Origin of the sequence: Aeromonas simiae (assembly GCF_014892695.1) — a bacterium.
Taxonomy (GTDB): Bacteria; Pseudomonadota; Gammaproteobacteria; order Enterobacterales; family Aeromonadaceae; genus Aeromonas; species Aeromonas simiae.
The window spans coordinates 1885482-2000824 of sequence record NZ_CP040449.1 but is presented as its reverse complement, the minus strand read 5'-3'; the positions used below and the strand labels follow the sequence as shown (position 1 = coordinate 2000824).

Genomic DNA, 115343 nt, shown 5'->3' with positions numbered 1-115343 from the left:
AACGGTGACGCCTTCTCCAACGAATGCCGCGCCAAGGTGATCGAGGTCATCAAAGAGGATCTGGGTCAGATTGATCTGGTGGTCTACTCCCTGGCGTCTCCGGTGCGCAAGATGCCGGACACCGGTGAAGTGGTGCGCTCGGCCCTCAAGCCAATCGGCGAGGTCTACACCTCCACCGCCATCGACACCAACAAAGATCAGATCATTACCTCCAGCGTCGAGCCGGCGAACGAGGAAGAGATCCAAAACACCATTACCGTGATGGGCGGTCAGGACTGGGAGCTGTGGATGGCGGCCCTGCGTGATGCCGGCGTGCTGGCTGAAGGCGCCAAGTCGGTAGCCTACTCCTACATCGGTACCGACTTGACCTGGCCCATCTACTGGCATGGCACTCTGGGCCGCGCCAAGGAAGACTTGGATCGCGCCGCCAGCGCCATTCGTGGCGATCTCGAAGGCAAGGGCGGTACTGCCCACGTGGCCGTGCTCAAATCCGTGGTCACCCAGGCTTCCAGCGCCATTCCGGTGATGCCGCTCTACATCTCCATGGCCTTCAAGATCATGAAGGAGAAGGGCATTCACGAGGGCTGCATGGAGCAGATCGACCGCATGATGCGCACCCGTCTCTATGGTGCCGATCTGGCGCTGGACGAGCAGGCCCGCATCCGCATGGATGACTGGGAGCTGCGTGAAGACGTGCAGCAGACCTGCCGCGACCTGTGGCCGACCATCACCACCGAGAACCTCTCCGAGCTGACCGACTATGCCGGCTACAAGCAGGAGTTCTTGCGCCTGTTTGGTTTCGGTCTGGAAGAGGTGGACTACGACGCCGACGTCAATCCTGACGTGAAGTTTGATGTCGTCGAGCTGTAAGGCTCGCCATCGCTGACAAGGGCTGCCCAAGGGCGGCCCTTTTTATTGGCGTGTGGGAAAAGAGACAACAAAAAGGCCTTGTCGAATGACAAGGCCTTTTCGGGGGAATGATGGTCGGCGTGAGAGGATTCGAACCTCCGACCCCTGACACCCCATGACAGTGCGCTACCTGGCTGCGCTACACGCCGACGTGGTCAGCTTGGCTGACGGGGGCTGAGTCTATGGGCCCGCCCCCTGCGTGTCAACACGCAATCTGTCCCTTGCGGTGCGTTTGCCTGCTTTCGCGCCGTTTAGCGGTCAAAGCTCAGGCGTTTGCCCAAAACTGCATCGGTGACCTGGCCATTTTGGTAGGCGATCTGACCATTGACCAGGGTGGTGTCGATGCTGCTGTGGAAGCGGTAGCCGTTGAACGGACTCCAGCCGCAGAGATAGAGGATGTTATCGTCGCTCACCACATAGGGTTTGCCGAGATCGAGCAGCACCAGATCGGCGTAGTAGCCTTCGCGGATGTAGCCGCGATCCTCGATCTCATAGCGCTCGGCCACCGCGTGGGAGGTCTTTTGCACGATCTTCTCCAGAGTGAAGACGCCGTTGTGGTAGAGCTCGAGCAGGGCCAGCAGGGAGTGCTGCACCAGCGGGATGCCGGAAGGGGCCTTGAAGTAGCTCTGCTGCTTCTCTTCCCAGGTATGCGGCGCGTGGTCGGTGGCGATGATATCGAGCACGTCATTGCGCACTGCATCGAGCAGGGCGCGCTGATCCGCCACGGTTTTCACCGAGGGGTTGCACTTGATCTGGCTGCCCAGCGTCTCGTAGTCATTCTCATTGAAAAAGAGGTGGTGCACGCACACCTCGGCGGTGATCTGCTTGCTGCGCAGCTCCTTCACATCGTGGCTCGGGGTGAACAGGGACAGCTCCTTGGCCGAGGTCAGGTGCAGCACGTGCAGCTTGGCGCCGTGCTCTTTGGCCAGCTTCACGGCCAGCGAGGAGGAGCGGTAGCAGGCCTCGTCACTGCGGATGTGGGCGTGTTCGCGCATCGGCACCTGCTCGCCCCAGCGCTCACGGGCGGCCTGCTCGTTGACGGCGATGGTGGGGGTATCTTCGCAGTGCGTCACCAGCAATACCGGGCTGTCACGGAAGATGGCGGCCAGGGTCTCTTGGTTATCGACCAGCATGTTGCCGGTGGAGGAGCCCATGAAGATCTTAACGCCACAGTTGCGCTTGGGATCGAGCTGCTTGATTTGATCGAGGTTATCGTTGGTGGCGCCAAGGTAGAAGCTGTAGTTGGCGGCGGAGGCGTGTTCGGCGATGGCGTACTTGGCTTCGAGGGCTTCGATGGTGGTGGTCTGAGGATTGACGTTGGGCATCTCCATGAAACTGGTGGTGCCGCCGGCGACCGCTGCTCTGGATTCGCTCTTGATGGTGCCCTTGTGGGTTAGCCCCGGCTCACGAAAGTGCACCTGATCGTCGATCATGCCGGGGATGAGGTGCTTGCCACGGGCATCGATGACGAGCGCATCGCTCGGCGCCTCGATGTGGGGGGCGATTTTGCTGATCCGTTCGCCCTCGATCAGCACGTCGGCGGCGTAGATACGTCCTTCATTGACCAGGGTGGCCTGGGAGATGAGCAGCTTGTTCATGGGGAGTTCCAGTTCCTTTGCTTAAGATCGCACGCCATAATAACGCAATCCGGGAATTCCCTGTAGGCAAGGCAACGTGATGAAGTTATTTGTAAGAGATCTCACCGTCATCGATTCGAGCTACCTGTGCGAGCGCCGCGGCATGGTGGGCGAGAGCTGGCTGGTGGACATCGAACTCGGTGGTGAACTCAACGAGATGAGCATGCTGCTCGACTTTGGCCGGGTGAAGAAGCTCATCAAGGCGATCATCGACCGCGAGGTCGATCACAAGCTGCTGGTGCCGGCAGACAACCCCCTGCTGCGCAAGGGGGACGCGGCGCCGGGTGAGCTCACCGTCGACTGGCTGCGGCCGGGGCGCTCTATCCATCTGCGCTGCCCCGAGCAGGCATTTGCCTTCATCCCCGGCGTTCATGTCGAGCGGGAGAGCCTGACCGCCTATCTGATGCAGGTGCTAGAGCGCGAGCTGCCGGGCAACATCAAGGATCTCACCCTGACCCTGCGTCACGAAAAGATTGAGGGCGCCTTCTACCACTACAGCCATGGGCTGAAAAAACACGATGGCAACTGCCAGCGTATCGCCCACGGCCACCGCTCACCGGTGGAGCTCTATGTGGATGGGGAGCGCGATGAGGCGCTGGAGGCCGCCTTTGCCGAGCGCTGGGGCGACATCTATCTCGGCACCCTGGAAGACGAAGTGGCGCTGTCGACCCTCTCATTGAGCTCACATGCTGCGAAGCTGGAACCTTCCAGCCACATCGGTTTTGCCTATGAGGCGCCGCAGGGGCGCTTCGAGCTGGCGATGCCGCGCGCCGAGGTGGAGATGATCGACACCGACACCACGGTCGAGCTGCTGGCCCACTTCATCGCCCGCGAGGTGAAAAAACAGGTGGGGGATAAGTTCTTGAAGGTGGTGGCTTACGAAGGGGTGGGCAAGGGCGCCATCGCCTGGGCCTGATCCCGCCGTACGCGTGGTATCGAGGAAGCGACCCCGGCCTGCGCCGGGGTTGCTCTTTTTGTATCGCAGGCGGTGGCTTCGGATACAGGCAGAGGGAGGCAACTCGGGGTTTTTGTACCGTCTGCGGATTTGCTCAACAGCGCAGACATAAAAAAACCACCGCAGATGCGGTGGTTTTTGATGACTGACCCGGTTTAGAACAGGGTGTTGGAGAGATCGTAGAGCTCCTGATCGAACGGGCGCTTCATGTTCTCGATGCAGTCGATGATGTCGTGGTGTACCAGCTCGTTTTTCTGGATCCCGATGCAGCGGCCACCGTGGCCGGCCATCAGCAGTTCAACGGCGTAGGCACCCATACGGCTCGACATGATACGGTCACGGGCGGTGGGGGTACCACCACGCTGGATGTGGCCGAGAATGGTGGCGCGGGTCTCGCGGCCGGTCATGGACTCGATGTCCTTGGCCAGCGCGTTGACGTCGGTCACGTGCTCGCAGATGGTGATGATGGCGTGCTTCTTGCCCTTGGCTTCACCCGCCTTGATCTGCTCGAGCAGCTTCTCTTTGTCGAAGGCCACTTCCGGCACGATCACATACTCAGCACCACCGGCGACGGCGGCCGACATGGCCAGATCGCCGCAGTGGCGGCCCATGATCTCGACCACGGAGATGCGGTGGTGGGAGCTGCAGGTATCGCGCAGGCGATCGATGGCATCGACCACCACGTTCAGTGCGGTATCAAAACCGATGGTGAAGTCGGTACCGGCGATGTCGTTGTCGATGGTGCCCGGCAGGCCGATGCAGGGGTAGCCCATCTCGGTCAGCTTCTTGGCCCCCATGTAGGAGCCGTCACCGCCGATCACCACCAGAGCATCGATACCGTGCTTTTGCAGATTCTCGATGGCTTCGGCACGAACCTTCTCTTCCTTGAAAGCGGGGAAACGGGCAGAGCCGAGGAAGGTACCGCCACGGTTCACCACGTCGGAGACGCTGTGACGCTCGAGCTTGACGATACGATCCTGGTGCAGGCCCAGATAGCCATCCTTGATGCCGAACACTTCGACATTGTGGTTCAAGGCGGAACGTACCACGGCGCGGATGGCCGCATTCATACCCGGGGCATCGCCGCCGCTGGTCAATACACCAATGCGTTTGATCTGTTTGGTCATTGTGTGCCTCTGAAGCTGAGTTTACGAATCAGGTAGCCTGTTATTGTTTTATCCGGCTTTCGCATGGGTCGCCTCCCGCGGCGGGCCCATGAGAAAACCGCTAGAGGGGACCGTAGCCCCCTCTGGCGGTTTATCAATGTTACTTGGCAGCGCCAGCGATGATCTGGGAGAAGTCGTCCACCTTCAGGGACGCACCACCCACCAGGCCACCGTCGATGTCCGGCTGACCGAACAGATCGGCGGCGGTCGCACCGGTCACGGAACCACCGTACAGGATCTGTACCTTGGCAGCGACGTCGGCGTCAAATCCGGCCAGGTACTGGCGGATGTGGGCGTGCACAGCCTGGGCGATTTCCGGGGTCGCGGTCTTGCCGGTACCGATGGCCCATACCGGCTCGTAAGCCACGACGGCGTTGCTGAAGGAGGCGATGCCGCAACGGTCGATCACGGCCTTGAGCTGGGTTTCCACCACGCTGTTGGTCACGCCCGCTTCGAACTGCTCCAGGGTTTCACCGATGCACAGTACCGGGATGAGGCCGACCTTTTGGATCGCTTCATACTTGGCGGCAACGACGTCGTCGCTCTCGGCGTGCAGGGTACGACGCTCGCTGTGACCGACCAGGGAGTAGGTGCAGCCGAACTCTTTGAGCATGACCGGGGAGTTTTCACCGGTGAAGGCGCCGGCTTCATGGACGTCGGCATTCTGGGCGCCGTAGGCGATCTTGGTGTCGGCGGCCAGTTGCTCGACCTGACCCAGGAAGATAACCGGGGGGCAGACGGCGACTTGGACAGAGGGGTGGGCGGCGGCGGCCGGAGCCAGTCCCTTGATCAGTGCTTCCACAGAAGCCTTGGTGCCGTTCAGTTTCCAGTTACCCATTACCAGGGGCTGTCTCATTTTCTCTTCCTCCTGAGATGTTTGACTGCGGGTCATTATAAGAAGTGAACCGGGCCCAAGATAGCCGACCCGACAGCAAATGACGTAATTTTTTTTCGCTTTCCCTGATCCAGGTCAGTTTACAACCCCTTGATTGTTCACTCGTTGCTCTGACCGCGCAGGCGACTCCAGAGCAGTCCTATCCACTCATGTAAGGCCGCTTCCGAATACATCATATAGCGTCCTCGGGGCAGGTTGCTGTAGAGGGGCTGGGGCTGCTGGCTCACCTTGGCGGTGTAGTCGGTGGGGGCAGGGATGGGGGTCATCCCTTGGCCACGGTAGAGGGCCAGGGCGCGCGGCATATGGGTGGCCGAGGTGACCAGCGCCACCTGCTGACCCGCCAGCGCCTGACTGATGCTGACCGCCTCATCATGGGTATCCATGTTGTTTTCAAACAACCGCATGCGCGAGCGGGGAATGCCGAGGCTCTGTGCCATGCGGGCGTTGACCTCGGCATTGGAGTAGGTATCCCCCGCCACATAGCCCGAGAAGACGAGGGTTGCCTGCGGGTAGGCCTGGGCCAGACGCACCCCTTCCAAGGTGCGCGCCAAGGCGATGTTGTTTTGCCAACTGGTCAGCGGGATGGCCGGATCGGAGACGTGGCCGTTGCCGAGCACCACGATGGCATCGATGTGCGGGTGGTCGGCCACCACGAAGGGCGGGTTGGCCTGCTCGAGCGGGCGGGCCAGCTCGATGCTCACCGGGCGCAGGGCGAAGAGGGTGATCACCATGACCCCCAGGGTGGCGATCAGCTTGCCGCTGCGCTGGAAACGGGTGAACCACAGTAGCAGCAGGGCGATCAGCAGCAAGGAGAGGCCAAAGGGGAGGGGCATCAGCAGATGGCCGAGCCATTTTTTGATCACGAACACGGAGCCGGTTCCTCGAGTTTTCACAGACCCCGGGAGTATGCCAGAATATGCCCCTTTTGGAATTGGGCCAATCGGGCCCGTTTTCGAGTCTATCTCTTGAAGCACGATCAGAGTTTCGACGGGCGCGCCGACAAGTTCGCCCGCAACATCTATGACTCCAGCAAGGGGCGCATCCGCACCGCCGTAGTGTGGAGCGATCTGGAGGCCTGCCTCGCCCGGCTTGGCCACCGGCCACTACGCATTCTTGACGCTGGGGGCGGTTTTGGCTTCTTTGCCCGCCGCCTAGCCGCCCTCGGCCATCAGGTGACCCTGTGCGATCTTTCGGCAGAGATGCTGGCCATGGCCCGCAGCGCGGTGGAGGAGGAGGGGCTTGGCGACAGGGTTCGTCTCATCCACTGCCCAATTCAGGATCTCAAACTGCATGTGCAGGGCACCTTTGATCTGGTGCTCTGCCACGCGGTGCTCGAATGGCTGGTCGAGCCGCGGCAAACCCTGCTCGGTCTGTTTCCATTCCTAGCGCCGGGCGGCATACTGTCCTTGCTTTTTTACAACCGCCACGGCCTGTTGTTTCAGAGCCTGGTGGTGGGGAACTTTGACTACGTCAGGGCCGGGCTGCGCAAGAAGCGCCAGACCGCATTGACCCCCACCAATCCCCAGCTACCTGAACAGGTCTACGACTGGGTGGGTCGCGGGGGGCTGCGCATCATCGGCAAGACCGGGGTGCGCGTCATTCACGACTACATGCGGCACAAGGAAGATCAGAGCGGCAAGTTCGATGATCTGCTGGCCATGGAGCAGCACTACTGCCGCCAGGAGCCGTTCGTTTCCCTGGGTCGTTACATCCATGTCATGGCCCAAAAGCCGCTTTGAACCATGCCTCCATCATGACGGGACCACAACACGAGATGATCGCATGACCAGTACACCTGGCCTTTTGGCCACCCAGGAGGCGACGCCGCTGGCCGCTTCCGAGCGCTCCCTGCCCGAGACCATCGGCTGGGTGCGCCAGGAGGGGCTCGCCTTGCAGCTTTCCACCGACCGGCTGGCCTTCCTCGTCGCCATCAAGACTCTCTCCGAGGAGGAGCCTGACTTGTTCGAGGCCGCGCTGCACGATGCGTTCGGCTATGTGAGCAGCGCCTTCGGTCAGATGGACGAGACGGTCACCGCCCGGGCCAACAACGCCATCAACGATCTCATTCGCCAGCAACTGCTGGCGCGCTTCACCACCGATCCGGTGGCCGGCGAGAGCCTCTATCGCCTGTCGCGGCTCGGGGTCGCCATCGTCGATTTCTTTCTCGACCAGCGCCAGGTCGACTCGATCAAGCTCTCCATCTTGCTTGAACACCTGGCCAGCGAGCTCGACAAGGCGCGCACTGCGGCGCTGGAGACCAACACCCGCGAGCAGTGGGATGCCGAGGTGCTGCCGCGCCTGACCTTCTCGCTGGAAGAGACCATGGAGCGCATCGATCACACCCAGCGCGCCATGGACGAGCAGCAGAACAAGGTCAAAGAGGAGATCGCCGCCCTGCTGACCCAGGACTGGATGGAGGCGATCCACAGCTGTGAAAAGCTGCTGCGCGAGACCGGCCAGACCCTGCGTGAGCTGCAAGACACCCTGGATGCGGCCGGTCACCGGTTGCAAGAGGGGCTCTTGAACATCCAGGAGGCGGCCCAGGGGCGCGACGATCTGTTCCACGTCGAGGAGCTGACCCAGGCCCTGCAAGGGCGTCTGGATGTCATCACCAGCTGGGGCCAGCAGTGCATCGAGCTGTGGGCCCGCTATGACCGGCACGTGCACAAGTTCATCCGCACCGCCATCGACATGGACAAGAACCGCGCCTTCAGCCAGCGGCTGCGAGAATCCATCCGTCTGTTCGAGCAGCACAACTGGCTGCTGCGCGTGGCCGAGGAGCCGCGCCTGCTCGAGCTGCGCGACGAGACCATCGCCATCCACGACGAGGAGGTCACCGGTGAGGTGCCGACCGAGCTCGAGTTTCAGGAGGTGGTCGACATCAGTGCCGAGCTGGCCGAGCGCATCGAGCGTCACCTGGTGCGCTACAAGGAGGCCGGGCTGCCTCTCGACGTGGCCGAGGTGCTGCGCGAATACCTGGATGACTTCCCGGCCCACGCCCACTTCGACGTGACTCGCCTGCTGGTGGATCAGGCGGTGCGCCTTGGCCACAGCAGCGACTCGACCCCGCACGCCCAGCCGAGCTGGAAACCCGTCAACCAACATGGATCCAAGGTTCAGGCCTATGTCATTGATCAATACTGAGTTTCCCTTGCCGATGCGGCTCGCAGAGGCGATCGCCAATCCCTTGTTTCCGCGTATCGACACCGCCTTGCGCTCCGGGCGCCACATCAGTGCCGACGAGTTTGAGCAGCACAGCGTGCTGGTCGACTACCACCTGGAGTTCGAACTCTTCTACGGCCGCTATCAGGTCGAGCTCATCAAGGCGCCGGAGGGCTTTTTCTACCTGCGCCCGCGTCCGAGTGCCGACATCGGCACCACTGTGCTCTCCGAGCTCGACATGCTGGTGGGCAAGGTGCTCTGCTACCTCTATTTGAGCCCAGAGCGGCTCGCCTCGGAAGGGGTGTTCGCCATGGCCGAGTTGCAGGAGGAGATCCTGACCCTCGCCGATGAGAAATTGTTGCTGCGCATGGTCAACAGCCGCTCCGGCGGCACCGATCTCGACAAGAAGAAGCTGCTCGAGAAGATCCGCACCTCCCTGCGCCGTCTGCGCCGGCTTGGCATGGTCACGGCCCTTGGCAACGGTGACAAGTTCAAGGTCAACGAGTCGGTGTTCCGCTTTGCTGCCGACGTGCGCAGCGACGAGGATCCGCGCGCGGTGCAGCTGCGCATGATCCAGGAAGGGGAGGCCATTTTCCACGACGACGAGCTGCCGAGCAGCGAGAGTCTGTTTGAGGATGTCGAGGCGGATCTCGACGAAGAACAACTGGATCTGGAGGTATAAACGGTGCGAGGCAAGTTCAAATCCCTGACCATGGTCAACTGGAACGGCTTCTTCGCCCGGACCTTCGATCTCGACCAGTTGGTCACCACCCTCTCCGGCGGTAACGGGGCGGGCAAGTCCACCACCATGGCGGCCTTTATCACCGCCATGATCCCGGATCAGACCCTGCTTCACTTTCGTAACACCACGGAAGCGGGCTCATCGAGCGCCTCGCGCGACAAGGGGCTGTACGGCAAGCTGCAACGGGGCCACTGCTACTCCTTGCTGGAGGTGATGAACAGCCGTGAGCAGCGCATCTGGGTCGGGGTGCACCTCGAGCAGGTGGCCAACCGCGACAACAAGGTCAACATCACCCCGTTCGCCCTCATCGATGTGCCGGACGGGCTAGCGCCGACCGATCTGCTGCTGGAAAAACTCGACGACGGCAAGGGCCGGGTGCGGGCGTTTGCCGATCTCAAAGCGGCGGCGGTGCAGTTGGGCTCGCTCAAGGTGGCTAAGTTCAATTCGGTGACCGACTACCACAACTTCATGTTCGAGTTCGGCATCACCCCGAAGAAGCTGCGTGATCAAAAGGATCGCAGCAAGTTCTATCGCCTGATCGAGGCCTCCCTCTACGGCGGCATCTCCTCGTCGATCAGCCGCTCCTTGCGCGAATACCTGCTGCCGGAGAACTCCGGCGTGCGCAAGGCGTTCCAGGACATGGAGGCGGCTATTTACGAGAACCGCCGAACCCTGGAGGCGATCAAGGAGACCCAAGGGCAGCGGGATCTGTTCAAGAACCTCATCACCGAGACCACCCACTATGTGGCGGCCGACTATGTGCGCAATGCCGCCGAGAAGGCGCGCCTCTCCGAGCTGGCCCTCAAGGCCAGAGCCGAGCTGGCGGATAAGCGCCGTCTGCTGGCCGAAGAGCGCCAGCGCGCCATCTATCTGGCCGACGAGGCGGAGCAGCTTAGCAACCGCGAGAAACTGCTGACCGACGAGCTGGAGACGGCCGCCGAGCACCTGGGCAAGGTGATGGCCGCCGTGGCGCTCAAAAAGAAGATCGATCTCTACCGCGCCGATCTGCAAGAGCTTACCGACAAGCTGGAGCAGCAGAGCGCCGTGGTCGAGGAGATCCAGGCGCGCCTGCTCGAGGCTGAAGAGCGCCGCGAGCGCGCGCTGGGGGAGGTCGACAGCCTCAAGACCCAGCTCGCCGATTACCAGCAGGCGCTGGATATCCAGCAGACCCGCGCCATCCAGTACCGCCAGGCGGTGCAGGCCCTCGAGACCGCCCGCGAGCAGTGCGAGCAGTCCGATCTGACGGCCGACAATGCCCACGAGCAGCTGGCCGCCTTGCGTGAGCGCGAGAGTCAGCTCACCCGTGCTGTGCTCGATGCCGAGCAGCAGCTGGCCCTGGCCAAGACCGCCGCCAGCGACTACGAGCAGGCCCTGGCGCTGCTTTTGACCGTGGCCCCCGGTACCGAGCGGGCCGAGGCCTATCCGGTAGCCCAGCAGCTTGGCCGTCGCCTGATTGAAGAGCGTGCCCTGCTGGCGCAGGGGGAGGGGCTGCGCGCCGCTCTTACCCGGCTGGAAAAAGAGACCACCGGCGCCGAGCAGCTTGGCAAGTTGGTGGCCCAGCTCGCCGAAAGCGGCGTGCGGGTGGAGGATGCCGAGGCGCTCGAGCTGCTGCTCGAGGGGCTGCGTACCCGCCGCGAGGAGCTCGACGAAGAGGCTGAGGGCATTGCCCAGCGCCGCTCCGAGCGCCACCACCAGAGCGAACAGCTCGAGCGCGACATCAAAACGCTCACCGCCCTGGCGCCGCGCTGGTTGCAGGCGAGCGAGAAGCTCGAGCAGCTGCGCGAGCAGAGCGGCTTGCCCCTTGCCACGGCCGAGGCGATCTCCCTTGGCATGAGCCAGGTGCTGGCCGAGGAGCGCCGCTTTGAGCAGGAGAGCCGCGACATTCAGGGGCGCAAGCAGGCCATCGAGCAGCAGATCAAGAACCTGCAACTGGGGGCTGGCGAGGCCGACTCTCGCCTGTCGCGCATCGCCGAGCAGGTGGGCGGCGTGCTGCTCTCCGATGTTTACGACGACATCTCCATCGACGATGCGCCTTACTACTCCGCCCTCTACGGCCCGGCCCGCTGCGCCCTGGTGGTGCTCGATCTGGAAGGGGCCATCGAGCGCCTCAAGGCCATCGAGGATTGCCCGGAGGACATCTACCTCATCCAGGGCAACCCCGATTCGTTTGACGAAGATCTGCTCGAAGCCGACGAGCTCGGCAACGCCGTGCTGGTGCGCAGCAGCAAGCGCCAGGTGCGCTATTCGCGCTACCCCGAGCTGCCCCTGTTTGGCCGCGCGGCGCGGGAGAAACGCATCGAGCAGCTCGAGCTGGAGCGCGACGCCCTGGTCGAGGCCTATGCTAAGGCCGCCTTCGAGCAGCAAAAATTCCATCGCCTCTACCAGCACTTCAGCGATTTTGTCGGCAGCCACCTTGGCATCGCCTTTGACGACGATCCTGAGCTTGCCATCGAGCAAAAGCAGGCGGTCCTGCGTCAGTTGCAAGGAGTGGTCGGCGAGAGCGAGCGCGAGCTGCAAGCGCTCAAGGGGGCCCAGTCTCAGATCGCCCGGCAGTTGCAACTGGCCCAGTCCATGCTGCCGCTGGTCCACCTGTTCGATGAGCCGGTCGGTGAGAAACTCGATGAGGCGCGCGCCCAGGTGGCCCGTCTCGATGCGGCCCGCGATTTCGTGGCGCGCCACGGCGTGGCGCTGGAAAAGCTCGACACCCTGAGTCAGGCACTGCGCCAGGATCCCCAGGGGCTGGCCGAGTTGCAGATCACCTTCGATCAGGCAAGCGGGGCGCTCACCGAGCAAAAACGGCGCTGCTACCTGCTCGATCAGGTGGTGGCCCGTCTGCCGCACTTGGCTTATCAGGATGCCCAGGACCTGCTCGGCAAGGCCTCCGAGATGAGCGAGCACCTCAAGGCCAAGCTCAAGGCTGCCGAGGTGGATGCCCGCGCCGCTGGCGAGCTGCACAAGCAGATAAGTGCCCAGCACACCGAGGCGTTGCAGGTGCGCACCGCGCTCGACTCCAGTGCCTCGGCCAAGGGCGAGACGCTGCGCGAGTTCGAGCAGGAGCTGGCCGCCATGGGGCTGACCCTGTCGGAAGACATGGAGGAGAAGGCGCGTGCCCACAAAAAAGAGGTGGAGGAGCTGCTCATTCGCACCCGCTCGCGGCGCACCAGTGCCGAGGCCCAGTTGCAGGTGACCAAGCGCGAGATCGAGTCCCTCGGCGGTCGCCTCAAGGTGGAGGGCAAGGACTATTTCAGCGCCCGTAAATCCTTGGTCGGTCACAAGGCCAGTTGGTCGCGGGTGGTGCGTCTGGCCCGCGAGACCGACGTAGAGAAGCGTCTTAACCGCCGCGAGCTGGCCTACCTCGATGGCGACGACTTGCGCTCCATGTCGGACAAGGCGCTCGGCGCCTTGCGGGTCGCGGTGGCCCACGACGAGGAGTTGCGCGATGCCCTGCGCCGCTCCGAGGGCAACCGCAGCACCGAGCAGAAGGTGGCCTTCTACGTGCAGGTCTATCGCTACCTCAAGGATCGTATCCGTAACGACATCATCCGCTCGGACGATCCGGTCGAGGCCATCGAGGAGATGGAGATCGAGCTGGCGCGTCTGGCCGATGAGCTCAAGCAGCGGGAGAATCACCTGTCGCTCTCCTCCCACGAGGTGGCGGCCAAGATCACCAACATCATCCGTCGCGAGCAGAACCGGATCCGAGTGCTCAACCAGGGCTTGCAGAACATCGCCTTCGGTCTGGTGCGCGGGGTGCGCCTCAACGTCAATGTGCGCGAGGCCCACACTCGTCTGCTCACCGCGCTGGCCGATCAGAGTGCCATGCACAACGATCTGTTCGCCGACAAGGAGCTCAGCTTCTCCGAGGCGATGGCCAAGCTGTTCCAGCGCCTCAATCCGCAGGTCGATCAGAGCGATCGCAACTATCAGGTGATGGGGGACGTGCTGCTCGATTACCGCAACTACCTGGAGCTGGAGATCGAGGTGCTGCGCGGAGCCGATGGCTGGCTGCGCGCCGAGAGCGGGGCGCTCTCCACCGGTGAGGCGATAGGTACCGGTCAGGCGATCCTGCTGATGGTGCTCATCAGTTGGGAGGAGGAGTCCCGCCGCCTGCGTGGCAAGGACATCGCCCCCTGCCGTCTGTTGTTCCTCGACGAGGCGGCGCGTCTGGATGCCAAGTCCATCGCCACCCTGTTCGAGTTGTGTGAGCGCCAAGATATGCAGCTGCTTATCGCCGCGCCCGAGAACATCAGTCCGGAGAAGGGCACCACCTACAAGCTCATCCGCAAGGTGCAGGGCAAGCACGAGCACGTGCATGTGGTGGGGCTGCGCGGCTTTGGCTTTACCGACGAGGCGGCCAGGCTCAGTGCCTAATGGTGTGTAGGATGCGGGGGGCTTCGGCCTCCCGCTCTGTATGCGCAAGCAGAGGGAGGAAGAGGGAATGCAAAGAGTGAAACAGGCCGGTGCGCTGCTGCTGTGCCTGCTGCTGACGGCGTGCAGCAGCCGTTATGACGAGGCGCACGGCGGCAGCTGGCACGGCTATCGCGAGCGCGGTCTTGCCTCTTACTACGCCGATCGCTACCACAATAAGCGCACCGCCAGCGGCGAGCCCTATCGCAAGGAGGGGCGCACCGCCGCCCACCAGACACTCCCGTTCGGTAGCCAGGTGAAGGTGACCAATCCGGCCAACGGCAAGAGCGTGGTGGTGCGCATCAACGATCGCGGTCGCTTCCCCAAGGGGCGGATCATCGATCTCTCCCGCTCGGCGTTTAGCGCCATCGCCAACCCGGCTTCCGGTTTAGTCCGGGTCGAGCTGGAGGTGCAGTAATCGGCCCCTCACGACGCCAGCCGCTCCCTGCCACAGGGCATGACGACGGCTGGCTCGCCGCAGTATTTTACCCTTCACCCTCAGGGCGGCTTTTCTCTGCGGGCTTCTCTGGTTATGGTGCTAGGAGCTGCAACCGTCGATGACAGGAAGAAAAGGTGGAGTATCAATGGCATGAGGCCCGACTGGCCTTGGGGGGGGAGCGGCGCTTGACGATCCCCGCCCTGACGCTGCTGGCGGGTCAGCAATGGTGTTTCGTCGGCAGCAACGGCAGCGGCAAGACGGCGCTGGCGCGCGCCCTGTGCGGCGAGCTGCCCCTGTGCCAAGGCCGGGCGCCGGTGATCACCGGGGCGCTGCGCCTCTCGTTCGAATCCCAGCAGCAGTTGATGGCGGCGGAGTGGCAGCGGCGCAACACCGACATGGTGGGGGAAGAGGAGGAGGCGGGCTATCTGGTCTCGACCCTGCTGCTTGAGCAGGGCGACGAGGCAGAGGCGCGCCACTGGTTGCGGCGCTTTGGTGTCGAGGCGCTCTGGTCACGGCCGCTGCGCTTTCTCTCTAGCGGTGAGGGGCGCAAGGTGCTGCTGGCTCGGGCTCTGCTGGCGCACCCGACGCGGTTGGTGCTCGACGAGCCGTTCGATGGGCTGGATCAAGACTCCCGCCGCGATCTGGCCGCGCTGATCGGTGAGCTGGCGGAGGCCGGGCTTGCGCTGGTGCTCATCGTCAACCGCTTCGACGAGATCCCCACCGGGGCCACCCACCTCGGCCTGCTCAGTGACGGGTGCCTGCTACTGGCCGGGGCGCGTGCCGAGGTGGAGGGGAGTGCTGAGGTGCGCCAACTGATGGCGCTCAATCGCACCGCCCCGCCGCTGCCACCCCCTTATGAGCCGCCACCTTCGCTGCCTCCCGGCCCGCTGGTGCAGATGCGCCAGATCCGAGTGGCCTACGGGGCGCAGGTGATCATCGATGGCCTCGACTGGACACTGCTGCCCGGTCAGCACTGGCAGATCACCGGCCCCAACGGGGCGGGCAAATCGACCCTGCTGGCGCTGATCACCGGCGATCACCCTCAGGGCTACAGCAATGATCTCACCCTGTTCGGGGTGCGGCGCGGCAGTGGCGAGAGCATCTGGCAGATCAAGCGTCACATCGGGCTGGTCAGCCCGGCGCTGCACCTTGACTATCGGGTCGCCTGCTCAGCGCGTACCGTGATCCTCTCCGGCTTTCATGACAGCATCGGCCTGTATGTGACCCCAGGGGATCGCCAGTGGGCGCTGGCCGAGCAGTGGCTGAACCTGCTCGGGCTGGCAGGGCAGGGGGAGCAGCCGTTTCATGCCCTCTCGTTTGGTCAGCAGCGGCTACTGCTGATTGCCCGCGCCCTGGTCAAGCAGCCGCCGCTGCTGATCCTTGACGAGCCCTTGCAGGGGCTCGATCCGCTCAACCGCCATCTGGTGCGCGAAGTGCTGGCGCGGCTCATCGCCACCGGGCGCAGCCAGGTATTGTTTGTCTCTCACCACCCCGAAGATGCCCCGGCCGGTTTGACCCATCGCCTGTGTTTCGTGCCCGACGCGGTGGGAGGCTATCACTACCATCAGGGGGCACTGGGATGAGAGTCGGCTGGTTATGGCTCTGGCTGCTGCTCTGCTCCAGCGCCTTGGCGCGCCCCGCCATCACCTTGGTGAGTTCACAAGATACCCATGACTCCCCCTATGGTCGCTGGTTGGCGCTCATCTATGGCGAGGCTTTCGCGCGCCTTGGTTATGACTTCACCTATCTGGGCTATCCGGGGGGACGGGCGCCGCGGCTGGCCGAGCAGGGGCGGGTCGACGGGGAGATCCACAGGGGGGCCGACTATGCGCTGCAAACTGACACCCTGCTGCGGGTGCCCGAGCCGCACTTTTATACCGACTATGTGGCCTATACGCGGCACCCCGGTGTGCACCTGGCTGGCTGGCAGAGTCTGAGCGGCAGCCGCTACCGGGTGGAGTTTCGCCGTGGTGCCCGTCAGCCGGAGATGCGATTAAACGGGGTGTTGGCGCGCGATCGGCTCTCCGATGTCGCCACCCCAGAGCAGGGATTGCGCAAGCTGCTGCTCGGACGCAGCGATCTCTATGTGGAGCAGGCGCTGGTGGTGGAGGCGCTCAAACAGCGCCATCCGCTCGAGTTTGCCGCCCTCTATCAGGCTGGGGTGATGGAGCACAGCGCCACCTACGCCTATCTCAATCGCCGTCATCGGGCCCTGCTGCCGGTATTGGCCGCGACGCTGCGCACCATGAAGGCGCAGGGGGTGATCGAGCGTTATCGCCAGCAGGCGCTGAGGGGATCGGGCGAAGCGCTCAGCGTTGGCGCTCGGCCGCGATCTTCCGGGCTTTAACATCCTCGGGGTAGCAGAGCGGCGCCTTGCCCCCTGGCCGGCTCCAGGCACTGCGCTTTCCACAGCGCCGTCCGTTGCGCATCTGGCTGTAGGGGCAGGGACAGTTGCCCGGATAGGCGGCAATAGACTCCCGAATGAGCCGATCGGTGATGATCTTGTCGCTCTCCTTGGCCGGGTGACTGGTCTGCGGCGCCCCCCAGGCGGGGGCGGTCAGCAGAGTCAGGAGCAGCAGTGCGCGCATGGGGAACTCCTTCGCCGTTCGATAAGGGCTCCGAGTGTCTCGCATTTTGCGGTATACCGCTTTGATCCACTTCCGTTTCCCGTGCGCTCCTTCGGCGTTTGCGCCAAGGGGCGGGCTCAGCGCACTCGCGCCAGCACGCGGCGAAACGCCGGATCACGGCTATCTTCCAGCAGCTCGTAGAGGGCCATCTCTGCCGTGGTGAGGTGGGCCCCCAGCGCGGTGAGCTGTTGCAGCGCCACCGCTTTATCCATCGGGTGGCGGGCACTGATCGCATCGCACACCAGCGACACGCCCGCCCCGCGCGCGAGCAGATCCCGTGCGCTTTGGTAGACACAGATATGGGCCTCGATGCCGCACACCAGCCAGTGCTGCACGCCGCTACGGGCGATGGCGTCAGCGATAGCCTGCGTGCGCAGGCCGCTGAAGGTGAACTTGGCGTAGGCCGGCTCTTGCATCAGGGGGCGCAGCTCCTCGACCGTCGGGCCGAGTTTCTCCGGGGCCTGCTCCAGCCAGATGAGCGGCAGATCCAGTATGTTGGCCCCTCAATCAACAGTGCGCTGCGCGCGATGAGCCGCTCGCTCTGCTCGACCTGTCGCGCCAGTTTGCCCTGTATGTCCACGACCAGCAGGCCGGTCTGCGCTCGGTTGAGCATGATGATCTCCCTCCATCGTTCCTGCCCGAGGCTCATTGCGGCCCCGGCGCTGTCAGCCTTTGACCCCCCATCCTAAGGCAGCGGTGAAGCGGGCGGTAGGAAAGAGAAGGGGTGGTTGTGTGAGAGGGTGGAAAAGAGATGGGCCATTTCGCAAACCCAAGTGGGTGTTCGCCCGATTTTATGCTTGGCAGGCTGGGGTGAACTCTGATAATTTGCCGTAAGGATGTTTAGATGGCTAAACGGCCAATGTGATTTAATCGGAACAAGGAGTGTTGTGATGAAGCGTCGTTCCCTCTTGGCCCTCTCCCTAGCGATGACCTTACTGCCGCAGACGTTGTGGGCCGTGGCGCCGGCCAAGCGCGAGATAGTGATCGGCACCACGGTGGGGGATTTCGCCGACATGGTGAACGATGCCGTCAAACCGCAACTGGAGGCCAAGGGATACAGGGTCAAGCTGGTGGAGTTCACCGATTATGTCTCTCCCAATCTCGCGCTGGCCGATGGATCTCTCGATGTGAACTGCTTTCAGCACAAGCCTTATCTGGATCGCTTTGCCACGGAGCGCGGTCTCTCTTTGACCCCGCTCACTCAGGTGCCCACAGGCCCGATGGGGCTCTATGCCGGTAAGAAGCAGCGGCTCACAGAGCTGGCGCAGGGGAGCTCGGTGGCGCTGCCAAACGATCCCAGTAATCAGGCCCGCGCCCTGCTCCTGCTGCAAGATCTCGGCTGGCTGAGGCTAAAAGAGGGGATCGATCCGCTCAAGGCGAGTGAGTTCGACGTGGTCGCCAATCCCCACGGGTTGAAGTGGGTGCTGCTGGAGGCGGCCCAGTTGCCACGAGCACGTGAGGATGTGGATTTTGTCGTCATCAATGGCAACTTCGCCGCCTCAAGCGGTATCCCGTTCCAGAGCGGGCTGTTTCTCGAGCGTGGCTACACCTTCATCAACTGGGTGGTGGTGCGCAGCGAGGATAAGGAGAAACCCTTCGCCAAGGACGTGGCCGAAGCCTATAACTCGGCCGCATTTCGTGCTTACGCCAAGGGGCGTTTTGCCGGTTACAAGTGGCCGCAGGCGTGGGGCAAGGGGGAGTGAAAATAACTCGGGCCCTTGGCGGGCCCGACACGCAGCGCCATGGTGACTATCAGGCCAGCAGCAGGTGGGGATCGCGGTACTCCAGCCCGTGCGCCTCGGCCACCTCCTTGCAGGTGAGATGCCCCTCCAGCACATTGAGGCCGTTCATCAGATGGGGATCGCCCTTGAGCGCCGCCCGCCATCCCTGATTTGCCAGGGTGATGATGTAGGGCAGGGTGGCGTTGTTGAGGGCAAAGGTGGAGGTTCGCGCCACCGCGCCCGGCATGTTGGCCACGCAGTAGTGCACCACGCCATCGACCAGGTAGGTGGGATCTTCATGGGTGGTGGGGCGCGAGGTCTCGACACAACCCCCTTGATCAATGGCGACATCGACGATGGCCGAGCCCGGCTTCATGCGGCTGATGTGGCCACGGGTGACAAGTTTCGGCGCAGCTGCGCCCGGGATCAGCACGGCGCCGATCACCAGATCGGCCGTCAGCACCTGCTGCTCGATAGCCTCGCTGGTGGCATAGAGCAGGCGGGCGCGCCCCTGAAACTCGCGATCAAGCTGGCGCAACGCCTCGATGCTGCGATCGAGCACGGTCACGTCGGCTCGCATGCCGATGGCGATGCGCGCCGCATTGGCGCCGACCACGCCGCCCCCGAGGATCACCACCTTGGCCGGCTCGACACCGGGGACGCCCCCGAGCAGTACGCCGCGACCACCGCGGGATTTTTCCAGTGCCAGTGCGCCGGCCTGCATCGCCATGCGACCGGCCACCTCTGACATAGGCGCGAGGAGGGGGAGGCCACCGCGTTCGTCGGTGACCGTCTCATAGGCGATGCAGATGGCGCCGCTGCGGAGTAGCTCCTCGGTTTGCGGCCGATCGGGGGCGAGGTGTAGGTAGGTAAAGAGGAGCTGCCCTTTGCGCAACATGGCGCGTTCTGCTGGCTGGGGCTCTTTGACCTTGACGATCATCTCGCTGCGACTGAATAGCTCGGCAGCGGAGTCAAGTACCCCTGCGCCGGCGGCCAAGTAGTCCTCGTCACGACAGCCGATGCCAAGGCCGGCGCGGCTTTCGACAAAAACACTATGGCCTCGGGCAGTCAGTTCACGTACACTGGCCGGAACCATGCCTACGCGGTATTCATGGTTTTTTATTTCCCTGGGTACACCGATTATCATGTTGTCCCTCACGTGATTGGTGTTTTATGTTGCGGGTTATTTCAGCGGCATTTTCGCCAAGTATATGTGGGAGTTGACAGGATTTGTGTTCATTATTATAAAATCGTTAGTGATTCTTACCAAAAAATAGCCTAAGGATGGAATAAATGATGGAAGTTAAGAGTCGACTAAAGGACTTGGACAGGATCGACCGCAACATTCTGAATGAGCTGCAAAAGGATGGCAGGATTTCGAACGTTGAGTTGTCCAAGCGAGTAGGACTGAGCCCTACGCCTTGCCTAGAGCGGGTGCGCCGTCTAGAGCGGCAGGGTTATATCGAAGGCTACGCCGCCATTCTCAATCCGCATTTCCTGGATGCTTCCCTGCTGGTGTTCGTCGAGATCACCCTCAATCGCGGCGCGCCGGATGTGTTCGAGCAGTTCAACAAGGCGGTACAGGTACTCGAAGAGATCCAGGAGTGCCATCTGGTCTCCGGTGACTTCGACTATCTGCTCAAGACCCGGGTAAGCGACATGTCCGCTTATCGTCGTCTGCTGGGGGAAACCCTGCTGCGCCTGCCTGGCGTAAACGACACCCGCACCTACGTGGTGATGGAAGAGGTCAAACAGAGCAGCCGGTTGGTGATCAGCACTCGTTAGTCCTGTCGACCCGAGTAAAGTGAATGAAACGAGCGGCTGGTCCGCTCGTTTCTTCTTCTGTCGTCAGGCGGGGGTGCTGACAGGACGGTGCTGTTTCAGAGATACTAGGCGCCCCGGACATTATGACGATGACAAAGGAGCCGGAGTTTGGCCGTCAAACCGCAGATTTTTACTCCCCTTTCAGGTATCCAGCGCATTTCTGAGGCTGTGCTGATCGCTATCACGATCGCGGCCGCGTTTCTCATGCTGGCCCTGCTCAGTTACAACCCTGCCGATCCCGGCTGGTCCCAGACGGCCTGGGAGGGTGAGGTGCATAACCTGGCGGGAGCGACCGGCTCCTGGCTGGCTGATATCACCATGTTCACCTTCGGTGTCTTCTCCTATCTGGTGCCGTTTCTGCTGGTGTTGCTGGGCTGGGGTCTGCTGTGGAAGCCCAAGCGTCTGCTCGATGTGGATTACCTCACCTTAGGGGTGCGCATCGTCGGCTTCGTGCTGACCGTGCTCGGCATGTCCGCCATCGGCAGCATGAACTTCAACGATCTGCACAACTTCTCGGCCGGTGGTCTGGTGGGGGATGTGATCGCCTCGGCGGTGATCCCGCTGTTTGGCCGGGTCGGCGCCAACCTGATGCTGCTGTGCTTCGTGGCCACCGGCGTGACCATGTTCACCGGCTGGTCCTGGCTCACCATCGTCGAGCGCATTGGCGCTACCGCCATCGGCACTGTTACCGGCATCTATACCTTCCCGATGCGGCTCGGCCAGTGGCTGAACGGCGGCTGGCGCCGCGATCCGCGTGAGGAGGGGCCCGATCCCCTGCTCGACGCAGGCGGGGTGACCCTGACCCCGGAAGACGAGGATGAGCTGGCGCCGCGTCTGTCCATGTCGCGTCCGGCACGCAAGCGCAAGGCCGACGTGCTGCCCGAGCTGGATGAAGATACCTTCCAGTTCGAGCCGGATTTTGACGACGACGAGGACGAGATCCCGGCGCCGCGTAAGGCCGCTTCGGCCCGCCGCGCCGCCGAGCTGGATGAGGATGCCTTCGAGGACGATGATCTCGACGACATGCCGTGGGCGGGGGAAGAGAGCGAGCCGGCGCGTCCGGCCGCCCCCCTGCGCGCCTCGGCCCTCAAGCCCAAACCCAAGCGGGTGGCAAGCCTGCCGCCGCTGCCTTCCCTCGATCTGCTCGATCGTCCGCCCGCCAAGACCCAGTCCATGAGCAACGACGAGCTCGAGCGCATGGCCCGTCTGGTGGAGGCGAAGCTGGCCGACTACAACGTGCAGGCCAAGGTGGTCGGCGTCTATCCGGGCCCGGTCATCACCCGCTTCGAGCTCGACCTCGCCCCTGGCATGAAGGCGAGCAAGATCACCAACCTGTCGCGCGATCTGGCCCGCTCCCTCTCGGCCAGCAGCGTGCGGGTGGTCGAGGTGATTCCTGGCAAGACCTTCGTCGGCCTGGAGCTACCTAACCGGGTGCGCCAGACCGTCTATTTGCGTGAAGTGCTCGACTGTCCTGGGTTTAGCGAGAGCGAAAACCCGCTCACCATGGTGCTCGGCCAAGATATTGCCGGCTCGCCAGTGGTAGTGAACCTGGCCAAGATGCCGCACCTGCTGGTGGCCGGTACCACCGGCTCGGGTAAGTCGGTGGGGGTCAACACCATGATCCTCTCCATGCTCTACAAGGCCTCGCCCGACGAGCTGCGCTTCATCATGATCGACCCCAAGATGCTGGAGCTGTCGGTTTACGAGGGGATCCCCCATCTGCTGACCGAGGTGGTGACCGACATGAAGGACGCCGCCAACGCCCTGCGCTGGTGCGTGGGCGAGATGGAGCGCCGCTACAAGCTGATGTCGGCGGTCGGGGTGCGTAACCTCAAGGGGTACAACGCCAAGGTTCAGGCCGCCATCGACGAAGGCGATCCGCTGCTCGACCCCTTGTGGCGTCCGGGTGACTCGATGGACGAGATGCCCCCAGAGCTTGAGAAGCTGCCGCACATCGTGGTGGTGGTCGATGAGTTTGCCGACATGATGATGATCGTCGGCAAGAAGGTGGAAGAGCTGATCGCCCGGATCGCCCAGAAGGCGCGGGCGGCCGGTATCCACCTGATCCTCGCCACCCAGCGCCCCTCGGTCGATGTCATCACCGGTCTTATCAAGGCCAACATCCCGACCCGGATCTCGTTCCAGGTATCGAGCAAGATCGATTCCCGCACCATCCTCGATCAGGGCGGCGCCGAATCCCTGCTCGGCATGGGCGACATGCTCTACATGCCGGCCGGAACCTCAGATCCGGTGCGGGTGCACGGTGCCTTCGTCGATGACCACGAGGTGCACAAGGTGGTGGCCGATTGGAAACAGCGCGGCGAGCCCAACTACATCGAAGAGATCCTCTCCGGCGAGAGCGGCGAGGGGAGTGCTGGTGAGTTTGGCGGCGGGGGCGATGATGAACTCGATCCCCTGTTCGACGAGGCGGTGGCCTTCGTGGTCGAATCGCGTCGCGGCTCGACCTCCAGCGTGCAGCGCAAGTTCAAGATCGGTTACAACCGCGCCGCCCGCATCATCGATCAGATGCAGGATCAGGGCATCGTCAGTTCCCCTGGCAGCAATGGTCAGCGCGATGTGCTGGCCCCGGCACCGATGCGCGATTGAGTTCACGATTAACCTCAGGCCAGCCTTCGGGCTGGCCATTTACAAGAGAGCACACCATGAAAAAAGCCGTTTTGATGGGATCCCTGCTGCTGGCCAGCGGTCAATCCTGGGCCGCCGGTGCGGCCGACCAGCTCAAGCAGAAGCTGGCCGAGGTTAAGCTCTTCTCCGCCCACTTCGAGCAGACCGTGTTCGACGTCAAGGGGCAGGAGTTGCAGAAGGCGGCCGGTGAGCTGGTGGTTTCGCGTCCCAACCGCTTCAACTGGCACACCACCTCGCCGGACGAGAGCCTGATCGTCTCCGACGGCAAGGACGTCTGGCTGTGGGACCCGTTTGTCGAGCAGGCGACCGCCATGACCCTCAAGGATGCGGTGGTCAACACCCCCTTCATCCTCATCTCGGGCACCGACGATCGCTTCTGGAAGAATTACGATGTGACCCGTCAAGGGGATGTGTTCACCGTGTCGAGCCGTAACCAGAGCGAGCTTATCGCCTCGTTCCGGGTCACCTTCGATCGGCAGAACAACATCAGTCGTTTCGACGTCAAAGAGGCCCAGGGGCAGTGGAGCGAGTTTCACTTGAGTAACTTCAACCGCCAGCCGGCCCTCAAGGGCAATGAGTTTACCTTTACGCTGCCCAAGGGCGCCGAGCTCGACGACCAGCGGCGCTGAGGCGGCCCATGAGTAATCTCACTCTCGATTTCGCCTCCGATTCCGACTTCCGTCCCCTGGCCGCACGGATGCGGCCACAGACGCTGGAGCAGTACATAGGCCAGCGTCACATCCTCGGCCCCGACAAGCCGCTCTACAAGGCGCTTAAGAGCGGCCACTGCCACTCCATGATCCTGTGGGGGCCGCCCGGCACCGGCAAGACCACCCTAGCCGAGCTGGCCGCCCACTACTGCAACGCAGAGGTCGAGCGGGTCTCGGCGGTTACCTCCGGCATCAAGGAGGTGCGCGCCGCCATCGACAAGGCCAAGGAGAACGGTTGGCGCGGGGTGCGCACCATTTTGTTTGTCGATGAGGTGCACCGCTTCAACAAGAGCCAGCAGGATGTGTTTTTGCCCCACATCGAAGACGGCACTATTACCTTCATCGGTGCCACCACCGAAAATCCCTCGTTCGAGCTCAACAACGCGCTGCTCTCGCGTGCCCGGGTCTACCTGCTCAAGCGGTTGGAGGAGGAGGACATCCTCGCCATGATCGAGCAGGCGATGCAGGATGCGCGCGGCCTCAATGATCCGGCGCTCACCTTCGCGCCGGGGGCCAAGGAGGCGCTGGCGCGGGTGGTGGAGGGGGATGGACGCAAGGCGCTCAACTACCTGGAGCTGCTGGCCGACATGGCCGAGCCGGGTGAGGGGGGCAGCAAGGTGATCGACGCCAACCTGCTCTCGGCCGTGGTGGGGGAGCACATCGCCCGCTTCGATAACCGTGGGGATCACTTCTACGACCTCATCTCGGCGGTACACAAGTCGATCCGTGGCTCGGCCCCGGATGCGGCGCTCTACTGGTATGCCCGCATGGTGAGCGCGGGGTGTGACCCCCTTTACATCGCCCGGCGCCTGCTGGCGATCGCCTCGGAGGACGTGGGCAACGCCGATCCGCGCGCCATGCAGGTGGCCCTCTCGGCCTGGGACTGCTTTCATCGGGTCGGGCCGGCCGAAGGGGAGCGAGCGATTGCCCAGGCGATCGTCTACCTCGCTTGCGCCCCCAAGAGCAACGCCGTTTATACCGCCTGGAAGGCGGCGCTGAGCGACGCCAAATCCCTGCCTGATTTCGAGGTGCCGCTGCACCTGCGCAACGCGCCGACCAAATTGATGAGCGAGCTCGGTTACGGCGCCGAGTATCGTTACGCCCATGACGAGCCGGGCGCCTATGCCGCCGGGGAGGAGTATTTTCCCCCCGAGCTGGCGGGGCGGCGCTACTACCAACCCACCGAGCGCGGCATGGAGATTAAGATTGCGCAGAAACTCGACTATCTGCGGGATCTGGATGCACAAAGTTCGCGCAAACGCGGTAAATAGCCGCTGTTCCGGTAAGGTTGCTGCTGATACACTGTTTTTACTGCCCTGCAAGGCTGTTTTCTCCCGCAGGGCGCTTGGATTGAACCCACTGCGGATCTGTCTGGCTTGGCGCGCCCTGGCCCGGATCCCGTTTTTATGACAAGTAGGATAAACAATGCTGGATCCCAAATATTTGCGTGGCGATATCGAGGAAGCAGCGACCCGTTTGGCCACCCGTGGCTACACGCTGGACGTCGCTGCACTGACCGCACTGGAAGAACAACGCAAGGATCTGCAGTCCCGTACCCAGGAGCTGCAGGCAGAGCGCAATGCCCGCTCCAAGTCCATCGGTGAGGCCGCTCGCCGTGGTGAGGATGTTGCTCCGCTCAAGGCCGAGGTGACCAAGATCAACGACGAGCTGGATGCCTGCAAGGTCAAGCTCGACGCCCTGCTGGGTGAGATCAAGGCCATCGCCGACACCATCCCCAACCTGCCGAGCGACACCACTCCGGTGGGCCGCGACGAAGACGATAACGTGGAAGTGCGCCGCTGGGGCACCCCGCGCGAGTTTGACTTCCCGGTTCGCGATCATGTGGACATCGGGGAAGGGCTCAAGGGCGTCGATTTTGCTAATGGCGTCAAGCTCTCCGGCGCCCGTTTCGTGGTGATGCGCGGCCAGATTGCCCGCCTGCATCGCGCGCTGGCCCAGTTCATGCTGGATCTGCACACCCAGCAGCACGGCTACACCGAATGCTACGTTCCTTATCTGGTCAACCCGGACAGCCTGTATGGCACCGGCCAGCTGCCCAAGTTCTCCGAGGATCTCTTCAACACCGGTATCGGCGGGGAAGGGGAGCTGGAAGGCACCCTGCGCAAGTTCTCGCTGATCCCGACCTCCGAGGTGCCGCTGACCAACACCGCCCGCGACGAGATCTTCGATGAGCAGGAGCTGCCCATCAAGATGACCGCCCACAGCCCCTGCTTCCGCTCCGAGGCGGGCTCCTACGGGCGTGACACCCGCGGTCTCATCCGCATGCATCAGTTCGACAAGGTCGAGATGGTGCAGCTGGTGCACCCGGAGAAGTCCTGGGAGGCGCTCGAGGAGATGACCGGTCACGCCGAGAAGGTGCTGCAACTGCTGAACCTGCCGTACCGCGTGATGGCCCTCTCCACCGGCGACATGGGTTTTTGCGCTGCTAAGACCTATGACCTTGAGGTGTGGTTGCCGGCTCAGAATACCTACCGTGAGATCTCGTCGGTCTCCAACTGCACCGACTTCCAGGCTCGCCGTATGCAGGCCCGGGTACGCATCGGCGGCAAGCCGCAGCTCATCCATACCCTGAACGGGTCGGGGCTGGCGGTGGGCCGTACCCTGGTGGCGGTGATGGAGAACTACCAGCAGGCCGACGGCCGCATCGAGATCCCGGAAGTGCTGCGCCCCTATCTGGGCGGCATGACTCACATCGGCTAAGGCCGGTCGGGAGAGACAAAGCCATGGCATTGCCATGGCTTTGTCATTTTGGCGTCACTCAACCGTTTTTCTTCTGGGTGACGCCGGCCGTTGTGGCCACTTTTGTGAATTTACGTAACTTTCTCAAGCAATGCGCAATCGTTTTTGTTAGACTGCGCCGCAATTTCGAAGGACAGCTGTTTTCTATGGTCTGGATTGATTACGCCATCCTCGGCATCATCGCTTTCTCCTCTCTCATCAGCCTGGTTCGTGGCTTTGTGAAAGAGGCGACCTCTCTTATTACCTGGTTTGTCGCCTTCTTTGTCGCCAGCCGCTTCTACCCCGATCTCGCCGTTTACATCACCACCTTCAGCGATCCGCTGGTGCAAAACGGGGTCGCCATCGCCGCCTTGTTCATCGCCACCCTGATCCTGGGCGGTGTGGTGAACTACGTCATCGGCATGCTGGTGGAAAAGACTGGCCTCTCTGGTACTGACCGGGTGCTTGGCATCTGCTTTGGCGCCATCCGCGGCGTGCTTATCATCAGCGCCCTGCTGTTTTTTATCGATCTTCTCACGACACTGGATCAGAGCGACTGGTGGAAAGCGTCACGCTTTATCCCCGAGTTCCGTCCGGTGATCGAGTGGTTTTTCGGGTTCATGCAGAACTCATCGAGTTTTCTTCAACACGTATAGTGACTTCGAGGTAGCAAGGACATGTGTGGCATTGTTGGTATAGTAGGCACCACTCCCGTCAACCAGGCCCTCTACGACGCCTTGACGGTGTTGCAGCACAGGGGCCAGGACGCGGCTGGAATCGTGACCATCGACGAGGGTAACTTCCGCCAACGCAAGGCCAACGGGCTGGTGAAGGATGTGTTTGAGGTTCGCCACATGCAGCGGCTCAAGGGCAACATGGGGATCGGCCATGTGCGTTATCCCACCGCCGGCAGCTCCAGCGCCGCCGAGGCGCAGCCCTTCTATGTGAACTCTCCCTACGGCCTGGCGCTGGCCCATAACGGCAACCTGACCAATGCCCGGGCGTTGAAGGAAGAGCAGTTCAAGCGGGCTCGCCGCCATATCAACACCACCTCTGATTCCGAGGTGTTGCTCAACGTCCTGGCCCACGAGCTGGATCTGCTGGGCAAAGAGGTGCTGCAACCGGAGGATATCTTCACCGCCGTGCGCCGTACCCATGCTCAGGTGCGCGGCGCCTACGCTGTGGTGACCCTCATCATCGGCCACGGTCTGCTGGCATTTCGCGATCCCAACGGCATTCGTCCGCTGATCCTCGGCCGTCGTAGCGACGAGCGGGGGCAGGTCGAGTACATGGTGGCCTCCGAGAGCGTCGCCATCGACGTGAGTGGCTTCGAGGTGGTGCGTGACGTGGCGCCGGGTGAAGCGGTCTACATCACCGAGCAGGGCCAGCTGTTCACCTTGCAGTGCAGCGAGGCGCCCCAGCACAATCCTTGCATCTTCGAATACGTCTATTTTGCCCGCCCTGACTCCTTCATCGACAAGGTCTCTGTCTATGCGGCTCGGGTCAACATGGGCCGCAAGCTCGGTGAGAAGATCGCCCGTGAGTGGGAAGAGCTCGATATCGACGTGGTGATCCCCATTCCCGAGACCTCCTGCGATATCGCCCTCGAAATTGCCCAGCGTCTCGGCCTGCCTTATCGCCAGGGCTTCGTGAAGAACCGCTACATCGGTCGCACCTTCATCATGCCGGGCCAGACTCAGCGCAAGCAGTCGGTTCGTCGCAAGCTCAACGCCATCAGCTCCGAGTTCAAGGGCAAGAAGGTGCTGCTGGTCGATGATTCCATTGTGCGTGGCACCACCTCGGAGCAGATCATCCAGATGGCCCGCGATGCCGGCGCCGCCAAGGTCTACTTTGCCTCCGCCGCCCCGGAGATCCGCTTCCCCAACGTCTACGGCATCGACATGCCGGTGGCCAACGAGCTGATCGCCCATGGCCGTGAGGTGGAAGAGATCTGCGCCCTGATCGGTGCCGATGGCCTCATCTTCCAAGATCTGGAGGATTTGCAGGAGGCAGTGCGCGAACTCAACCCGGAGCTGCGTCACTTCGAGACCTCGGTGTTTAACGGCGAGTACGTCACCTCTGACGTGGATCAGCACTACTTGGATCACCTCAACGCCATGCGCAACGATGACAGCAAGGCGGTGCGGGAGTGGCAGGACTCCAGCAACCTGGAGATCTTCAACGAGGGCAGTTAAACGTTTCGCCTCTCTTTGGATAGGACAGCGGGAGCCTCGGGGCTCCCGTTTTTATTGGCCGATCCGGCGCGATCCGTTAGGATAGCGCCCCGATTGATTCCGCTAAGATGAGCCTTGCGATGATGATGGACGCGCTATTGGCCCCGGTGAGGGGCTTCCTGCACTGTGAAACCCCGGATGAGTGGATCGCGCTGGCCCGCCGCCCCGAGAGCCTGCCGGTGCTGCTCATCGATCACGCCAACTGTGAAACCAAGGCGGCGATGACCGCCCACAGCCTAGTGCGCCGCTACTGCCTGCCCAAGGGTAAGCGCCATCTGCTGCCTAAGCTCGATTTCTACCGCGAGCTGGATGCGATCCCGGAGAAGGCGCAGGTGCTTGGCAAGCGCACCATGGGGGAGGGCGATCGCAGCGTGTTCGCCGAGCTGGAGCGTAACCCGTTGCTCTTTCCCATGGTCAGGCTCATTCAAGAGGAGCTGCACCATTTCGAGCAGGTGCTTGAGCTCATGACGGCCCGTGGCATCGAGTATGGCCCGGTGAGTGCCTCGCGTTATGCCCGTGGCCTGCTGGCCCATGTGCGCACCCACGAGCCCGCCACCATCGTCGACAAGCTGATCATCGGTGCCTATATTGAGGCGCGCTCCTGCGAGCGTTTTGCCAAGTTAGCGCCCCATCTGGATGAGGAGCTGGGGCGCTTTTATGTCTCGCTGCTGCGCTCCGAGGCGCGCCATTATCAGGACTATCTGAGCCTGGCCGCACAATTTGCCGGCGAAGCGATCGAGGAGCGCGTACACTTCATTGGCCAGGTGGAGGCCGAGCTCATCAACACACCCGATCCCCAGTTCCGTTTCCATAGCGGTATTCCTGTTAGATCTGACAGTTGTTGATGAGAAAGGCGATCTCTAATCTAGGCGCTGTTCCTACTACGAGCGACTCAATTTGTGTTTTTCACTAAACCCGGCCCAGCCGGGTTTTTTTTCGCGCCGGTAACAACAAAGGCTGCCAAAAGGCAGCCTTCGTTGTTACGCCATGACTCTTAACGCCGGTACTCGTTGTCGTAGTTGGAGATGAGACGTTTGGTCACGTCATGCTGGGGATCGGTGAAGACCTGTAGCGTCTTGCCGCGCTCCACCACGCGCCCCTCATGCATGACCAGCACCTCGTCACTGATGTGACTCACCACGCCCAGATCGTTGGCCACCATGATGTAGCTCAGCCCCATGTTCTCCTGCATCTCGAGCAGCAGGTTGATCATCTGCGAGCGCATCGAGACGTCGAGGGTGGCCAGGGTTTCATCGGCCACCACGATGAGCGGATTGAGGATGACGGCGCGCGCTAGCGCGACCCGCTGTTTCTGGCCGGCGGCCAGCATGGAGGGGTAGAAGAGGGCGTGATCGGGCAGCAGCCCCACCATGCGTAGCGCCGCCATCACCCGCTCCTCACGTGCCTCCGGACTCAATGCCGTGTTGAGGCGTAGCGGTGTCTCGAGGATCCGCCCGACCCGGAGCTTGGGGTTCAGTGAAGAGCTGGGGTCTTGGAAGATCATGCGCAGCAGCTTGCAGCGGGTCTGATAGTCGCCATGCACCATCCGCTCACCACTGATGTGGATCTCGCCATCACTCGGTTCGATGACGCCGGCCAGAATGCGTGCCAGCGTGCTCTTGCCCGAGCCCGCCTCACCGACGATGGCCAGGGTCTGGCCCACCTCCAAATCGAACGAGACAGAGCGTACCGCATCGACCTTCTGGCGACGCAGCAGGCCGATGCGGTTGTGGAAGGTCTTGCTCAGGCCGCGCACCTGCAACAGCGGAGTGGACTCGCTCACTTCTTGTTCTCCTCGAGGTTCAGGGGGAAGTGGCAGCTGAACTGGTGCCCCTTGAGCTTGGTCATGCCCGGCGTGGTCACGCACTGCTTCTGGGCGTAGGGGCAACGTGGCCCCAGCCGGCAGCCGATGGGCAGGTGTTGCAGCGGAGGAATAACGCCGGGTAGGGCGTGCAGACGCGACTTGTGGCGCACCAGCTCATCGAGATCCAGGCTCGATTTGAGCAGGGCATCGGTGTAGGGGTGGTGCGGGTTGGTCAGGATCTGTTCGCGGGTGCCGATCTCGACCATCTGGCCGCAATACATGACATTGATGTTGTCGGTCAGGTTGGCGATGGCGGCGATGTCGTTACTGATGAGCAAAATGGTGGTGTTACCCAGCTTGTTCATCTTGTCGAGCAGACGCAGCACCTGTGACTGGGCGGTGGCCTCCATACTGCTGGTCGGCTCGTCGGCCACCAGCAGGCGCGGCTGGTTGGCGATCGCCATGGCGATCATCACCTTCTGGCAGATGCCATCGGAGAGCTCATGGGGATAGGCGTGCATCACCTTACGGTGATCCTTGATGCCGACCCGGTGTAGCAGGGCGATGGCTTGCTTTTTGCGCCACTGGAAGCGCTGCCAGATACGGCCTTGGAAGGCACGGGTCGGGATCGCCTCCTCAAGCTGGGCCCCGATGAGTTCGGAGGGGTCGAGGCTGCTCACCGGATCTTGGAAGATCATGGCGATCTCGCGGCCGAGCAGCTTGCGCCGTGCCCGTGGCTCCATGATCAGCAGATCCTGATCGTTAAAGCGCATGCGATCGGCCCGCACCGTCCAGTTATCCTTCTCAAGTCCCATGATCACCTTGGCGATCAGGCTCTTGCCCGAGCCGGATTCTCCGACCAGACCGCGGATCTCCCCCTCGGCCAGGGTCAGGCTTACCTTGTCCACCACCTTGACCTTGCCTTGCGAGCTTTCGATCTCGATGGTGAGGTTGCGAATGTCGAGCAGTGGCATCAGTCATCCCCCTCTTTCAGGGCTTCGCGGATCCCTTCGCCCACCAGGTTGGTGACCAGCACGCTAAAGAAGATGGCGACGCCGGGCAGGGTCACGGTCCAAGGGGCGAGATAGACCAGATCGCTCGACTCGGCGAGCATGGCGCCCCACTCGGGCTGGGGTGACTGGGCGCCGAGGCCGAGAAAGCCCACGGCGGCGATGTCCAAAATAGCGGCCGAGAGGGCGCGGGTGGTCTGGGTCACCAGGGTGTCGACAATGTTGGGCAGCACGGCGAGGCGCATGATGCGCAGCGGCGGCGAGCCGTCGAGCTGGCTGGCGATGATGTACTCCTTTTGCATCTCGGCATGCACCGCGTGGTAGGTCGCGCGGATGAACTGGGGGATGAGCGCCAAGGTGATGGCGATCAGGGTGTTGCCAAGGCCCGGTCCCAGTATCGCCACCATGATGATGGCGAGCAGCAGGGAGGGGATGGAGAGAATGGTGTCGAGCAGGTGGTGCAGCACGCTCGATTTGAGCCCGCGGCTCATGCCGCCGAGGATACCGATGGCGGTACCGGCCAGCAGGGCGATGATCACCGCCAGCAGGGCACTGCCGAAGGTGAGGCGGGCGCCAAGCAGCAGGCGCGAGAGAATGTCGCGGCCCAGATCGTCGGTGCCGAGGAAGAAATCGATGCTCCCCTTGCTCGACCAGGAGGGGGGCATCAGCAGAGCGTTGCTGTGCTGCTGATCGATGCCGTAGGGAAGCACCCAGGGGCCGATACAGGTGAGCGCCAGCAGGGCCAGCAGGCTCCAGAAGCCGACCATGGCCAGCGGGTTGCGGCGAAATGAGGCCCAGGTCTGCTCCAGCGGCGAGAGGATCTTCAGCTCCGGGTAGAGATTATCTTGCATACAGCTCCTTGCGGCGCACCGGATAGAACAGGGTCGTCAGCAGCTCGGTCGTGACACTGGCGAGAATGACGAAACTGGCGACCACCAGGGTTCCTCCCTGAATAGCGGCGTAGTCCTGCACGGCGATGCTGCTGACCAGCCAGCGGCCGATGCCGGGCCAGTCGAAGATCACCTCGGTCACCATGGCCGAGGTGAGCACGCTGCCAAATTGCAGGCCGAGCAAGGGGATGATGGGGGGCAGGGCATTCTTGAGCCCGTGGCGCCAGACGATGGCCGGGCGCGACATGCCGCGGCTGGCGGCGGCCTTCACGTAGTTCTGCTTCATCACCACGATGAGGGAGCTGCGCACGTGGCGGATCACCTCGGCGGTCGGCACGATGGCCAGCACCAGGGTGGGCAGCACCATGTGGCGCAGGGCATCGAGCAGGGCGGCGTGCTGCCAAGGGGCTGGGAAGAGCAGGATATCGAGCAGTGGCGCCCCGGTGAGTGGCGGCACATCGTAGAGCAGGTTGAGCTGTCCCGATGAAGGGAGCCAGCCGAGATCGAGGGAGAAGAACGAGACCGCCAGCAGCGCCAGCCAGAAGACAGGAACCGAGTAGCCGACCAGGCCGGCGCTCATTATTCCCATGTCGAGCAACCGCCCCTGGTTGAGGGCCGCCAAGGTGCCGAGGGGGATACCCAGCAGCAGCGAGACCAAAAACGCTGCCAGACAGAGCTGCAAGGTGGCCGGGAAGTAAAGGGCGATGAGGGACATCACCGGCAGGCCGGAGGCCTGAGAGAGGCCGAGATCTCCGTCAGCGAGGCGTTGCAGGTAATCGACGTAGCCACCCCACAGGGGAACCTCCTGATGGATCAGGCGGTGCTCGAGCAGGTAGGCGACCAGGGTCAGCACCAGTATGGTGATCAGCAGCAGGCTGATGCGGCGCAGGGTATAGAGCAGCATGTTATTTCCGATAGGCTCCGTTAAACAGGGTGCCCCCCAGCGGCGTCATGGTAAGGCCTTGCACGTCGCGGCGGCTGGCCTGGGTTTGCAGGGCATGGGCCAGCGGGATGAGGGGCATCTGGCTGGTGAGCATCTGCTGGGCATAGTAGTAGTTGCGGATGCGAAACCCCATCTTCGCCGAGCTGACCGCATCGTCGAGCAACTGCTCAAACCCCGGATCACACCAGCGGCTGACGTTGCTACCGGCGGCGATGGCGTGGCAGCCGAGCAATTGGCGAAAGAAGCTGTCGGGATCGGTGTTGTCGGCCTGCCAGCCGGTCAGCACCGCATCATAGCGGCCAGCCTCCAGGGTGCGCTGCATCACGCTCCACTCCTGTACCTGGATCTTGACCCGAACACCGATGGCAGCCAGATCGTTTCTGATCAGCTGGGCACTCTTACGCGGATCCGGGTTGTAGGGACGGGTGCCTGATTGCAGCAGCAGCGTCATCTCGAACCCCTGACCTAGGCCAGCTTCGGCCAGCAACTTGCGGGCCAGTACCAGATCGGGGCTGGGCAGCACGGTGGCGGGATCATAACCCCAGGAGAGGGAGGGCAGCAGGGCGCGCGCCACCTCGCCGGTGCCGAAATAGACCGCCTGTTGTAGGTTCTCCCGGTTGATGGCGTAGGCCAGTGCCTGCCGCACCCGGACGTCGTTGAACGGGGGCTGGCGGGTGTTGAGGGCCAAAAAGGCCACGTTCATGCCCGATTGCACCGACAAGGCCAGATCGTCGTGCTCCTGGATCACCTTGACCTGGCTAGCCGCCGGGTAACCCATCACATCGCACTCGCCGGTCAGCAGCTTGGCCAGTCGCTTGGCCGAGCGGGGCGTGATATCAAACACCAGTTGCTCCAGATGGGCCGGGCCCTTCCAGTAAGCGTCGTGGCGCTGGTAACGGATAAACTGGCGATCCCGGTACTCCTTGAGGCGATAGGGGCCGGTGCCGATGGGCTGGCGGTCGAGCTGCTCCGGGGTGCCGGCGCGCAGCATCTGCTCGCCGTACTCGGCCGACAGGATCACCGCATAGGCGCTGGCGAGATCGGCGAGGAAGGCGGCATTGGGGCGGCTTAGCGTGAACACCACCTGCTCCCCCTGACGATGCACCGAGGTGATCAGGCGATCTAGCCCCAGGCTGTGAAAATAGGGGTAACGGCCGCCGGAGACCGGGTTGTAAGGGGAGTGGGTGTCGATGAGGCGGGTGAAGGTGAAGACCACGTCGTCGGCATTGAGGGGGCGGCTCGGCACAAAGTTGGCGTTGTGGTGGAACATCACCCCCTTGCGCAGGGTAAAGGTGTAGGTCAGGCCATCTTGGCTCATCTGCCAGTGGCTGGCGAGCCCAGGCTCGATGGCCAGAGTGATGGGGTTGACCTCAAGCAGCCGGTCATAGAGCGGGAATGAGACGGCATCCAGCGTGGTGCTGAGGTTAGTCAGCTGCGGATTGAAGGTCTGCAGTGCCCCTTCCGAGCAGTAGATCAGGCCCGCCTGGGCGGCACTCTTTTCCTGAGGCTGGCAGCCTGCCAGTAGCAGCGCCCCGGCCAGCAGCAGGTATTTGTTGGTGATCATGGTCGAACCGTGTAGTGAAAAGGGATCAGGCGTCGTCGCCATCCTGCAATCGATACTTGCGTAGCATGCCACGAAACTGGTGATAACTCAGCTCAAGCAGTTCGGCCGCCTTGCGCTGATTGTACTGGGCACTGCCCATGGCGCGCCGGATCAGCGCCACTTCGAACTGAGCCACCGACTCCTTTAAGTTAAGCGGCAGGGCCAGCGCGTCGGTGGCGGGCCCCTCGGGGTCACGTTTGCGTGGGCGCCATGGCGAGTCGAACGGGTCGAGCACTAGGGCTGCCAGCGGCGCATCCGGGGCCGCCTGCCGGTAGATGCTGCGCTCGATGACATTTTTAAGCTCACGCACGTTGCCCGGCCAGGCGTAGTCGAGCAGGGTCCGGCGCACCTCTGGGGTGAAGCCGGCAAACAGGGCAAAGCCCAGCTCGCGGGTCATGCCGTGGGCAAAGTACTCGGCCAGCAGCAGGATATCCTCGGGGCGCTCGCGCAGGGGCGGTAAGGTTATGACATCGAAGGCCAGCCGATCCAGCAGGTCATGGCGAAATTTTCCATCACTGGCCAATTGCGGCAGATCTTCGTTGGTGGCACAGATGAGGCGGGTGTCGACCTTGACCGGCTTGGCGCCGCCGACCCGTTCGAATTCGCCGTACTCGATGGCGCGCAGCAGCTTCTCTTGCACCCTGACCGAGCAGGTGGCCAGCTCGTCGAGGAACAGGCTGCCGCCGTCGGCCCGCTCGAAGCGGCCCTGATGGCGCTTGGCGGCGCCGGTGAAGGAGCCCGCCTCGTGGCCAAACAGCTCGGTCTCGAGCAGGGTCTCGCTCAAGGTGGCGCAGTTGAGGGTGATGAAACTCTGATCCCAACGACGGGAGAGATAATGCAGGCGATGGGCGATCAGCTCTTTACCTGTGCCGCGTTCGCCGATGATGAGAACGGGTTTGCGCAGGGGGGCGAGGCGCGATACCTGCTCGATCACCTCGAGGAAGGCGTTGGACTCGCCCAGCAGGCTCTCCATGGCGGGCTGCATGTATGCTCCTTGGTCGTTTGGGCCAACAGTTGGTGTATTTAACCACGAAGGTGGATTTGTCACCACCTATTCGACGGTGTTAGGCTAGACAAATCAAGGTATTAAGCAAGAATTCCAACTTGGCACAGCCCTTGCTCTAGTGTCTGTAGCGTTAACACATGAGCCTATCAAGGAGTCCATCATGGGCATTTTTTCCCGTCTCGCCGACATCATCAACTCCAACCTCTCCGCCCTGCTCGACAAGGCCGAGGATCCGCAAAAGATGGTGCGCCTCATCATCCAGGAGATGGAGGATGAACTGGTTAAGGAGCGCTCCAACCTGGCTCGCTTCCTGGCCAGCCAGAAAGATCTGGCCCGCCAGGTGGCGCGCCACCGCGAAGAGCTCGATGCCTGGCAGAGCAAGGCCGAACTGGCCCTGACCAAGGGGCGTGAGGATCTCGCCCGCGCCGCCCTCATCGAGAAGAGCAAGCAGAGCGAACTGGTCGCCTCCCTCGAGCGTGAGCTGGCGGCGGCTGAAGCCGGCGTTCAGAAGCTGGGCGAGGAGATCGGCCAGTTGCAGGCCAAGCTCGAAGATGCCCGTGCCCGTCAGAAGGCGATGCTCATCAGAAGCGAGGCCGCCAGCAGCCGCATCAATGTGCAAGGCACCTTGGAGCGCGGCGCCGGTGCGGGCGCGGTCGACAAGTTTGAACGCATGGAGCGGCGCATCGACGAGATGGAGGCCAAGGCCGACATCGGTGGCGGTGATCGCACCCTCAAGGCGCAGTTTGCCGAACTCGAGGCAGACGATCAGATCAGCCGTGAACTCGAGGCGCTGCGCAATAAGCTGGGTCAATCCGACAAGGTGCAAGGGGAGTAAGCGATGGAAGAACTGCTCGGCATATTGATGATCCCCATGGTGGTCTTCATGGTGGTGGTGGCGCCTATCTGGCTGATCCTCCACTACCGCGCCAAGAGGCGGTTGGGTGAGGGGCTGGCCGAGGAGGAGCGTGCCCAGTTGCACGCCCTCATCAGCCGCGCCGAGAAGATGCAGGAGCGGGTCAGCGCCCTCGAGTCGATCCTCGATGTGGAAGTCCCTGGCTGGAGGAGCAAGGCATGAGTGGAGCATGGCAAGAGGAGCCGCGTACGCGTGGCCTCTACCGGGACCCCCAGCGTGGCAAGATTGCCGGCGTTTGCGCGGGGCTCGCCGACTACTTCGGGGTTGAGATCTGGATCGTGCGCCTGCTCGCCATCTCGGGCCTCATCTTCGCCGGCTTCATTACCTTTTTTGCCTACTGCGCCGCCTGGCTGCTGCTCGACAAACGTCCCCAGCGGCTGACCGATGACGGGATCCTGATGAAGGAGCGCAGCTGGCAGGCCGGTAGCACGCCACGCCAGGCGCTGGCCAGGGTCAGTCGTGAGCTCGAGAGCCTCGAGCCGCGGCTGCAAACCCTAGAGCGGCTGGTCACCTCCCGTGAATTCAACCTGAGAAGGGAGTTCAACAAACTCTGATGAGCCTCGAGCATACCCTGCGGCGCTGGCAGGAGAAGGCCACTGACGTGGTCAACCGCGGCCTCGATCGTCATGTGCGCCTGGCGGTGACCGGGCTGTCGCGCTCGGGCAAGACCGCGTTTATCACGGCGCTGGTGAATCAACTCGAGCATGCGGCCCTCGATGCCCGCCTGCCCCAGTGGGAGGCGGTGCGCCGTGGTCGGCTGCTCGGTGCGCGCCGGGTGCCGCAGCTCAACCATCACATTCCCACCTTTGCCTATGAGCGCGGCATGCAGGCCCTGCTGGGCGAGCCGCCGGCCTGGCCCGAGGCGACCCGCGGCGTGGCCGAGATCCGCCTCGAGCTGCGTTATCAGAGCCGTCACCTGCTGCGTCGCCAGTTGGCCGAACACAGCACCCTTTATCTTGAGATTGTCGACTACCCGGGGGAGTGGCTACTCGATCTGCCGCTGCTGGCGCTGAGCTTCGAGCAGTGGAGCGAGCAGGTGCGCGCCCAACTGGCGCGCCCGGCCCTGCGCGAGCTGGCCAGTGACTGGCTGGAGACCCGCTGGCAGGCCACGGACCCTTTCGATGAGGGGCGGGTGGCCGCCGTGGCGGGCACCTACACGGCGTGGCTGCATCGCTGCAAGGATGAACTCGGTCTGCACCTGATCCAGCCGGGGCGCTTCGTGCTGCCCGGTGAGTATGCCGGTGCGCCCATGTTGCAGTTCGTCCCCTGGGTGTGGCAGGCGCCGGAGGCGGAGTGTGGCGCGGGCAGCCTCTACGCGGCTTTGCGCGATCGCTTCGAGCACTACAAGCAGCACCTGGTGAAGGGATTTTATGAGCAGCACTTCGCCGGGTTCGATCGCCAGATCGTACTGGTGGACTGCCTGCAACCGCTCAACGCCGGCCCGGAGAGCTTTGCCGACATGCAGCAGGCCCTCTCGCGCATCATGGAGAGCTTCAGCTACGGCAAGAGCAACTGGTGGCGACGTTTGTTCTCTCCGCGTATCGACAAGTTGCTGCTGGTGGCGAGCAAGGCCGATCACGTGACCCCGGAGCAGCATCCGGCACTGGTCTCTTTGCTCCAGTCACTGGTGCGTGGCGGCCGTGGTCAGGCCCATTTTGAGGGGATCGAGACCGAGTGCATGGCGCTGGCCTCGGTGCGCGCCACCGAGGTGGGGCAGGGGCAAAGCGGCGGTCATACCTTCCCCGCCCTCAAGGGAACCGGGCTCGATGGCCAGCCCCTGCTGCTGTTTCCCGGCGAGGTGCCCGCCACCCCACCCACTGCCGCCTGGTGGCAACAGGGCAGCTTTGACTTTCAATCATTCCGGCCGCTGCCGATGGCGCCCCATCAGGCCATGCCTCATGTTCGCCTCGACGCGGCGCTGGAGTTCCTGCTCGGCGACAAGCTGGTTTAAGGAGGAAAGATGGAGGAGAAACCGCGCGGCAAGGTGATGCTCGATGAGCTGGCGCCGCCGGTCGCCGACACGCGCCCGGCCAGCCCGGTCACACTCGAGCCACAGAGCTTTGCTCCGCTTGAGGAGGCTGTCGAGGAGAGCCTCAGCCCCCGGCCCGCACGTTCGAAGCGGCGTCATCGCCTGCTGGCCTGGGGTGTGGGGGGCGTGGGGCTGCTCTCGCTCGGCCAGTATGGTCACTTTTTGTGGCAGCAGTGGCTGGCAGAGCCGCTGTGGGGCGGGGCTTGGCTGCTGGCCTCAGGCCTGGTGATCTGTGGCGCCGCGCTGGCCGCCGGGCGCGAGTGGCGCCGCTTGCGCCGCCTGAAAAAGCGCCAGGATGTGCGCTCGCGCGCCGAGGATCTGCTGGCCCATCAAGGGGTGGGGCAGGGGGAGGCGCTGTGCATCCGATTGGCCGAGGAGTCGGGGGAGCGGGGCTCGGAGGGGTATCGCCGTTTTTGCAGTCAACTTGAGGCAACCCACAGCGATGCTGAGGTGCTCACCCTCTATAGCCAGCTGGTGCTGGCCGAGCGCGACCGTCAGGCACAGAGCCGGGTAGTCAAGTGGGCGGCCGAGGCGGCGGTCATGGTTGCGCTGAGCCCGCTGGCGGTGGTCGACATGGCGCTGATCTTGTGGCGCAACCTGCGCATGATCGACGATATCGCCGATGTCTACGGTATCGAGTTGGGCTATTGGAGCCGCATCCGCCTTATCCGCCAAGTGTTTCGCAATCTTCTCTATGCCGGCGCCACTGAGCTGGTGACCGACGTGGGGGTGGATGTGCTGGGGGCGGATCTGGCGGGGAGGGTCTCGGCACGCGCCGCACAAGGGGTAGGGGCGGGGCTGCTCACCGCCCGTCTTGGGATCAAGGTGATGGAGACCTGCCGCCCTATTCCCTGGCAGGGCGAGGAGCGGCCCCGGCTGGCCCAGTACCGCAAGGCGCTGGTGGAGAAGGTGACCGGCTACCTCACCCGCCGTCCCGATGCGTCATCGTTGTAACGATATTGTTACGATTAGCCCAGGCAGCCACCGTTCGCGGTGGCTGCTGTTTTTCGGGCCGAGCCAGTATCTTGAGCCATAAGACCTGTCGATGTGGAAGCGGCCATGAAAGCGACTCCCTATGTGGCTCACACGCCCGGCCCGGATGGTCGGATCCCTTGGAGCGAGGTGGAAAATGCCACCTGGCAGACCCTGATCGCCCGGCAAAGTGCCGAGTTGCCGGGGTGGGCCTGTGACGAGTATTGCGCCGGGTTGGCCCGTCTGAACTTGCCGCGAAGCCGGGTGCCGCAACTGGACGAAGTGGGGCAGGTGCTGGAGGGCTCCACCGGCTGGTCGGTGGCGGCGGTGCCGGCGCTTATCTCGTTTGATCGCTTCTTCTCGCTGCTGGCGCAGCGCCGCTTCCCGGTGGCCACCTTCATCCGCCGCCCGGAAGATCTCGATTACCTGCAAGAGCCCGATATCTTCCACGAGATCTACGGTCACTGCCCTTTGCTCACCAACCCGGCGTTTGCCCACTTCACTCAGGTCTATGGGCAATTGGGGTTGGCGGCTTGCAAGGAAGAGCGGGTCTATCTGGCGCGTCTTTACTGGTTCACGGTGGAATTTGGCCTGCTGCGCACCGCCGCTGGGCTGCGCCTCTATGGCGGCGGGATCCTCTCTTCTATCGGCGAGACCCGTTATGCCCTTGGTGCCGTCCCTCAGGTGGCGGAGTTTGATCTCATCGAGGTGCTGCGCACCCCGTATCGCATCGACATCATGCAGCCGCTCTATTTTGCCCTGAGCCGCCTAGACGATCTGTTCGAGCTGGCCGAGCGCGACATCATGGGGGCGGTGCACCAGGCGATGCGCCTCGGGCTGCGGGCGCCCCTGTTTCCCCCTAAGCCGGCGCTGGCTGGTTGAGCAAAACGAGAAGGAGTGACCTTATGACCGAACTGGCTGCCCAACACTGCGATGCCTGCCGTGCCGATGCCCCTAGGGTGAGCGAGGCCGAGTTGGCGGAGCTGATGCACGCCATCCCTGACTGGCAACCGGTGGAAGAGGAGGGCGTGTTGATGCTCAGACGCGTCTTCTCTTTTCGCAATTTCAAGGAGGCGCTGGCCTTTACCAACCGGCTTGGGGCGCTGGCCGAGGCCGAGTTTCACCACCCCGCCATCCTGACCGAATGGGGAAGGGTGACCGTGACCTGGTGGACCCACAAGATAGGGGGGCTGCATCGTAACGACTTCATCATGGCGGCGCGTACTGACAAACTGTTCTGATTGTGTCCACTTCTGTCCGGGTTCGCCGCGTGATCCGTGGCGAACCCGCATTTTTTCTGGCCAAGACTCGCACCAGGTCAGGCGAGTCTGTATCATCCGCGGATAATGCTACCGTCTGCAAGGATACGAACCTTACATGCGTCTCGAAGTGAGCTGCGAAGACCGACTGGGCCTGACCCGTGAGCTGCTTGATCGCCTGGTGGAGCGCAATATCGATCTGCGGGGTATCGAGATCGACACCACTGGCATCATTTATCTGAACTTTCCTGAACTCGATTTCGCCGATTTTCAACACCTGATGCCGGAAATCCGCCGCATTCCCGGCGTTTATGACGTCAAGACCATCCCCTTCATGCCCTCGGAGCGCGAGCACCATGAGATCCGAGCCCTGCTCAAGGCGTTGCCCGATCTCATCTTCTCGCTCGATGCGCGTGGCCGTATCAATCAGGCCAACCAGGCTGCGCTATCGGCGCTCGGCTCGAGCCTGGAGGAGCTTAAAGGGGCGGCCCTTGGCCACCACATCAAGGGGTTTGCCTTCAGCCGCTGGCTCGAATCGGGCGATCCCAAGGCGCAGACCTGCAAGCTGGGCTTTGCCGGCGAGGAGTACTTGGCCGATCTTATCCCGCTCTATGTGCCTGGGGAGCGCGAGGGACAGGCGCTAGCCGGTGCCGTGGTGGTGCTGAAATCGGCGCGCCGGGTGGGGATGCACTTCAACGCCCTGCATGCGGACGAAATCGGTGGTTTTGAGCACATCCAGACCCAGAGCAACCGCATGAAGCAGGTGCTGGCCGAGGCGGCCAAGCTGGCCATGCAGGATGCCCCCTTGCTGCTGATGGGTGAAACCGGTACCGGCAAGGAGTTACTGGCCCGTGCTTGCCACGGCGCCAGCCTGCGCTCGAGCCGCCCCTTCATGGCACTTAACTGCGCCGCCATGCCCGACAACGTGGCCGAGAGCGAGCTGTTTGGTTATGCGCCGGGTGCCTTTGGCAACAACACCGAGGGCAAGCGCGGCGTGCTGGATCTGGCCAGTGGCGGCACCCTGATGCTCGACGAGATTGGCGACATGTCGCCGCACTTACAGACCAAGTTCCTGCGGGTGTTGCAAGATGGGGTCTTTCGCCGGGTGGGGGACGAGCAGGAGGTGCAGGTCAACGTGCGCTTCATCTGCACCACCCAGAAGAATCTGCTGGAGCTGGTGGGCCAGGGCAAGTTTCGCGAGGATCTCTTCTACCGCCTCAACGTGCTGAGCCTGACCCTGCCCCCCTTGCGCGAGCGCAAGGCCGATATCGTGCCGCTGGCTCAGGAGTTCGTGGCGCGCTTTGCCACCGAGTTGCAGCGCAGCCGGCCGCGTTTTAGCCGCAATCTGGGTGACTACCTGCAAGCCTATCGCTGGCCGGGCAACGTACGGCAGCTGCGCAACAGTCTCTATCGCGCCATGACGCTGCTCGATGGGGATGAGCTTGGGCCCGAGCAGATCGATCTGCCTGCGGACAGCGAGCCGATGCCTGCCATCGACGAGTGGTTCGAAGGGGATCTCGATGAGGCGGTCAAGCGCTTCGAGCGGCGCTTGCTCGAGCGGCTCTATCCACAATTTCCTTCGACCCGCCAACTGGCCAAACGGCTGGGGGTCTCCCACACGGCTATCGCCAACAAATTACGTGAATATGGTCTTGGTAAGAAATAAAGGGTGGCTGCGAGCGCTGCTCGTGGTCGCTGGGCTGCTGTTGCCCTCCTTGCCGGCCAGCCTGGCGGCGGAGGCCATCAGCGCCGAACTGTGCGCGGTCGCCGTCAACGACGTGGTCATCGATATCATCACCTATACCCGCTGGCCGCATCCCATCTCTGCCTTGCAGATGTGCATTGCGGGGCAAACCGCCTATGCCGGCAGCTTGCTCGGTCTTAAGCACAATCACGAGGGGCGGGTGCTCGTCACCCGCCGCATCGATCTGGCCGAGCCGGCGCAGTTCGATGGCTGTGATGTCGTCTATTTGGGAAAGATGGCGTCAGAGCAACGGGAGGCCTTACCGGATCTGCTCAATGGGCGCGGCATATTAGCGATTGAAGAGGATAATCCGGGTTGTGAACGGGGTGGGATCTTCTGCCTGCGTCTGGGGGCGGATCGCATCAGTTTCAGTGTCAATCTCGATTCGCTTTCGCGTAGCGGTCTCAAAGTTCACCCAGGCGTGCTTAAACTGGGGCGCAAGGGAAGGGGGGGGCAATGAATCACTCGGTTTCACTGCACACCCTGCTGCGGCGGGCCAATCTTGGCAGCATGGCGATGGCGGTCGGACTGGCCACCATTGGCTTGACCTTGGCGGCCCTGTGGGCGTTGCGTGGTTATGCGGTGCACAATCTGGAGCTGGTGGCCCGCTCCATCAGCTATACCACCGAAGCGGCCGTGGTGTTTGGGGATCGGGAGGCGGCGCTGGGCATGGTGCGCGAGATAGCGCGTCGTGAAGAGGTCTCCGATGTCATGTTGCGCCTGCCCGATGGCAGTGAGTTTGTGCACTGGCGTCGTCCTAACCGGAGTAACTTCGACGCCTTGAGCCGTCAGTTGGCCGGCTGGATCTTACCCAAGCAGATCAGCATGCCGATCCACAGTGAGGAGCGGGTGGTAGCCACCTTGGATCTCGAGGCCCATGGCACGACGCTGCTCACCTTCACCATCATTGTGATGATCGCCATCATCGGCTGTTTGCTGATCAGCGGAGGGGGGGCTTATGTGGTCTCCCAACGCACCCAGTTGCACATCCTCGGTCCACTGCAACAGCTGGCCAAACTGGCCCATGAGGTGCGGCGCAAGCGGGATTTCAGTCAGCGCCTGCCGAGCACCTCGATTGCCGAGTTGGATCAGCTCAATGAGGATTTTAACGCCCTGCTGGGCGAGCTGGAGCGCTGGCAATCCTGGCAAGAAGAGGTGCACGCCACCTTGCGCCATCAGGCCACCCACGACAACCTGACCGGCCTTGCCAACCGGGCGCTGCTCGAAGAGTGCATGGAGCAAGCGTTGGCGCGTTGCCGCAGCGAGCAGCGACCTTTGTGCCTGCTCTATATGGATTGCAACCGCTTCAAGCTGATCAATGACACCTATGGTCACGCGGCCGGTGATGCCGTGCTGGTGACCATTGCCGAGCGACTGCGCACCACGCTGCCCGCCTCGGCACTGCCTTCACGGCTGGGAGGGGATGAGTTCGCCATCCTGCTCCAAGGAGAAGATGCCGCCATGGCATCACAACTGGTTGAAGCCTTGCATCAGGTCATGGCGCAGGGGATCACCTTGCCTGACGGGCGGTCACTGGTGGCCACCCTGAGCATCGGCCACAGCCATTGTCCGCCTGTACTGCGCGATATCGACGAGTTGATGCGCGAGGCGGATGAGGAGATGTACCGTGCCAAACAGGCCGCAAGAAACAACAAGGGGGTACACCATCAAACCAAGCAAGACGATACGGCATACGCTGCCGCTACTATGGATCGGCCTTCTGGGACTGAGCGGGTGCCAGAGTCTTCCTGAGGGGCGTCTCAACCCGACTCAGGTGACCGTGCTCAAGGCGCAGGGCTTTCAGGAGATTGAAGAGGGCTGGGAGCTGGGGTTAAGCAGCAAGGTGCTGTTTGCCAACGAATCCAGCCAGCTCAATGCTCAGAGCAGAGCCAGCGTGCTGCAATTGGGCAAGACGCTCAAGGCGGCCAAGATCGATTGGGCCCGGCTCGACGGCCACACCGACTCCTACGGTGATGCGCAATATAACCAGCAGCTCTCTTTGCGCCGTGCCCAGTCGGTGGCCGACGTGCTGGAAGAGTCGGGCATGCCGCGCGCCAACTTGCAGGTGCGTGGGCTGGGGGCCGATTTTCCGGTCGAGAGCAACGCTAGCCGGGCCAGCCGCAGCCAGAATCGACGGGTGGCCATCGTCATCACCGATTGAGCAGACCGCATGCAATAAAAAAAGAGCGCCATGGGGCGCTCTTTTACTTTCTGCGGGGATCAGGCCTGCGGCTTGCCGAGGTGGCCGCGCAGGCGAATGTTGATCATCTCCACCGTCAGCGAGAAGGCCATGGCGAAGTAGATGTAACCCTTCGGAATGTGCAGATCCAGCCCTTCTGCCATCAAGGCAAACCCGACCAGCACCAGGAAGGAGAGGGCCAGCATCTTGAGGGTTGGGTGCAGATCGACGAAGTCGCCGATCGGTTTGGCGGCGAACATCATGATGCCGACCGCGATGACGATGGCCATCACCATCACCGGTACGTGGTCGGCCATGCCGACTGCGGTGATCACCGAGTCGAGGCTGAAGACGATATCGAGGATGGCGATCTGGATCAGGGTCGAGACAAAGCCGGCGCCGGCCTTAGCCAGACCGCTTTCGCCCTCTTCGCCCCCTTCCATGCTCTGGTGGATCTCATGGGTACTCTTGGCGATGAGAAACAGGCCCCCCACCAGCAAGATGAGGTCACGCCCGGAGATCTCTTCACCGAGCACGGTGAACAGCGGCTCGGTCAGGCGCATGACCCAGGCCAGCGAGAGCAGCAGCAGGATCCGGGTGCCCATCGCCAGCCCCAGCCCGATGACACGGGCCCGTTGGCGCTGCGCGGCGGGCAGACGGCCGACCAGGATGGAGATGAAGATGATGTTGTCGATACCGAGCACGATTTCGAGCAGGGTCAGGGTCGCCAGGGCTATCCAGGCGGAGGGATCGAGGATCCATTCAAACATGTTGCATACCTTGCAGAGGAGAAACGGCGGCGATTCTAGCGCTGCCGCTTCCCTTGTTCCACTGCTATCAAGGGGTACAATGCCTCTCTCGTCATGAAGGGAGTCTGACATGTTTCGTCTGGGGCTAATTATCAATCCGATCGCCGGCATGGGGGGCGCGGTGGCGCTCAAGGGCACCGACGCCATGGCCGAGCGCGCCCGCCAGCTTGGGGCTGTGCCACTGGCCGGCGAACGGGCCCGCGCCGCGCTAGGTGAACTCGTCGGGTTGCCGCTGCAACTGGTGACGGTGGCCGGTGAGATGGGAGAGCGCCTGGCGCGCGAGCTGGGCTTTGCCTGTGAGGTGATCTGGCGGCCGGCCTGTGCCGAGACGTCGGCCGAGGATACCCGTGCGGCGGCGCAGGCCATGTGCGCGGCAGGGGTTGATCTGCTGCTGTTTGCCGGTGGTGACGGCACGGCGCGCGATCTGTGCGCCGCCGTGGGGGCTGGCGTGCATGTGCTTGGTATCCCGGCCGGTTGCAAGATCCACTCCGGCGTCTATGCCGTGACGCCCCAGGCGGCGGGGCGGCTGGTCGCCCGTATGGTTCGCGGTGAGCTGCTCTCCCTGTGCGAAGGCGAGGTGATGGACATCGACGAGGTGGCCTTTCGGGCCGGCCGGGTGCGAACCCGCCATTATGGCGAGCTGCTGGTGCCTCAGGATCTGCGCTTTGTGCAGGCGGTCAAATTGGCCGGTCGCGAGCACGCGTCGTTGGTGCTGCCCGATATCGCGGCTGAGGTGGTCTCGCGCATGGAGCCCGATACCCTCTATCTGATGGGCTCGGGCAGCACGGTGGCCGCCTGCATGGATGAACTGGGTCTCGAAAACACACTGCTCGGTGTGGATCTGGTGGAAAACGGCCGGCTGATCGGGCAGGATCTGCGCGCCGACGAGATCCTTGAACGGATCGCTGGGCGGCCTTGCCGGTTGGTCATCACGCCGATCGGCGGTCAGGGCCATCTGTTTGGACGGGGTAATCAGCAGCTCAGCCCGGCGGTGATCCGCCACATCGGGCCTGAGCAGATCATGGTGGTGGCCACCAAGGCCAAGCTGGCCGCCCTCGGGGGGCGAGCGCTGCTGGTGGATACCGGGGATGAGGCGCTCGACCTTGCCCTTGAGGGGTATAGGCGCATCATCACCGGTTGGCGGGATCAGGTCATCTACCCGGTGGCCAACCCGCGCTAAACCGTCTGGGCAAGGAATCATCATTTTACGTAAGCGCCGGCGAACCCGGCCTGTGAGGCTGCATCATGTCGATTCAAAGTACGTTGTCGATCCAGGAATACGAGCAAAAGCTACTGGCACTGATCGATCACCAGGTCGCTAGCGCAAGCGATGACGAGCTGTTTGCCGGGGGCTACCTGCGTGGCCATATCTCTCTGGCGGTGGCTCGGGCCGAGCTGGAGGGGCGCAATTTGGTGCGCGATGTCAAAAATTATGTGATGCGAAGCCTCAACGAGGCGATCTTGCAAGGGGAGCTCTCCGATGAGGATCAGGCATTGGTGCTGGCCATGTGGCAACAGTTGCAGCAGCAAGCCGAGGCGTGAGTCACATTTCAAACTCAGGAGCGAGTTTGAGCTTTTCCGATAATTAACAAATCGTTAATAATTTGGGTGCCAACTGTGTAAGGGACTAGACCATGGCCACCCATTCCAAGATTGCCCACCGATTGCCGCTCGAGATGCTCTATCACTGGGAGCGGCACTCTCCTGAACGTATCTACCTGCGCCAGACACTCCAGCGCCAATATGACGATTACAGCTGGTTTCGCGTCGCCGACGAGACGCGGCGCATGGTGGCGGCTCTGCGCGCGCTCGGCATGCAGTCAGGGGATCGCATCGCCCTGCTTTCCAAAAACTGTGCTCAGTGGTTTATCGCCGATCTGGCGTTGCAGATGGGGGGGTATGTCAGCGTGCCTATCTACCCCACTGCCAACAGTGACACCATCGAATACGTGCTGCGTCACAGCGAAGCCAAGGCCATCTTTGTCGGCAAACTCGACGACTGGCAGGCCCAGGCGCACGGCGTGCCCGAGGATCTGCTGCGCATCGCCTTTCCCTATCCGACCATGCCGGCGGCGCAGCAGTGGAACGAGCTGCTCGCGGCGCACGAGCCCATCAAGGAGAGTCCGCTGCAAGAGCCCGACGCACTGCTGAGCCTGGTCTACACCTCGGGCAGCACCGGCAAGCCCAAGGGGGCCATGCTGAGTGTCGAGCGCTATGCCTGGTCCTGCGAGAAGCTGGTCGAGGCGGTGGGGCTCACTGCCGCCGATCGCGGTTTCTCTTACCTGCCGCTCGCCCACATTACCGAGCGGGTCTACGTCTACGGCGGCAGCCTTTACAGCGGGGCGACCATCGCCTTCCCCGAGTCCCTCGACACCTTCATCGAGGATGTTAAACGCTGCCGTCCCACCGTTTTCATCTCGGTACCGCGTCTGTGGGCCATGTTTCGCAGCAAGATCCACGAGAAGCTGCCGCCGCACAAACTGGCGCTGCTGCTGAAAATTCCGCTGCTCTCCAGCCTTATCAAGCGCAAGTTGCGCGAGGGGCTGGGGCTTGACAAGGCGCGGGTGCTTGGCTGTGGCTCGGCACCGGTAGCCCCGGCCCTGTTGCAGTGGTACCACAGCATCGGTCTTGACATCACCGAGGCGTGGGGGATGACCGAAAACCATGCCTACTCGACCCTCAACTACCCGTTTCGCGCCGATAAGATAGGCACGGTGGGGCGGGCCGGCCCCGGCGTCACCATCCGCATCTCAGAGGAGGGGGAGATCCTCTGTCGCTGCGAGGGGATGATGCTCGGCTACTACAAGGATGAGCAAAGCAGCAGGGCCGCTCTGGATGATGATGGCTGGCTGCATACGGGGGACATGGGCAAGCTCGACAGCGAGGGGTATCTCACCATCACGGGGCGGATGAAGGATCTCTTCAAGACCGCCAAGGGCAAGTACGTGGCGCCGGTGCCCATCGAGGGGATGCTGGGTCAGGAGCCGCTCATCGAGCAGCTGTGCGTGATCGGCTATGGCATGCCGCAGCCCCTGGCGCTGGTGCAACTGACCGCCCAGGCCTATCAGGAGGAGCGGGCCGTGCTTGAGCGCATCCTGGATGCGGCCAGACAGAAGGTCAACGACCGCCTTGAGCCGCACGCCAAGCTGCGCGGCTTGTTTGTGGTCAAAGAGCCGTGGAACATCGAAAACGGTGTGCTCACCCCCACCATGAAGATCCGCCGCCACTTGCTTGAGCAGCGCTATGCCGAGTTGGGTCATCACTGGCCAGCGGATCGCAACGTGGTCTGGGAGCGTTGAAGGCGCGTAGGAAGAGAAACAGCCCCGCAGTGCGGGGCTGTTGCATATTGGTGCCCGGCGGAGCCGGGCGCTCGACCTCTTGGCGGGTCTGCCAGTGAGGCGCGAAAGGGGCATCACACCACAGGAGGCAGGCAGGGGGAGGCGAGTGCGTGTGGGACATTGTGGTGGTCATTGCGCCTGTGGTTGGTGGTTTATGAGGTACATGTCGTGGGGCTTTTATCGGCTGACTGCATTGATGTTTCTTGTTGGTTTTTTATTTTGTTTTTTGTGTTGCTTGGTGGTTAAATTGGGTAAAAAATCTGTAAATCATGCCGTATACTGCTCGCAGAGACCATGATATTGGCATTGTCTGGTGTATATCACCAAGATGTTGCTGATGATTGGTGGGGTATGCCAGTAATGGTGGCGAAAGTGGAAACGACAGGAGTGTCGAGTGAGAGCAGAGATCAGCATGGAAGCACTGCACCACAATCTGGCGGTGCTGCGCGAGCGGGCCGGGGAGAGCCGGGTGATGGCGGTGCTCAAGGCCAATGCCTATGGTCACGGCATGGTGGCACTGGCCAAGGCCTTGGCGCAGGCGGATGCCTATGGGGTGGCTCGTATTGAGGAGGGGATGGCGCTGCGGGCCGCGGGGGTGACCAAGCCAATCCTGATCTTGGGCGGTTTTCAGGGGAGTGAGGCGCTGGCGACGCTGGCTAGGCTGGATTTGCAGACCTCACTGCACTGCGAAGAGCAGTTGGTGGCGCTGGAGCAGGCGTCGCTGGCCCGTCCTGTCACGGTCTGGCTCAAGCTGGACACGGGAATGAACCGGCTCGGGATCGGAGAGGCGCAGTTGGCGGATATGATGGCGCGCCTCTCCTGTTGCCCGAATGTGGCCCAGCCGGTGCACCAGATGACCCACTTTGGCCGCGCCGACGAGCTTGACTGCGACACCACGGCCGAGCAGATCACCCGCTTCTATGCCATGACCCGTGATCTGCCGGGAGACAAGGCGCTGGCCAATTCGGCCGGCCTGCTGGCTTGGCCCGATGCCCGCGGTGACTGGGTTCGCCCCGGACTGGCTCTCTACGGCATCTCCCCCTTTGCCGGTGAGCGTGGCACCGATCGTGGGTTACGCCCCGTGATGACCCTCAAGAGCCGACTGATGGCGGTGCGCGAGTGCCCGGCCGGGGCGCCGGTCGGTTATGGGGGGCGCTGGATTGCCCCGCGCGCGACCCGGCTCGGGGTGGTGGCGGCTGGCTATGGGGACGGTTATCCCAGGCTGGCCCCGGAGGGGACGCCGCTGCTGATCAATGGCCGCGAGGTGCCGATCGTCGGGCGGGTGTCGATGGACATGCTAACGGTCGATCTCGGCCCGGATGCCAGCGATAGGGTGGGGGATGAGGTGGTGCTATGGGGGGAGGGGTTGCCGGTGGAGCGGGTGGCCGAGTACGTTGGCACCATTCCCTATGAGCTGGTGACGCGCCTGACCGGGCGGGTGGCGCTTTACCCCATTTAAGATAGTGATCTGCCGTAAACCAAGGGCGCCTGAGGGCGCCCTTGGTATGTTCACTCGCTCGGCTTGGGGGCAAACAGGGCGAAAACCTCGGCGCCGGTGAGCTGCTTGGGCACGTCGGCAAAGCGGTAGTAGGCCGGTTTTTCGTCGATGAAAATGTCGCTGGCGAGGTGAAGGGGGGCGTCCTGGAACAGGCCAGCCGGTAGCTCATACTCACCGCTTTGTACCAACCGATAGAAAAGGTGGCTGCCGCAATGGGGGCAAAAACCCCGCTCGGCCCACTGGGATGAGCGATAGACGCTCGGAGTGGCGCCAGTAAAGTGCACGTCACTGCCGCCGTGCAGCGCCAGCAATGGGCCGCCGCCCCAGCGACGGCACATGCTGCAATGGCAGGCGCCCACCTCGGTTTGATCCGGCGCTGTCACCGTGATGGCGCCGCACAGACAGGTTCCTTGCATGATGCTCTCCTCGTCTCGGGTGAAGGGGGAGTATAGCCACGAAGTGGTGAGGAAAAACCGCAAGGCGATCGCACAAATAAAGACGCCTCCCGAAGGAGGCGTCGCGGCAGCGGGCTCGGCTAGAACCAGAAACTGATGATAAACGAGCCCGCTAGGGTGAGCATGACGTTGGCCACCGCATAGGTGCCGGCGTAGCCGAGCGCCGGGATCGAGCTGTTGGCCGCCTCGTTGACCACGTCCATGGCCGGGGCGCAGGTGCGGGCCCCTGTGATGGCGCCGAGCAGCAGTGCCGGGTTCATCTTCAGCACCCAGACCCCGAACAGGTAGCCCACCAGCACCGGGATGGCAGTGACGATGAAACCGGAGAAGAGCACGATGCCCCCCACCTCGCTTAAGTGGGTGAGGATGCCGCTGCCGGCCTTGAGACCGGTGCTGACCATGAAGACGGCCAGACCCAGATCCTTGGCCAGGCGCAGCGCACCGGGGGGCACGTAGCCCACGGTCGGGTGGTTGGCGCGCAGATAGCCCATCAGGATGCCGGCCACCAGCAGGCCGACCGCGTTGCCAAGGCCGAACTCAATCTGGCCGAACACCAGCGAAACCGAGCCAATCAGCAGCCCCATCACGAAGAAGGTGGCGAAGGCGACCAGATCCGTGGTTTGGCTGTGGATGCTGATAAAACCGATCTTGCTGGCCAGTTGTTTGACCCGCAGCTTCTCGCCGCTTATCTGAAGCACGTCGCCCTTTTGCAACATGATGTTGCGATCAAAGGGCATCTCAATCTGGGAGCGGACGATGCGGTTGAGAAAGCACCCCTTCTCGGTCAGGTTGAGCTCGGCCAGGTGGCGCCCGACGATGGCGTCGTTCTTGACCACTATCTCTTCGGTGACGATTTGCAGGTCGAGCAGATCCCGGTCGAACACCTCTTTGCCGTTGCGGTAGTTGAGATCGAGCTTCTCGTGGCTCTCCGGGTAGCCCACCAGAGCAATCTCATCCCCCTCCTGAATGATGGCGTCCCCATCGGGGCTGGCCAGAATGCCGTTGCGGCGCAGCCGCTCCACATAGCAGCCGGTGTGCGGATAGATGCCGGTCTCGCGCAGGGTGCGCCCGCCAATCCAGGCCGCCAGCTCGGGGCCAACCCGGTAGGCGCGGATGATAGGCAGATAGGTCTTGCGGTGCTCGGTGTCGGAGAGGCCGCGCTCGCGGGCTATCTTCTGCGCCTCAGTGGTGAGATCGAGGCGGGCCATCGCCGGCAGATAACGCACCACCACCATCAAGCCCACCAGCCCCACCAGATAGGTCAGGGCATAGCCGATGCCCATGTTGTCGAGCACTCCTTGCATGTCGGTCTGGTGCGGCAGGTTGAGCAGGCCGCTGCGCAGGGCATCTTGGGCACCGACCAGGGCCGGGGTCGAGGTGAGTGAGCCGGCCAAGATCCCGGCGGCCATGCCGGGGCCGAGATCGAAGAACTTGGCCAATCCCACCGTCAGCAGCAGGGCCGAGAGCAAGATCACCAAGGTCAGGGTGATGTAGTGGATGCCGTCACGCAGGAAGACGCTGAAAAAGTGCGGCCCTGCTTCGATACCGACACAGAAGATGAACAGCATGAAGCCGACATTTTCGGTCGAGGTGGTGAACTGAAACCCCATCTGGCCGAACAGCAAGGCGGTGAAGAGCACCCCTATGGTGTTGCCAATCTGGAAGTTGCCGAGGCGAACCTTGCCAAGTAGCAGGCCGAAGGCCAGCACCACAAACAGCAGCAGGGAGTCGCTTTGATGAAGCAGGGTCACAAAATCAATCGTCATTGCCCGGACTAACCGAGAAGTTACAAGGGGCCGCTAGTATGCCCTGTTCATTGTGAACAAAGAAGGGTGCGGCAGCGCCTTACGCCAAAAAGCGGCGAGCTGGTAGCACTATCAGCGGCCGGTGAAGGGGATCGGCCGGCAGCGCTCCGAAAGGAGGGCAAGGCGCAGTGATTGTGCCGCGTGACTAACGGGCCGAACGCTGGGGTCATGATGGGGCCGTGCACCGGATGAACGTGCTGAACCACGCCGCCACTTGGTCTCGAGATAGCACCCCATATGGCACCCAATGCGCCGCGAGCAACGGGGCTGCTCAGCGCTCGGGCAGGGCCTGCGCCATCTCAACGGGGCGCGGGGCGCCGTTTTTTTCTGCGGCCTGCGCCGAGCCCCGTGCATTTCGATGGCCGATCGCTAGAATGGCGGCGATCTTCTTCACCGGATGCCCTTTGTGCTCAGCGAACGCTTCTCACGTCTCGATGCCCTGCTCACCGCCACCACCCACTGGTGGCAGATCCAGCCCTATCATCACACCGCCTTGGCAGACGCTATCGCAGATCCGGCCCTGGCCCAGGCGCTGACCGGCTTGAACGATGCACAGGTACAGGCGCTGGAGGCCGATGGTGAGGCGCGTCAGCGCTGGCTCGCACCTTGGATCCCGCCGGCGCGCGAGCTGCATGCCCTGTCACAGTTAGCGCCACTTGATGGTGTGCCCGTGCAGGCCAGCGCCTTCCTGGCCCGGGATATTCCTGGGCGAAAATGGGCGCAGATCCTCGCCTTCAGTGCCGCCCTGCCGGCGCACGCCGGCCCCTGGCTGGAGTGGTGCGCCGGCAAGGGGCATCTGGGGCGGCTGGTGGCCCTGACCCGGGGCGCGGCGGTGACCAGCCTAGAGTGGCAATCGGCCCTGTGCGAGGAGGGGCGAACGCTGGCCCTGCGTGACGGCGCCTGCCAGCACTTTGTGCACGGGGATGCCTTTAGCCCCGAGGCCATGGCGCTGATCGAGGCAGATCAGCACGCCCTGGCCCTGCATGCCTGCGGCGATCTGCACACCACCTTGATTGAGCGGGTAGTGGCCGGGCAGGCGCGGGGGGTGACCCTCTCGCCTTGCTGCTATCACTTGATCCGCGGCGATCACTACCAGCCGCTGAGCCGGGCGGGGCAGCAGAGCACCCTGCGCCTTGGCAAGGGGGAGTTGCGTCTGCCGCTACAGGAGACGGTCACCGCCGGCGCCCGGGTGAGCCGCCTGCGCGAGCAGGAGGTGGTGTGGCGCCTCGCCTTTGACAGTTTGCAGCGCGCCGTGCGCGGCGTGGATCGCTATCTGGCGGTGCCCAATGTGCAAAAAAGCCTGCTCGGGGAGGGGTTTACCGCCTTTTGCCGCTGGGCGGCCGAGCGCCGTGATCTGACGCTGCCTGAGGTGATTGACGAGGGGTATTGGCTTGCCAAAGGGCGCGAGCGAGCCGCATGGGTTCGGCGCCTTGAGCTGGTGCAGAGCCTGTTTCGCCGTCCGCTGGAGCTGTGGCTGGTGCTGGATCGGGCGCTGCGCCTCGAAGAGGCGGGCTATGTGGTTGAGGTCGGGGAGTTTTGCGCGCGCCCCTTAACGCCGCGCAACATTCTGATCCGCGCCGTGCGTGGCTAACCGCCGCTGCGGCGCCGCTCCTGCTGCATATACTTGGGGCGGACATCAGGATGAGGAGTACCGCCATGGACCGCTATGTACTGCATGCCGACGAGCTGGCTCGGCTTGAGGGGATCCGCAAGACCCACTTTCTCAACAGCGAGGCGCGCCGGGTCAACAAGTCGCTTGGGGATCTGACTGGGCTCACCACATTGGGGGTACACCTCATCGAGGTGCCTCCCGGCTGCCTGAGCTCGGAGTTTCACCTGCACCACATGGAGGATGAGGCGGTGTACATCCTCGAGGGGGAGGCGCAGGCGCGCATCGGGGAGGAGACGGTGCATGTGTCGGCGGGGGATTTCATCGGCTATCGCGCCGGTGGGCTTGGCCACAACCTGCGCAATTGCGGGGAGGGGGTGCTGCGCTGCCTGGTGATGGGGGCACGCCTGGGAAGCGACGTGTGCGACTACCCGGATAAGCAGCAGCGTTTGTTTCGCCACAGCGCTCTGCCGTGGAATTTGGTCAACATGGCCGACATCGACGAGCCGGTGGCGGGTCGCAAGATCTAGCCCGATTTTTCCTCCCGCGATAAAGTGGCGCACGTCCATCCTCGGAGTGCGCCCCATGCCCATCCCCCTTCATCGTTATGTCGCTGCCCTGCACGGTCGCAGCACTTTGCCCTTTGTCATCACCCAGCGTCACGCGCAGCGCACAGAGGAGGCGGGAATTGAGACCTTCTCTGAGCAGGTGGATTACCGCTTCGAGGACGGCGTGGTGCTGCGCTACGAGCTGGAGCTGGACGACGAGGGGGCCGCGCAGGAGGGCGTCTGCGGCGAGTGCTGGATCCGCTACGCGGTGGTCGACACGCCGCAGGGGGTGAGCGTTACACCGGCCAGCAAGGTGTTTAGCAATCTCTGCCAGGCTGGCTTTTGGCTGCGCATGATGCAGGAGTGAATCACTCCTCGATGTCGAGCAGCACCAGCAGGGCGCTGTCGCCGCCCCATTCGCGGGGGGCCTGGTGAAAGGCACGGACTCTGGGGTGCTGGGCCAGCCAGGCGGGAACCCGCTCCTTGAGGATGTGCTTGCCGATGCCGTGCATCACGCAGGCCACGTGCAGGTGTTGCCGCTCGCAGGCTGACAGCAGGGCGGCGAGCTCGGCTTTGGCCTGCAACTGGCTGAGGCCATGCACGTCGAGCAGGATCTCGGGCGGGTAGTCGCCGCGGCGCAGCTTTTTCAGCTCGAACTTGGAGACATCCGCCCGCACATAGCGCATCGGCCCCTCGCTGTCGAGATGGGGGTGAAACTCATCGCTGAAATGGTGCTCAAGCCCAAGGTTTTCGCGCTCAAGACGCAGCTGGCGTTTCTGCTTGACCGGTCTGAACTCGGCACTTATGGTATCTTGCCTGATTTGACGGGTACCCTTGACCGCTTCGCGAAACAGCTGGCGTTCTTCGTCAGTCACATGGGGCGTCTTTTTCATCGGGGGCTCGTCTTTAGGCTCTTGGGTTGGAAAATCTGGGCCGGATATTACTCGACTTGGAGGTGGTTTTGGACAAGATATTTATCGACGAGGTGGTTGCCGAGATGCACACCATCCAGGACATGTTGCGCTGGGCCATGAGCCGCTTCAATGATGCCGGCATCTTTTATGGTCACGGTACCGACAACGCCTGGGATGAGGCCGTGCAACTGGTGCTGCCTGCCCTGCACCTGCCGCCGGACGTCGATCCCGAGATCCGCTACGCCAGGCTGACCCCGAGTGAGCGCCACAAGGTGGCCGAGCTCATCATCCGCCGGGTACAGGAGCGCGTTCCCGCGCCCTATCTCACCAACAAGGCGTGGTACGCCGGGTGGGAGTTCTATGTGGACGAACGGGTGCTCATTCCGCGCTCGCCGATCGCCGAGCTGATCGCCCAGCGCTTCGCCCCCTTCCTCAAGCACGAGCCGACCCGGATCATGGACTTGTGCACCGGCTCGGGCTGCATCGCCATCGTCATGGCTCACGAGTTCCCGCACGCCGAGGTGGACGCCATCGACATCAGTGTTGATGCCCTCAATGTGGCCGAGCGCAACATCGCCGATCACGGCCTCGAGCAGCAGGTGATCCCCATCCGCTCCGATCTGTTTCGCGATCTGCCGGCCGGGGATCAGTACGATCTCATCGTCTCCAACCCCCCCTATGTGGACGCCGAGGACATGTCGGACTTGCCCGACGAGTTCCGCCACGAGCCGGAGCTGGCGCTGGCCTCGGGCTCTGATGGCCTGAAACTCACCAAGCGGATGCTGGCTCATGCTGCCGACTTCCTCAAAGAGGAGGGGGTGCTGGTGGTCGAGGTGGGCAACAGCATGGTGCACCTGGAGGCCGAGTTCCCCGAGATCCCCTTCACCTGGATTGAGTTTGAGAACGGTGGCCACGGCGTCTTCGTCATGACCCGCGACGAGCTGGTCAAGTATCAGGATTATTTCGCCATCTACAAGAATTAAGAGCAGGAGCACTCATGGCAGGGAACAGTTTTGGCCAACTCTTTCGCGTGACCACTTTCGGCGAGAGCCACGGCCTGGCGCTCGGCGCCGTGGTCGATGGCTGCCCGCCGGGGCTTGAGCTATGCGAAGCGGATTTGCAGCGCGATCTCGACCGGCGCAAGCCCGGTACCTCGCGCTACACCACCCAGCGCCGCGAGCCGGACGAGGTGAAGATCCTCTCCGGGGTGTTCGAGGGGAAAACCACCGGCACCTCGATCGGCCTGCTGATTGAGAACACCGATCAGCGCTCCAAGGACTACTCCGACATCAAGGATTTGTTCCGTCCGGGGCACGCCGATTACACCTATCACCAGAAGTACGGCCTGCGCGACTATCGCGGCGGCGGTCGCTCCTCGGCCCGCGAGACCGCGATGCGGGTCGCAGCCGGCGCCATCGCCAAGCAGTACCTTCGGAAGGTGCACGGCATCGAGATCGTGGGGTTTCTCTCCCAGCTCGGCCCGATCAAGGCCGAGGCGTTCGATGCCGAGCAAATTGAGCAAAACCCCTTCTTCTTCCCGGATGCGGGCAAGCTGGAGGCGCTCGATGAGTTCATGCGGGCGCTGAAAAAAGAGGGGGACAGCATCGGCGCCAAGGTGCAGGTGGTGGCCCGCAACGTGCCGGTGGGGCTCGGCGAGCCGGTGTTTGACCGCCTCGATGCGGACATCGCCCACGCCATGATGGGGATCAACGCGGTCAAGGGGGTCGAGATCGGTGACGGCTTTGCCGTGGTCGAGCAGAAGGGCTCCCAGCACCGTGATGAGATGAACCCGGAGGGCTTTGCCAGCAACCACGCCGGTGGCATCTTGGGCGGGATCTCGTCCGGGCAGGATATTGTGGTGAGCATGGCGCTCAAGCCCACCTCCAGCATCACGGTGCCGGGCAAGACCATTACCACCCATGGTGAGGCGACCGAGATGATCACCCGTGGTCGTCATGATCCGTGTGTCGGCATCCGCGCCGTGCCCATCGCCGAGGCGATGCTGGCGCTGGTGCTGATGGATCACCTGCTGCGCCACCGGGCTCAGAACCTGGGCGTGCATACCGATACGCCGCAACTGCGTTAAGAGACAACAGACGGGCCTGCGGGCCCGTCTGCGATCTCACTCACATTTTTCTCGTCTAACGACCACAAAGCCGTTACACTGCGCGCACCCGCTTGCCCCGTCCGCTCTGCATCCCCGGTGGCAACCCGATATTCCCCTGATCCGGCCGGTCGAGCCTAGCAGAGTAGCCGCACCGTCGCCGCGTCATCATTCCATCAAGGAACTTCATGCAATTTGAATCACTGGGCCTGAGTGCCCCGCTGCTGCGTGCCGTGGCCGAGCAAGGCTATACCACTCCGTCCCCGATCCAGCAGAAGGCCATCCCGGTCGTGCTCGAAGGGCGCGATCTGATGGCAGCCGCTCAGACCGGTACCGGCAAGACCGCCGGCTTTACCCTGCCGATGTTGCAGCGTCTGACCGAGAGCCAGCGCCGCGTCTCCCCGAACCAGGTACGCGCCCTGGTGCTGGCCCCGACCCGCGAGCTGGCCGCCCAGGTGGGCGAGAGCGTTCGCGAGTATGGCAAGCACCTGCCGGTTCGCAGCCACGTGGTGTTCGGCGGGGTCAGCATCAACCCGCAGATGATGGCCATGCGCCGTGGTCTGGACGTGCTGGTGGCCTGCCCGGGCCGCCTGCTCGATCTCTATAACCAGAAGGCGGTGCGTTTCGACGAGCTGGAGATCCTGGTGCTCGACGAAGCGGATCGCATGCTCGACATGGGCTTTATCCGCGACATCCGCAAGATCTTGGCCCTGCTGCCGAAAAAGCGTCAGAACCTGCTGTTCTCCGCCACCTTCGCCGACGAGATCCGCGAGCTGGCCACCGGCTTGCTCAACGATCCGGCCGTGGTCGAGGTCGCTCCGCGCAACAGCACCGCCGAGCGCATCGAGCAGTTGGTGCATCCGGTCGACAAGGCCAACAAGATCCCGCTGCTGACCCATCTGGTGAAGAGCAACGACTGGCAGCAGGTATTGGTCTTTACCCGTACCAAGCACATTGCCAACCGGGTGGCCGAGAAGCTGGAAAAAGAGGGCGTCACCGCCGCCGCCATTCACGGCAACAAGAGTCAAGGGGCCCGTACCCGCGCCCTGGCCGGTTTTAAGGATGGCTCTTTGCGCGTGCTGGTGGCGACCGACATCGCCGCCCGCGGTCTCGACATCGATAAGCTGCCGCAGGTGGTCAACTTCGAGCTGCCGAACGTGGCCGAGGACTATGTGCACCGTATCGGTCGTACCGGTCGTGCCGGCTCTGCCGGTCACGCCATCTCACTGGTGAGCGCCGATGAAGGCAAGCTCATCAAGGGGATCGAGCGCCTCATCAAGCAGACCATCGACAAGCAGCCGGTTGCCGGCTTTGAGCCCTCCCGTGAGACCCAAGAGGCCATCGCCAAGGGGATTGGCCAGCCGCCGCGCAAGGAGCCCCGTGAGCCGGGCGAGCAGCGCCAGGCACCGCGTCGCCCGCAGGCCCCCCGTGGTGAAGGTCAGCCGCGCCGTGAAGGGGCAGGCGCCCCGCGTGGCAACAATGGGGGTAACCGCCAGGGCAAACCGGCAGGTCAGCGCAGCGGCCAGGGGGCTGCCGGTGGGCGGCACAAGCCTGCCACGCGCAGCGGCAATCGCTGAGTTTCATTTCTGTGCAGCAAAAGGCCACCTTCGGGTGGCCTTTTTCATGGAAAGCGCTGAGGGGGCAGTGATTTCCTCTGTCGAGGAGGGTTCAGATGGACGGAGCCACCCGATCCAGCGGCAGGCAAGCCGCCCTTTATTTTCTGCTGTAGGCGATGTTTAGGTAGCGTTTTCACAGAAAAAAAAACTGGTCGTGCAGGGGAGAAGGGAGAGAGGAGAGGGCGTGTTTCCCCGGTGGCGCACCGAACTGGCGGAACGTGGGCGTCTGTGCTCTGGGTCACGCTTTGCTGGACTCAGCAGAAAATCGTTTTTGAGATCTCCATCGACGATTTTTGGGGGGAAGAGACGGTAACCCAAGTGGGGCTTGGGCTGGCGCTAGTTACCCACAGATTCTGTGGATAACCCTGTTTATTAAAATTGAAGAAATGGCTGTAGGCCGCATGAACACTGGCTTTGAGGCGCTGTAGAAAAAATAGCGCATGAAAAAACTTACATTTAAAAACAATGAGTTAAGTTTGACAGAACAAAATGCTGAAGGGCCGGATCTTAGATAAGATCGGCCAGGGGATAAGAAGATCCCGGATGTGTATTACTTTGCGGATTTGTGGTGCAGGCTGTGGAGAAGTTGCACCTGGATGGTGAGTTCTGTTGGCTCCCCCGACTGGACTCGAACCAGTGACATACGGATTAACAGTCCGCCGTTCTACCGACTGAACTACGGGGGAATGACCGGCAGGGAGGCAGATATTACAGAAAGGGGGTGGGCAGGTCAAGGTCGTTTGGGCGAAGAGGGAGGGCACCGCTTGGCGTAGGCAGAAAAAGAGGGACGCGTTACACTATTGCGCTTCGTCATCGCAGTCCGGAGATCCCATGAGCAAGACCTTCTCCCTCTCCAGCCAGTTTCAGCCCTCCGGTGATCAGCCTGGGGCCATCGCACGCCTTATCGACGGCATCGAGAGCGGGTTGGCGCATCAGACCCTGCTCGGGGTGACCGGCTCGGGCAAAACCTTCACCATGGCCAATGTGATCGCCCATCTCGGGCGCCCCACCATGATCCTGGCCCCCAACAAGACCCTGGCGGCGCAGCTCTACGGGGAGATGAAAGAGTTCTTCCCGGACAACGCGGTGGAGTATTTCGTCTCTTATTACGACTACTACCAGCCTGAGGCCTATGTGCCTTCGACCGATACCTTCATCGAGAAGGACGCCAGCATCAACGATCACATCGAGCAGATGCGCCTGTCGGCCACCAAGGCGCTGCTGGAGCGGCGCGACGTGGTGATCGTCGCCTCGGTGTCGGCCATCTATGGCCTGGGCGATCCCCAGGCCTACTTGCAGATGATGCTGCATCTGCGGGTGGGGGACAGCATCAACCAGCGCGACATGCTGCGCCGGCTGGCCGAGCTGCAATACACCCGCAATGAGATGGCCTTTGCCCGCGGCACCTTCCGGGTGCGCGGCGAGGTGATCGACATTTTTCCGGCCGAATCGGACAAGCAGGCAGTGCGCGTCGAGCTGTTTGACGACGAGATTGAGCGCATTAGCCTGTTTGATCCCCTCACCGGCGCCGTCGAGCAGACGGTGGCACGCTGGACCGTCTACCCCAAGACCCACTACGCCACCCCGCGCGAGACCATCCTTGGGGCCATCGACAAGATCAAGGAGGAGCTGCGCGAGCGCAAGGCCACGTTGCTTTCGATGAACAAGCTGCTCGAGGAGCAGCGCATCAGCCAGCGCACCCAGTTCGACATCGAGATGATGCAGGAGCTCGGCTACTGCTCGGGCATCGAGAACTACAGCCGTTACCTGTCGGGAAGGGCGCCTGGCGAGCCGCCGCCGACCCTGTTTGACTACCTGCCGGGGGATGGCCTGCTCATCATCGACGAGTCCCACGTGACCGTGCCGCAGATCGGGGCCATGTATAAGGGCGACCGCTCGCGCAAGGAGACCCTGGTCGAGTACGGCTTTCGGCTCCCCTCGGCGCTGGACAACCGTCCGCTCAAGTTCGACGAGTTCGAGGCCCTGATGCCGCAAACCGTGTTCGTCTCGGCAACCCCCGGCCCCTACGAGCTTGGCAAGTCGGGCGGCGACGTGGTGCAGCAGGTGGTGCGCCCGACCGGCCTGCTCGATCCTGAGCTTGAGGTGCGTCCGGTCACGACCCAGGTGGACGATCTGCTCTCAGAGATCCGCCAGCGGGTGGCGGTGGATGAGCGGGTGCTGGTCACTACATTGACCAAGAAGATGGCCGAGGACTTGACCGAGTACCTGGCTGATCACGGCGTTAAGGTGCGCTATCTGCACTCGGACATCGACACGGTGGAGCGGGTCGAGATCATCCGCGATCTGCGTCTGGGCAAGTTTGACGTGGTGGTGGGGATCAACCTGCTGCGCGAGGGGCTCGACATGCCGGAGGTCTCCCTGGTGGCGATCCTCGATGCCGATAAGGAGGGATTCCTGCGCTCCACCCGATCCCTGATCCAGACCATAGGCCGGGCGGCGCGTAACGTGAACGGCAAGGTGATCCTCTATGGCGACCGCATCACCGAGTCGATGCGGGTGGCCATCGAGGAGACCGAGCGGCGCCGCGCCTTGCAGCATGAGCACAACCTCAAGCACGGCATCGTGCCCAAGGGGCTCAACAAGAAGATTGTCGACATGATGGACACAGGTGGCGAAAGTGGCGACCGTGCCCATCGGCGCAAGGAGGCCGAACCCAAGGCGCGCCACGAGCGGCGCAGTGCCGCCGAGATCGCCCGCGAGATCAAGCGCCTCGAGGATCAGATGTTCGAGCACGCCAGAAACCTCGAGTTCGAGCAAGCCGCCGCCCTGCGCGATCAGGTGGCGCAGCTGCGCAGCGAGCTGCTGGAGTAGTGACAAAAAAGGCCCTGTGAGGGCCTTTTTTGTGGGAGCAGAGGAAGGGGGGGTTAAAGCCACCCTTTTCGTTTGAAGAAGAAGTAGGTGCCAAAGGCCGAGAGCATCATCAGCCCGAGGGACATGGGGTAGCCGTAATCCCAGGCCAGCTCCTCCATGTGGGCGAAGTTCATACCGTAGATACTGGCAATCAGGGTAGGGGGCAGAAACACCACGGCGGCCACCGAGAAGATCTTGATCACCTTGTTCTGCTCCAGGTTGGTCACCCCCATGGCGGCCTCGAGCTGGAAGTTGATCTTGTCGAAGATGAACTGGGTATGGGGCAGCAGGGACTCCACGTCGTGCAGCATCTCGTCGATCCACTTGGCCTGCTCGTTACTCATGCGCTGGCGCAGGCTGCGCTTTAAAAAGCGCAAGGCGCGGCGGGTATCGTGCAAAGAGAGTCGGATCTGGCCGTTGGTCTCTTCCTGGGCGATCAGCTCTTTGAGCATGGGGGTCAGCTGGTTGGCGTCGAACACCTGATCGGCGGTGCCTTCCAGGGTCTTGTAGCCATCCTCGATGAGATCGGAGAGATACTCGACCTTGAGGTTTTGCACCTCCAGCAACACGTCGAAGGCATCTTCCACCTCGAGCCTATCTTGGCGCATGTAGTGACGCAGCAGGCGAACCAGCCCGATATCCTCTTCCCGGATACTGATCAGCAGATTGCTGCGCAGGGTAAAGGAGACGTGCACCCCTTTGGTGTCACGGCCGATACGCTGGGGAAAGAGGGAGTGGATATGCAGACCATCGGTGTCCCAATAGAAGCGGGCCGACGCCTCGATGTCGTCGAGCTCCTCTTTATCCGGCACCTCTTCGAGGAACAGACCCGTCAACCACTCCCGCTCCTCGTCGTCGGGCTTGTAGACGTCCAGCCAGATGGTGTTGTCAGGCAGGACATCGTCCGGACCCAGGGTGTGGATGTCCAGCACCTGATTGTTGAGGATGTAGGCGGTAATCATCTGTTTCCCCCCTTGTTGCAGTTGGGTTGGCAGGGATGGTCACTCAGGTTTATGCGGCGCCCGAAGGGACGACAGAGGAATGCAACCGACGCATAGGCCGAAAGAAAGAAAACCTGACTGCGGCGAACTATACAGGGGCAGGTCGCCGTTGTCAGGGTTATTCAGTGAATATTCAATGGGTTTGCTCAAAAAAAGAGCGGGTAAAGATCACAGGCCGGGGTAGTTGGGGCCCGAGCCTCCTTGGGGGGGTGTCCAGCAGATATTCTGGCTGGGATCCTTGATGTCACAGGTTTTGCAATGAATGCAGTTGGCGGCATTGATCTGAAAATGCGGCTCCCCCTCGCGATCGAGGATCTCAAACACCCCGGCCGGGCAGTAGCGCTGGGCCGGCTCGGCCCAGTTGGCCAGATTGACCCGGATGGGGATGGAGGCGTCCTGCAACTTGAGGTGGCAAGGTTGATCCTCCTCGTGATGGAGGTTGGCGAGGTAGACCGAAGAGAGGCGATCGAAGCTGAGTTTGCCATCCGGTTGCGGGTAGCTGATGGGGGTGGCCCGGCTCTGATGGCGCAAGGTGCGGTAGTCAGGCTCGGGATCGCGCAGACGCAGGGGAAGACCACGGGGGAAGAGGCGTTGCTCCAGCCAGTTGAAGGCGCCCCCGAGCCAGGGGCCGAAGCGGTGCAGCGCCGCCCCGAAGTGGCGGGCCCGGTGCAGACTCTCGCCTAGCCAACTGGCGCGTAGCGCATGCTCGTAATGGGCGAGATCCGCCGGGCCGCCCGCATGCGCTGCCCGTGCACGGATCACCGCCTCGGCCGCCAGCAGCCCCGATTTCATGGCGGTGTGAATGCCCTTGATGCGCGAGAAGTCGAGGGTGCCGGCGTCGCAGCCCAGCAGCAGGCACCCCGGTGCGTGCAGGCGCGGCAATGAGTACCAGCCCCCTTTGGCGATGGCGCGAGCGCCGTAGGCGATGCGCTCGCCCCCCTCTAGGGTGCGGCGCAGCAGCGGGTGGTGTTTGAGGCGCTGGAACTCATCGAACGGGCTGAGCCAAGGGTTTTGGTAGTTGAGATCGACGATAAGACCGACGGCCACCCGATCTTCCCCCAGATGGTAGAGATAGAAGCCGCCATGGCAGCCCTTGCCGAGGGGCCAGCCGCTGCCGTGCAGCACACGGCCCGCTTCAGCGCGGCCGGGGGGCAGTTGCCAGATCTCCTTAAATCCAATGGCGTAGTGCTGGGGCTGGCGCCCGGCATCGAGCCCGAACTGTTCGATGAGCTGCTTGCCAAGATGACCGCGGGCCCCTTCGGCCAGCAGGGTGTAGCGGCCATACAGCGCCATGCCGGGGACGTGATCGGCCCGTGGCACCCCTTGCTTGTTAAGGCCGAGATCGCCGGTGATGATCCCTTTGATATGCCCTTCTTCAATGATCAGCTCGCTGGCGGCAAAGCCGGGGTAGATCTCGACCCCGAGCGCCTCGGCCTCCTTGGCCAGCCAGCGGCAGAGCTGGCCCAGGCTGATGATATGACTCTCTGGGTTATGCATGGAGGGAGGGACGGCCCAGCCGGGCAGGCGCACGGCGCGTTGCCCATCGATGAGCAGATGGACCTCATCACGGGTCACCGGCGTGCCTAGCGGCGCCTCTTGCCAGCGCTCGGGAAAGAGTTCGCGCAGGGCGATTGCATCAAACAGGGCGCCGGAGATAAGGTGGGCGCCAATCTCGGCCCCCTTCTCCAGCAGACAGACGGAAAGATCGGGGGCCTGCTGTTTGAGGGCAATCGCGGCCGTCAGCCCGGCGGGGCCAGCCCCCACGATTATCACGTCGAATTCCATTGCTTCGCGTTCCATCTTGCCCCCGCATCCGATTTGTCATAGGTTGTTGCTGAAGTTTACGTAAACGTAAACATATATTCGAACCCTGGCAACCGCAGCGCCCTCTCAGGCTCTGTTGCTGCCACCACTCAACCAAGGAGTGATCATGAAACTGCTGGTCGCCATCAAGCGGGTCATCGATTACAACGTCAAGGTCCGCGTGCGTCCCGACGGCACGGATGTGGATCTTGCCAATGTCAAGATGGGGATCAACCCCTTTTGTGAGATCGCGGTGGAAGAGGCGGTGCGCCTGCGTGAGCGCGGGGAGGCCAGCGAGCTGGTGGTGGTCACCTTCGGCCCCGAGGCAGCGGCCGAGCCGTTGCGCCACGCCCTGGCGCTGGGCGCCGATCGGGCACTGCATTATCAGAGCGATCAGCGTCTTGAGCCGCTCACCGTGGCGCGAGCCCTGGCTGAGGTATGCCGGCAAGAGCAGCCGGATCTGGTGCTGCTTGGCAAGCAGTCCATCGACAGCGATAACGGCCAGGTGCCGGCGCTGCTCGGCACCCTGCTGGAGTGGCCTGTTGCGCAGTGTGCGTCACGTCTTCAGGTCGACGGTGACGAGCTGCACGTGGCCTGTGAGGTTGACGGTGGGATTGAGACGGTAGCGCTGGGCTTGCCGGCCGTGGTGAGCGTGGATCTGCGTCTCAACGAGCCGCGCTTTGCCTCGCTGCCCAACATCATGAAAGCCAAGCGCAAGCCCCTCGAGACGCATGAGTTTGAGGCGCTCGGGGTGGTGGCGCCGGGTCAGATCACCCTACTCGGGGTGATGGCGCCCCCGACGCGCCACAGTGGTGTTCGGGTCGGCTCGGTGGATGAGCTGGTGAGCAAACTCAAAGATGAAGCCAAGGTGATTTCATGAAGGTGCTGATCATTGCCGAGCAGTACGCCGGTCATCTGGCCGGTCACGTGACGCGTCTGGTGGGGGCGACCGCCACCTTGAGTGAGGGGTGTGATCTGCTGCTGCTGGGGGAGGGGGCCGAGCAGGCCGCCGCCGAGGCCGCCGAGCTGGCCGGTGTGACGAGTGTCAAGGTGGCCACGGGGCTGAGCCAGAGTGGGCAGTTGGGCGCCGACCAGGTTTTGCTGCCGCTGCTGGCTGACTACCAGGTCTGCCTGATGGCCGCCGATAGCCTGGGGCGCGATCTGTTGCCTCGTCTAGCGGCCCGTCTTGGGGTGGAGCCACTGAGCGATGTGGTGGCCATTGAAGATGCGCAGACTTTTGTTCGCCCCATCTATGCAGGGAATGCGCTGGCGCGCGTGCGCCTGAGTGCCCCGCAGCGGCTGTTGACGCTGCGTAGTACCGCCTTTGATCCGGTGGGGAGGCAGCCGGCGGCGCCCATCGAGAGGCTGGCGCTGCATGATATGCCCGGGCGCGCCCGCGTGCTGGCTTACCATGCCCAGTGCTCGGCACGCCCCGAGCTGACGACGGCCAGGGTAGTGGTGGCCGGGGGACGCGCACTCGGCTCGCGCGAGCAGTTCGCCCTGATTGAAGCGCTGGCCGACAAACTCGGCGCCGCCGTGGGCGCCTCGCGGGCCGCAGTGGATGCCGGCTTTGTGGGTAACGAGCTGCAAGTGGGGCAGACGGGTAAGGTGGTGGCTCCTGAGCTCTACATCGCCGTCGGTATCTCCGGTGCCATCCAGCATCTGGCTGGGATGAAGGGGTCGCGGGTGATTGTGGCGATCAACAAGGACCCGGAGGCGCCCATCTTCCAAATTGCCGATTATGGCCTGGTGGGGGATCTTTTCACCCTGTTGCCCGAGTTGATCGAAAAGATCTAGCGGGGCCGCCGATGCCACTCACGGTGGGCCGATAGCGTGAGTGAGCGTACGGGGTGGCAGGTCAGGGGTGGTCTGCTTCATTTCGGTGCAAAAATGCGAGGTCGCTCGCAAAAAGCCTTTGCTCACTAAGGCGGTTCGGTGTAAAAGCATCTTTCTCAACGGATCACGCCATGGAACTGTCATGAACCAAAAAATCTACAATTTCTGCGCTGGCCCGGCCATGCTGCCGGTGCCGGTGATGGAACGCGCCCAGCGCGAATTCTGTAACTTCCAGGGACTGGGTGCCTCGGTGATGGAGCTTTCTCACCGCGGCAAAGAGTTCATGGCGGTGGCCGCCAAGGCCGAGCAGGATCTGCGCGATCTGCTGGCGATCCCCGACAACTACAAGGTGCTCTTCATGCACGGCGGCGGCCGCGGCCAGTTCTCTGCGGTGCCGCTGAACCTGCTCGGTGGCGACAATCAGAAGGCTGACTATCTGCTGACCGGTGTCTGGTCGCAGGGGGCCCTCAAGGAAGGGGTCAAGTTCGGCGACATGCAAGGGCATGCCGGCAGCGTCAAGGGCGAGGACGGCATCACCCGTCTGCTGCCGACGCCGGCCTTCCGCGCCGATGCGGCCTATGTGCACTACTGCCCGAATGAAACCATCGAGGGGGTCGAGATGTTCGATATCCCCGAGACCGGCGACATTCCGCTGGTGGCGGATCTCTCCTCGACCATCCTCTCTCGCCCCATCGATGTGAGCCGCTTTGGCATCATCTATGCCGGTGCCCAGAAGAATATCGGCCCCTCTGGGCTGGCGATCGCCATCGTGCGCGACGATCTGCTGGACAAGGCGCGCGCCGATGTCCCCGCCGTGCTCGACTATCGCCTCACCGCCGAGCATGACTCCATGTTCAACACCCCGCCCACCTACGCCTGGTATCTGGCCGGACTGGTGTTCGAGTGGCTCAAGGAGATCGGCGGTCTGGCCGAGATGGAAGCCCGCAACAAGGCCAAGGCCGCGCTGCTGTACGACTACATCGACAACTCCAGCTTCTACTCCAACAGCGTGGACTCGGCCTGCCGCTCGCGCATGAACGTGCCGTTCCAGCTCAAAAACCCCGAGCTCGATGCCCGTTTCCTGGCTGAGTCCAAAGAGGCCGGTCTGCTGGCGCTCAAGGGGCACAAGCTGGTGGGGGGCATGCGTGCCAGCCTCTACAACGCCATGCCCATCGAGGGTGTCCAGGCGCTGATCGCGTTTATGGAGCGATTCGCCAACACCCACGGCTGATGCTCCCGGGTGACAGCGAAGCGGCGCCTGGGTTCCCCCTGGCGCCGTTTTTTTATCGGGCGCAGCAAGAGTCTTGCCGCCGCCTGCCGTGGCTGTTAACGTCCAGAGCAGGTCCGCTTTTTTGCTTACGTACAGGATGTCTATGAAGTCGTTATCCCTTGAGCCGATCGCCCGCGTGGCAGGCACTGTCAATCTGCCCGGCTCCAAGAGCGTGTCCAACCGCGCCTTGTTGCTTGCCGCCCTGGCGCGCGGCACCACCCGTCTTACCAACCTGCTCGACAGCGATGACATTCGTCACATGCTCGAGGCACTCACCCTGCTCGGGGTGCGCTATCAGCTCTCGGCCGACAAGACCGAGTGCACCGTGCATGGCCTGGGTCGCAGTTTTGCCAGCAAGGAGACGGTGCGCCTGTTTCTTGGCAACGCCGGCACCGCCATGCGCCCCTTGTGCGCCGCCCTGTGTCTGGGATCGGGTGAATACCTGCTGACCGGTGAGCCGCGCATGGAAGAGCGCCCCATCGGCCACCTGGTCGATGCCCTGCGCGAAGCCGGTGCCCATATCCAATACCTGAAAAACGAAGGTTTCCCGCCGCTGGCCATCGATGCCAAGGGGCTGTGGGGTGGCGACGTGCACGTTGACGGCTCGGTCTCGAGCCAGTTCCTGACGGCGTTTTTGATGGCGGCCCCGATGGCGGCCGGCGATACCCGCATCCACATCAAGGGGGAGCTGGTCTCCAAGCCCTACATCGACATCACGCTGCACATCATGAAGCAGTTCGGGGTGGTGGTGGAGCACGACAACTACCAAACCTTCTACATCAAGGGCAATCAGACCTACGTCAGCCCGGGGGATTTTCTGGTAGAGGGGGATGCCTCGAGCGCCTCTTACTTCCTCGCCGCCGGCGCCATCAAGGGCAAGGTGCGGGTCACCGGGATCGGCAAGCACAGCATTCAGGGCGATATCCACTTTGCCGACGTGCTGGAGAAGATGGGCGCGCGCATCACCTGGGGCGATGATTTCATCGAAGCCGAGCAGGGCGAGCTGCATGGCATCGACATGGACATGAACCACATCCCGGATGCGGCCATGACCATCGCCACCACGGCGCTGTTTGCCGAGGGGCCGACCACCATCCGCAATATCTACAACTGGCGGGTGAAAGAGACCGATCGCCTGAGCGCCATGGCGACCGAGCTGCGCAAACTCGGGGTCGAGGTCGAAGAGGGGCACGACTACATTCGCGTCACCCCGGCCGCGCACTTGCAGCATGCGGCCATCGACACCTACAACGATCACCGCATCGCCATGTGTTTCTCCCTGGTGGCCCTCTCCGATACGCCCGTCACCATCAATGATCCGGGCTGTACCTCAAAAACCTTCCCCGATTATTTCGCCAAGCTGGCCTCCATCAGCGTGAGTGAGTGACCTTCCGGCCCGCCTTCTGGCGGGCCTTTAGCATGCTTTATGTATCTTGCAAGATTGCTATCGAAAATATTTTTTAGTGTGATGTAATTTTCTATTTACACATGGCGGTGTGCGGGCTAGATTGGAATTTCTTCGTTGTATGCATTTACGCAGGAAACCATTATGCAGCACCAAACCGACGACGTTCGTATCAAGGAAATCAAAGAGTTACTGCCACCTGTCGCGGTGCTGGAGAAGTTTCCGGCCACCGAAACTGCCAGCCACACCGTCTATGAGAGCCGTCAGGCCATCCACCGGATCCTCAATGGCGAGGACGATCGCCTGCTGGTGGTGATCGGCCCTTGCTCCATCCACGATACCCAAGCCGCCATCGAGTACGGCAAGCGCCTGCTGGCTCTGCGTAATGAGCTCAAGGGTGAGCTGGAAGTGGTGATGCGGGTCTATTTCGAGAAGCCGCGCACCACGGTCGGTTGGAAGGGGCTCATCAACGATCCCTATCTCGACAACAGCTGCCAGATCAACGACGGTCTGCGCATCGGTCGCAAGCTGCTGCTTGATCTCAACGACATGGGAATGCCGACCGCCTCCGAGTTCCTCGATATGATCACCCCCCAATATGTGGCCGATCTGATGAGCTGGGGCGCCATCGGCGCGCGTACCACCGAATCCCAGGTGCACCGCGAGCTGGCTTCCGGCCTCTCCTGCCCGGTTGGCTTCAAGAACGGCACCGACGGCACCATCAAGGTCGCCATCGATGCCATCGGCGCTGCCAGTGCCTCCCACCACTTCCTGTCGGTGACCAAGTACGGTCACTCGGCCATCGTCGCCACCGCTGGTAACCCGGATTGCCACATCATTTTGCGTGGCGGCCGCGAGCCGAACTACAGCGCCAGCCACGTGGCCGAGGTGTGCACTGGCCTTGAGAAGTCGGGCCTGCCGCAGAAGGTGATGATCGACTTCAGCCACGCCAACAGCAGCAAGCAGTTCAAGAACCAGATGCTGGTGGCCGAGGATGTAGCGGCTCAGATCGCCGGGGGCAGCCAGGCCGTGTTCGGGGTCATGGTGGAGAGCCATCTGGTGGAGGGGCGCCAGGATCTGAAAGAGGGTTGCGAGCTGACCTTCGGCCAGAGCATCACCGATGCCTGCATCGGCTGGGAAGACACCGAGCTGTTGCTGCGCCGCATGGCCGCCGCCATCAAGGCGCGCCGCGCCTAAGGCGCATCGGATAGAGAAAAGGGCTGCCATGGGCAGCCCTTTTTATTGCGCTCAGGATTGGGATGGCAGGGGGAACGCCAGGCGAATGCGTGAATGGCATGGGCTTAGTGCCCGTATGTGCCGTGGCGCAAGGTCACTACGCGATGGCTGGCGCAGGCGTTCAGTGCCGACCAAGAGGGCTATCCCCGGATGGCGCGCTGATCTGCGGGGCTATTTTTGCTCCTCCACGCGCACGCTGAGGCTGCCCTCGGCGAGGCGAACCGACAGCGGCTGGCCGATGTGGGTGTCTGCGGCACGCTGCACGACCTTGCCCTGCTCGTCACGCAAGATGGCGTAACCGCGCCCCAGGGTCGCCAGCGGGCTCACTCCATCAAGGCGAGCGGCCAGCATGCCGATGCGGTGGCTGCGTGTGGCCAGCAGACGCGCCATGGCGCTGCCAAGGCGCTCGGCCGCCAGTTGCTGATGGCGGCGCCCCTCTTCGATGCGGCGCTGCGGGGTGTGGCGCTCAAGGCGTTGTGCCAGTTGGCCAAGGTGGCGCTCGCTGCCTTGCAGTTGGCGCTGCATCTGGCGCTCGAGGCGCAAGGCCAGCTCGTCGAGGCGCTGCGACTGCTGCTCTAGCGTACGCTTGGGATCGCGATGTTCAAGGCGCTTGCCCAGCAGGGCGAGATGGTGACGACGCTCTTGCAGCTGCTGCGCGATGGCGCGATGCAGGTTTCGTGCGAGGACGGCAAGGCGCTCGCGCACTTGCCCCTGATCCGGTGCCACCAGCTCGGCAGCGGCCGACGGGGTGGGGGCGCGCAGATCCGCTACGAAGTCGCTGATGGTCACATCCACCTCATGGCCCACCGCACTCACCACCGGGATGCGGGAGTGGGCGATGGCGCGCGCGACCGCCTCTTCATTGAAACACCAGAGATCTTCGAGTGAGCCACCGCCACGGCCGACGATGAGCACATCCACCTCGTCTCTGCGGTTGGCCGTGTAGAGGGCATGGACAATCTGGCCGATGGCCGCCTGACCCTGAACCTGGGTCGGGTAGATGATGACGGGCAGGGAAGGGGCGCGTCGGCGCAGCACGGTGAGCATGTCGTGCAGCGCCGCCCCGGTGGCGGAGGTAATGATGCCGACTGCCCTAGGCTGGGTGGGCAGCGGACGTTTGCGCTCGGCGGCAAACAGCCCTTCGGCGGCAAGGCGCTGCTTGAGCTCCTCAAAGCGCATCGCCAGCACTCCGTCACCGGCCGGTTGCATGCTCTCGATGATGAGTTGGTAGTCGCCGCGCGGCTCGTAGAGGGAGACGCGCGCCTGCACCAGCACCTGCATGCCATCGCGTGGGCGCATGGCGACCCGGCGGTTGCTGCCCTTGAACATGGCGCAGCGCACCTGGGAGGAGAGATCCTTGAGCGAGAAGTACCAGTGGCCGGAGGCGGGCATGGCGAGGTTGGAGATCTCCCCATTGAGCCAGACGGTGCCGAGCTCGTGTTCGAGCAGCATGCGTACGGCGCTATTGAGGCGGGTGACGGTGAAGACCTGGGGTTGGGTGGATGAGTGCAAGGCAAACCCTTAGTTGGTCGGTGGCAAGAGATAAACGCGCCTTATCTTACCTCAGGGCCGCGCGCCTGCCGAGGCTAACCGCCGCCAAAAGGGTCAATGAGCAGAGTGATTTGCCTGAGTTGACGGTAGATGGCCGGGTCGCTCGACATCGGCACTCGCCCCGCTTTTTGCGCCGCGTTGATGCCGGCTTGGCATACCTGAGGGTCTCCCTTGTCAGCAATCATGGCGGTGATGGCCCCATCGTTAGCCAGGGTCAGGGTCAACCGACAGGTTTTACCTCTCATTGCTGGGTCGGTTTTCATGTGCCGGCGAAGCGTATCGACGATCAAGGCGCCATAGTGTTCCACTTCTGAACGGGGCCTCCGATGTAATTGAGCTTCCAATTCCATGCGGGCCGCCTGTCGCTTGGCCTCTAAATCCGCGTGATTACGAATATCGCCAGTGTCACTGGTGGCGGACGAGGTTTGCTGGGAGAGGGAATAAAAAGAGCGAAGGGTAGGTTCCCACTTCGCATAGTAATAGCCACTCGCGATACCGGCTGAAAATCCAATCATGAGCGCGAGCACTGTGTTTAATCGAAACCTAATTTCTCGGGACATGCTGGTGCTCTCTTATTGTGAATCACGCTGTTTCTCTCAAGCAAATTAAATGACCTGATGAAAATGCCGTGAAAATAGCACAGGCACGACAATGACATGCCATTTTTATATGTGTTTTTTTATTTGAACGCCCCCCATTTTAATGGGAAAGACATAAGAATGTCAGAATAATCCCAGTCTATCTTATTGATTACCCTTCTTTATTTTGAAAGCGCTCTCAGTCACAAATATCAGAGAGTGAACCCGATAAGGGTCACATTACGCATTTATCTACGACAAGAAAACGTTTTTCCTCTCTAGACTGAACCCGCTCATCTGATGTTCGGGCGGTTGCAGGTGGGAGCGTCATGCCGGAACGCGGGTCCGGCATATTACTTAAAAGAAATAAAGGATTATCAATGGCTAAATGGATAATCGCCGCTGGCTTGTTTGGGTCGCTCGTGATCCCTCCGAGCGCTGGTGCGGCAGAATGGTTCTTCCGGGGCACCCCGAATGGTTGGGCGGCGACCGCCATGACGTCAAGCGACGGGGTGAATTTTGAGACTTGCCAACTGTTCCAGGCAGGCGATGCCACGGGCGGTCCCCGCTTCAAGGTGGACAGGTATGGCAACTGGCAGCAGAGCTATCCGGGCGCTGACTATGTGGTCAACGCTAATACCCATTACCAGGTACGCATCAATACCAGTAATAACGCCGTCTCCGCGACGGAAGTCGCCAGCTGCGACAGCCAGGGGTTTGCCAAGACACTGCCGCAGTTGCAAGTGCGTGGCACTTTCAATGGCTGGGCCAGCACGGCGATGACGCTGGTGGCCGATCACCTGTGGCAGGTGGACGTGCAGATGAACGGCCAGGCCAACCAACGCTTCAAGTTCGATCAGGCGGGGGATTGGGCCACTAACTTTGGCGACAGCAACGGCGACGGCGTGCTGGAGCGCGGTGGCAACGACATCCTCTGGAGTGGCACCGGTGCGGTGCGCCTGCAAGTAAACGATCAGACCATGGCTTACAGCGTGACGGCGCTGGGAGGCGACAACCAGGCTCCGCTCGCGGTGATCACCCCGGGTGGCACGGTGCAAGTGGCGATCGGTGACAGCCTGACCCTGAGTGCTGCCGACTCCACCGATCCGGATGGCCAGATTGTCAGCTACCTCTGGAGCAGCGGTGAAACCACCGAAAGCATCGTCATCAACACCAGTAAGGCGGGCACCTATCCCTATACCCTGACCGTCACCGACGATCAGGGCGCCAAGGCCAGCAGTAGTGTGAGCGTGGTGGTCAAGGAGACGGTGGTCACCGACAAGTGGTACTTCCGCGGCACCCCCAACAACTGGGGCACCACGCCGATGGAGAGCAGCGACGGGATCACCTTCTGTACCGAGCAAAGTTTTGGGGCGAGCGATCCCCGCTTCAAGATTGACCACAAGGGTGACTGGACCGAGACCTATCCGGCTCAGGATTACAAGGTAACGGCCAACACCAGCTACCGCATCTGCTTCGATGCCACGACCAAGGCGATCGCCCTCGATACGTTGTTGGGGGTCGATGCCCAGGCGCCGACCGTCAGTGCATCGCCGGCGGCGGGCTCCTATACCCAGTCCCAGTCGATCACCCTGAGTGTGAGCGACGATCAGGACAGCGCGCCCAAGGTCTATTTCACCACCGATGGCAGCAAGCCCTCCACCTCATCCCCGCTCTACGCCGGTCAGGCCATCGTGGCGAGCGATAAGGGCAGCGGCGCCGATCTGGTGATCAAGACCCTGAGCGTCGATGCCACCGGCAATCAGCGCGAGCAGAGCTTTAGCTACTACATCGGCGAGCAGAGCGTGGCCAGCGGTGATTTCCGTGGCGAGAGCATCTACTTCCTGATGACGGCGCGCTTCTATGACGGCGACAGCAGCAACAACTACTACAACCGTGACCGCTACAAGGCGGGCGATCCCCATTGGCGTGGCGACTTCAAGGGTCTTATCGAGAAGCTCGACTACATCAAGGATCTCGGCTTTACCGCCATCTGGGTCACCCCGCCGGTGGAGAACCGCTCTGGTCTCGATTATCACGGCTACCACGCCTATGACTTCTACCGGGTCGATCCCCGTCTCGAGTCGCCAGGCGCCGGTTACCGCGAATTTATCCAGGCCGCCCACGCCAAGGGGATCAAGGTGATCCAGGACGTGGTGGTAAACCACTCGAGCCAGTACGGCTTGCGCGGCAAGGTATGGATCGATCATCTGCCCATCAAATACTACGTCCCCAAGGGCTCCCAGCAGGGCATGATTGACAATGGCCCCTATCAGGGCAACCTGGGTGATTACGCCAGCACCAACCGCTGTGACGATGACAACCCGGTCGCGCCTGACTGGTACCGTGCCCGTTGCCAGTCTGATCCGACCGGCACCACCCCGCTGATCGATCCCAAGACCGGTGCCACCGTGCCGAGCCCTGGTTACGATCCCAACCGCTTCTTCGCCATCGACGCTCAGGGGTTGGATCCGAACTGGTATCACCTCGACGGCTTCATGTCGGGCGGTGACTGGGAGGCGCAGCTCTCCTTGCAGCGCAAGCACATGGCAGGGGATTGCATCGATCTGGCGACCGGTAACCAGAACGTCAAGGACTACATCAACGGCGCTATCCACCAGTACCTCGACATGGGGGTGGATGCCATTCGTGTCGATACCCTCAAGCACATTGAGCGTGATGAGCTGCTGACCTATATCCACAATTGGCAGGCTTACAAGCCGGGTCTGTTTGTGTTTGGTGAGAACCTGGTCAAGGGTACCGGCTGGGGTTCGGAGATCGCCAACGACAACGCGTCGGCGGTGATCCGTCCCTGGTGGTATACCCGTACCACGCCGAACCCGGCCGATCCCCGTGCCGGCGGTGATTCGGGTCTCTCTGTGCTCGATTTCTCCCTCTTCTCGACGTTCCGTGACAACGTCACCAAGGGGAACTTCGGCGGGGTGGGCGGCATCTTCTCCATGGACTGGGTCTATGGGGATGCCACCAAGCTGGTGACCTTCTTCCAAAACCACGACGTCGGCCCGGATAACGACTTCAAGTACCGCTACGGCGGGGAAGAGGGCAATGCGGCCATGACCTATAACCTGCTGTGGACCGCGCGCGGCATCCCGACCCTCTATTACGGGGAAGAGGTGATGTTCCAGGCCGGCAAGCCGCAGGACATCGACGGGGCCACCATGACCGTCGATCAGACCGGTCGTGCCTACTACGGGGATGTGCTGGATAACCCGGCCACGGCTTCTCATCCGCTCTACCAACACATCAAGCGCCTGAACCAGATCCGCAAGGCCGTTCCGGCCCTGCAAAAGGCGCCGATGAGCCAGGTCAACGAGTGGGGAGCAGGGGTGAGCTTCGTGCGTGATTTGAGCGCCGAGGGGAGCTACGCGGCCGTTGGCCTCGCAGCCAACGCTGCCCAGCAGGTCACCATGAGTGGTCTCAAGAACGGCAGCTACACCGATGCCGTGACCGGCACCACCCAAAATGTCAGCAATGGCAGCCTGAGCTTCCAGGTTCCGGCCTACTCGGCCCGTATCTGGGTTCTGAACGGCCCCGGCAAGGTGGGGGCTGATGGCAAATACCTGAAGTAAGGTAAGTCATTGACGTGAAAGAGAGAGCCGGCCCCTTGGGCCGGCTTTTTTATCTCTGATCGCCGCGGATACCTGTGTTGCACTTAATTGGCGTGCGGCAGTGCACCATCTTTGTGCGTTTACCTAGCAGTGGAGGAGGGAAAGCAGAAAGAGAAGTAGGAAAATCATTAAAATACAATCAATTGCAATGTTGAAGACCAAGTGAGCCCCCGTTGGGGAGCGACATCACGCAGATATGCTGCCTAGCCCGGCGAGGGGCGGCTCACGGCGGTGTTATGAGCTGATACTTTCAATATGGATAGCGATAAACACTAAAGTTGAAAGGTGGTGCCATTTCATCATCCGGTTGGTGCTCTTTTTGCTGGGATAAGCACTCGAAGGGAGGGGAAAGCGCCGCCTCTTTTCACGGCGCAACTCATAGCACGACTTCATGGCACGACTCACAGCACAACGTATGGCACAACAGGAAGGTGTGTGATGGCAAGCGATGCGACGCTGGTATTACCCTCGCGCGATAAGGGGGTGGCCCATACGCTCAAGGACGATCTCTACGGCATGCTGCTCGGGGTCATGTTCATCGCGGTGGGGCTCAATTTACTCAAATGCTCGGGGATGATCACCGGTGGGGTGGCTGGTATTGCGCTGCTCATCGGCCATTTCAGCTCACTCTCCATCGGAATGCTGTTTTTTCTGGTCAATATCCCGTTCATGATCTTCTGTGCCTGCTGCATGGGGCGGGCCTTTACCCTCAAGACCCTGGCGGTGAACCTGGCGCTCTCGCTGGCGACCGAGGCGGTGCCGCAATTGATGCAGGTGAGCTATGTGCATCCGCTCTTTGCGGCGCTGGTGGGGGGCACTTTTCTCGGCATGGGGGTGCTCTCGTTGGCCCGCCACGATGCCTCGGTTGGCGGCACCGGTGTGGTGACGCTGTGGTTGCAGCGCAGGGCGGGGATCAATGCCGGCAAGAGCCAGTTGCTGCTCGATCTGCTGGTGTTTGCCCTGTCGCTGCTGACCCTCTCCTGGCCCCTGCTGCTGTGGTCCAGCTTAAGCGCATTGGCCATGAACGCCATGTTGATGAATTGGCACAAGCCGGGCCGCTACAACGGCAAATCGTGAGGGGAGGGCGGCTGAAAAGTGAACTATTGGGACGTTGAGGCCGAATCGTACCCCAACGGCAAAAAAGAGCCTCTTTTCGCAAAAAAGAGCATGGTTACGGCTGTATTTGTTGGTCTTTTGCCGCGTTGGACTGACAAAAGCGCGATATGTCGTAAAAAATTCAAAAATTGTCCTTTACGGCATGGGGTTTCATCGGTAGAATTCGCCGGCAATATTTTACACCCCCACTTCACAGGTGAGATATTGCCATGCTCAGGATTGCCAAAGAAGCGCTGACCTTCGACGACGTGTTGCTGGTTCCCGCCCACTCCACCGTTCTCCCCAATACCGCCGATCTGCGTACCAAGCTGACTGCCAAAATCAGCCTGAACATTCCCATGATCTCCGCCGCCATGGATACCGTGACCGATGCGCGTCTTGCCATCGCGCTGGCCCAGGAAGGGGGTATCGGCTTCATCCACAAGAACATGTCCGTCGAACAGCAAGCTGCTGAGGTGCGTAAGGTCAAAAAATACGAGAGCGGTGTCGTTTCCGACCCGGTGACCGTACGTCCTGACATGACCATCGCCCAAATCAAGGAGCTGAGCCACAAGAACGGTTTCGCCGGTTATCCGGTGGTGACCGACGGCAACAAGCTGGTCGGTATCATCACCGGCCGTGATGTGCGCTTCGTGACCGACCTCTCCCTCACCGTCGAACAGATCATGACCCAGAAGGACCGTCTGGTGACCGTCCGTGAAGGGGCCTCTCGTGAAGAGGTGGTGGGCCTGATGCAGAAGAACCGCATCGAGAAGGTGCTGGTGGTCAATGACGCGTTCACGCTCAAGGGCATGATCACCGTTAAAGATTTCCAAAAAGCCGAACGCAAGCCCAACGCCTGTAAGGACGAGCAGGGCCGCCTGCGCGTCGGTGCTGCCGTGGGTGCCGGTGCCGGTAACGAGGAGCGCGTTGCCGCCCTGGTTGAGGCCGGTGTCGACGTGCTGCTGATTGACTCCTCCCACGGTCACTCCCAAGGGGTGCTGGATCGCATCAAGGCGACCCGCGAAGCCTATCCGGAGCTGCAAATTATCGGTGGCAACGTGGCCACTGCCGCTGGCGCACTGGCGCTGGTTGAGGCCGGTGTCAACGCCGTCAAGGTCGGTATCGGCCCTGGCTCCATCTGCACCACCCGCATCGTGACCGGTGTCGGCGTGCCGCAAATCACCGCTATCTCTGATGCCGTGGACGCCCTGGCTGGCACCGGCGTACCTGTTATTGCTGACGGTGGTATCCGCTTCTCCGGCGACATCGCCAAGGCCATCGCTGCTGGCGCCAACTGCGTCATGGTGGGCTCCATGTTTGCCGGTACCGAAGAGGCACCGGGCGAAATCGAGCTCTACCAGGGGCGCTCCTTCAAGTCTTACCGTGGCATGGGCTCCCTCGGTGCCATGTCCAAGGGCTCGAGCGATCGCTACTTCCAAAGCGACAACGCGGCTGACAAGCTGGTGCCGGAAGGGATCGAAGGGCGTGTGCCGTACAAGGGCCGCCTCAAAGAGATCATCCACCAGCAGATGGGCGGCCTGCGCTCCTCCATGGGCCTGACCGGCTGCGGCACCATCGACGAGATGCGTACCAAGGCTGAGTTTGTGCGCATCAGCGGCGCCGGGATGAAAGAGTCCCACGTCCACGACGTGACCATCACCAAAGAAGCGCCCAACTATCGGATGAGCTGATCAAAGCGGGGCCGTGTGCCCCGTTTTGCCAACGTTTTGTAACCCCACACCAGCCTGAAACAGGACGAACATGAGTAAAAATATTCACGATCACCGTATCCTGATCCTGGATTTCGGTTCCCAGTACACCCAACTGATCGCCCGCCGCGTGCGTGAAATCGGCGTTTACTGTGAACTGTGGGCCTGGGACGTCACCGAAGAGCAGATCCGCGAATTCAATCCCAACGGCATCATCCTCTCCGGCGGCCCGGAATCCGTCACCGAAGCGGGCAGCCCGCGCGCGCCTGAGTATGTCTTCAACGCCGGCGTGCCGGTGTTTGGCATCTGCTATGGCATGCAGACCATGGCCGAGCAGCTCGGCGGCAAGGTGGCTTCCTCCACCGAGCGCGAGTTTGGCTATGCCCAGGTCGAGGTGATCGGCCAGAGCGCGCTGCTGCGCAATATCGAAGACGCGCTCAAAGACAATGGCAACGCCATGCTGGACGTTTGGATGAGCCACGGCGACAAGGTGGTGGCCATCCCCGAGGCGTTCACCACCATCGCCCAGACCCCGACCTGCCCGCATGCGGCCATGGCGTGGGAAGAGAAGCAGTTCTATGGCGTGCAGTTCCACCCTGAGGTGACCCACACCCGCCAGGGCGCCCGTATCCTCGAGCATTTCGTGAAGGATATCTGCGGCTGCGAATGCCTGTGGACCCCGGCCACCATCATCGACGACGCCGTTGCCCGCATTCGCGAGCAGGTGGGTGACGACGAGGTGATCCTGGGCCTCTCCGGCGGCGTGGACTCCTCCGTGGTTGCCATGCTGGTGCACCGCGCCATCGGCGATCGCCTCACCTGCGTCTTTGTCGACAACGGTCTGCTGCGCCTGAATGAAGGCCAGCAGGTGATGGACATGTTCGGCGATCACTTCGGCCTGAACATCATCAAGGTCGATGCCGAAGAGCGCTTCCTCTCCGCGCTGGCCGGTATCGACGAGCCGGAAGCCAAGCGCAAGACCATCGGTCGCGTCTTTGTGGAAGTGTTCGACGACGAAGCCAAGAAGCTGAAAAATGCCCGCTGGTTGGCCCAGGGTACCATCTACCCGGACGTCATCGAGTCGGCAGCCAGCAAGACTGGTAAGGCCCACGTCATCAAGTCTCACCACAACGTCGGCGGCCTGCCGGAAGAGATGAAGATGGGGCTGGTCGAGCCGCTGCGCGAGCTGTTCAAAGACGAAGTGCGCCGCGTCGGTCTCGAACTCGGCCTGCCTTATGACATGCTCTACCGTCATCCGTTCCCGGGCCCGGGTCTGGGCGTGCGCGTCCTTGGCGAGGTGAAAAAAGAGTATTGCGATATCTTGCGCCGCGCCGATGCCATCTTCATCGAAGAGCTGCGTAGCGCCGATCTCTATAACCGCGTGAGCCAGGCGTTCGCCGTGTTCCTGCCGGTGCGCTCGGTCGGCGTCATGGGCGATGGTCGCAAGTATGACTGGGTGGTTGCCCTGCGCGCCGTCGAGACCATCGATTTTATGACCGCCCACTGGGCTCACCTGCCGTATGACTTCCTCGGCCACGTGTCGAACCGCATCATCAACGAGATCAACGGTATCTCCCGCGTGGTGTACGACGTCTCCGGCAAGCCGCCCGCTACCATCGAGTGGGAATAATCCCGCGTTAGGCAATAGCTGGTAGTAACTAGCAACAAACAACACCTAAGCCCATGTTTACATGGGCTTTTTTGTTTTTAAGACCTGCATTATCTGGCAACATCTGGCAGCGGTAAGCACCGCTTGAGTATGGTATTTGGGATGGTATTATCAATTTAGGATGCCATGAATGATGGCTGATACCATGCGATGACTCTTTGTTAGTTCATGGTATCAGATTTCAGTAACATGCTGTTTTATATGAAATAAATGACATTTTTCTGGTTTGTTTTTTACATGGTATCAGAATTGATAAAGGATCTGGCAAATGTTGACCGATACCAAGCTGCGAAACCTCAAGCCTCAGGACAAGCTCTACAAGGTGAATGACCGTGATGGTCTCTATGTGGCCATCACGCCAGCAGGCTCTATCTCGTTTCGTTACAACTACTCGGTAAATGGCAGACAAGAGACGCTTACCTTTGGCCGCTACGGGGCAGGTGGTATCACGCTGGCTGAAGCTCGCGAACGGTTGATAGCAGCCAAGCGAATGCTGGCTGATGGCAAGTCACCAGCGAGAGAGAAAGCTCGGAACAAGGCGCGGGTAAAGGATGCGGAAACATTCGGTGCTTGGGCTGAGAAGTGGCTTAGGGGCTACCAGATGGCTGAGTCCACTCGGGATATGCGCCGCTCTGTCTATGTTCGGGAGTTGGAGAAAGCCTTCGGCAATCAGAAACTAGCCGAGATCACCCATGAAGATTTGCGCATTCTGACCGATGCCATTGTCGAGCGCGGTGCACCGGCTACCGCTGTCCATACACGTGACATAGTGCTTCAGATTTACCGTTGGGCGATTGAGCGTGGGCAGAAGGTAGAAAATCCGGCCGACATGGTGCGGCCTTCGAGTATCGCTAGATTTGAACCGCGAGATCGGACTCTGTCTCCGGAGGAAATCCGGCTTATGTACCACTACATGGAGCGGATCGGCACATCACCGACCATCCGTGCCGCCGTGAAATTGCTATTGCTGACCATGGTGCGTAAAAGTGAGCTGACTAATGCGACCTGGAGCGAGATCAATTTTAGCGAAGCGCTCTGGACTGTCCCCAAGGAGCGGATGAAACGACGTAACCCCCACCTGGTATTCCTGTCGCGCCAGGCCTTGGATATTCTGATCGCCTTGAAGACATTTTCTGGCGGTTCAGACTTTATTCTGCCATCTCGCTATGACTCGGATCTGCCGATGAGCAGTGCCACGCTGAATCGTGTGATGACACTGACCTACGAGCTGGCACAGAAGGAAGGAAAGCCACTTGCTAAGTTCGGGCCCCATGATCTGAGACGGACGGCCAGTACCCTGCTACATGAGGCTGGCTACAACACCGACTGGATTGAGAAATGCTTGGCTCACGAACAGAAGGGCGTTAGAGCTGTTTACAACAAAGCCGAGTACCGCGAACAGCGCACTGCCATGTTGCAGGACTGGGCGGATATGATTGATGAATGGACGGCTTAATATGGCAGGAAATTTTAGCCGCTAAAATTCTTCCTCAGTCCCGTTGGCCTTCATAGTAGGAACTCTTTTCGTACTGATGCCAAGGCTTTAGACACCGCTTGACGTGTCATAGGCTGATGATTGACGTTTAATAATCGTTGCCCAATCTCAGTCTGGTTAAATCCCAATTTTTGCAGTGCCAGCATTTTCTTTTTGGTGTCTGATAGTTTTGAGTCCACCATTTTACGAGCAAGATTACGCAGCTCTGCATGGTCTGCTGGTTGTATGGTTAAGTTCAACATGAAATGGTAAAAATATTCATCGATCAGTTTATCACCGGATTTTGCACTCACTTCTGATCGTTTTGCGCACTGACGAGTAAGCCTGGCCAGTTCAATATTAAATTGCGTTAGAGAGCGTTTTGCTTGCCTATAGGCGGGATTCCATTCGCCTGTAGTTAATTTCGGTTTGTGCCCAACACAGTATTTATCGCTGAGTTCTAGTTTATTATGCTCTTCAAGCTCGACATCATTGATCTGCTCTTCTGCTACCGTCGATATAAAAGTAGAGAACTCCGTTAAATTGCCACAGCATTCACAATATCCATGCTTTCGTTGGTTGTTTAAGTTGACGCCTTTTTCTGCGGACGATGATTGTGGTCGTTTGCACATGCAAGCCAAAACCAACTCGATCAATGATTCAAGTGTTGCAACAAAGCTCTGATTTCTGGCCGTCTGCTGGTCTTCCGTCATGATGAACTGTCGCAGTAACTGCCGTTGCACACGAAGCATTGCTTCGAGTCCCACCAGTCTTATGATTTTGCTGAATCCGACGCCAGGCACTGCTCCAGGGATAAAGCCGGTAAACCCTTCAGGGAGGTTTCTCAGATAGGCAGCCACGGCTGGATCGATCACATCCTTGATCAACCCCACTATCGGGTAGCGTTGAGAGGATTGAGAGTATGGTTGCCAACGTTCTTCAAACTGCCGGATGGCGGCTGAAACGGCTGGATCACAATGCTCCCAAATCGGTATGAGTATTTTATTTTCCATGTCAACCATAATAGCCAATAACTAGGCTTATTCAATAGGCAATGTCATGCACGATAAGGACTCTACTCGTTGTTGGAGGCAACCACATGCAAACAATGGCAAATAAAGTGCTTATAAACAGAAAAAAACTCTTGGGCATGATTCCGCTGTCAGACAGAACTATTTACAACCTGGAGCTGCGGGGGGAATTCCCTCGGCGTATTGCTCTTACTAGTAGAAATGTCGCTTGGGATTTGTCTGAAGTGGAGAAATGGATTGAAGAGCGCAAAGCCTCTGGATTCCAAGCTGTTCGCCCTGGTTACATGATCGGGAGATAGCAGCATGGCTCTTAATTTGATATCGGCATTTACTGAATTGCCACCTCCTATCGATTACGTTCTGCCTAATATGGTTGCGGGAACCGTGGGGGCAATTGTATCGCCTGGAGGGGCTGGTAAATCCATGCTTGCTCTTCAATTGGCTGCACAGATTGCCGGTGGGCCTGATCTGCTTGATGTGGGGGGATTCCCCTCCGGCCCAGTGGCTTACTTGCCGGCTGAGGACCCTCCCGTGGCCATTCACCATCGGCTCTATGCTCTTGGCGTTCACCTGTCAGCCTTGGAACGCCAAAAGGTGGCTGATGGATTGTTGATTGAGCCCCTGATTGGTCAATGTCCCAACATTATGTCCTCGGGCTGGTTCGATGGTCTCAAGAAGATTGCCGAGAACCGCCGCTTGATGGTTCTGGATACCCTGAGACGCTTCCATATCGAGGAAGAAAATGCGAGTGGCCCCATGTCCCAGCTAATTGGCCGAATGGAGTCCATCGCCGCTGAGACAGGTTGTTCTATCGTTTTTCTGCACCACTCCAGCAAGGGGGCGGTATCGATGGGGACAAGCGATCAGCAGCAGGCCAGCCGAGGCAGTAGTGTGCTGGTCGATAACATCCGATGGCAGTCTTACTTGGCGAGTATGACGCCAGGCGAAGCAGAAGATTGGGGTGTCGAGGATAGCCAGCGAGGCTTCTTTGTGCGTTTTGGTATCAGCAAAGCTAACTACGGTGCGCCATTTTCTGAGCGTTGGTTTCGTCGTCAGGAAGGTGGTGTGCTCAGGCCTGCAGTGCTTGAGCGACGGAAGCGGAAGCAACCTGTGAAACAACAATCAGAGGTTAGGAGGCGCGATGAAAGCTGGTAATCAAGTTGTGCCTACCAGCACTGCGTTGCAGGCCCGAGTGATGATTTATCAACCCAGTCAACGCCCGCAAGAGCGTAAAGGTCAGTGGATGGATACCGGTTTCGGTCGCTGTCGAGTGACAGGCCGTCTTGGACAGCGTCATGCCGACATTGTGGAATCGATGCTTTATGTTGCCGAGCGTCGGCGTGATATTTCAGATGGCGGGATAGAGCTGCTGGTCGATCCAGCGAGGCTGCGACGGACGTTATCTGATCACCAGTACAGTCATGACCGCATCATAAAGCTGCTTACAGATCTTCGTGCTGCCACGGTCGAGATTGTTACGCCGGAGCTTGAGCTGAGGGGAGATCGCATCATTGGTGGGCTGATTGACCATGTTATTCCGTCGCCCATGACCCGCCGTGATCCTCTATCGGGTGGTGAACGCAATCTGTGGCGGGTTCGCCTGGGCGTGGCTCTGGTGATGCTACTGGAACGAGATTTATCGTTGTACTACCCACCAGGGCCTATTGCTCGGTTGCAGCACGGGATTAGCCAGGCTGTTGCGCGGCATGTACTGACTCACAAGCACGATCCTGCAGGAGGCTGGCACTTGGATACTCTGATCCGTGCTGTGTGTGGCGAGGAGCCAAATAGCATGAAGTTACGCAAGAGTCGATTTCGCTTGAAAGAAGATGCCGACAGGTTACTCGCAATTGGAATAGAGATAGATGCTGCTTACCGAGTAAAGCGTGCCACAGCGGCCCGATAGCGTGCCACAACGGCCCGATAGCGTGCCACAGCGGCCCGATGGCGTGCCACAGCGGCCCGATATTTTACGGTTTTAGCAGGATATTCAGGATATTTCAGGATCTCCAGGCGGTGAAACCACCCGCTTGAGGCGGGCGATTTCACCTCTATCAATCGGCCATAGGCCGATAAACGCCAAAAGGGAAGAAACGCTAATTTGTTGTGTACCTCAGGGTTCAGTGTTTCTCAACAGCTCAGGTGGAGCGGTTTGTTTTGTTGACACTTGGGGGGCGCTTTGGAGGGGCCGACGATGGGCTTTATGACACTTGAGAGGGCTTCATTGACATATGAGGGGCGCTTGGCGGCTAAAACGGTGTTGTTTGTCGATGTGATCGCTGAATAAGCAACCAAGCAGGGCGAGTTAGAGACCATCTAAAGGCCAAATCTATATCGATTCAAACTGTCATGGGATTCATTGGAGATTGATCTGTTCCGTGACACTTGGGGGCGTTTCATTGACATATGAGGGGCGCCACTTCGCCAACCGGAGTGGATGCACAGGATGTTTAGTGGGGAGGAATGAGAGATATGACAACCAAATTTGAGCAGGAAATTACCGCCTATATGTCGCGGGAGCTGGAATCCGGCAGTTTAAAGCGGGCTGATTATCCCGCGGCTTTTCTGCTGGCCAGAACCGATGTGATGGATGCAATGGAAGCAGGTTATGACCTCAAAACCATCTGGGAGTTTTTGCGCGAGACTGGCCGCATTCCGTTTCGCTACGAGACATTCCTGAAATATGTTCGCAAGTACATCACGGAACGCACCGAGGGCGGCTCTACCGTCTGTTCTCTGGCGTCAAAGTGAGTAGGTTTTCCTAGTGATGATTAGAATCCGAAAAGCCGTTGTTCAAACGCTATCAGTGCGGGGTTGGAACGCTGTTAGTTGCTGTTCTCGCGCTACCGAGGGCTGCTCAATCGCTGTAACCAGGCGGACGCTGTCATTTTTCGTTCAATTTTGCGCTTCTGCTGTGCAATTGCACGTCAGCGGCTCGATATAGCGCGAAATAAGAGGATGGTTTCGGGGGTAATACGGGGCTGAAAGACGGGCAGGATGTGTGAAGTAGTCCCACCATGCAAGCATGGTCGGCTTCTTCACTGGTACTTATTCGCACCTGCGGTGCTCAACGTTCATCCTGCCCTGCGGGGCCAGCCGGCAGGAGCCGGCAAAAAAGAGGACGCCAGGATGGAGACTCATAAAACCAAGATCACGCGAAAGAACAGCCCACCCATCAAGGTGTACTGCTTACCGGAAGAACGGGCCATCATCGAAGCTGGAGCCAAGGCGGCCGGCTTGAGTACATCTGCCTATTTGCTGGCTGTGGGGCAGGGCTATCGTGTTCATGGCGTCACGGATTTTGAGAGCGTGCGCGAGCTGGTGCGAATCAATGGTGATCTCGGTCGATTGGGCGGTTTGCTGAAGTTATGGTTGACTGACGATGTCCGTACTGCTCGCTTTGGTGCCGACACTATTCTGGCGTTGCTCGCCCGCATCGAGGCGACCCAGGAGCAAATGAGCAGCACCATGGAGCGCGTCGTGCGTCCGAGGGGAGGGCAGGAATGATTGCCAAACATGTGCCTATGCGCTCGGCGGGAAAGTCTGACTTCGCCGGATTGGCCAGATACATCACCGACAAACAGAGCAAAGAGCACCGGCTTGGCAATGTCTACATCACCAATTGTGATGCAGAGACGGTGCGCGATGCCATCACTGAAATACTGGCTACCCAGCAGATCAATACCCGAGCCAAAGGGGACAAAACGTATCACCTGATTGTCAGCTTTCGCGCTGGTGAGCAGCCGAGCGATGCAATCCTCAAGGCGGTTGAAGAGCGGATTAGTGCTGGGCTTGGCTATGGCGAACATCAGCGCATCACAGCCGTGCATAACGATACTGACAATTTGCATCTGCACATTGCCATTAACAAAATTCACCCGCGCAAGAATACGATCCATGAGCCCTATTACTCTCACCGAACATTATCGGATCTCTGTACTACGTTGGAGCAGGAGTTTGGTCTGGAGCGGGATAACCATATTCCTCGCCAGTGTGCTGCCGCTTCGAGGGCGAACGACATGGAATGTCACGCCGGAATAGATAGCCTGGTTGGGTGGATTAGGCGCGAGTGCCTGGATGCAATAAGAGGGGCACAATCGTGGGCCGAGCTGCATCAACAGATGCGTGATAATGGCCTTGAACTGGCACTTCGGGGTAATGGTTTGCTCATCAAGGCCAGCGATGGAACCATGGTTAAGGCCAGTACGGTGAGCCGAGATCTGTCCAAACCTGCGTTGGAAAAGCGACTGGGTAGCTTTCGGGCATCTACCGAACAGCACCCGACACATCAGGCCCAGCGAAGCTATTGCAAAGAGCCGGCGCGGTTGCGAGTCGACTCAACCGAGTTGTATGCCAGGTACAAGCAAGATCAAAAAAATCTTCTCTCGATAAGAGATCAGGCGCTGGCCGAAGCTCAGCGACGCAAGGTGCGGGCTATTGAGAATGCCAAACGGGCGGCGGCGATGAGGCGTTCTGCGATCAAGCTAGTGGGCCATGGCCGACTGGTAAAGAAACTGCTCTATTCCCAAGTCAGCGCGGCTTTGCGTACTGATCTGGAGGTTATTCGCAAGAATTACATCCTGGAGCGGAACACCATCTATCAACACGGTCAACGCCGACAGTGGCTCGACTGGCTGAAACACGAAGCGATGAACGGGAATGAAAAAGCCCTGGATGCGCTTCGAGCCAGGGATGTCGCTCAAGGACTCAAGGGCAATACCATCCAGGGTCAAGGTAACAGTCAGCCAGCGCGTGCAGCCAAGATCGACAACATTACCAAAAAGGGCACCATCATTTACCGAGCAGGTTCCTGTGCGGTGCGTGATGATGGCTACCGTCTCCAGATATCCAAGGAGTCTGATCAGGCCGGAGTGCAACAAGCCCTGAAATTGGCGCTGGATCGTTATGGTGACTGTATTACGGTCAATGGTTCGCCGGAGTTCAAGGCAAAGGTGATCAAGGCTGCTGTTGACGGGCAGTTAGCTATCCGATTTGCCGATGCCACCTTGGAGCGTTATCGCCAGGAACTGGTGAGTCGTAAGAGCATGACCAGCTCACCGACAACCAAAGCGAACATACCGCCTATCGGCAAGGCTCCCCCGCCGATGCGTCGGAACCGGCTGCACTCCTTGTCCCAACTTGCCGCACTCAGCTTGGGCAATAAAGTGCCGGCTCCTCAAGGGAATGGGTATCTGGATAGTCGCAAGGCGAAATTACAGGCAGAGATGGAGGCGAAAAAAGCCAATAAGCAGAATAAAGGCCGTTCAATGTGACGCTTGGCTTGTTGGTTAAGCATGAGCACTTGGCTCAACGGCTGTAACAGGGAGACGTCCTCAGGCGATGCAACTATCGCTAGGGCGATGATGCCGATGTTCAACAAAATATGGCCGCGCACTCCAACGGTATCGCGCAGGTCGGACGCCGAGATAGTCAGTGACGAGCTATCTATGTGACGGTCCACATTCACCGCTGAATTTCTTATCTGCCGGTATGGTCATGCTCATACCGGGAGGCTAATTCCGCCTGGGTGAATGCAACTTAGTCATAACCATACTAAGGGCATCCGATCATGCTAAAGACCAAAAATTTAGCCGCTAAAATTCCTGCGCTCGCCATCCTCTTGGCGTTAAACACATCCAGCACGGCCTATGCCGGTATTCCGGTTGTTGATGGTGCCAACCTGGAGCAGAACATCATGTCTGCGATGGAAGCCGTCGCGCAAACCACAAAACAGATCCAGCAGTATCAAATGCAGTTGCAGCAATATGAAAACCAGTTGCAGAACACCATGGCACCCGCTGCTTACATCTGGGATCAGGCACAAGGCACTATCAATGATCTCACCCAGGCAACCAATACGCTGGCCTACTATCGGAATCAGCTGGGTAGTCTCGAAGCTTATCTGGGCAAATACCAGGACGTGGCTTTCTACCGAGGATCGCCCTGTTTTTCCAAAGAGGGGTGCAGTGAAGCCGAACAGGCGGCCATGGAAGAGAACCGCCGTCTGGCATCTGAAGCACGGAAGAAGGCCAATGATGCGCTGCTTAAAGGCCTGGCCCAGCAGCAAGAGAACTTGCAAGCGGATGCTCGCCAGCTGGTGCGCCTGCAAACCGCCGCGCAAAGTGCTGACGGGCAGCTGGCGGCTATCGGGTTTGCCAATCAGCTTGCCAGTAACCAGAGCAACCAACTGCTGCAGATCCGGAGTTTGCTGATCACCCAGCAAAATGCGGTTGCATCGCAAATGCAGGCCGAAGCCGACCTTGAGGCGCAATATCAGGCATCGCGTGAGCGGTTGTTTGATATGGGCTCGCCGACTGACCGCTCAAAAAACAAGGGGTTCTAACCATGAAGAGTCTCACCCGAGTTTTTTGCATCGTGAGTGCATTGACCGCCGTGTTTCTTGTGGCCTGTGGCGAGAGTAAACCAGCGGCAGTGGCCGTTATCGACTGCGACAATCCCAATCTGACTCGTCTGCAGAGAGAACAAGGCCATTGTCTTTGGGATATGGGCAAGTCAACGGATCGCACCAGGAACAGGGGGTTCTAATCATGAACAACACACTTCTGCGTCTGGCTGTATTCCTGGTGATTCTGCTGACAGCCAAGACGGCGACTGCGGCAGTGCAGCCGGATGGCGTTCTGGATGAGGTAGCAGCCAGATTTCTGGCTGCCAGCAGCACATGGGGGGCGACCATTACCGACTATGCGTCCTGGCTATTCTGGACACTGGTGACGATTTCGATGGTATGGACATTTGGCCAGATGGCTCTGCGCCGCGCCGATATCGGAGAGTTTTTTGCGGAGTTTATCAAGTTCACTATCTTTACCGGTTTCTTTTGGTGGTTGCTGAGCAATGGTCCTGCTTTTGCCATGTCGATCATTGATTCGATGCGAACCATGGGTGCTACTGCGGCTGGTTTGCCTCGTGAACTGACGCCATCGGAGCCCATCAGCATTGCTTTCGATATCATCGTCAAAGCCGGTGAGTCGTACAGCATCACCAGCCCCATAGACAATCTCTCTATCTTCTTTATCTCGCTAGCGATCCTGGCCTGTCTGGCGGTTGTGGCGGCCAACGTGCTCCTGGTTCTGGTCACGGCCTGGATCATGGCCTATGCCGGTGTATTTGTGCTGGGGTTCGGCGGTTCCCGTTGGACTTCGGACATTGCAATCAGCTACTTCAGAAGTGTTCTTGGTATTGGTCTGAAACTGCTGACCATGACGCTGCTGAATGGCGTTGCCGTATCCGTCATGGATAGTTACTACGCCGATTTATCGGCGGGGACGGAAATGCGCGAGCTTCTGGTTGTTTTCGTTGTCGCCTTTGTCTTGGCGTTGTTGATGCACTCCCTTCCCAACCTGATTGCTGGACTGGTTCCTGGCGGTGGGGCGGCAGCGAGCTCCGGCAGTTCATTTAGTGCCGGCGCACTGATTGGTGCTGCAGTAAGTGCCGGTGCAGCGGTGGCTTCAGGTGGCGCGGCCTTGGGCGGCGCGGCGATGGCTGGAGCAACCAATGTGGCCGGTGGCGTGAGTGCACTGCAGGCCGCCGTTGAAAAGGCTCAGGGGGCCATGGCTGAAGGAGCCTCACCAGATTTTGGAGGGGGCGGGGGCCGCACTGGCGGGGAAAGTTCTGGCGCAGGAGCTTCAGAATTTGCACAAGCCGCAGGTTTGGTGGGGGCAAGCTCGTCTGGTGATTCCAGCTCGGGTATCGGCGACCGAGTTAGCCGTGCTGCCTCTCTGGCTGCCGGAACGGCTGGCGAACTAGCAAAAGGCGTTGGTGCCAAGATGGCAGGAAAATTCCAGGACAGGGTAAGCCAGACGGCTGGCGGGCGTTTGGCTACATCGATCCGCGAGAGTATGGCGCAGCAAGGAAGCGACGACGTAAGGGACAATTCAGCGAGTGATGCTGCAGATGCTAATGGTTCAGCCCCTTCATTTGCTAGCGATAGTTTGAGCGGTGGTAACAGCGGCGGCTGGTCCAGTCAATCGGGCGGTTTCAGTGGTTTGTCTAGTCAAGATCAGCTCAAGGCTCGTCAGGCCCATGCGCAGTGGCAATCTCTCGATCCCCAACAGCACACTTCTGGCGTAGAGGACTTCGTCTCGGATGCTCAAATTCGTCAGCAGGAGTGCAATGACGAGATCGCCAGTTTTGTAAACCGTGACCGCCAAGAGCCCTAAGGAGAGCCCACAATGAAACAGACAATCTCTACAAACGAGCGGAAAGGGCGTGTACCCATCATGGCGTCTACCGATAACCGCCAAGTCCAGCACGCGATACATCATGCTGCGGCTACGCTGGCATTGCAGAAGTTCATTGATCAGAAGACGGCGCAACAAATTGCTCCAGTCGCAGAAGCCATCGCCAATCTATGTACCTTGCTCTACTACCAGGCGGATACGGGGGCAGTGGCAGAGGATGAGTTCCAGTATGCGCTAGCGAGGATTCGCCAGGCGGTGGCCACCTAACCACGCAACCCAGTACACCAAAGGCAGCCAAGGCCGCCTTTGGTTTTCTTGTCTAAAAATACAGGAATTTGAGTTTTTAACGTGGGGATGTTCCTACCGCCACAGCTAACTGGAATTTGGGTTTTTAACGTGGGGATATTCCTACCGCCACAAAACAATAGCGTCGAATTACCATCCGAGACCATCAAATGCAACACGGGCTCAAGGGAAGATTTATGTAATTCTGCCCCGAAGAGGGGTGAGATACCATACAGACGAACGCGATATCGATGCTGCTCGCTTTTCCCTCTTTTGAGCACTGGTTCCATTTAAGTATCTGTGAAATCTCTTTATGCTGGTGACAGTCAGCTAGCTATCGAGGATCTTAATGATGCGCATCACCCTTCCCCCAGTACCTAAAAGTGAACTCAGATTCGGTTCACAATACGATATTTTTGGACGGAAACCGTTCGGCGAACAGCTAACGAATCTGTTAGTCAATACGTCTGGTAGTACGGTCGTTGCGCTGGATTCTGCATGGGGAACAGGGAAAAGCACATTCATTAAAATGTGGCTTAACTATCTTAAAGAAGAAGGTGTAAAAAACATCTATTTCGACGCATTCGAAAATGATTATCAAGCCGATCCGTTTATGGCTATAGCATCTGAAATATATGCAGTTATAGATGATGCAGATAGAGAACAGTTTAAAGAAAAGTTATCAGCCGCATTTTTATCAATGATGAGAAGCGCATTAGACATTGGCATTAAGCTAAAAAGCCAAGGTGCAATAGGCTTAGATGAAATAAATGCTTTATTTAACGATGCCACTGCCAAGCCAAAATATGATGAATACCTTTCCATGAAAATTGAAGGGGCGCATAAAGATAGAGAAGCGGTAGAGCAATTCAAGGTGTATTTAAAAGAAGTTGCAGAAAAAACAGGCAACGGCCGTCCTTTGATATTCATAATCGATGAACTTGACCGATGCAGACCAGATTTTGCTCTTGAAATGCTAGAGCGAGTCAAGCACCTTTTCTCTGTTGATGGAATAGTGTTTTTGCTTGTCACAAATAGGAATCAGCTTAATGAAATCATAAGGTTAAGATATGGCGAGCGAGTTGATCCCAATAACTACCTTCACAAGTTTGTAAATCTTTGGTTATCTCTTCCACATGAAGATAGTAAATTTTCAGACCATACAAGCAGATTTATAGAATTTGCGATTTGCGGAATGATTGGAGATGAAAACGTTAGAAATATTGAAGATGTTAGTAATTTATTTAAAGCAATTGGGAAATATTACAATTTGACGTTTAGAGAGATTGAACGTGTTTTAGGTACTTTCTTTTCATGTTGTAACATGTCTAGCGAAATTCTTGGTATATATCAATATACAGTGATAACAGTCATGATGTGTTACATAAAGACAAGGTCTCCAGAACTAATCGACACATTAAAAAGTAAAAACAAGAGTGAAATTTTCACAGCGCTCAAATTGAATCAAATACCGAACCCAGAAATCGGCATAGATATATGTTCTACAGATATATACTTAAGAATTATAAAGCAATTTATAGATTATGATTTGAGTGATTTAAATGGTAAAAAACAAATTTCAGGAGAACCAGGGAATCATGATATATTTTACAGAGCCCAGCCAAATGTGATTGATAAAGTACTCGGTTATTTGTCTGGTGTGACTCGATACTAACCACGGCTTATATGCGTAACAGCTAACATATGGATCGATGATCCACAATTAGAAATGCCAACATGGTATCGGTGTTTTTGTCTGTGGCGTCCGGTAAGCGGCGATGACTGAATACTGGTTGGCTATCTTATCATCTTGATCTGATAGCGGGTATTTCTGCCGCCACCAGGCAATTTTTCAATACAGCCTTTCTCAAGTAAGTCGGCCAGATGGCGTGTGGCCGTGGCCTTACTGACCTTGGCTACTTTCTGATATTGGCTGGCGCTGATGCCCTGCAAAAAGCCGTTCTCGCCGCCGTCTAACAGCCGGTTCAGTACCTTGATTTGCTCGGCACTTAGGGGATCGCTGCCGTGTTGTTGCCAGAACCGGCTCTTGGCCAGGGTGCGGGTGATCGCCTGTTGGGCTTGCTCTAGCGTGGCATTCAACGTATCCAGAAACCAAACCAACCAGGCGGTGATATCCAGGCTGCCTTTTTGGGGGGAACCGCAGAATTCGGAAAAAATCGTACGCTAAGCTAACGGTGTTCTCGTGACAGCTCTTTGACTAGGCTTTCTAAGGCCATTCTGATAGCCCTGACTTCCTGAAAAGCCATGGCTAAAATTTGTGCGGCTAAAAGGGATAACCGATGGTAAAGTAAGTTATCCCTGTCGAGATACTGAAAAGCGTTATCCTCGTTTTTCCCAAAACTGTTTTGCCAGTTCGCTCAGAGCGCTAGTTAACTGAGCGACAGATTTCGCACTTTGCAAATTATTCTGCCCGGTCTGTACATTGGTATCAGCAGCATCGCGTATATTGATAATACTGCGGTTTATGTCTTCACTTACTGCTCCCTGCTGCTCGACCGCAGTCGCTATTTGCGCGTTCATGTCGGTAATTTCGTTAACGCGTTGGCCAATTCCATCAAGAGCTGTAGCTGCTTCCTCTGCGTGAGCTACACTCGTGTGCGCTTGCCGACTACTTTGCTCCATGACTGTAACAGCGGATTGCGCTCGCTCTTGTAGAGCGCTGATCATGCTTTGAATATCCGTTGTCGATTGCTGTGTGCGAGCAGCAAGACTGCGAACCTCATCGGCGACAACAGCAAAACCACGCCCCTGCTCACCAGCACGCGCGGCCTCAATTGCTGCGTTGAGTGCCAACAAATTCGTTTGCTCGGCGATCCCTCGTATAACGTCAAGAACTTTTGATATCTCGTTACTTTGACCTTCAAGCTCATGAATAACCTGAGTGGCTTGCCTAATTTCACCTTCAAGGGCAGTGATTGACTGGCTTGTGTGGGCTACCAGACGCTGGCCAGATGCCGTCTCAGTGTCTGCTCTTCCGGCCGCATCTGCAGCATGCTGTGCATTGCTCGCAACCTCTTGAATGCTTGCCACCATTTGGTTTACTGCCGTTGCTATTTGATCTGTCTCTGCCTGCTGCTCAACTGTAAGTACATTGCTTGACTCAATATCCTTTAGTAGGCCTCGGGTGTGTTCGCTAAGCCGATTTGATGCATCACCTATGCGACCTACTATGGCGCCTGTTTCAGCTTGCATCATTCGTAAAGCAAACTCTATTTGGCCAAACTCATCGGTGCGCCCAGTGTAGAGGGATTGACTTAATGGGTTATTGGAAATATTCCTGGCTCTTTCAACCAGGGCGAGAGCATGAACAGATCTTGATCACACTTTTGTAGACTTTATGCAGCGGAACATGAGTGTTTTAGCTCGGTTAAGCATCGCGGCATCTTAATAAATGTGATCTACATTCGTTCGTGATCTTGCCCTGCTCTTTCAACCAGTCTTCCAAGAGGAGAGAGAATAGCCAAAACACTAACAGAGCTTAAGCTTCCTGACATTAAAGTGGCTAACAATAAGCTGCTTATTGATGTATCAGTAAGCATGCCGGCAGCCATTGCGCTTGATATAATACTACCCCATATGAGCAAGAGTATTTTCACGGAAAAGCTAGCAGCCAATTTCGGCCTCGCGGCCTTCCCGCTTCTCAATTGAGCATATAATTTTTCCGCAGCCAAAACCTGCTCAGGTTCAGGCTTGGTCCTTACAGACTGGTATTCAACAATCGAACCATTCTTAGCTATTGGCGTTACATAAGCACTTACCCAATAGTGGTCGCCATTTTTACAGCGATTTTTTACTAGCCCCATCCATGAGCGGCCAGATTTTAATGTACTCCACATATGCTCAAATGCAGCAGGCGGCATATCTGGGTGTCTTACGATGTTGTGAGGCTGGCCTAATAGTTCTTCCTCAGTGAAACCACTGATTTTAATGAAGTCAGGATTAACGTACGTGATATGGCTTTGAGGGGAGGTAGTCGAAAGAATATTGGCATCTTTTGGGAGTTCTAAGTTTCGACCCGTCACTGGTAAATTCTGGCGCATAAGAACCTCAAGGGTTGGCTGTTTTATTTTATTGTTTTCGGCATTAAGCCCAATTTCTTGAGCGTTACGATAAAGCTAGCATGGAAACGATAGGTGCAAGCAAGTTAAGGGTTGCATCGCGCATGTCAATCTAGGCTATACCCTAACTTGATGTCAGGCAGGGCCGCGCCGCTTCGTCAGAATAGAGTCTGCTTTCCCATTTTTTGACACATGCCCGCGAAGGTTATAGATTTCAGCCTGACAGAAATGGGCTTTGAGGCACAACGGAACAGAAAGTGCACTTAAGCCGCCTTCAACCAAGGAGACATCGTGCAGGGGCACCGCATCGGCTACGTCCGGGTCAGCAGCTTTGACCAGAACCCGGAACGCCAGCTGGAACAAACCCAGGTGAGCAAGGTGTTCACCGACAAGGCATCGGGCAAGGACACCCAGCGCCCCCAGCTCGAAGCGCTGCTGAGCTTCGTCCGCGAAGGCGATACAGTGGTGGTGCACAGCATGGATCGGCTGGCCCGCAACCTCGATGACCTGCGTCGCTTGGTACAGAAGCTGACTCAGCGCGGCGTGCGCATCGAGTTCCTGAAGGAGGGCCTGGTGTTCACTGGCGAGGACTCGCCGATGGCCAACCTGATGCTGTCGGTGATGGGGGCCTTCGCTGAGTTCGAGCGCGCCCTGATCCGCGAGCGGCAGCGTGAGGGCATCGCCTTGGCCAAGCAGCGTGGCGCGTACCGGGGCCGCAAGAAAGCCCTGTCCGATGAGCAGGCTGCTACCCTGCGGCAGCGAGCGACGGCCGGCGAGCCCAAGGCGCAGCTTGCCCGCGAGTTCAACATCAGCCGGGAAACCCTCTACCAGTACCTCCGCACGGACGACTGACACATGCCGCGTCGCTTGATCCTCTCGGCCACGGAGCGGGACACCCTGCTTGCGCTGCCGGAAAGCCAGGATGACCTGATCCGCTACTACACCTTCAACGACTCCGACCTGTCGCTGATCCGCCAGCGACGCGGCGACGCCAACCGCCTCGGCTTCGCCGTGCAGCTCTGCCTGCTGCGCTACCCCGGTTACGCGCTGGGAACCGACAGCGAGCTGCCCGAGCCGGTCATCCTGTGGGTGGCGAAGCAAGTCCAGGCCGAGCCGGCGAGCTGGGCAAAGTACGGCGAGCGCGACGTGACCCGTCGCGAGCATGCCCAGGAACTGCGCACCTACCTGCAACTGGCCCCGTTCGGCCTGTCCGACTTCCGCGCCCTGGTGCGCGAGCTAACCGAGCTGGCCCAGCAGACCGACAAAGGCTTGCTGCTGGCCGGTCAGGCCCTGGAGAGCCTACGGCAGAAACGACGCATCCTGCCGGCGCTGAGCGTGATTGACCGGGCCTGCTCGGAAGCCATTGCGCGAGCCAATCGGCGGGTCTACCGCGCCCTGGTCGAACCACTCACGGACTCGCATCGGGCCAAGCTGGACGAGCTGTTGAAGCTCAAGGCCGGCAGCAGCATCACCTGGTTGACCTGGCTGCGCCAGGCACCGCTGAAACCCAACTCTCGGCACATGCTGGAACACATCGAGCGGCTGAAGACATTTCAGTTGGTGGACTTGCCCGAAGGCCTGGGCCGGCACATCCACCAGAACCGCCTGCTCAAGCTGGCCCGCGAGGGTGGGCAGATGACGCCCAAAGACCTCGGTAAGTTCGAGCCGCAGCGCCGCTACGCGACCCTGGCCGCCGTGGTGCTGGAGAGCACCGCGACCGTGATCGATGAGCTGGTCGATCTGCATGACCGCATCCTGGTCAAGCTGTTCAGCGGCGCGAAGCACAAGCATCAGCAGCAGTTCCAGAAGCAGGGCAAGGCGATCAACGACAAGGTGCGCCTGTACTCCAGGATCGGCCAGGCGCTGCTGGAAGCGAAGGAAAGCGGCAGCGACCCCTATGCCGCCATCGAGGCGGTGATTCCCTGGGACGAGTTCACCGAGAGCGTCAGCGAGGCCGAGCTGCTGGCCCGGCCGGAAGGCTTCGACCACCTGCACCTGGTCGGCGAGAACTTCGCCACCCTGCGCCGTTACACGCCGGCCTTGCTGGAGGTGCTGGAACTGCGCGCCGCGCCGGCCGCGCAAGGCGTGCTGGCAGCCGTGCAGACCCTGCGTGAGATGAACGCCGACAACCTGCGCAAGGTGCCGGCCGATGCACCCACGGCCTTCATCAAGCCGCGCTGGAAGCCGCTGGTGATCACCCCGGAAGGCCTCGACCGGAAATTCTACGAAATCTGCGCCCTGTCCGAGCTGAAGAACGCCCTGCGCTCCGGCGACATCTGGGTCAAGGGCTCGCGGCAGTTCCGCGACTTCGACGACTACCTGCTGCCGGCCGAGAAGTTCGCCGCACTCAAGCGCGAGCAGGCCCTGCCCCTGGCGATCAACCCGAACAGCGACCAGTACCTGGAAGAGCGTTTGCAGCTGCTGGACGAGCAGTTGGCCACCGTCACCCGCCTGGCCAAGGACAACGAGCTGCCCGATGCCATCCTCACCGAGTCAGGGCTGAAAATCACCCCGCTGGATGCGGCGGTGCCGGATCGGGCGCAGGCGCTGATCGACCAAACCAGCCAGTTACTGCCGCGCATCAAGATCACCGAACTGCTGATGGACGTGGACGACTGGACGGGCTTCAGCCGCCACTTCACCCACTTGAAGGACGGGGCCGAGGCCAAAGACAGGACGTTGCTGCTGTCCGCAATCCTCGGTGATGCGATCAACCTCGGGCTGACCAAGATGGCCGAGTCGAGCCCCGGCCTGACCTACGCCAAGCTGTCCTGGCTGCAAGCCTGGCACATCCGCGACGAAACCTATTCGGCGGCCTTGGCCGAGCTGGTCAACCACCAGTATCGCCACGCCTTTGCCGCCCACTGGGGCGACGGCACGACCTCATCCTCCGATGGCCAGCGCTTCCGCGCGGGTGGCCGGGGCGAGAGCACCGGGCACGTCAACCCGAAGTACGGTAGCGAGCCGGGACGGCTGTTCTATACCCATATCTCCGACCAGTACGCGCCGTTCAGCACCCGCGTGGTGAATGTCGGCGTCCGCGATTCCACCTATGTGCTCGACGGCCTGCTGTACCACGAGTCCGACCTGCGGATCGAGGAGCACTACACCGACACGGCCGGCTTCACCGATCACGTCTTTGCCCTGATGCACCTGCTAGGCTTCCGCTTCGCGCCGCGCATCCGCGACCTCGGCGAAACCAAGCTGTACGTGCCGCAGGGCGTGCAAGCCTACCCGACGTTGCGCCCGCTGATCGGCGGCACCCTGAACATCAAGCACGTGCGTGCCCACTGGGACGACATCCTGCGCCTGGCCAGCTCGATCAAGCAGGGCACCGTCACCGCCTCGCTGATGCTGCGCAAGCTCGGCAGCTACCCGCGCCAGAACGGACTGGCCGTGGCCCTGCGCGAGCTGGGCCGGATCGAGCGCACGCTGTTCATCCTGGACTGGCTGCAAAGTGTTGAACTGCGCCGCCGCGTGCATGCCGGCCTGAACAAAGGTGAGGCGCGCAACTCGCTGGCCAGGGCGGTGTTCTTCAACCGCCTTGGGGAAATCAGGGATCGGAGCTTCGAGCAGCAGCGCTACCGGGCCAGCGGCCTCAACCTGGTGACGGCGGCTATCGTGCTGTGGAACACGGTGTACCTGGAACGCGCCACCCAGGGGTTGGTCGAGGCCGGCAAGCCGGTGGACGGCGAGCTGCTGCAATTCCTGTCGCCGCTGGGCTGGGAGCACATCAACCTAACCGGCGATTACGTCTGGCGGCAGAGCCGCAGACTGGAAGACGGGAAGTTTCGGCCCTTACGGATGCCCGGAAAACCTTAGCGTACGATTTTTTCCGAATTCTGCGGGCTCCCCTTTTGGGTCTGCTCCAGAACGCGATAGTAATCGGCGCGTTGTTCCAGGATCGCCACCGACATGGCATACAGGCGGATACTCTGGCTATCAGCCTGGGAGAGTGCTAAATCAGTGAGGGCGCGGGTGATCCGGCCATTACCATCATCAAACGGGTGTAAGGTGACAAACCAGAGGTGGCTGATGGCAGCGCGCAGCAATGGATCTTGGCTGGGGTCGTTCAGGCTGGTATTGAACCAGTCGATAAAGCTGGCCAGTGCCGATTCGAGTCCCTGGCGTGGTGGGGCCTCGAAATGCACGGTCGGGCGATCCACTCGTCCAGATACCACTTGCATCGGCTCTTCACCGCGCAGCTGACCCACGCGCACACGCTGCACTGTCCAGTCAGAGGCGGGAAACAACCACTGATGCCATTGCAGCAGGCGCTCCAGCGTCAGCGGCTGATGTCGATTGTCGATGGCATCGAGCATCATGGCCGCCAGACCTTCGGAACGATCCGAGATGGGGTAGGGCTGCTCTTCGGATACGCCAAGCCGGCGGGCCAGTGATGAACGTACCGATTGGGCATTGAGCCGTTCATCTTCAATGGCCGAGGAGGCGAGGATATTCGCTAGCAGCGTATCGAGCGCCTGGTCTTGTTGTGCCAGCGTAGAGCCGTGAGCGGAATGAGTGCCCAGCAGCAGCCCCAGATTGCGTTGCGCTGCCCGCAACCGTGGCTGTAGCGGTTCATCCTGCCAGCAAAAGTGCGGCCAGCCTTGCTGTTGCCAGATCCAGTTCGCTGTCATCTGCTTGCCTAGTCCTTTTCGGTTACAAGATCACGCCAGACGAGCCGAATCGAACGCACATTCGGCTCACACAATGAGCCGATAATAGCGGTGATTCGGCTCACGGCACAACCGGTATAACGGAATTAATAACTGTGACGATCTATTGTCGTACTGGCCAAGACCATTCAAGCAGGCCCAGCAACAAGAGACCGCTGGTGTGTCAGTCTTTACCGATTTCTGGAAATGGAGATCGCTTTGAGTATCGGCTATGGTCGTCAGAGCAAGGGGCCAGGCAGATCTGTCACTGATGTTTGGTCTGGAATGAGCAGGAAAACTTTAGCGGCTAAAAATTTGGAGGTTTTAGGCATGGGCTGGACGCAGGAACAATCGATCAACTTTGAATGTGCCAGGGAAGTAATCAACGATCTGATGGCCATTTATACGACAAAAATTTATGCAGAAAAGGGAAAGGCGATACCAGACTCGGAGTTAATCAATAGTCTCTTGGCGGAAAGGAGCCGTTTGCATCAAGAAAGATCAGCTTTGGATGCTGATGATGACGTTGCAGTTGCAGCTGTTCGAACAAAGTACAACCCGATTGTGCGTTCTTTGCGCGAAGAACATCGAGAAGAATGGAGTAAGTTGGTATAACGCCCGCAGCGTTAGTGGCTGATTCGAATCTGTATAATCACCGATCAAGGTGGTGGCCGTTGCCTTGTTATATGCCTTGCAGCGTATCAATGACTGACTATGCCAGCAGAGGAAAGAACAGCCTCTTTCGAGGCTGCCAATTTTACTTGTCTTTGTATTTGTCGTAAGCCGCTTGAGCCTTGGCACTACTCAACCCTGAGCGAGCATTGGTGCAGTTATCGCCAGACATATCACCGCTGGCGCACTTTTCCAGTACACTTTTGGCTTCGTCGGCGTGGGCTTTGTAGTAGTCGCGGTCATAGACCCTCTCTGGTTGACCACAGGCACAGATCATCAGAGTGCAGGCGATGACTAGGTATCTCATCTTTGGTTCCATCCCCGAGGCAGTTACATGGCGGCTTTAATCAGTGGGTTATCGCCGCCGTCACCTTTCCCCTTGACGATATTTTTCAACACCCCATCTTTGTTCACGATAAAGGCTGTACTTTCATCCTTGTTCCCGCCGAGAGAATTGATCTCGGTGTAGCTATATGTCAGCCACTGATCCGTGCCGTCAGCGGTCATTTTTTGTGGAACGCCAAGGGCAGAGATGATCTTATCCTTCGTGGTCTTACCCACTTGAAACTTGGAGATGGTTGCCTGATTGACTTCAGTTCCTTGCTTGTAAGAACAAGCTGTCATACCCACAGTGGCCATACCCAAGAGAATTCCCAACACCAGCTTTTTCATCGTGCTCATATCCTTCGATTCATTTGAGAACGATTAGGTTAGGCGAGAGAGGTAAGCATTTCGATGTAAAAAGGCTTCTTTTGAGCCTTTTCATGATTGAAATCGCATTCTGCCAGTTTGGGGGGAGGTTATGTCTGGCTTGTTACGCATTTTTGCCGTCGGGGTCATAGAGCGAAACATAGTAGGTCAGGGCACTAAACACCGCGAAGTGGAGCAGAAATCGCCATCCTGAATAGGTATCAGGATGGTTCCAGTCGATCAGCATCCGGATGAACTGAATGGTGACATCAAAGGCCAATACCCATCGAAGTAGCGGCCATGATAGTACGGTCATGTACCAGACGGCCTTCAGGGTCTTTCTTCTTAGACTCTGCAGCAGGTTCGGGGCGGTTTTGGGCTTAATTGGCTGGCCAGGTGTCTGTTGTGCTGGCTTCTTCCGCTCAGGAAACTTGATGACATTGGTCATGGTCAGTGATGCTTCCTTGGTGTTTGGCGTGGGCGCGGAGGATGGCGCTATATTTTGCTCGTACTTCTGCAACCATCTCATCATCGTTTACACGCATGGCGGAGCGCTCCCTGGTGAGCTGTAAGCACCGATCATTCATCATTTCCAGCCGTTGCTCATCGGGAGAATTTTTCTTCTCCTCGTTGTAGACCTCTGCAGAGTAGATGGCTATCACATGATTGATCGCCTCTCTGGCACATTCAAAGTTGATGGATTGCTCTTGTGTCCATGTTGTCATCGTTCATCTCCTTCGAGGTTAGCTGCCAGCATTGTGTCACTACCAATTGAGTCTCATAATGAGCTATATCCGTCATACATTCTATCTAGGCACCATATTTCTGTATTTATTCGTTCAGTGCTCTGTTACGAACGCTTGACGGCCCGTCCATCGATAGATCGCTAAAACTTTTGTTCGTCGTTAATGTTTATGCCAATTTTTCAATATGTTGGTTGCGTCAATGTATCAACGCATAGGATACTTTTGAGTCATTTATCAATGGCTAACACTAGGTCAAGTAACGCCATGAGGGGCTAAGCCAGCAGAATGTTGAGTGATTGGCGAAATTGCTTACAGCGGAAAGGCGTGGTTCATTCGAGGCCTTTGTCGTGAGAAGGGTATATCGATCAGTCGTTCTCTTTATGATGGGGCGTTATGCGAAAGAAGAACGGGTGATACAGCCGATAATCTTGATTCAATATAAGGAATTAGTACATGAGTGATACATCCGAGAATCTCTACGATGAAGATAATGTAATGAGTTTGGAGGACCCGCCCTCAGTTACTTCATTTCGTGATGCCTTTGATGTGTCAATCGAGTCGGCTAAAATAATGAATTACGCCGCCGCCCAAAATAACATTCCGCTGGTTCAACGCCTGATTATTCGCAACAAGACCGATCAGCCGTTCAAACTGGTGGATTTGCAGATCAGCGCCAATCCTGCATTTTTCGAGTCCAAGCGATTTACCTTTGATACCTTCGGTGCTGCAGAATCTCGAACCTTCAATTCAGTTCAACTAAATCTCTCGTTAAAACACGATTATCTGTTTGATTTAGATGAGGCCGAGTCTGGTGACATCATAATTACAGTAGCCAAAGAAGGCGAAGAGTCCTTGGTGCACCACGAGCCAATCCGCGTATTGGCGCGCAACGAGTGGGGGGCCACTCTTGGTTTACCTGAACTCTTGGCGGCGCATGTTCAACCCACCCCCATAGAAGTCGATCGCATTCTGTCCTCCGCCTCATCTTTGCTCAAGTCATCGGCAGGATTGAGCATGAATGGATATCAGAGCAAGAACCGCGAGTATGTCTGGAAACAGGTAAATGCAATTTACCAGACGTTGGCAAATATGGGTTTTCAATATGCCCCGCCGCCTGCTTCTTTTGAACGAACTGGGCAGAAGATTCGCACAACCGCCCAGATCCTTGATGGCAAGATGATGACTTGTCTGGACTCCAGCGTACTCCTAGCCGCTTGTCTGGAGCAGGCGGGTTTAAACCCCGTGATATTACTCAAAGAAGGTCACGCGTGGGTCGGGGTTTGGTTGGTCGATTCGTACTTTTCCAACCCCGTTGAAGACTGTGCCCAAGATGTGAGAAAGCGGATTGCCTCTGGAGAGTTTCTCACGCTTGAGACTACCGTGATTCCTCAGGCTGCTTCCATGAAAAAAGCTATTGCCGATGCAGCGCATTACCTAGACGGAGCCCATGAGCATACTTTTGAATACGCCATTGACATCAAGAGAGCTCGCCAGAATCACATTCGTCCGATGCGCGCTGCCGCAGAAGTTGGTAAGGGTGCCGTCGAACCTGGAATTGTTCTACCTCCTGTTGGACCGACAATTGAAGATGTTCCTGTATTGCCCCCACTAGATCCTGGTGTCATAACCACCGAAAACGTGGTGACCGACAACACGCCAGAAGGTCGCATGGCAAACTGGAAATCTAAATTGCTAGACCTGACCCTGCGTAATCGGTTGCTGAACTTCAAACCCAGCAAAAAATTCCTGAAAGTTGTGATCCATGATGCTGGTGATCTGGAAGACGCACTTGCTGCTGGCGGTGAATTTAAGCTCGTAGCTAAGCGTTCGATGGCTGACATGGGTGATCCTCGCAGTGAGGATGAATTCAAAGCTGAGCACGGCATGACTTCAGCTGAGCTGCACGCCAAGTCAGTGTTGTCCAAAAAAGAGATCTGCTTTGATGTAGAAAAAGACAAACTACAGGACTACGCCACGGTCATATTCCGAGAGGCCAAAAACGCCTTGGATGAGACTGGCTCCAATAGTCTATATCTTGCGCTGGGTACCTTATGCTGGAAAGAAACACCCGAGGCTGAGACCGTCTTGAAGGCACCCATTCTTTTAGTGCCTGTGAAATTGAAGCGCGGTGCAGTAGGCTCCGGCATCCGATTAGAACGTCTGGATGAGGAGACCATCTTTAACCCCACACTTTTGCAAAAGCTGGCAATAACATTCGATATCGCCCTGCCATATGTCGACGGACAACTGCCTACTGATGACTCCGGCGTGGATGTAGACAAAATTTTTGCGACATTAAGGAAAAAAATCGAGGACTTGAAAGGTTTTGAAGTCATCGGGGATTCTTATCTTGGGCTGTACTCTTTTGCTAAGTACCTCATGTGGCGGGACCTATCCAAAAATACGCAGGATTTGCTCAAAAATAAGGTGGTGGACCATTTGGTAAACCATCACGGCGAGAACTTCCAGGACGACACCAAAGCGGTCAGACCTGAGGATTTGGATCGCGATTTTGCACCTCAATCGCTATATACACCGTTGCTGGCTGACTCGTCTCAATTGGCCGTGATCTGCACTGCTGAGAAAGGCCGCAACATGGTCGTGGAGGGTCCTCCAGGAACGGGCAAGTCCCAAACCATTACCAACCTTATCTCCCACTTCCTTGCGAATGGTAAGACCGTACTCTTTGTGGCTGAAAAAATGGCTGCCTTGGAGGTGGTTCACAATCGCTTGACCGACATTGGGCTGGCTGAGTTCTGCCTGGAACTGCACTCGACCAAAGCAAAGAAATCAGAGATTTCCAAGCAATTCGTTCAGGTGCTCGACTGTGCCGACAACAAACTCGTGGCTGACTGGGAACGCGAGGCAGAGCGGTTAGCAGTGCTCAGAAACGAACTGAATGCTTTGGTAAGAGCGCTGCACCAGACCCATCGAAACGGGTTGACTGTCTACGAAGCTATGGGTTGGACGTTGGCGAGCGACAAGGAACCAGCTCGATTCGACTGGGCCGACCCAGAGGTGCATGACTACAAGGAAAAATGCAATCTGGAGGATTTCGTAGGCGATTTAGCCGCACTCGCCACTCGTCTTTCAAAAATAGCGTCACACCCTCTCAGTGAAGTGAAAAAAGCAACGTGGACTCCCTCGTGGCAGGACAATCTCTTGCAAACGGCTAAGCAATGCGCTGAGCAAGTTTGTAATCTCGAGGCTCGACTGCAGGACTTTTCAGCACTCGTAAAAATCGACGCTAACCTTGCTAGTTTGAATCAACTCCAGTCCATTGATGAGCTTGCAAATGCGTTGCTTAACGCTTCACAGGTGCCGATGGAGTCAGCCAGTCAGGTTTTCAGTGCGCAAGAGCGCAAGAAACTAGGCGAACTGATCCGTCATGGTCAGATTCGCACAACGCTTTGGTCTTGTTTCCATAACTATGATTCGGAACTAAAAACGCTGAAAGCTGCACCTCTGAAACTTCATTGGCGAAGCGCTTCTCAGGATTGGTGGCCCAAGAAGTGGTTTACCAAGCGCAAAGTCTCTAATCAAATTAGACTTTTTAGTCTAGACAAAACTCGGGTGACCGATGATGCGATGGATTCGTTCCTTGATAATTTGGCCAAATTAAATGAAGAGGATCTGTACCTTCACGAGAATGCAGTAGTTGGAGCAACTTGTTTGGGTGATGTTTTCAAGGCTGAGAATACCGATTGGGATAAGGCTGCAGCTCATCTTCGTTGGATGGAAGCCCTGGCATTATCCGTGCAAAAAACCTTTGACGCACAGATGGAACACCTTGAAACAGCAAGAAACTCGCTTCGCATTCTGCTTACTGATCAAAGTGATTCCTTCGTTCCTGGCGGGCGTCTTTACAACGTAGCGCAGGCCTATCGTGACGCTTACTCGGCATTCACAGCGGCTTACAACAGTCTTGAGGATCTCGCTGACAATAACGAATTTTTAGGTGGCGCGACCCAAATTGGGATTCTGAGTCGTATACGCTCGACGCAGGCTCAGTGGCAAACAAACAAGCAGGAAATTCAGCCATGGTGTGTTTGGAACGACTCACGTTCCAAGGCGCTGTCACTGGGCTTGCAGGGCCTGATTGATCAAGTTGAGCAGGGCCTAGTAGATCTTGCCGATCTAAAGGGACATTTTGTGGTGTCTTATGCGAGCTGGTGGTTGAAGCGTATTTTGGATAGAGAGCCTTTGCTTGCGAACTTCTCTGGTGCATCACAAGCCCATAAGATTGCAGAGTTTCAGCAGGCGGATGAGCGCTTTCAGAAACTCACCATCCAGTATGTTCAGGCCAAGCTACGTAGCAAAATTCCGAACGGCTCCGAATTGTCTGGTGATCTAAAAAGCGAAGTAGGGTTTTTACGTCATGAAGCGCAAAAGCAGAAGATGCACAGACCTATCCGCGAGGTGCTTAAAAAATCCGCAGTAGTTTTGCCCCGCCTGAAACCCTGTCTGCTGATGTCGCCTCAATCAGTTGCGCAGTATTTGGATACAAGCACGCAAACATTTGATGTAGTTATTTTTGATGAGGCATCACAGATTCCAACATGGGATGCAGTTGGCGCCATTGCGCGGGGTAACCAATTGATTTGCGTAGGTGACCCCAAACAGTTGCCTCCAACTAACTTCTTTAGTTCCTCGGATGCTTCTGGCAACTTTGATGATGAAAACCTTATAGAGATGGAGTCAATTCTGGATGAATGCTTGTCTTGTGGCATGCCGTTGTCTCGTCTGGCTTGGCACTATCGCTCGCGCAACGAAGGGCTGATTACATTTAGCAACCACCAGTACTACGGCTCGGATTTAGTTACCTTCCCAAGTCCTGTGGAAATAGATAACTCGGTGGAGTTTGTTGACTCGCAGGGCATATATGAGCCCGGAAAATCCCGCACAAACAAGATTGAAGCCGCCAAAATAGTTGATGAGATTGAGCGCCATTACCTCTCAGGAGCGGGGAAGGAGTTCTCCATCGGAGTTATCACCTTTAACTCCACACAACAGGCGTTAATAGAGAAATTGTTGGATCAACGACGTCTTGCGAATCGACAGCTGGATGAATCCATCGCGCAGGCAGGCTCAGAAGAACTTTTCATCAAAAACTTGGAAAATGTCCAAGGTGATGAGCGAGACATCATATTGTTCTCAGTAACCTTTGCTAAGGATGCAAACGGTAAGTTGAGCATGAACTTCGGCCCTATGAACAAGGAGGGTGGCCACCGTCGTCTTAACGTGGCAGTAACCCGAGCCCGTCACAAGGTCAAGATTTTTTCAAGCCTACGTCCAGAGGATATCGACTTATCGCGCACTAACGCCAGGGGGGTGGCAGACATGAAAGCCTATCTGGATTTTGCGCTGCATGGAGCTCGAGTTTTGGCTAAGCAAGCGACCCCGACGGGTCGGGAACCGGACAGCCCTCTTGAATTACAGGTCATAGAAGCCTTGCGCAACCGCGGCTGGCGTGTTGTGCCACAAGTGGGTGTATCTGGTTATCGTATCGACATGGCAGTGGTCAATCCGCATGCCCCAGGCAAATTTTTACTGGGCGTCGAATGTGATGGTGCCACTTATCATTCCGCGCCAAGTGCCCGAGATCGAGACCGCCTCCGCCAGATGGTGCTCGAAGGTTTAGGTTGGAATATTCACCGAATTTGGTCGACTGACTGGTGGTTTAATCGAGAACTTCCCCTAAAAGCGCTGCTAGCACGGCTAGATGAATTGGAAGTGCAAGCTCGCTTGGATGTGGTCAAAGTCAGAGATGAAGACATCCAAACTGAAGCATTAGTTGCTGGTTAAGTGGTGCATAGCTAGCGTTATCTATTGGGGACTGTTTATTTCGAGGACTATTGAGACGGAAAAACCAGTTATTCAGGGCATGGTATAGTTAATGGCATTGCTGGTGGTTGTGTTTGTAAGTTATTGAATAATAAAGTGTTTTATTCGTCATTAACAATAGAGTGGGAGTGACGGGCACTGGCTGGCAATGTCTAGCAACGGCAGGCATTTCGGCTGAGGGTAAAAGAACTTTCCGCTAAGCGATAGACTGTATGTAAACACAGTATTGCAAGGACGCGGAACATGCCTCATGTGGCGGCCAGGACGGCCAGCCGGGATCGGGATACTGGTCGTTACCAGAGCCACCGACCCGAGCAAACCCTTCTCTATCAGATCGTTGACGAGTATTACCCGGCATTCGCTGCGCTTATGGCAGAGCAGGGAAAGGAATTGCCGGGCTATGTGCAACGGGAATTTGAAGAATTTCTCCAATGCGGGCGGCTGGAGCATGGCTTTCTACGGGTTCGCTGCGAGTCTTGCCACGCCGAGCACCTGGTCGCTTTCAGCTGTAAGCGTCGCGGTTTCTGCCCGAGCTGTGGGGCGCGGCGGATGGCCGAAAGTGCCGCCTTGCTGGTTGATGAAGTACTGCCTGAACAACCCATGCGTCAGTGGGTGTTGAGCTTCCCGTTTCAGCTGCGTTTCCTGTTTGCCAGCCGGCCCGAGATCATGGGGTGGGTGCTGGGCATCGTTTACCGCGTCATTGCCACGCACCTGGTCAAGAAAGCGGGCCATACCCACCAAGTGGCCAAGACGGGCGCGGTCACCCTGATCCAGCGTTTTGGATCGGCGCTCAATCTGAATGTTCACTTCCACATGCTGTTTCTCGACGGTGTGTATGTCGAGCAATCCCACGGCTCAGCGCGTTTCCGCTGGGTCAAGGCGCCGACCAGCCCAGAGCTCACCCAGCTGACGCACACCATCGCCCACCGGGTGGGTCGCTATCTGGAACGGCAAGGCCTGCTGGAACGGGATGTCGAAAACAGCTATCTGGCCTCGGATGCGGTGGATGACGACCCGATGACACCCCTGCTGGGGCACTCGATCACTTACCGTATCGCTGTCGGTTCACAGGCGGGGCGAAAGGTGTTCACTTTGCAAACTCTGCCGACCAGTGGTGATCCGTTCGGTGACGGGATTGGCAAGGTAGCCGGGTCCAGCCTGCACGCCGGCGTGGCGGCCAGGGCCGATGAACGCAAGAAGCTCGAACGGCTGTGCCGGTACATCAGCCGCCCGGCGGTATCCGAGAAGCGGCTGTCGTTAACACGAGGCGGCAACGTGCGCTACCAGCTCAAGACGCCGTACCGGGACGGCACCACGCACGTCATTTTCGAACCATTGGATTTCATTGCAAGGCTGGCCGCCCTGGTACCGAAGCCCAGAGTCAACCTAACCCGCTTCCACGGGGTGTTCGCACCCAACAGTCGGCACCGGGCGTTGGTCACGCCGGCAAAACGGGGCAGGGGCAACAAGGTCAGGGTGGCTGATGAACCGGCAACACCAGCACAACGGCGAGCGTCGATGACATGGGCGCAACGGCTCAAGCGTGTTTTCAATATCGACATCGAGACCTGCAGCGGCTGCGGCGGCGCCATGAAAGTCATCGCCTGCATTGAAGACCCTATAGTGATCAAGCAGATCCTTGATCACCTGAAGCACAAAGCCGAAACCAGCGGGACCAGGGCGTTACCCGAAAGCCGGGCGCCACCGGCTGAGCTGCTCCTGGGTCTGTTTGACTGACGAGCCTGAAGGCCAACGATACCAATCAAAATGCTGCGTTCACAGCGCCGCGGCAGGGATCCGCCGTGCTGGTTGTCGGAAAAGGAGCCGCTAGTGGGAAAGAGGAGGGTAAATTTTCAGCGTTGCTGGCTCCCCGTCAGCCGGATTGGGTTGCATCGCAGGGGTGTCGAAAGAGTCAACTGCGGTCCAAAGCTGTTGGACTTGGGTGAAAAGGGCGTTTATTCTTCCTATACGTTGTCGGCAGCGGGCCAAAAAGGAATACGTCCATGCCCATCGAGGTGAAACCGGCTGTGAGCGCGGGTTCAAGCATATAGCCCGACAGGCGCGTATCCTTGCCGATCACGACACGATGGCGGTGGTCACCGCGACGAAAGACACGGCCAGCCGCCATGCCGACGCGCAAGGCGGTTTCCGCCGTCATCGCGCCTTCGTTGGCTTTGCCACGAATACCGTCTGTGCCGAAATATTTGCGCACCATAAGGTCGATTATCCTGTCGTCGGGTCGCCCTCAAAGGGGACATGCCTGCTGAACCGCGAATATAGAGAAATATCCCGAATGTGCAGTTAACGAATTCTTGCGGTTTCTTTCAGCGCCGCCAATACCGCCAGCCCGTCGCGCAAGGGGCGCGGCTCGTGTGTGCGGATGAAGTCAGCTCCACCTGCGGCGGCGGCAAGCTCTGCAGCGAGTGTCGCGGCCCCGACATCCCCCGGACCACGGCCTGTGAGCGCGCGCAGAAAGGATTTGCGCGAAACAGACAGAAGCACCGGCAAATCGAAGCGCAGCCGCAATTCATCGAACCGCGCCAGCACCGAGAGCGAGGTTTCGGGAGCAGCCCCCAGAAAAAACCCCATGCCGGGATCAAGGACAAGGCGGTTGCGTTTGATACCGGCACCCGTCAGCGCCGCGATGCGCGCGTCAAAGAACGCCGCAATGTGATCCATGATGTCGCCAGCGGGTGCCTCGCGCCGATCTGCCTGCCCGTCTTGCACCGAATGCATAACGACGAGTTTGGCAGATGATTTCGCCAATTGCGGATAGAACGCAGCGTCTGGAAAACCGCGAATATCATTGAGATAGGCCACACCACGCGACAAGGCATAGGCTTGCGTCGCGGGTTGATAACTGTCGAGCGAGACGGGAATGCCATCTGCCTTGAGCGCGTCCAGCACCGGCGCGATACGCGCGATTTCTGTGTCGGACGAAACAGGCGCGGCGTCGGGATTGCTGGATGCCGGACCGAGGTCGATCACATCTGCCCCCTCGGCCATCAGCTTACGCGCCTGCGCAATGGCTGCGTCTGGCGCCAGATACCGGCCTCCATCGGAGAAACTGTCCGAGGTTATGTTGACGATGCCGAAAATGATGAGCGATTTATTCATGGGGGCTTCTATAATAATAATAATCGAGCATGAGTATCATACGGATGCTCGGGTCGAAAGGGAATCCCCAGGCGAGTAACCTGTTTGCGGTGATCCATTAGCTGCAGGAGCAGAAGAGCATACATCTGGAAGCAAAGCCAGGAAAGCGGCCTATGGAGCTGTGCGGCAGCGCTCAGTAGGCAATTTTTCAAAATATTGTTAAGCCTTTTCTGAGCATGGTATTTTTCATGGTATTACCAATTAGCAGGAAAATAAGCCATTGAATATAAAAGATAAAAATGTCTTGTTTACAATAGAGTGGGAATAAAAGGCGTGGGAATAAGCGGCTAACGCCTCTTCCCGCCGAAAATACAAAACTATCAAAAAGGCGCCCTTGGGGCGCCTTTTCTTTTTCCAATCGTTTGCGGATCAATTTGACCTCGAACGCAGGGGGTGAAGGCCGTGTTGCCCATGTTGTCGTGGCGAGTTTCTGAGTCGATAGGTTGCGCGTCAACGGAGTTGCAAGAACGCGTTGCATTGGTGCTTTGCGATGGCGTTGCTGGATAGCTCGTGAAGGTGGAACCAGAGGATGATTTCATCACAAGTCTGCTGATGTCCGACCCGGGTCTGTGGAAAGAGCTTCAGATCCAGGAGCACTTGCCGCCACGCAGTTAGTGGACGAGTGATTTCTTGCTGGCTCAAGCACGGCGCTACTTAAGAGGGCTTTTTCCCGGCAGCAGTCTTCTTTGTGGATGATCTTGTTGTATCAACGGGCCGAAGGAACCACAGGGCATAGGATGCCCACAGCTCCGCTGTACCACCGTCCTCGAATTGGCTGTTCAACAGCCTACTGAGAGGTGACAGGTGATAACTAGATCTATACAGCCTGCTTACGGGTCTCTCCCCCGTGATAGCCGCTGAGCTTGCCGTTTTGTTGGATGACTCTGTGGCAGGGGATCATCAAGGCGATGGGGTTGGCGCCGACGGCCAGTCCCACGGCGCGGGTGGCGATGAAAATAGTCTGCCCCCTTGCGTCTGCCCAAGCCCTTTGGGCATAGTGGCATCCCATATATACCTTGGGAGAGACATATGGACGCCGCCTTCTGGCATCAACGTTGGGAAGAGAACCGCATCGGGTTCCATCAGAGCGACTTCAATCGCTGGTTACAGGAGTGGTGGGCCGCGCAGGCCATGGATGAGCCGGTGCTGGTGCCCCTGTGTGGCAAGTCGCGTGACATGGTGTGGCTGGCCGAGCAGGGGCATGAGGTGCACGGTTTTGAACTCTCACCCTTAGCGGTGCAGCAGTTTTTCGCCGAGCAGGCATGGGCGCCGCAAGAGGCGCCGGAGGGGCCCTACCAGCGCTTTGCCCATGAGCGGGTTCGCCTCTATCTTGGCGATTTCTTTGCAGCCCGCCAGCTCGGCCGACGCTACCGCTTGGTGTATGACCGTGCCTCGCTCATCGCGTTGCCGGCCGAGATGCGGGCCCGTTACGCCGAGCAGTTGGCCACCATGGTGGAGCAGGGGGGACAGATCTTGCTGGTGACCATCGAATACCAGCCCGATCCGCAGCAGCAGCCCCCCTTCTCGGTGTGTGAGCTGGAGGTGCGCCGTCTGTTTGAGCCCCACTTCACGGTCGAGGTGCTGGGGCGCCAGAGCGAGGCGGATCATCCCAAAGTGGTGAGCGGCCAGCTCTCCTATTTTGATGAGGTGTGCTATCGATTGGTGCGTCGCTAAGGCGCTCTTTCTACCACCTTTGATACAGATCAACGCCCCCCGCGCGGCTTGTCCCTACTATGAATGCGTTTCTCAATCACTGTCGGTGCCGGGGTTGCTCGGGTTATCGATCGGTGTCTGATTTTCACGCTCATGTTCACTTTACGGCTCAAGCCGTGTTTGATGTGGTATTTCCAGCCGACCCCAGGGTCGGCTTTTCTTTTCTCTTTTTCTCGCCACGGTGTCTCATCACTGCGCCCCAGGTTGGATAGAAAAGCCCCGCCAGAGCGGGGCTTTTTGCGTGCATGCGGCGATCTGCGGCTAGAGGTTGTAGAACTTGCGCGCGCTCAGGCGAAACTCGCGGGTGTCGTCGATGAGCTGGCCGCTGATGCGCTCGTCATGCTGATGGCCTTGGCCATAGCTACAGAGGATCAATCGATCCGAGGTGCGCGAGCGCAGGCGGGTGATAAAGCGGATGAGATCGGCCCGGGTGAGCTTACCCACTTCGTCGTGCACCCGCTCGCGCTGATCAAAGCCGAGATCCTTGTTACCGATACTGACCCACAGCCGCTGGCCGCGGGTGCGCAGGTTGGTGTCGCGCTCCGAGAGTTGGGCCTGCAACCCCGCCTTGCTGGCCTGCCACTGCTCTTCGGTCAGCTCAAGCATGGCCAGCGGGAAGAGATCGATGAACTCTTCGATGGCATCGAGCAGGATCTGCGGGCCTGCTACTGGCGACTGGATATAGAAGATGAGGCCGGGGTGGCGGTTGAGGGGGAGGTTGCCCGAGCCCACCACGTAACCCAGTTGCTGGCGGGTGCGCAGCTCGTGGAAGAAGGTCGATGACATGATGTGGTTGGCCAAGGTGAAGCAGGCGATGTCGCGGGCCCGCACCACGGGGGATTGATAGTAGACCAGCAGGGCCGAGTCATCGTGCTGGCAACCGTGTTCGCGGATCAGCGTGCCGCGGCCACGAATGTCGACCAGCCGGCGGCGGGTCTCGCGACTGGGCCGGCTGTAGGGAGCGAGGTGGCGCTCAAGCAGGGCGGCCAGCTCAAGCGCCTCGCTCTCGAGCCAGTCCCCATGCACCAGACACTCGACGTGGATCTCCTGAAACAGGCTGGCGACGAACTCGGGCATGTCGCCCAACTCGGTGGCTTGCAGGTGTGGTAGCAGCTGCTCGAAGGGGGGGTTATTGGGTTGCAGCAAACTGGTGAGCTGGTTAAACAGCTGGGAGATGGGGCGGGCATGGGCCTGGTTTTCCCAGTTGCGGATCATCGCCTCTTTGATCTCGGCAAAGCGCGCCGGATCGGGGTAGCCCAGGGTGCGATTAGCCAAGATGGTGT

The 115343-nt window shown here is 59.7% G+C and carries 100 protein-coding genes, 2 tRNA genes and 1 pseudogene (2 of these 103 cut by a window edge); 66 read left to right on the top strand and 37 right to left on the bottom strand.

Annotated features, from left to right (window positions below):
• A protein-coding gene (fabV, locus tag FE240_RS09465) for an enoyl-ACP reductase FabV (RefSeq protein WP_193000491.1) crosses the window boundary here: on the top strand, positions 1–870 show its 3' portion. 324 nt of this gene lie to the left of the window's left edge; only the last 870 of its 1194 coding nucleotides appear in the window; its start codon lies beyond the left edge, outside the window; the stop codon is at positions 868–870.
• A 111-nt stretch (positions 871–981) separates the two neighbouring features.
• On the opposite strand, the gene FE240_RS09460 is transcribed toward fabV, so the two are convergent.
• Together FE240_RS09460 and FE240_RS09455 are read right to left on the bottom strand one after the other, a co-directional pair.
• Positions 982–1058 (bottom strand) — tRNA-Pro (locus FE240_RS09460).
• Between the two features lie 102 nt (positions 1059–1160).
• On the bottom strand, positions 1161–2507 hold the full coding sequence (locus tag FE240_RS09455) for a dihydroorotase (RefSeq protein WP_193000490.1): 1347 nt from the start codon (positions 2505–2507) through the stop codon (positions 1161–1163).
• A gap of 79 nt (positions 2508–2586) precedes the next feature.
• Here FE240_RS09455 and FE240_RS09450 point away from each other — a divergent pair, with 79 nt between their 5' ends.
• Positions 2587–3462 (top strand): 6-carboxytetrahydropterin synthase, encoded by an 876-nt coding sequence (locus tag FE240_RS09450; protein ID WP_193000489.1) that lies wholly within the window; start codon positions 2587–2589, stop codon positions 3460–3462.
• A gap of 194 nt (positions 3463–3656) precedes the next feature.
• On the opposite strand, the gene pfkA is transcribed toward FE240_RS09450, so the two are convergent.
• The 3 genes from pfkA to elyC form a co-directional block, all read right to left on the bottom strand.
• Entirely contained in the window at positions 3657–4628 is a 972-nt protein-coding gene (gene pfkA, locus FE240_RS09445) for a 6-phosphofructokinase (protein ID WP_042047562.1), read from the bottom strand.
• A 139-nt stretch (positions 4629–4767) separates the two neighbouring features.
• Positions 4768–5523: a triose-phosphate isomerase gene (tpiA, locus tag FE240_RS09440; RefSeq protein WP_193000488.1), complete on the bottom strand. Its 756-nt coding sequence runs from the start codon at positions 5521–5523 to the stop codon at positions 4768–4770.
• 137 nt (positions 5524–5660) lie between these two features.
• A complete protein-coding gene (gene elyC, locus FE240_RS09435) occupies positions 5661–6431 on the bottom strand; it encodes an envelope biogenesis factor ElyC (RefSeq protein WP_193000486.1) in 771 nt (256 codons plus the stop codon).
• A gap of 96 nt (positions 6432–6527) precedes the next feature.
• On the opposite strand from elyC, the gene FE240_RS09430 reads away from it, so the two are divergent.
• From FE240_RS09430 to FE240_RS09400, 7 genes are all read left to right on the top strand, one after another.
• The gene (locus FE240_RS09430; protein WP_042047558.1) at positions 6528–7301 is read left to right on the top strand and encodes a methyltransferase domain-containing protein; all 774 of its coding nucleotides are present in this window, start codon (positions 6528–6530) and stop codon (positions 7299–7301) included.
• Positions 7302–7344: 43 nt separating this feature from the next.
• Entirely contained in the window at positions 7345–8706 is a 1362-nt protein-coding gene (gene mukF, locus FE240_RS09425) for a chromosome partition protein MukF (RefSeq protein WP_404800016.1), read from the top strand.
• A complete protein-coding gene (gene mukE / locus FE240_RS09420) occupies positions 8687–9406 on the top strand; it encodes a chromosome partition protein MukE (RefSeq protein WP_042047555.1) in 720 nt (239 codons plus the stop codon). Before mukF ends, mukE begins: the two co-directional genes overlap by 20 nt.
• A 3-nt stretch (positions 9407–9409) precedes the next feature.
• Positions 9410–13837 (top strand): chromosome partition protein MukB, encoded by a 4428-nt coding sequence (mukB, locus tag FE240_RS09415; RefSeq protein WP_193004361.1) that lies wholly within the window; start codon positions 9410–9412, stop codon positions 13835–13837.
• Between the two features lie 67 nt (positions 13838–13904).
• Positions 13905–14291, top strand: a complete 387-nt coding sequence (locus FE240_RS09410) for a septal ring lytic transglycosylase RlpA family protein (RefSeq protein WP_042047554.1) — start codon at positions 13905–13907, stop codon at positions 14289–14291.
• A gap of 155 nt (positions 14292–14446) precedes the next feature.
• The gene (gene modF / locus FE240_RS09405; RefSeq protein WP_193004359.1) at positions 14447–15895 is read left to right on the top strand and encodes a molybdate ABC transporter ATP-binding protein ModF; all 1449 of its coding nucleotides are present in this window, start codon (positions 14447–14449) and stop codon (positions 15893–15895) included.
• A complete protein-coding gene (locus tag FE240_RS09400; protein WP_193004357.1) occupies positions 15892–16659 on the top strand; it encodes a substrate-binding periplasmic protein in 768 nt (255 codons plus the stop codon). Before modF ends, FE240_RS09400 begins: the two co-directional genes overlap by 4 nt.
• On the opposite strand, the gene FE240_RS09395 is transcribed toward FE240_RS09400, so the two are convergent.
• The gene (locus tag FE240_RS09395) at positions 16622–16900 is read right to left on the bottom strand and encodes a hypothetical protein (protein ID WP_193004355.1); all 279 of its coding nucleotides are present in this window, start codon (positions 16898–16900) and stop codon (positions 16622–16624) included. The two genes, FE240_RS09400 and FE240_RS09395, sit on opposite strands and share 38 nt — an antisense overlap.
• Before the next feature lie 116 nt (positions 16901–17016).
• Positions 17017–17355, bottom strand: a complete 339-nt coding sequence (locus tag FE240_RS09390) for an isochorismatase family protein (RefSeq protein WP_264293193.1) — start codon at positions 17353–17355, stop codon at positions 17017–17019.
• A 474-nt stretch (positions 17356–17829) separates the two neighbouring features.
• Between FE240_RS09390 and FE240_RS09385 the strand changes: the two genes are divergently transcribed.
• Positions 17830–18642 carry a MetQ/NlpA family ABC transporter substrate-binding protein gene (locus FE240_RS09385; protein WP_193004353.1) on the top strand — a complete coding sequence of 271 codons (813 nt, stop codon included), beginning with the start codon at positions 17830–17832 and terminating at the stop codon, positions 18640–18642.
• Between the two features lie 49 nt (positions 18643–18691).
• On the opposite strand, the gene ald is transcribed toward FE240_RS09385, so the two are convergent.
• Positions 18692–19807: an alanine dehydrogenase gene (gene ald / locus FE240_RS09380; protein WP_193004352.1), complete on the bottom strand. Its 1116-nt coding sequence runs from the start codon at positions 19805–19807 to the stop codon at positions 18692–18694.
• 146 nt (positions 19808–19953) lie between these two features.
• On the opposite strand from ald, the gene lrp reads away from it, so the two are divergent.
• The 8 genes from lrp (at position 19954) to miaE (ending at position 29658) form a co-directional block, all read left to right on the top strand.
• On the top strand, positions 19954–20445 hold the full coding sequence (gene lrp / locus FE240_RS09375) for a leucine-responsive transcriptional regulator Lrp (protein WP_005363787.1): 492 nt from the start codon (positions 19954–19956) through the stop codon (positions 20443–20445).
• Between the two features lie 147 nt (positions 20446–20592).
• Entirely contained in the window at positions 20593–23091 is a 2499-nt protein-coding gene (locus FE240_RS09370) for a DNA translocase FtsK (protein ID WP_193004350.1), read from the top strand.
• A 56-nt stretch (positions 23092–23147) separates the two neighbouring features.
• Complete coding sequence (lolA, locus tag FE240_RS09365; protein WP_193004348.1) at positions 23148–23759, top strand: outer membrane lipoprotein chaperone LolA; 612 nt, start codon at positions 23148–23150, stop codon at positions 23757–23759.
• Between the two features lie 8 nt (positions 23760–23767).
• Entirely contained in the window at positions 23768–25111 is a 1344-nt protein-coding gene (locus FE240_RS09360) for a replication-associated recombination protein A (protein WP_193004347.1), read from the top strand.
• Between the two features lie 154 nt (positions 25112–25265).
• A complete protein-coding gene (gene serS / locus FE240_RS09355; RefSeq protein ID WP_042048889.1) occupies positions 25266–26561 on the top strand; it encodes a serine--tRNA ligase in 1296 nt (431 codons plus the stop codon).
• Between the two features lie 185 nt (positions 26562–26746).
• Positions 26747–27235, top strand: a complete 489-nt coding sequence (locus tag FE240_RS09350; protein WP_042048890.1) for a CvpA family protein — start codon at positions 26747–26749, stop codon at positions 27233–27235.
• A gap of 21 nt (positions 27236–27256) precedes the next feature.
• Complete coding sequence (gene purF / locus FE240_RS09345) at positions 27257–28774, top strand: amidophosphoribosyltransferase (RefSeq protein ID WP_193004345.1); 1518 nt, start codon at positions 27257–27259, stop codon at positions 28772–28774.
• Between the two features lie 125 nt (positions 28775–28899).
• Positions 28900–29658 (top strand): tRNA isopentenyl-2-thiomethyl-A-37 hydroxylase MiaE, encoded by a 759-nt coding sequence (miaE, locus tag FE240_RS09340; protein WP_193004511.1) that lies wholly within the window; start codon positions 28900–28902, stop codon positions 29656–29658.
• Between the two features lie 149 nt (positions 29659–29807).
• Here miaE and FE240_RS09335 read toward each other — a convergent pair whose 3' ends face one another.
• From FE240_RS09335 to pspF, 6 genes are read right to left on the bottom strand one after another with little or no spacing between them, the layout of a single operon-like run.
• A complete protein-coding gene (locus tag FE240_RS09335) occupies positions 29808–30596 on the bottom strand; it encodes a peptide ABC transporter ATP-binding protein (RefSeq protein ID WP_193004343.1) in 789 nt (262 codons plus the stop codon).
• The gene (locus FE240_RS09330; RefSeq protein WP_042048893.1) at positions 30593–31591 is read right to left on the bottom strand and encodes a peptide ABC transporter ATP-binding protein; all 999 of its coding nucleotides are present in this window, start codon (positions 31589–31591) and stop codon (positions 30593–30595) included. The genes FE240_RS09335 and FE240_RS09330 overlap by 4 nt, the downstream gene beginning before the upstream one ends.
• Positions 31591–32478 carry a putrescine export ABC transporter permease SapC gene (gene sapC, locus FE240_RS09325; RefSeq protein ID WP_193004341.1) on the bottom strand — a complete coding sequence of 296 codons (888 nt, stop codon included), beginning with the start codon at positions 32476–32478 and terminating at the stop codon, positions 31591–31593. Before sapC ends, FE240_RS09330 begins: the two co-directional genes overlap by 1 nt.
• Positions 32468–33421 carry an ABC transporter permease gene (locus FE240_RS09320; RefSeq protein WP_042048895.1) on the bottom strand — a complete coding sequence of 318 codons (954 nt, stop codon included), beginning with the start codon at positions 33419–33421 and terminating at the stop codon, positions 32468–32470. Before FE240_RS09320 ends, sapC begins: the two co-directional genes overlap by 11 nt.
• Before the next feature lies 1 nt (position 33422).
• Positions 33423–35024, bottom strand: a complete 1602-nt coding sequence (gene sapA, locus FE240_RS09315; RefSeq protein ID WP_193004339.1) for an ABC transporter substrate-binding protein SapA — start codon at positions 35022–35024, stop codon at positions 33423–33425.
• 25 nt (positions 35025–35049) lie between these two features.
• Positions 35050–36048 (bottom strand): phage shock protein operon transcriptional activator, encoded by a 999-nt coding sequence (pspF, locus tag FE240_RS09310; protein WP_193004337.1) that lies wholly within the window; start codon positions 36046–36048, stop codon positions 35050–35052.
• A gap of 181 nt (positions 36049–36229) precedes the next feature.
• On the opposite strand from pspF, the gene pspA reads away from it, so the two are divergent.
• The 11 genes from pspA (at position 36230) to FE240_RS09255 (ending at position 45147) form a co-directional block, all read left to right on the top strand.
• Positions 36230–36904, top strand: coding sequence for a phage shock protein PspA (gene pspA / locus FE240_RS09305; protein ID WP_042048898.1), 675 nt, complete (start codon positions 36230–36232; stop codon positions 36902–36904).
• A 3-nt stretch (positions 36905–36907) separates the two neighbouring features.
• Complete coding sequence (gene pspB / locus FE240_RS09300) at positions 36908–37144, top strand: envelope stress response membrane protein PspB (protein WP_042048899.1); 237 nt, start codon at positions 36908–36910, stop codon at positions 37142–37144.
• Positions 37141–37536 (top strand): envelope stress response membrane protein PspC, encoded by a 396-nt coding sequence (gene pspC, locus FE240_RS09295; RefSeq protein ID WP_193004335.1) that lies wholly within the window; start codon positions 37141–37143, stop codon positions 37534–37536. Before pspB ends, pspC begins: the two co-directional genes overlap by 4 nt.
• Positions 37536–38933 (top strand): YcjX family GTP-binding protein, encoded by a 1398-nt coding sequence (locus tag FE240_RS09290; RefSeq protein ID WP_193004333.1) that lies wholly within the window; start codon positions 37536–37538, stop codon positions 38931–38933. The genes pspC and FE240_RS09290 overlap by 1 nt, the downstream gene beginning before the upstream one ends.
• 9 nt (positions 38934–38942) lie before the next feature.
• Entirely contained in the window at positions 38943–39965 is a 1023-nt protein-coding gene (locus FE240_RS09285) for a YcjF family protein (protein ID WP_193004331.1), read from the top strand.
• 105 nt (positions 39966–40070) lie between these two features.
• A complete protein-coding gene (phhA, locus tag FE240_RS09280) occupies positions 40071–40865 on the top strand; it encodes a phenylalanine 4-monooxygenase (protein ID WP_193004329.1) in 795 nt (264 codons plus the stop codon).
• A 23-nt stretch (positions 40866–40888) separates the two neighbouring features.
• A complete protein-coding gene (locus FE240_RS09275; protein ID WP_193004327.1) occupies positions 40889–41224 on the top strand; it encodes a 4a-hydroxytetrahydrobiopterin dehydratase in 336 nt (111 codons plus the stop codon).
• A gap of 136 nt (positions 41225–41360) precedes the next feature.
• Complete coding sequence (tyrR, locus tag FE240_RS09270) at positions 41361–42908, top strand: transcriptional regulator TyrR (RefSeq protein ID WP_042046532.1); 1548 nt, start codon at positions 41361–41363, stop codon at positions 42906–42908.
• Positions 42895–43446 (top strand): YfiR family protein, encoded by a 552-nt coding sequence (locus FE240_RS09265; RefSeq protein WP_193004326.1) that lies wholly within the window; start codon positions 42895–42897, stop codon positions 43444–43446. Before tyrR ends, FE240_RS09265 begins: the two co-directional genes overlap by 14 nt.
• Positions 43443–44738 carry a diguanylate cyclase gene (locus FE240_RS09260; protein ID WP_193004324.1) on the top strand — a complete coding sequence of 432 codons (1296 nt, stop codon included), beginning with the start codon at positions 43443–43445 and terminating at the stop codon, positions 44736–44738. Before FE240_RS09265 ends, FE240_RS09260 begins: the two co-directional genes overlap by 4 nt.
• A 28-nt stretch (positions 44739–44766) precedes the next feature.
• Positions 44767–45147 (top strand): OmpA family protein, encoded by a 381-nt coding sequence (locus FE240_RS09255; protein WP_193004609.1) that lies wholly within the window; start codon positions 44767–44769, stop codon positions 45145–45147.
• Positions 45148–45206: 59 nt separating this feature from the next.
• Here the strand turns inward: FE240_RS09255 and FE240_RS09250 are convergent, their stop codons facing one another.
• Positions 45207–45935: a TerC family protein gene (locus tag FE240_RS09250; protein WP_193004322.1), complete on the bottom strand. Its 729-nt coding sequence runs from the start codon at positions 45933–45935 to the stop codon at positions 45207–45209.
• A gap of 109 nt (positions 45936–46044) precedes the next feature.
• On the opposite strand from FE240_RS09250, the gene FE240_RS09245 reads away from it, so the two are divergent.
• From FE240_RS09245 to alr, 4 genes are all read left to right on the top strand, one after another.
• The gene (locus FE240_RS09245; protein WP_193004320.1) at positions 46045–47154 is read left to right on the top strand and encodes an ATP-NAD kinase family protein; all 1110 of its coding nucleotides are present in this window, start codon (positions 46045–46047) and stop codon (positions 47152–47154) included.
• Positions 47155–47237: 83 nt separating this feature from the next.
• On the top strand, positions 47238–47516 hold the full coding sequence (locus FE240_RS09240) for a YfcL family protein (protein WP_042046527.1): 279 nt from the start codon (positions 47238–47240) through the stop codon (positions 47514–47516).
• A gap of 92 nt (positions 47517–47608) precedes the next feature.
• The gene (locus FE240_RS09235) at positions 47609–49273 is read left to right on the top strand and encodes an AMP-binding protein (RefSeq protein ID WP_193004318.1); all 1665 of its coding nucleotides are present in this window, start codon (positions 47609–47611) and stop codon (positions 49271–49273) included.
• Between the two features lie 451 nt (positions 49274–49724).
• A complete protein-coding gene (gene alr / locus FE240_RS09230) occupies positions 49725–50771 on the top strand; it encodes an alanine racemase (RefSeq protein ID WP_193004510.1) in 1047 nt (348 codons plus the stop codon).
• Positions 50772–50821: 50 nt separating this feature from the next.
• Here alr and FE240_RS09225 read toward each other — a convergent pair whose 3' ends face one another.
• The 3 genes from FE240_RS09225 to FE240_RS19005 form a co-directional block, all read right to left on the bottom strand.
• Positions 50822–51226, bottom strand: coding sequence for a GFA family protein (locus FE240_RS09225; protein ID WP_193004316.1), 405 nt, complete (start codon positions 51224–51226; stop codon positions 50822–50824).
• 119 nt (positions 51227–51345) lie between these two features.
• The gene (locus FE240_RS09220) at positions 51346–53031 is read right to left on the bottom strand and encodes an aspartate:alanine antiporter (protein WP_193004314.1); all 1686 of its coding nucleotides are present in this window, start codon (positions 53029–53031) and stop codon (positions 51346–51348) included.
• A gap of 310 nt (positions 53032–53341) precedes the next feature.
• Positions 53342–53464, bottom strand: coding sequence for a hypothetical protein (locus FE240_RS19005; RefSeq protein WP_264293190.1), 123 nt, complete (start codon positions 53462–53464; stop codon positions 53342–53344).
• Between the two features lie 3 nt (positions 53465–53467).
• Here FE240_RS19005 and FE240_RS09215 point away from each other — a divergent pair, with 3 nt between their 5' ends.
• From FE240_RS09215 to FE240_RS09205, 3 genes are all read left to right on the top strand, one after another.
• Positions 53468–54661: a methyltransferase gene (locus FE240_RS09215; protein ID WP_193004312.1), complete on the top strand. Its 1194-nt coding sequence runs from the start codon at positions 53468–53470 to the stop codon at positions 54659–54661.
• 65 nt (positions 54662–54726) lie between these two features.
• Complete coding sequence (locus FE240_RS09210) at positions 54727–55209, top strand: cupin domain-containing protein (RefSeq protein ID WP_193004311.1); 483 nt, start codon at positions 54727–54729, stop codon at positions 55207–55209.
• 55 nt (positions 55210–55264) lie between these two features.
• Complete coding sequence (locus FE240_RS09205) at positions 55265–55594, top strand: hypothetical protein (RefSeq protein WP_193004309.1); 330 nt, start codon at positions 55265–55267, stop codon at positions 55592–55594.
• Between the two features lies 1 nt (position 55595).
• Here FE240_RS09205 and smrB read toward each other — a convergent pair whose 3' ends face one another.
• Positions 55596–56120 carry an endonuclease SmrB gene (gene smrB, locus FE240_RS09200; RefSeq protein WP_042046517.1) on the bottom strand — a complete coding sequence of 175 codons (525 nt, stop codon included), beginning with the start codon at positions 56118–56120 and terminating at the stop codon, positions 55596–55598.
• A 68-nt stretch (positions 56121–56188) separates the two neighbouring features.
• On the opposite strand from smrB, the gene prmB reads away from it, so the two are divergent.
• The 3 genes from prmB (at position 56189) to FE240_RS09185 (ending at position 59822) form a co-directional block, all read left to right on the top strand.
• On the top strand, positions 56189–57124 hold the full coding sequence (gene prmB, locus FE240_RS09195) for a 50S ribosomal protein L3 N(5)-glutamine methyltransferase (protein WP_193004307.1): 936 nt from the start codon (positions 56189–56191) through the stop codon (positions 57122–57124).
• Positions 57125–57138: 14 nt separating this feature from the next.
• The gene (aroC, locus tag FE240_RS09190; protein WP_193004305.1) at positions 57139–58227 is read left to right on the top strand and encodes a chorismate synthase; all 1089 of its coding nucleotides are present in this window, start codon (positions 57139–57141) and stop codon (positions 58225–58227) included.
• 206 nt (positions 58228–58433) lie between these two features.
• On the top strand, positions 58434–59822 hold the full coding sequence (locus FE240_RS09185; protein WP_042046511.1) for a DEAD/DEAH box helicase: 1389 nt from the start codon (positions 58434–58436) through the stop codon (positions 59820–59822).
• 649 nt (positions 59823–60471) lie between these two features.
• Here the strand turns inward: FE240_RS09185 and FE240_RS09180 are convergent.
• Positions 60472–60547, bottom strand: a tRNA-Asn gene (locus FE240_RS09180).
• Between the two features lie 145 nt (positions 60548–60692).
• Between FE240_RS09180 and uvrB the strand changes: the two genes are divergently transcribed.
• Positions 60693–62693, top strand: coding sequence for an excinuclease ABC subunit UvrB (uvrB, locus tag FE240_RS09175; RefSeq protein WP_193004303.1), 2001 nt, complete (start codon positions 60693–60695; stop codon positions 62691–62693).
• 53 nt (positions 62694–62746) lie between these two features.
• Here the strand turns inward: uvrB and corA are convergent, their stop codons facing one another.
• Both corA and FE240_RS09165 read right to left on the bottom strand, forming a co-directional pair.
• Positions 62747–63694, bottom strand: a complete 948-nt coding sequence (corA, locus tag FE240_RS09170; protein ID WP_042045281.1) for a magnesium/cobalt transporter CorA — start codon at positions 63692–63694, stop codon at positions 62747–62749.
• Positions 63695–63901: 207 nt separating this feature from the next.
• Positions 63902–65533 (bottom strand): electron transfer flavoprotein-ubiquinone oxidoreductase, encoded by a 1632-nt coding sequence (locus FE240_RS09165; protein WP_193004301.1) that lies wholly within the window; start codon positions 65531–65533, stop codon positions 63902–63904.
• A 130-nt stretch (positions 65534–65663) separates the two neighbouring features.
• Between FE240_RS09165 and FE240_RS09160 the strand changes: the two genes are divergently transcribed.
• The 5 genes from FE240_RS09160 (at position 65664) to aroG (ending at position 71244) form a co-directional block, all read left to right on the top strand.
• Positions 65664–66416, top strand: coding sequence for an electron transfer flavoprotein subunit beta/FixA family protein (locus FE240_RS09160; RefSeq protein ID WP_193004299.1), 753 nt, complete (start codon positions 65664–65666; stop codon positions 66414–66416).
• Positions 66413–67333: an electron transfer flavoprotein subunit alpha/FixB family protein gene (locus FE240_RS09155; protein ID WP_193004298.1), complete on the top strand. Its 921-nt coding sequence runs from the start codon at positions 66413–66415 to the stop codon at positions 67331–67333. Before FE240_RS09160 ends, FE240_RS09155 begins: the two co-directional genes overlap by 4 nt.
• A 181-nt stretch (positions 67334–67514) precedes the next feature.
• On the top strand, positions 67515–68603 hold the full coding sequence (gene serC, locus FE240_RS09150; RefSeq protein ID WP_042045277.1) for a 3-phosphoserine/phosphohydroxythreonine transaminase: 1089 nt from the start codon (positions 67515–67517) through the stop codon (positions 68601–68603).
• A gap of 142 nt (positions 68604–68745) precedes the next feature.
• Positions 68746–70029 (top strand): 3-phosphoshikimate 1-carboxyvinyltransferase, encoded by a 1284-nt coding sequence (aroA, locus tag FE240_RS09145; RefSeq protein WP_193004296.1) that lies wholly within the window; start codon positions 68746–68748, stop codon positions 70027–70029.
• A 162-nt stretch (positions 70030–70191) separates the two neighbouring features.
• The gene (aroG, locus tag FE240_RS09140) at positions 70192–71244 is read left to right on the top strand and encodes a 3-deoxy-7-phosphoheptulonate synthase AroG (protein ID WP_193004294.1); all 1053 of its coding nucleotides are present in this window, start codon (positions 70192–70194) and stop codon (positions 71242–71244) included.
• A gap of 210 nt (positions 71245–71454) precedes the next feature.
• Here aroG and xseA read toward each other — a convergent pair whose 3' ends face one another.
• Together xseA and tolA are read right to left on the bottom strand one after the other, a co-directional pair.
• Positions 71455–72735 carry an exodeoxyribonuclease VII large subunit gene (gene xseA, locus FE240_RS09135; protein ID WP_264293203.1) on the bottom strand — a complete coding sequence of 427 codons (1281 nt, stop codon included), beginning with the start codon at positions 72733–72735 and terminating at the stop codon, positions 71455–71457.
• 134 nt (positions 72736–72869) lie between these two features.
• Positions 72870–73394 (bottom strand): cell envelope integrity protein TolA, encoded by a 525-nt coding sequence (gene tolA, locus FE240_RS09130; protein ID WP_193004290.1) that lies wholly within the window; start codon positions 73392–73394, stop codon positions 72870–72872.
• Between the two features lie 398 nt (positions 73395–73792).
• Here tolA and FE240_RS09125 point away from each other — a divergent pair, with 398 nt between their 5' ends.
• The 5 genes from FE240_RS09125 (at position 73793) to FE240_RS09105 (ending at position 82973) form a co-directional block, all read left to right on the top strand.
• Positions 73793–77002: an alpha-amylase family glycosyl hydrolase gene (locus tag FE240_RS09125; protein WP_226799093.1), complete on the top strand. Its 3210-nt coding sequence runs from the start codon at positions 73793–73795 to the stop codon at positions 77000–77002.
• A gap of 477 nt (positions 77003–77479) precedes the next feature.
• A complete protein-coding gene (locus tag FE240_RS09120; RefSeq protein WP_193004288.1) occupies positions 77480–78118 on the top strand; it encodes a YitT family protein in 639 nt (212 codons plus the stop codon).
• Positions 78119–78366: 248 nt separating this feature from the next.
• Positions 78367–79830 carry an IMP dehydrogenase gene (gene guaB / locus FE240_RS09115; RefSeq protein WP_042045271.1) on the top strand — a complete coding sequence of 488 codons (1464 nt, stop codon included), beginning with the start codon at positions 78367–78369 and terminating at the stop codon, positions 79828–79830.
• Positions 79831–79900: 70 nt separating this feature from the next.
• Positions 79901–81478: a glutamine-hydrolyzing GMP synthase gene (guaA, locus tag FE240_RS09110; RefSeq protein WP_193004286.1), complete on the top strand. Its 1578-nt coding sequence runs from the start codon at positions 79901–79903 to the stop codon at positions 81476–81478.
• Positions 81479–81785: 307 nt separating this feature from the next.
• Complete coding sequence (locus FE240_RS09105) at positions 81786–82973, top strand: tyrosine-type recombinase/integrase (RefSeq protein WP_193004284.1); 1188 nt, start codon at positions 81786–81788, stop codon at positions 82971–82973.
• 50 nt (positions 82974–83023) lie between these two features.
• Here FE240_RS09105 and FE240_RS09100 read toward each other — a convergent pair whose 3' ends face one another.
• Positions 83024–84004, bottom strand: coding sequence for a hypothetical protein (locus tag FE240_RS09100; RefSeq protein ID WP_226799091.1), 981 nt, complete (start codon positions 84002–84004; stop codon positions 83024–83026).
• A gap of 86 nt (positions 84005–84090) precedes the next feature.
• Here FE240_RS09100 and FE240_RS09095 point away from each other — a divergent pair, with 86 nt between their 5' ends.
• The 10 genes from FE240_RS09095 to FE240_RS09050 all read left to right on the top strand — a co-directional run bounded on the left by FE240_RS09095 (position 84091) and on the right by FE240_RS09050 (position 94180).
• Positions 84091–84321, top strand: a complete 231-nt coding sequence (locus tag FE240_RS09095) for a helix-turn-helix transcriptional regulator (RefSeq protein ID WP_193004282.1) — start codon at positions 84091–84093, stop codon at positions 84319–84321.
• Between the two features lie 4 nt (positions 84322–84325).
• Positions 84326–85177: a helicase RepA family protein gene (locus tag FE240_RS09090; protein ID WP_193004280.1), complete on the top strand. Its 852-nt coding sequence runs from the start codon at positions 84326–84328 to the stop codon at positions 85175–85177.
• On the top strand, positions 85164–85928 hold the full coding sequence (locus FE240_RS09085; protein ID WP_193004278.1) for an ABC transporter ATPase: 765 nt from the start codon (positions 85164–85166) through the stop codon (positions 85926–85928). The genes FE240_RS09090 and FE240_RS09085 overlap by 14 nt, the downstream gene beginning before the upstream one ends.
• Before the next feature lie 566 nt (positions 85929–86494).
• Positions 86495–86773, top strand: a complete 279-nt coding sequence (locus tag FE240_RS09080; protein ID WP_193004276.1) for a TraK family protein — start codon at positions 86495–86497, stop codon at positions 86771–86773.
• Positions 86774–87151: 378 nt separating this feature from the next.
• Positions 87152–87529 carry a conjugal transfer transcriptional regulator TraJ gene (gene traJ / locus FE240_RS09075; RefSeq protein WP_193004274.1) on the top strand — a complete coding sequence of 126 codons (378 nt, stop codon included), beginning with the start codon at positions 87152–87154 and terminating at the stop codon, positions 87527–87529.
• A complete protein-coding gene (gene traI / locus FE240_RS09070) occupies positions 87526–89295 on the top strand; it encodes a TraI/MobA(P) family conjugative relaxase (RefSeq protein WP_193004272.1) in 1770 nt (589 codons plus the stop codon). The genes traJ and traI overlap by 4 nt, the downstream gene beginning before the upstream one ends.
• Before the next feature lie 296 nt (positions 89296–89591).
• Positions 89592–90365 (top strand): P-type conjugative transfer protein TrbJ, encoded by a 774-nt coding sequence (gene trbJ, locus FE240_RS09065; RefSeq protein ID WP_193004270.1) that lies wholly within the window; start codon positions 89592–89594, stop codon positions 90363–90365.
• A gap of 205 nt (positions 90366–90570) precedes the next feature.
• Positions 90571–92199, top strand: a complete 1629-nt coding sequence (trbL, locus tag FE240_RS09060) for a P-type conjugative transfer protein TrbL (RefSeq protein ID WP_193004268.1) — start codon at positions 90571–90573, stop codon at positions 92197–92199.
• 12 nt (positions 92200–92211) lie between these two features.
• Positions 92212–92487, top strand: a complete 276-nt coding sequence (locus FE240_RS09055) for a type I toxin-antitoxin system ptaRNA1 family toxin (protein WP_226799089.1) — start codon at positions 92212–92214, stop codon at positions 92485–92487.
• 367 nt (positions 92488–92854) lie between these two features.
• Positions 92855–94180, top strand: a complete 1326-nt coding sequence (locus FE240_RS09050; RefSeq protein WP_193004266.1) for a KAP family P-loop NTPase fold protein — start codon at positions 92855–92857, stop codon at positions 94178–94180.
• A 122-nt stretch (positions 94181–94302) separates the two neighbouring features.
• Here the strand turns inward: FE240_RS09050 and FE240_RS09045 are convergent, their stop codons facing one another.
• The 3 genes from FE240_RS09045 to FE240_RS09035 all read right to left on the bottom strand — a co-directional run bounded on the left by FE240_RS09045 (position 94303) and on the right by FE240_RS09035 (position 96566).
• Positions 94303–94626 (bottom strand): Fic family protein, encoded by a 324-nt coding sequence (locus FE240_RS09045; RefSeq protein WP_226799087.1) that lies wholly within the window; start codon positions 94624–94626, stop codon positions 94303–94305.
• 219 nt (positions 94627–94845) lie between these two features.
• A complete protein-coding gene (locus FE240_RS09040) occupies positions 94846–95721 on the bottom strand; it encodes a methyl-accepting chemotaxis protein (protein WP_000983082.1) in 876 nt (291 codons plus the stop codon).
• A 203-nt stretch (positions 95722–95924) separates the two neighbouring features.
• The gene (locus FE240_RS09035; protein WP_226799085.1) at positions 95925–96566 is read right to left on the bottom strand and encodes a PAS domain-containing protein; all 642 of its coding nucleotides are present in this window, start codon (positions 96564–96566) and stop codon (positions 95925–95927) included.
• A 309-nt stretch (positions 96567–96875) separates the two neighbouring features.
• Here FE240_RS09035 and FE240_RS09030 point away from each other — a divergent pair, with 309 nt between their 5' ends.
• The gene (locus FE240_RS09030) at positions 96876–97436 is read left to right on the top strand and encodes a recombinase family protein (protein ID WP_001161490.1); all 561 of its coding nucleotides are present in this window, start codon (positions 96876–96878) and stop codon (positions 97434–97436) included.
• A 3-nt stretch (positions 97437–97439) separates the two neighbouring features.
• A complete protein-coding gene (locus FE240_RS09025) occupies positions 97440–100406 on the top strand; it encodes a Tn3-like element TnAs1 family transposase (RefSeq protein WP_001138014.1) in 2967 nt (988 codons plus the stop codon).
• On the opposite strand, the gene FE240_RS09020 is transcribed toward FE240_RS09025, so the two are convergent.
• Complete coding sequence (locus FE240_RS09020) at positions 100403–101221, bottom strand: Fic family protein (RefSeq protein ID WP_193004264.1); 819 nt, start codon at positions 101219–101221, stop codon at positions 100403–100405. The two genes, FE240_RS09025 and FE240_RS09020, sit on opposite strands and share 4 nt — an antisense overlap.
• A gap of 237 nt (positions 101222–101458) precedes the next feature.
• Here FE240_RS09020 and FE240_RS09015 point away from each other — a divergent pair, with 237 nt between their 5' ends.
• Positions 101459–101854: a hypothetical protein gene (locus FE240_RS09015; protein WP_193004262.1), complete on the top strand. Its 396-nt coding sequence runs from the start codon at positions 101459–101461 to the stop codon at positions 101852–101854.
• Positions 101855–101996: 142 nt separating this feature from the next.
• On the opposite strand, the gene FE240_RS09010 is transcribed toward FE240_RS09015, so the two are convergent.
• The 4 genes from FE240_RS09010 to FE240_RS08995 all read right to left on the bottom strand — a co-directional run bounded on the left by FE240_RS09010 (position 101997) and on the right by FE240_RS08995 (position 103326).
• Positions 101997–102218, bottom strand: coding sequence for an EexN family lipoprotein (locus FE240_RS09010; protein WP_226799083.1), 222 nt, complete (start codon positions 102216–102218; stop codon positions 101997–101999).
• Between the two features lie 23 nt (positions 102219–102241).
• Complete coding sequence (locus FE240_RS09005; RefSeq protein WP_193004258.1) at positions 102242–102583, bottom strand: hypothetical protein; 342 nt, start codon at positions 102581–102583, stop codon at positions 102242–102244.
• Between the two features lie 142 nt (positions 102584–102725).
• The gene (kleE, locus tag FE240_RS09000; RefSeq protein ID WP_193004256.1) at positions 102726–103049 is read right to left on the bottom strand and encodes a KleE stable inheritance protein; all 324 of its coding nucleotides are present in this window, start codon (positions 103047–103049) and stop codon (positions 102726–102728) included.
• Positions 103024–103326, bottom strand: a complete 303-nt coding sequence (locus FE240_RS08995) for a hypothetical protein (protein ID WP_193004254.1) — start codon at positions 103324–103326, stop codon at positions 103024–103026. Before FE240_RS08995 ends, kleE begins: the two co-directional genes overlap by 26 nt.
• A 474-nt stretch (positions 103327–103800) precedes the next feature.
• On the opposite strand from FE240_RS08995, the gene FE240_RS08990 reads away from it, so the two are divergent.
• Together FE240_RS08990 and FE240_RS08985 are read left to right on the top strand one after the other, a co-directional pair.
• On the top strand, positions 103801–109152 hold the full coding sequence (locus FE240_RS08990) for a DUF4011 domain-containing protein (RefSeq protein WP_193004252.1): 5352 nt from the start codon (positions 103801–103803) through the stop codon (positions 109150–109152).
• 282 nt (positions 109153–109434) lie between these two features.
• Positions 109435–110928 (top strand): IS91-like element ISCR2 family transposase, encoded by a 1494-nt coding sequence (locus FE240_RS08985; protein WP_001120888.1) that lies wholly within the window; start codon positions 109435–109437, stop codon positions 110926–110928.
• A gap of 175 nt (positions 110929–111103) precedes the next feature.
• On the opposite strand, the gene FE240_RS08975 is transcribed toward FE240_RS08985, so the two are convergent.
• From FE240_RS08975 to FE240_RS08965, 3 genes and pseudogenes are all read right to left on the bottom strand, one after another.
• A complete protein-coding gene (locus FE240_RS08975) occupies positions 111104–111406 on the bottom strand; it encodes a phosphoglucosamine mutase (protein ID WP_000251875.1) in 303 nt (100 codons plus the stop codon).
• Positions 111407–111492: 86 nt separating this feature from the next.
• On the bottom strand, positions 111493–112308 hold the full coding sequence (gene sul2 / locus FE240_RS08970) for a sulfonamide-resistant dihydropteroate synthase Sul2 (RefSeq protein WP_001043260.1): 816 nt from the start codon (positions 112306–112308) through the stop codon (positions 111493–111495).
• Between the two features lie 856 nt (positions 112309–113164).
• Positions 113165–113296 (bottom strand): annotated as a pseudogene (locus FE240_RS08965) (methylated-DNA--[protein]-cysteine S-methyltransferase); the annotation flags it as partial.
• Between the two features lie 80 nt (positions 113297–113376).
• Between FE240_RS08965 and FE240_RS08960 the strand changes: the two are divergent.
• Complete coding sequence (locus FE240_RS08960) at positions 113377–114021, top strand: thiopurine S-methyltransferase (protein ID WP_193004250.1); 645 nt, start codon at positions 113377–113379, stop codon at positions 114019–114021.
• Between the two features lie 300 nt (positions 114022–114321).
• On the opposite strand, the gene FE240_RS08955 is transcribed toward FE240_RS08960, so the two are convergent.
• Positions 114322–115343 carry the end of an insulinase family protein gene (locus FE240_RS08955; RefSeq protein WP_193004248.1) on the bottom strand. The gene runs 1756 nt beyond the window's last position, so the window shows 1022 of its 2778 coding nt (coding positions 1757–2778); the start codon falls outside the window, past its right edge; the stop codon is at positions 114322–114324.

Bases quoted from the DNA above. Each gene is read 5' to 3' on its own strand.
- FE240_RS09455 (WP_193000490.1), bottom strand. From the start codon at position 2,507: ATGAACAAGCTGCTCATCTCCCAGGCCACCCTGGTCAATGAAGGACGT.
- FE240_RS09450 (WP_193000489.1), top strand. From the start codon at position 2,587: ATGAAGTTATTTGTAAGAGATCTCACCGTCATCGATTCGAGCTACCTG.
- pfkA (WP_042047562.1), bottom strand. From the start codon at position 4,628: ATGACCAAACAGATCAAACGCATTGGTGTATTGACCAGCGGCGGCGAT.
- tpiA (WP_193000488.1), bottom strand. From the start codon at position 5,523: ATGAGACAGCCCCTGGTAATGGGTAACTGGAAACTGAACGGCACCAAG.
- mukF (WP_404800016.1), top strand. From the start codon at position 7,345: ATGACCAGTACACCTGGCCTTTTGGCCACCCAGGAGGCGACGCCGCTG.
- mukE (WP_042047555.1), top strand. From the start codon at position 8,687: ATGTCATTGATCAATACTGAGTTTCCCTTGCCGATGCGGCTCGCAGAG.
- FE240_RS09410 (WP_042047554.1), top strand. From the start codon at position 13,905: ATGCAAAGAGTGAAACAGGCCGGTGCGCTGCTGCTGTGCCTGCTGCTG.
- FE240_RS09400 (WP_193004357.1), top strand. From the start codon at position 15,892: ATGAGAGTCGGCTGGTTATGGCTCTGGCTGCTGCTCTGCTCCAGCGCC.
- FE240_RS09395 (WP_193004355.1), bottom strand. From the start codon at position 16,900: ATGCGCGCACTGCTGCTCCTGACTCTGCTGACCGCCCCCGCCTGGGGG.
- FE240_RS09390 (WP_264293193.1), bottom strand. From the start codon at position 17,355: ATGCAAGAGCCGGCCTACGCCAAGTTCACCTTCAGCGGCCTGCGCACG.
- FE240_RS09385 (WP_193004353.1), top strand. From the start codon at position 17,830: ATGAAGCGTCGTTCCCTCTTGGCCCTCTCCCTAGCGATGACCTTACTG.
- ald (WP_193004352.1), bottom strand. From the start codon at position 19,807: ATGATAATCGGTGTACCCAGGGAAATAAAAAACCATGAATACCGCGTA.
- lrp (WP_005363787.1), top strand. From the start codon at position 19,954: ATGATGGAAGTTAAGAGTCGACTAAAGGACTTGGACAGGATCGACCGC.
- lolA (WP_193004348.1), top strand. From the start codon at position 23,148: ATGAAAAAAGCCGTTTTGATGGGATCCCTGCTGCTGGCCAGCGGTCAA.
- FE240_RS09360 (WP_193004347.1), top strand. From the start codon at position 23,768: ATGAGTAATCTCACTCTCGATTTCGCCTCCGATTCCGACTTCCGTCCC.
- serS (WP_042048889.1), top strand. From the start codon at position 25,266: ATGCTGGATCCCAAATATTTGCGTGGCGATATCGAGGAAGCAGCGACC.
- FE240_RS09350 (WP_042048890.1), top strand. From the start codon at position 26,747: ATGGTCTGGATTGATTACGCCATCCTCGGCATCATCGCTTTCTCCTCT.
- purF (WP_193004345.1), top strand. From the start codon at position 27,257: ATGTGTGGCATTGTTGGTATAGTAGGCACCACTCCCGTCAACCAGGCC.
- miaE (WP_193004511.1), top strand. From the start codon at position 28,900: ATGGACGCGCTATTGGCCCCGGTGAGGGGCTTCCTGCACTGTGAAACC.
- FE240_RS09330 (WP_042048893.1), bottom strand. From the start codon at position 31,591: ATGCCACTGCTCGACATTCGCAACCTCACCATCGAGATCGAAAGCTCG.
- sapC (WP_193004341.1), bottom strand. From the start codon at position 32,478: ATGCAAGATAATCTCTACCCGGAGCTGAAGATCCTCTCGCCGCTGGAG.
- FE240_RS09320 (WP_042048895.1), bottom strand. From the start codon at position 33,421: ATGCTGCTCTATACCCTGCGCCGCATCAGCCTGCTGCTGATCACCATA.
- sapA (WP_193004339.1), bottom strand. From the start codon at position 35,024: ATGATCACCAACAAATACCTGCTGCTGGCCGGGGCGCTGCTACTGGCA.
- pspF (WP_193004337.1), bottom strand. From the start codon at position 36,048: ATGCAGCCCGCCATGGAGAGCCTGCTGGGCGAGTCCAACGCCTTCCTC.
- pspA (WP_042048898.1), top strand. From the start codon at position 36,230: ATGGGCATTTTTTCCCGTCTCGCCGACATCATCAACTCCAACCTCTCC.
- pspB (WP_042048899.1), top strand. From the start codon at position 36,908: ATGGAAGAACTGCTCGGCATATTGATGATCCCCATGGTGGTCTTCATG.
- pspC (WP_193004335.1), top strand. From the start codon at position 37,141: ATGAGTGGAGCATGGCAAGAGGAGCCGCGTACGCGTGGCCTCTACCGG.
- FE240_RS09290 (WP_193004333.1), top strand. From the start codon at position 37,536: ATGAGCCTCGAGCATACCCTGCGGCGCTGGCAGGAGAAGGCCACTGAC.
- FE240_RS09285 (WP_193004331.1), top strand. From the start codon at position 38,943: ATGGAGGAGAAACCGCGCGGCAAGGTGATGCTCGATGAGCTGGCGCCG.
- phhA (WP_193004329.1), top strand. From the start codon at position 40,071: ATGAAAGCGACTCCCTATGTGGCTCACACGCCCGGCCCGGATGGTCGG.
- FE240_RS09275 (WP_193004327.1), top strand. From the start codon at position 40,889: ATGACCGAACTGGCTGCCCAACACTGCGATGCCTGCCGTGCCGATGCC.
- tyrR (WP_042046532.1), top strand. From the start codon at position 41,361: ATGCGTCTCGAAGTGAGCTGCGAAGACCGACTGGGCCTGACCCGTGAG.
- FE240_RS09260 (WP_193004324.1), top strand. From the start codon at position 43,443: ATGAATCACTCGGTTTCACTGCACACCCTGCTGCGGCGGGCCAATCTT.
- FE240_RS09250 (WP_193004322.1), bottom strand. From the start codon at position 45,935: ATGTTTGAATGGATCCTCGATCCCTCCGCCTGGATAGCCCTGGCGACC.
- FE240_RS09245 (WP_193004320.1), top strand. From the start codon at position 46,045: ATGTTTCGTCTGGGGCTAATTATCAATCCGATCGCCGGCATGGGGGGC.
- FE240_RS09235 (WP_193004318.1), top strand. From the start codon at position 47,609: ATGGCCACCCATTCCAAGATTGCCCACCGATTGCCGCTCGAGATGCTC.
- alr (WP_193004510.1), top strand. From the start codon at position 49,725: ATGGAAGCACTGCACCACAATCTGGCGGTGCTGCGCGAGCGGGCCGGG.
- FE240_RS09225 (WP_193004316.1), bottom strand. From the start codon at position 51,226: ATGCAAGGAACCTGTCTGTGCGGCGCCATCACGGTGACAGCGCCGGAT.
- FE240_RS09220 (WP_193004314.1), bottom strand. From the start codon at position 53,031: ATGACGATTGATTTTGTGACCCTGCTTCATCAAAGCGACTCCCTGCTG.
- FE240_RS09215 (WP_193004312.1), top strand. From the start codon at position 53,468: ATGCCCTTTGTGCTCAGCGAACGCTTCTCACGTCTCGATGCCCTGCTC.
- FE240_RS09210 (WP_193004311.1), top strand. From the start codon at position 54,727: ATGGACCGCTATGTACTGCATGCCGACGAGCTGGCTCGGCTTGAGGGG.
- FE240_RS09205 (WP_193004309.1), top strand. From the start codon at position 55,265: ATGCCCATCCCCCTTCATCGTTATGTCGCTGCCCTGCACGGTCGCAGC.
- smrB (WP_042046517.1), bottom strand. From the start codon at position 56,120: ATGAAAAAGACGCCCCATGTGACTGACGAAGAACGCCAGCTGTTTCGC.
- aroC (WP_193004305.1), top strand. From the start codon at position 57,139: ATGGCAGGGAACAGTTTTGGCCAACTCTTTCGCGTGACCACTTTCGGC.
- FE240_RS09185 (WP_042046511.1), top strand. From the start codon at position 58,434: ATGCAATTTGAATCACTGGGCCTGAGTGCCCCGCTGCTGCGTGCCGTG.
- uvrB (WP_193004303.1), top strand. From the start codon at position 60,693: ATGAGCAAGACCTTCTCCCTCTCCAGCCAGTTTCAGCCCTCCGGTGAT.
- corA (WP_042045281.1), bottom strand. From the start codon at position 63,694: ATGATTACCGCCTACATCCTCAACAATCAGGTGCTGGACATCCACACC.
- FE240_RS09165 (WP_193004301.1), bottom strand. From the start codon at position 65,533: ATGGAACGCGAAGCAATGGAATTCGACGTGATAATCGTGGGGGCTGGC.
- FE240_RS09160 (WP_193004299.1), top strand. From the start codon at position 65,664: ATGAAACTGCTGGTCGCCATCAAGCGGGTCATCGATTACAACGTCAAG.
- FE240_RS09155 (WP_193004298.1), top strand. From the start codon at position 66,413: ATGAAGGTGCTGATCATTGCCGAGCAGTACGCCGGTCATCTGGCCGGT.
- serC (WP_042045277.1), top strand. From the start codon at position 67,515: ATGAACCAAAAAATCTACAATTTCTGCGCTGGCCCGGCCATGCTGCCG.
- aroA (WP_193004296.1), top strand. From the start codon at position 68,746: ATGAAGTCGTTATCCCTTGAGCCGATCGCCCGCGTGGCAGGCACTGTC.
- aroG (WP_193004294.1), top strand. From the start codon at position 70,192: ATGCAGCACCAAACCGACGACGTTCGTATCAAGGAAATCAAAGAGTTA.
- xseA (WP_264293203.1), bottom strand. From the start codon at position 72,735: ATGCTGCTCGAACACGAGCTCGGCACCGTCTGGCTCAATGGGGAGATC.
- tolA (WP_193004290.1), bottom strand. From the start codon at position 73,394: ATGTCCCGAGAAATTAGGTTTCGATTAAACACAGTGCTCGCGCTCATG.
- FE240_RS09125 (WP_226799093.1), top strand. From the start codon at position 73,793: ATGGCTAAATGGATAATCGCCGCTGGCTTGTTTGGGTCGCTCGTGATC.
- FE240_RS09120 (WP_193004288.1), top strand. From the start codon at position 77,480: ATGGCAAGCGATGCGACGCTGGTATTACCCTCGCGCGATAAGGGGGTG.
- guaB (WP_042045271.1), top strand. From the start codon at position 78,367: ATGCTCAGGATTGCCAAAGAAGCGCTGACCTTCGACGACGTGTTGCTG.
- guaA (WP_193004286.1), top strand. From the start codon at position 79,901: ATGAGTAAAAATATTCACGATCACCGTATCCTGATCCTGGATTTCGGT.
- FE240_RS09105 (WP_193004284.1), top strand. From the start codon at position 81,786: ATGTTGACCGATACCAAGCTGCGAAACCTCAAGCCTCAGGACAAGCTC.
- FE240_RS09100 (WP_226799091.1), bottom strand. From the start codon at position 84,004: ATGGAAAATAAAATACTCATACCGATTTGGGAGCATTGTGATCCAGCC.
- FE240_RS09095 (WP_193004282.1), top strand. From the start codon at position 84,091: ATGCAAACAATGGCAAATAAAGTGCTTATAAACAGAAAAAAACTCTTG.
- FE240_RS09090 (WP_193004280.1), top strand. From the start codon at position 84,326: ATGGCTCTTAATTTGATATCGGCATTTACTGAATTGCCACCTCCTATC.
- FE240_RS09085 (WP_193004278.1), top strand. From the start codon at position 85,164: ATGAAAGCTGGTAATCAAGTTGTGCCTACCAGCACTGCGTTGCAGGCC.
- FE240_RS09080 (WP_193004276.1), top strand. From the start codon at position 86,495: ATGACAACCAAATTTGAGCAGGAAATTACCGCCTATATGTCGCGGGAG.
- traJ (WP_193004274.1), top strand. From the start codon at position 87,152: ATGGAGACTCATAAAACCAAGATCACGCGAAAGAACAGCCCACCCATC.
- traI (WP_193004272.1), top strand. From the start codon at position 87,526: ATGATTGCCAAACATGTGCCTATGCGCTCGGCGGGAAAGTCTGACTTC.
- trbJ (WP_193004270.1), top strand. From the start codon at position 89,592: ATGCTAAAGACCAAAAATTTAGCCGCTAAAATTCCTGCGCTCGCCATC.
- trbL (WP_193004268.1), top strand. From the start codon at position 90,571: ATGAACAACACACTTCTGCGTCTGGCTGTATTCCTGGTGATTCTGCTG.
- FE240_RS09055 (WP_226799089.1), top strand. From the start codon at position 92,212: ATGAAACAGACAATCTCTACAAACGAGCGGAAAGGGCGTGTACCCATC.
- FE240_RS09050 (WP_193004266.1), top strand. From the start codon at position 92,855: ATGATGCGCATCACCCTTCCCCCAGTACCTAAAAGTGAACTCAGATTC.
- FE240_RS09040 (WP_000983082.1), bottom strand. From the start codon at position 95,721: ATGATGCAAGCTGAAACAGGCGCCATAGTAGGTCGCATAGGTGATGCA.
- FE240_RS09035 (WP_226799085.1), bottom strand. From the start codon at position 96,566: ATGCGCCAGAATTTACCAGTGACGGGTCGAAACTTAGAACTCCCAAAA.
- FE240_RS09025 (WP_001138014.1), top strand. From the start codon at position 97,440: ATGCCGCGTCGCTTGATCCTCTCGGCCACGGAGCGGGACACCCTGCTT.
- FE240_RS09020 (WP_193004264.1), bottom strand. From the start codon at position 101,221: ATGACAGCGAACTGGATCTGGCAACAGCAAGGCTGGCCGCACTTTTGC.
- FE240_RS09010 (WP_226799083.1), bottom strand. From the start codon at position 102,218: ATGAGATACCTAGTCATCGCCTGCACTCTGATGATCTGTGCCTGTGGT.
- FE240_RS09005 (WP_193004258.1), bottom strand. From the start codon at position 102,583: ATGAAAAAGCTGGTGTTGGGAATTCTCTTGGGTATGGCCACTGTGGGT.
- kleE (WP_193004256.1), bottom strand. From the start codon at position 103,049: ATGACCAATGTCATCAAGTTTCCTGAGCGGAAGAAGCCAGCACAACAG.
- FE240_RS08995 (WP_193004254.1), bottom strand. From the start codon at position 103,326: ATGACAACATGGACACAAGAGCAATCCATCAACTTTGAATGTGCCAGA.
- FE240_RS08990 (WP_193004252.1), top strand. From the start codon at position 103,801: ATGAGTGATACATCCGAGAATCTCTACGATGAAGATAATGTAATGAGT.
- FE240_RS08985 (WP_001120888.1), top strand. From the start codon at position 109,435: ATGCCTCATGTGGCGGCCAGGACGGCCAGCCGGGATCGGGATACTGGT.
- FE240_RS08975 (WP_000251875.1), bottom strand. From the start codon at position 111,406: ATGGTGCGCAAATATTTCGGCACAGACGGTATTCGTGGCAAAGCCAAC.
- sul2 (WP_001043260.1), bottom strand. From the start codon at position 112,308: ATGAATAAATCGCTCATCATTTTCGGCATCGTCAACATAACCTCGGAC.
- FE240_RS08960 (WP_193004250.1), top strand. From the start codon at position 113,377: ATGGACGCCGCCTTCTGGCATCAACGTTGGGAAGAGAACCGCATCGGG.